118 protein-coding genes, 3 tRNA genes and 1 rRNA gene (1 of these 122 running past the window's edge) are annotated in these 115343 nt (G+C 49.3%); 94 read left to right on the top strand and 28 right to left on the bottom strand.

The genetic code is table 11. The features are described 5' to 3' along the window. Both LPW40_RS09245 and LPW40_RS09240 read left to right on the top strand, forming a co-directional pair. Positions 1-361 carry the final stretch of a dihydrodipicolinate synthase family protein gene (locus LPW40_RS09245; RefSeq protein WP_230821976.1) on the top strand. Its footprint begins 518 nt before the window's first position, so 361 of the gene's 879 nt are visible here — the last part of the coding sequence; its start codon lies off the left edge, out of view; the stop codon is at positions 359-361. Between the two features lie 324 nt (positions 362-685). After that, complete coding sequence (locus LPW40_RS09240; RefSeq protein WP_230821975.1) at positions 686-3358, top strand: cation-transporting P-type ATPase; 2673 nt, start codon at positions 686-688, stop codon at positions 3356-3358. Positions 3359-3411: 53 nt separating this feature from the next. On the opposite strand, the gene LPW40_RS09235 is transcribed toward LPW40_RS09240, so the two are convergent. Then, a complete protein-coding gene (locus LPW40_RS09235) occupies positions 3412-4593 on the bottom strand; it encodes an RNA polymerase factor sigma-54 (protein ID WP_230821974.1) in 1182 nt (393 codons plus the stop codon). A gap of 149 nt (positions 4594-4742) precedes the next feature. Here LPW40_RS09235 and LPW40_RS09230 point away from each other — a divergent pair, with 149 nt between their 5' ends. Continuing rightward, a complete protein-coding gene (locus tag LPW40_RS09230) occupies positions 4743-5540 on the top strand; it encodes a carbon-nitrogen family hydrolase (protein ID WP_230821973.1) in 798 nt (265 codons plus the stop codon). Positions 5541-5598: 58 nt separating this feature from the next. On the opposite strand, the gene LPW40_RS09225 is transcribed toward LPW40_RS09230, so the two are convergent. Next, positions 5599-6819, bottom strand: coding sequence for a pyridoxal phosphate-dependent aminotransferase (locus LPW40_RS09225; RefSeq protein ID WP_230821972.1), 1221 nt, complete (start codon positions 6817-6819; stop codon positions 5599-5601). 156 nt (positions 6820-6975) lie between these two features. Between LPW40_RS09225 and LPW40_RS09220 the strand changes: the two genes are divergently transcribed. The 3 genes from LPW40_RS09220 (at position 6976) to LPW40_RS09210 (ending at position 10087) form a co-directional block, all read left to right on the top strand. Beyond that, positions 6976-7485, top strand: a complete 510-nt coding sequence (locus LPW40_RS09220; protein ID WP_230821971.1) for a thioredoxin domain-containing protein — start codon at positions 6976-6978, stop codon at positions 7483-7485. A 295-nt stretch (positions 7486-7780) separates the two neighbouring features. After that, positions 7781-9220 carry an anthrax toxin lethal factor-related metalloendopeptidase gene (locus LPW40_RS09215; protein ID WP_230821970.1) on the top strand — a complete coding sequence of 480 codons (1440 nt, stop codon included), beginning with the start codon at positions 7781-7783 and terminating at the stop codon, positions 9218-9220. 120 nt (positions 9221-9340) lie between these two features. Beyond that, a complete protein-coding gene (locus tag LPW40_RS09210; protein WP_230821969.1) occupies positions 9341-10087 on the top strand; it encodes a 2-keto-4-pentenoate hydratase in 747 nt (248 codons plus the stop codon). 68 nt (positions 10088-10155) lie between these two features. On the opposite strand, the gene LPW40_RS09205 is transcribed toward LPW40_RS09210, so the two are convergent. Continuing rightward, a complete protein-coding gene (locus tag LPW40_RS09205) occupies positions 10156-11223 on the bottom strand; it encodes a branched-chain amino acid aminotransferase (protein ID WP_230821968.1) in 1068 nt (355 codons plus the stop codon). Positions 11224-11419: 196 nt separating this feature from the next. Between LPW40_RS09205 and LPW40_RS09200 the strand changes: the two genes are divergently transcribed. Together LPW40_RS09200 and LPW40_RS09195 are read left to right on the top strand one after the other, a co-directional pair. Continuing rightward, positions 11420-12472: a tartrate dehydrogenase gene (locus LPW40_RS09200; RefSeq protein WP_230821967.1), complete on the top strand. Its 1053-nt coding sequence runs from the start codon at positions 11420-11422 to the stop codon at positions 12470-12472. Between the two features lie 23 nt (positions 12473-12495). Beyond that, complete coding sequence (locus LPW40_RS09195) at positions 12496-13662, top strand: MFS transporter (protein ID WP_230821966.1); 1167 nt, start codon at positions 12496-12498, stop codon at positions 13660-13662. Positions 13663-13700: 38 nt separating this feature from the next. On the opposite strand, the gene LPW40_RS09190 is transcribed toward LPW40_RS09195, so the two are convergent. Continuing rightward, on the bottom strand, positions 13701-13895 hold the full coding sequence (locus LPW40_RS09190) for a hypothetical protein (protein ID WP_230821965.1): 195 nt from the start codon (positions 13893-13895) through the stop codon (positions 13701-13703). Positions 13896-14050: 155 nt separating this feature from the next. Between LPW40_RS09190 and LPW40_RS09185 the strand changes: the two genes are divergently transcribed. From LPW40_RS09185 to LPW40_RS09145, 9 genes are all read left to right on the top strand, one after another. Beyond that, positions 14051-15217, top strand: coding sequence for an aminotransferase class I/II-fold pyridoxal phosphate-dependent enzyme (locus LPW40_RS09185; protein ID WP_230821964.1), 1167 nt, complete (start codon positions 14051-14053; stop codon positions 15215-15217). Between the two features lie 197 nt (positions 15218-15414). Then, positions 15415-17229, top strand: a complete 1815-nt coding sequence (locus LPW40_RS09180; protein WP_230821963.1) for a purple acid phosphatase family protein — start codon at positions 15415-15417, stop codon at positions 17227-17229. Positions 17230-17342: 113 nt separating this feature from the next. Then, positions 17343-19130, top strand: a complete 1788-nt coding sequence (locus LPW40_RS09175; RefSeq protein ID WP_230822113.1) for a S9 family peptidase — start codon at positions 17343-17345, stop codon at positions 19128-19130. Positions 19131-19226: 96 nt separating this feature from the next. Beyond that, positions 19227-19529, top strand: a complete 303-nt coding sequence (locus tag LPW40_RS09170) for a metal-sensing transcriptional repressor (RefSeq protein ID WP_230822112.1) — start codon at positions 19227-19229, stop codon at positions 19527-19529. 23 nt (positions 19530-19552) lie between these two features. Next, a complete protein-coding gene (locus tag LPW40_RS09165; protein ID WP_230821962.1) occupies positions 19553-21937 on the top strand; it encodes a heavy metal translocating P-type ATPase in 2385 nt (794 codons plus the stop codon). A 27-nt stretch (positions 21938-21964) separates the two neighbouring features. Further along, entirely contained in the window at positions 21965-22174 is a 210-nt protein-coding gene (gene copZ, locus LPW40_RS09160) for a copper chaperone CopZ (protein WP_097041243.1), read from the top strand. 108 nt (positions 22175-22282) lie between these two features. Next, positions 22283-23551, top strand: coding sequence for a hemolysin family protein (locus LPW40_RS09155; RefSeq protein WP_230821961.1), 1269 nt, complete (start codon positions 22283-22285; stop codon positions 23549-23551). Between the two features lie 100 nt (positions 23552-23651). After that, positions 23652-24473 (top strand): metallophosphoesterase, encoded by an 822-nt coding sequence (locus tag LPW40_RS09150; RefSeq protein WP_230821960.1) that lies wholly within the window; start codon positions 23652-23654, stop codon positions 24471-24473. Positions 24474-24491: 18 nt separating this feature from the next. Further along, positions 24492-25142 carry a LysE family translocator gene (locus LPW40_RS09145; protein ID WP_230821959.1) on the top strand — a complete coding sequence of 217 codons (651 nt, stop codon included), beginning with the start codon at positions 24492-24494 and terminating at the stop codon, positions 25140-25142. A 164-nt stretch (positions 25143-25306) separates the two neighbouring features. Here the strand turns inward: LPW40_RS09145 and menC are convergent, their stop codons facing one another. Both menC and LPW40_RS09135 read right to left on the bottom strand, forming a co-directional pair. After that, positions 25307-26446: an o-succinylbenzoate synthase gene (gene menC, locus LPW40_RS09140; RefSeq protein WP_230821958.1), complete on the bottom strand. Its 1140-nt coding sequence runs from the start codon at positions 26444-26446 to the stop codon at positions 25307-25309. Between the two features lie 10 nt (positions 26447-26456). Then, on the bottom strand, positions 26457-27878 hold the full coding sequence (locus tag LPW40_RS09135; RefSeq protein ID WP_230821957.1) for a YfcC family protein: 1422 nt from the start codon (positions 27876-27878) through the stop codon (positions 26457-26459). 90 nt (positions 27879-27968) lie between these two features. On the opposite strand from LPW40_RS09135, the gene LPW40_RS09130 reads away from it, so the two are divergent. After that, positions 27969-29075 (top strand): amidohydrolase, encoded by a 1107-nt coding sequence (locus LPW40_RS09130; protein WP_230821956.1) that lies wholly within the window; start codon positions 27969-27971, stop codon positions 29073-29075. Positions 29076-29138: 63 nt separating this feature from the next. Here the strand turns inward: LPW40_RS09130 and LPW40_RS09125 are convergent, their stop codons facing one another. Both LPW40_RS09125 and LPW40_RS09120 read right to left on the bottom strand, forming a co-directional pair. Then, positions 29139-29492: a YflT domain-containing protein gene (locus LPW40_RS09125; protein ID WP_230821955.1), complete on the bottom strand. Its 354-nt coding sequence runs from the start codon at positions 29490-29492 to the stop codon at positions 29139-29141. 121 nt (positions 29493-29613) lie between these two features. Further along, positions 29614-30141: a hypothetical protein gene (locus LPW40_RS09120; protein ID WP_230821954.1), complete on the bottom strand. Its 528-nt coding sequence runs from the start codon at positions 30139-30141 to the stop codon at positions 29614-29616. A 175-nt stretch (positions 30142-30316) separates the two neighbouring features. Here LPW40_RS09120 and LPW40_RS09115 point away from each other — a divergent pair, with 175 nt between their 5' ends. Beyond that, positions 30317-31522, top strand: coding sequence for an argininosuccinate synthase (locus LPW40_RS09115; RefSeq protein ID WP_230821953.1), 1206 nt, complete (start codon positions 30317-30319; stop codon positions 31520-31522). Continuing rightward, positions 31515-32888: an argininosuccinate lyase gene (gene argH / locus LPW40_RS09110; RefSeq protein WP_230821952.1), complete on the top strand. Its 1374-nt coding sequence runs from the start codon at positions 31515-31517 to the stop codon at positions 32886-32888. Before LPW40_RS09115 ends, argH begins: the two co-directional genes overlap by 8 nt. Positions 32889-33397: 509 nt before the next feature. On the opposite strand, the gene LPW40_RS09105 is transcribed toward argH, so the two are convergent. Genes LPW40_RS09105 through LPW40_RS09095 form a run of 3 tightly spaced genes read right to left on the bottom strand, consistent with a single transcriptional unit; the run spans position 33398 to position 36814 of the window. Continuing rightward, complete coding sequence (locus LPW40_RS09105; RefSeq protein WP_097041563.1) at positions 33398-33640, bottom strand: hypothetical protein; 243 nt, start codon at positions 33638-33640, stop codon at positions 33398-33400. Positions 33641-33690: 50 nt separating this feature from the next. Continuing rightward, the gene (locus tag LPW40_RS09100; RefSeq protein ID WP_230821951.1) at positions 33691-36375 is read right to left on the bottom strand and encodes an MMPL family transporter; all 2685 of its coding nucleotides are present in this window, start codon (positions 36373-36375) and stop codon (positions 33691-33693) included. After that, positions 36353-36814 (bottom strand): MarR family transcriptional regulator, encoded by a 462-nt coding sequence (locus tag LPW40_RS09095; protein WP_230822111.1) that lies wholly within the window; start codon positions 36812-36814, stop codon positions 36353-36355. Before LPW40_RS09095 ends, LPW40_RS09100 begins: the two co-directional genes overlap by 23 nt. 182 nt (positions 36815-36996) lie before the next feature. Here LPW40_RS09095 and LPW40_RS09090 point away from each other — a divergent pair, with 182 nt between their 5' ends. Next, on the top strand, positions 36997-38016 hold the full coding sequence (locus LPW40_RS09090) for a hypothetical protein (protein WP_230821950.1): 1020 nt from the start codon (positions 36997-36999) through the stop codon (positions 38014-38016). A gap of 54 nt (positions 38017-38070) precedes the next feature. On the opposite strand, the gene LPW40_RS09085 is transcribed toward LPW40_RS09090, so the two are convergent. From LPW40_RS09085 to LPW40_RS09065, 5 genes are all read right to left on the bottom strand, one after another. Next, positions 38071-38988: an alpha/beta hydrolase gene (locus LPW40_RS09085; protein ID WP_230821949.1), complete on the bottom strand. Its 918-nt coding sequence runs from the start codon at positions 38986-38988 to the stop codon at positions 38071-38073. Positions 38989-39024: 36 nt separating this feature from the next. After that, on the bottom strand, positions 39025-40131 hold the full coding sequence (locus LPW40_RS09080) for a glycosyltransferase family 2 protein (RefSeq protein WP_230821948.1): 1107 nt from the start codon (positions 40129-40131) through the stop codon (positions 39025-39027). A 47-nt stretch (positions 40132-40178) separates the two neighbouring features. Then, positions 40179-41690: a phytoene desaturase family protein gene (locus LPW40_RS09075; RefSeq protein ID WP_230821947.1), complete on the bottom strand. Its 1512-nt coding sequence runs from the start codon at positions 41688-41690 to the stop codon at positions 40179-40181. Positions 41691-41769: 79 nt separating this feature from the next. Next, positions 41770-42243 (bottom strand): glycosyl-4,4'-diaponeurosporenoate acyltransferase CrtO family protein, encoded by a 474-nt coding sequence (locus tag LPW40_RS09070; RefSeq protein ID WP_230821946.1) that lies wholly within the window; start codon positions 42241-42243, stop codon positions 41770-41772. 72 nt (positions 42244-42315) lie between these two features. Further along, on the bottom strand, positions 42316-43806 hold the full coding sequence (locus LPW40_RS09065) for a phytoene desaturase family protein (protein WP_230821945.1): 1491 nt from the start codon (positions 43804-43806) through the stop codon (positions 42316-42318). A gap of 219 nt (positions 43807-44025) precedes the next feature. On the opposite strand from LPW40_RS09065, the gene rarD reads away from it, so the two are divergent. Together rarD and LPW40_RS09055 are read left to right on the top strand one after the other, a co-directional pair. Continuing rightward, positions 44026-44943: an EamA family transporter RarD gene (rarD, locus tag LPW40_RS09060; RefSeq protein ID WP_230821944.1), complete on the top strand. Its 918-nt coding sequence runs from the start codon at positions 44026-44028 to the stop codon at positions 44941-44943. Positions 44944-45014: 71 nt separating this feature from the next. Beyond that, positions 45015-45818, top strand: coding sequence for a DUF6612 family protein (locus tag LPW40_RS09055; RefSeq protein WP_230821943.1), 804 nt, complete (start codon positions 45015-45017; stop codon positions 45816-45818). A 50-nt stretch (positions 45819-45868) separates the two neighbouring features. Here the strand turns inward: LPW40_RS09055 and LPW40_RS09050 are convergent, their stop codons facing one another. Beyond that, complete coding sequence (locus LPW40_RS09050; protein ID WP_230821942.1) at positions 45869-46795, bottom strand: VOC family protein; 927 nt, start codon at positions 46793-46795, stop codon at positions 45869-45871. Between the two features lie 83 nt (positions 46796-46878). Between LPW40_RS09050 and LPW40_RS09045 the strand changes: the two genes are divergently transcribed. After that, on the top strand, positions 46879-47520 hold the full coding sequence (locus LPW40_RS09045; RefSeq protein ID WP_230821941.1) for an alpha/beta hydrolase: 642 nt from the start codon (positions 46879-46881) through the stop codon (positions 47518-47520). Between the two features lie 18 nt (positions 47521-47538). Continuing rightward, the gene (locus tag LPW40_RS09040) at positions 47539-47703 is read left to right on the top strand and encodes a hypothetical protein (protein ID WP_230821940.1); all 165 of its coding nucleotides are present in this window, start codon (positions 47539-47541) and stop codon (positions 47701-47703) included. A gap of 30 nt (positions 47704-47733) precedes the next feature. Here LPW40_RS09040 and LPW40_RS09035 read toward each other — a convergent pair whose 3' ends face one another. Then, on the bottom strand, positions 47734-48588 hold the full coding sequence (locus LPW40_RS09035; protein WP_230821939.1) for a Cof-type HAD-IIB family hydrolase: 855 nt from the start codon (positions 48586-48588) through the stop codon (positions 47734-47736). Between the two features lie 130 nt (positions 48589-48718). On the opposite strand from LPW40_RS09035, the gene LPW40_RS09030 reads away from it, so the two are divergent. The 8 genes from LPW40_RS09030 to LPW40_RS08995 all read left to right on the top strand — a co-directional run bounded on the left by LPW40_RS09030 (position 48719) and on the right by LPW40_RS08995 (position 55306). Next, positions 48719-49378 carry an AzlC family ABC transporter permease gene (locus LPW40_RS09030; protein WP_230821938.1) on the top strand — a complete coding sequence of 220 codons (660 nt, stop codon included), beginning with the start codon at positions 48719-48721 and terminating at the stop codon, positions 49376-49378. Further along, positions 49375-49659: an AzlD domain-containing protein gene (locus LPW40_RS09025; RefSeq protein ID WP_230821937.1), complete on the top strand. Its 285-nt coding sequence runs from the start codon at positions 49375-49377 to the stop codon at positions 49657-49659. The genes LPW40_RS09030 and LPW40_RS09025 overlap by 4 nt, the downstream gene beginning before the upstream one ends. A 21-nt stretch (positions 49660-49680) precedes the next feature. Beyond that, the gene (locus LPW40_RS09020; protein WP_230821936.1) at positions 49681-50604 is read left to right on the top strand and encodes an AEC family transporter; all 924 of its coding nucleotides are present in this window, start codon (positions 49681-49683) and stop codon (positions 50602-50604) included. A gap of 55 nt (positions 50605-50659) precedes the next feature. Further along, positions 50660-51694, top strand: a complete 1035-nt coding sequence (locus LPW40_RS09015; protein ID WP_230821935.1) for an SEC-C metal-binding domain-containing protein — start codon at positions 50660-50662, stop codon at positions 51692-51694. A 73-nt stretch (positions 51695-51767) separates the two neighbouring features. Continuing rightward, a complete protein-coding gene (locus LPW40_RS09010) occupies positions 51768-53357 on the top strand; it encodes a gamma-glutamyltransferase family protein (RefSeq protein WP_230821934.1) in 1590 nt (529 codons plus the stop codon). A gap of 15 nt (positions 53358-53372) precedes the next feature. Further along, positions 53373-53912: a chromate transporter gene (locus tag LPW40_RS09005; protein ID WP_230821933.1), complete on the top strand. Its 540-nt coding sequence runs from the start codon at positions 53373-53375 to the stop codon at positions 53910-53912. After that, complete coding sequence (locus tag LPW40_RS09000) at positions 53909-54436, top strand: chromate transporter (protein ID WP_230821932.1); 528 nt, start codon at positions 53909-53911, stop codon at positions 54434-54436. Before LPW40_RS09005 ends, LPW40_RS09000 begins: the two co-directional genes overlap by 4 nt. Before the next feature lie 24 nt (positions 54437-54460). Then, positions 54461-55306 (top strand): aldo/keto reductase, encoded by an 846-nt coding sequence (locus LPW40_RS08995; protein WP_230821931.1) that lies wholly within the window; start codon positions 54461-54463, stop codon positions 55304-55306. Between the two features lie 49 nt (positions 55307-55355). On the opposite strand, the gene LPW40_RS08990 is transcribed toward LPW40_RS08995, so the two are convergent. Beyond that, positions 55356-56066: a YwaF family protein gene (locus LPW40_RS08990; RefSeq protein WP_230821930.1), complete on the bottom strand. Its 711-nt coding sequence runs from the start codon at positions 56064-56066 to the stop codon at positions 55356-55358. Between the two features lie 192 nt (positions 56067-56258). Between LPW40_RS08990 and LPW40_RS08985 the strand changes: the two genes are divergently transcribed. Together LPW40_RS08985 and LPW40_RS08980 are read left to right on the top strand one after the other, a co-directional pair. After that, positions 56259-56765: a GNAT family N-acetyltransferase gene (locus tag LPW40_RS08985; protein ID WP_230821929.1), complete on the top strand. Its 507-nt coding sequence runs from the start codon at positions 56259-56261 to the stop codon at positions 56763-56765. Positions 56766-56829: 64 nt separating this feature from the next. Next, positions 56830-57030, top strand: a complete 201-nt coding sequence (locus LPW40_RS08980) for a hypothetical protein (protein WP_230821928.1) — start codon at positions 56830-56832, stop codon at positions 57028-57030. A gap of 41 nt (positions 57031-57071) precedes the next feature. Here LPW40_RS08980 and LPW40_RS08975 read toward each other — a convergent pair whose 3' ends face one another. Beyond that, on the bottom strand, positions 57072-57446 hold the full coding sequence (locus LPW40_RS08975; protein ID WP_230821927.1) for a DUF6176 family protein: 375 nt from the start codon (positions 57444-57446) through the stop codon (positions 57072-57074). Between the two features lie 138 nt (positions 57447-57584). Here LPW40_RS08975 and LPW40_RS08970 point away from each other — a divergent pair, with 138 nt between their 5' ends. The 5 genes from LPW40_RS08970 (at position 57585) to LPW40_RS08950 (ending at position 61996) form a co-directional block, all read left to right on the top strand. Further along, positions 57585-57932, top strand: coding sequence for a carboxymuconolactone decarboxylase family protein (locus tag LPW40_RS08970; RefSeq protein ID WP_230821926.1), 348 nt, complete (start codon positions 57585-57587; stop codon positions 57930-57932). 144 nt (positions 57933-58076) lie between these two features. Then, entirely contained in the window at positions 58077-58988 is a 912-nt protein-coding gene (locus LPW40_RS08965; RefSeq protein ID WP_230822110.1) for an agmatinase family protein, read from the top strand. 44 nt (positions 58989-59032) lie between these two features. Beyond that, positions 59033-60253, top strand: a complete 1221-nt coding sequence (locus tag LPW40_RS08960; RefSeq protein WP_230821925.1) for an Nramp family divalent metal transporter — start codon at positions 59033-59035, stop codon at positions 60251-60253. A 66-nt stretch (positions 60254-60319) separates the two neighbouring features. Next, entirely contained in the window at positions 60320-61543 is a 1224-nt protein-coding gene (locus tag LPW40_RS08955; RefSeq protein ID WP_230821924.1) for an Nramp family divalent metal transporter, read from the top strand. Between the two features lie 36 nt (positions 61544-61579). Next, entirely contained in the window at positions 61580-61996 is a 417-nt protein-coding gene (locus LPW40_RS08950) for an OsmC family protein (RefSeq protein WP_230821923.1), read from the top strand. Positions 61997-62035: 39 nt separating this feature from the next. Here LPW40_RS08950 and LPW40_RS08945 read toward each other — a convergent pair whose 3' ends face one another. The 3 genes from LPW40_RS08945 to LPW40_RS08935 form a co-directional block, all read right to left on the bottom strand. Further along, on the bottom strand, positions 62036-62656 hold the full coding sequence (locus tag LPW40_RS08945) for a hypothetical protein (RefSeq protein ID WP_230821922.1): 621 nt from the start codon (positions 62654-62656) through the stop codon (positions 62036-62038). Positions 62657-62723: 67 nt separating this feature from the next. Beyond that, positions 62724-63527: a type II pantothenate kinase gene (gene coaW, locus LPW40_RS08940; RefSeq protein WP_230821921.1), complete on the bottom strand. Its 804-nt coding sequence runs from the start codon at positions 63525-63527 to the stop codon at positions 62724-62726. 65 nt (positions 63528-63592) lie between these two features. Then, positions 63593-65176, bottom strand: coding sequence for a BCCT family transporter (locus tag LPW40_RS08935; RefSeq protein ID WP_230821920.1), 1584 nt, complete (start codon positions 65174-65176; stop codon positions 63593-63595). Between the two features lie 297 nt (positions 65177-65473). On the opposite strand from LPW40_RS08935, the gene LPW40_RS08930 reads away from it, so the two are divergent. The 3 genes from LPW40_RS08930 (at position 65474) to LPW40_RS08920 (ending at position 68651) form a co-directional block, all read left to right on the top strand. Further along, positions 65474-66313 (top strand): GNAT family N-acetyltransferase, encoded by an 840-nt coding sequence (locus LPW40_RS08930; RefSeq protein WP_230821919.1) that lies wholly within the window; start codon positions 65474-65476, stop codon positions 66311-66313. A 72-nt stretch (positions 66314-66385) separates the two neighbouring features. Next, entirely contained in the window at positions 66386-66922 is a 537-nt protein-coding gene (gene rpoE / locus LPW40_RS08925) for a DNA-directed RNA polymerase subunit delta (RefSeq protein ID WP_230821918.1), read from the top strand. A 133-nt stretch (positions 66923-67055) separates the two neighbouring features. After that, positions 67056-68651, top strand: a complete 1596-nt coding sequence (locus LPW40_RS08920) for a CTP synthase (RefSeq protein ID WP_230821917.1) — start codon at positions 67056-67058, stop codon at positions 68649-68651. Positions 68652-68674: 23 nt separating this feature from the next. Here LPW40_RS08920 and LPW40_RS08915 read toward each other — a convergent pair whose 3' ends face one another. Continuing rightward, the gene (locus LPW40_RS08915) at positions 68675-69187 is read right to left on the bottom strand and encodes a DUF2529 family protein (protein ID WP_230821916.1); all 513 of its coding nucleotides are present in this window, start codon (positions 69185-69187) and stop codon (positions 68675-68677) included. A 202-nt stretch (positions 69188-69389) separates the two neighbouring features. On the opposite strand from LPW40_RS08915, the gene fsa reads away from it, so the two are divergent. From fsa to fabZ, 27 genes are all read left to right on the top strand, one after another. Then, complete coding sequence (gene fsa, locus LPW40_RS08910) at positions 69390-70034, top strand: fructose-6-phosphate aldolase (protein ID WP_230821915.1); 645 nt, start codon at positions 69390-69392, stop codon at positions 70032-70034. A 29-nt stretch (positions 70035-70063) separates the two neighbouring features. Then, entirely contained in the window at positions 70064-71323 is a 1260-nt protein-coding gene (locus LPW40_RS08905) for a UDP-N-acetylglucosamine 1-carboxyvinyltransferase (RefSeq protein ID WP_230821914.1), read from the top strand. Positions 71324-71435: 112 nt separating this feature from the next. Further along, positions 71436-72401 (top strand): class II fructose-bisphosphatase, encoded by a 966-nt coding sequence (gene glpX / locus LPW40_RS08900; RefSeq protein ID WP_230821913.1) that lies wholly within the window; start codon positions 71436-71438, stop codon positions 72399-72401. A gap of 147 nt (positions 72402-72548) precedes the next feature. Next, positions 72549-73865, top strand: coding sequence for a transcription termination factor Rho (gene rho / locus LPW40_RS08895; RefSeq protein WP_230821912.1), 1317 nt, complete (start codon positions 72549-72551; stop codon positions 73863-73865). 116 nt (positions 73866-73981) lie between these two features. Next, entirely contained in the window at positions 73982-74239 is a 258-nt protein-coding gene (locus tag LPW40_RS08890) for a type B 50S ribosomal protein L31 (protein ID WP_230821911.1), read from the top strand. 106 nt (positions 74240-74345) lie between these two features. After that, entirely contained in the window at positions 74346-75425 is a 1080-nt protein-coding gene (prfA, locus tag LPW40_RS08885; RefSeq protein WP_230821910.1) for a peptide chain release factor 1, read from the top strand. Next, positions 75412-76266, top strand: coding sequence for a peptide chain release factor N(5)-glutamine methyltransferase (gene prmC, locus LPW40_RS08880; protein ID WP_230821909.1), 855 nt, complete (start codon positions 75412-75414; stop codon positions 76264-76266). Before prfA ends, prmC begins: the two co-directional genes overlap by 14 nt. Positions 76267-76271: 5 nt before the next feature. After that, entirely contained in the window at positions 76272-77321 is a 1050-nt protein-coding gene (locus LPW40_RS08875; RefSeq protein ID WP_230821908.1) for an L-threonylcarbamoyladenylate synthase, read from the top strand. Continuing rightward, a complete protein-coding gene (locus LPW40_RS08870; RefSeq protein ID WP_230821907.1) occupies positions 77318-77731 on the top strand; it encodes an arsenate reductase/protein-tyrosine-phosphatase family protein in 414 nt (137 codons plus the stop codon). Before LPW40_RS08875 ends, LPW40_RS08870 begins: the two co-directional genes overlap by 4 nt. Before the next feature lie 68 nt (positions 77732-77799). Further along, positions 77800-78228 carry a ribose 5-phosphate isomerase B gene (gene rpiB / locus LPW40_RS08865; protein ID WP_230821906.1) on the top strand — a complete coding sequence of 143 codons (429 nt, stop codon included), beginning with the start codon at positions 77800-77802 and terminating at the stop codon, positions 78226-78228. Beyond that, on the top strand, positions 78197-78748 hold the full coding sequence (locus tag LPW40_RS08860; protein ID WP_230821905.1) for a TIGR01440 family protein: 552 nt from the start codon (positions 78197-78199) through the stop codon (positions 78746-78748). The genes rpiB and LPW40_RS08860 overlap by 32 nt, the downstream gene beginning before the upstream one ends. Positions 78749-78772: 24 nt before the next feature. Next, the gene (locus LPW40_RS08855; protein ID WP_230821904.1) at positions 78773-80011 is read left to right on the top strand and encodes a serine hydroxymethyltransferase; all 1239 of its coding nucleotides are present in this window, start codon (positions 78773-78775) and stop codon (positions 80009-80011) included. A gap of 37 nt (positions 80012-80048) precedes the next feature. Continuing rightward, positions 80049-80678 (top strand): uracil phosphoribosyltransferase, encoded by a 630-nt coding sequence (gene upp / locus LPW40_RS08850; RefSeq protein WP_072710485.1) that lies wholly within the window; start codon positions 80049-80051, stop codon positions 80676-80678. Positions 80679-80700: 22 nt separating this feature from the next. Beyond that, positions 80701-81834, top strand: a complete 1134-nt coding sequence (gene wecB, locus LPW40_RS08845) for a non-hydrolyzing UDP-N-acetylglucosamine 2-epimerase (RefSeq protein WP_230821903.1) — start codon at positions 80701-80703, stop codon at positions 81832-81834. A gap of 149 nt (positions 81835-81983) precedes the next feature. Further along, positions 81984-82337 (top strand): ATP synthase subunit I, encoded by a 354-nt coding sequence (locus LPW40_RS08840; RefSeq protein WP_230821902.1) that lies wholly within the window; start codon positions 81984-81986, stop codon positions 82335-82337. A gap of 13 nt (positions 82338-82350) precedes the next feature. Beyond that, complete coding sequence (gene atpB / locus LPW40_RS08835; RefSeq protein ID WP_230821901.1) at positions 82351-83088, top strand: F0F1 ATP synthase subunit A; 738 nt, start codon at positions 82351-82353, stop codon at positions 83086-83088. Positions 83089-83135: 47 nt separating this feature from the next. Next, complete coding sequence (gene atpE, locus LPW40_RS08830) at positions 83136-83351, top strand: F0F1 ATP synthase subunit C (protein ID WP_097041124.1); 216 nt, start codon at positions 83136-83138, stop codon at positions 83349-83351. A 96-nt stretch (positions 83352-83447) separates the two neighbouring features. Continuing rightward, positions 83448-83957, top strand: a complete 510-nt coding sequence (locus LPW40_RS08825; RefSeq protein WP_230821900.1) for a F0F1 ATP synthase subunit B — start codon at positions 83448-83450, stop codon at positions 83955-83957. Then, positions 83957-84499 (top strand): ATP synthase F1 subunit delta, encoded by a 543-nt coding sequence (atpH, locus tag LPW40_RS08820; protein WP_230821899.1) that lies wholly within the window; start codon positions 83957-83959, stop codon positions 84497-84499. The genes LPW40_RS08825 and atpH overlap by 1 nt, the downstream gene beginning before the upstream one ends. Positions 84500-84516: 17 nt before the next feature. Next, positions 84517-86025, top strand: coding sequence for a F0F1 ATP synthase subunit alpha (gene atpA / locus LPW40_RS08815; protein ID WP_230821898.1), 1509 nt, complete (start codon positions 84517-84519; stop codon positions 86023-86025). Positions 86026-86058: 33 nt separating this feature from the next. Further along, a complete protein-coding gene (atpG, locus tag LPW40_RS08810) occupies positions 86059-86937 on the top strand; it encodes an ATP synthase F1 subunit gamma (protein ID WP_230821897.1) in 879 nt (292 codons plus the stop codon). A gap of 21 nt (positions 86938-86958) precedes the next feature. Continuing rightward, entirely contained in the window at positions 86959-88371 is a 1413-nt protein-coding gene (gene atpD, locus LPW40_RS08805) for a F0F1 ATP synthase subunit beta (protein ID WP_230821896.1), read from the top strand. Positions 88372-88390: 19 nt separating this feature from the next. Further along, complete coding sequence (locus tag LPW40_RS08800; protein WP_230821895.1) at positions 88391-88795, top strand: F0F1 ATP synthase subunit epsilon; 405 nt, start codon at positions 88391-88393, stop codon at positions 88793-88795. 44 nt (positions 88796-88839) lie between these two features. Continuing rightward, positions 88840-89070: a DUF1146 family protein gene (locus LPW40_RS08795; RefSeq protein WP_230821894.1), complete on the top strand. Its 231-nt coding sequence runs from the start codon at positions 88840-88842 to the stop codon at positions 89068-89070. 95 nt (positions 89071-89165) lie between these two features. Beyond that, positions 89166-90455, top strand: a complete 1290-nt coding sequence (gene murA, locus LPW40_RS08790) for a UDP-N-acetylglucosamine 1-carboxyvinyltransferase (protein ID WP_230821893.1) — start codon at positions 89166-89168, stop codon at positions 90453-90455. Positions 90456-90469: 14 nt separating this feature from the next. After that, positions 90470-90658 (top strand): DNA-directed RNA polymerase subunit beta, encoded by a 189-nt coding sequence (locus LPW40_RS08785; protein ID WP_230821892.1) that lies wholly within the window; start codon positions 90470-90472, stop codon positions 90656-90658. Between the two features lie 3 nt (positions 90659-90661). Beyond that, complete coding sequence (fabZ, locus tag LPW40_RS08780) at positions 90662-91102, top strand: 3-hydroxyacyl-ACP dehydratase FabZ (protein ID WP_097041105.1); 441 nt, start codon at positions 90662-90664, stop codon at positions 91100-91102. A 6-nt stretch (positions 91103-91108) separates the two neighbouring features. Here the strand turns inward: fabZ and LPW40_RS08775 are convergent, their stop codons facing one another. Continuing rightward, positions 91109-91531: a YwpF-like family protein gene (locus tag LPW40_RS08775; protein WP_230821891.1), complete on the bottom strand. Its 423-nt coding sequence runs from the start codon at positions 91529-91531 to the stop codon at positions 91109-91111. A 183-nt stretch (positions 91532-91714) separates the two neighbouring features. Here LPW40_RS08775 and LPW40_RS08770 point away from each other — a divergent pair, with 183 nt between their 5' ends. The 4 genes from LPW40_RS08770 (at position 91715) to yidC (ending at position 96245) form a co-directional block, all read left to right on the top strand. Then, a complete protein-coding gene (locus tag LPW40_RS08770; protein ID WP_230821890.1) occupies positions 91715-92302 on the top strand; it encodes a single-stranded DNA-binding protein in 588 nt (195 codons plus the stop codon). 511 nt (positions 92303-92813) lie between these two features. Beyond that, positions 92814-93776, top strand: coding sequence for a transglycosylase family protein (locus LPW40_RS13700; RefSeq protein WP_330166187.1), 963 nt, complete (start codon positions 92814-92816; stop codon positions 93774-93776). 225 nt (positions 93777-94001) lie between these two features. Next, positions 94002-94901, top strand: a complete 900-nt coding sequence (locus tag LPW40_RS08755; protein WP_230821889.1) for a nuclease-related domain-containing protein — start codon at positions 94002-94004, stop codon at positions 94899-94901. Between the two features lie 468 nt (positions 94902-95369). Next, positions 95370-96245 carry a membrane protein insertase YidC gene (gene yidC / locus LPW40_RS08750; RefSeq protein WP_230821888.1) on the top strand — a complete coding sequence of 292 codons (876 nt, stop codon included), beginning with the start codon at positions 95370-95372 and terminating at the stop codon, positions 96243-96245. Between the two features lie 40 nt (positions 96246-96285). Here the strand turns inward: yidC and cls are convergent, their stop codons facing one another. Beyond that, a complete protein-coding gene (gene cls / locus LPW40_RS08745; RefSeq protein WP_230821887.1) occupies positions 96286-97767 on the bottom strand; it encodes a cardiolipin synthase in 1482 nt (493 codons plus the stop codon). A gap of 135 nt (positions 97768-97902) precedes the next feature. Between cls and LPW40_RS13630 the strand changes: the two genes are divergently transcribed. Further along, positions 97903-98052, top strand: a complete 150-nt coding sequence (locus LPW40_RS13630) for an Lmo0850 family protein (RefSeq protein ID WP_269063303.1) — start codon at positions 97903-97905, stop codon at positions 98050-98052. A gap of 38 nt (positions 98053-98090) precedes the next feature. Here LPW40_RS13630 and LPW40_RS08740 read toward each other — a convergent pair whose 3' ends face one another. After that, complete coding sequence (locus LPW40_RS08740) at positions 98091-99272, bottom strand: FtsW/RodA/SpoVE family cell cycle protein (RefSeq protein WP_230821886.1); 1182 nt, start codon at positions 99270-99272, stop codon at positions 98091-98093. A gap of 126 nt (positions 99273-99398) precedes the next feature. Between LPW40_RS08740 and LPW40_RS08735 the strand changes: the two genes are divergently transcribed. The 15 genes from LPW40_RS08735 to LPW40_RS08665 all read left to right on the top strand — a co-directional run bounded on the left by LPW40_RS08735 (position 99399) and on the right by LPW40_RS08665 (position 112608). Next, positions 99399-100760 (top strand): UDP-N-acetylmuramoyl-tripeptide--D-alanyl-D-alanine ligase, encoded by a 1362-nt coding sequence (locus LPW40_RS08735; protein ID WP_230821885.1) that lies wholly within the window; start codon positions 99399-99401, stop codon positions 100758-100760. Beyond that, positions 100750-101454 (top strand): alpha/beta hydrolase, encoded by a 705-nt coding sequence (locus tag LPW40_RS08730; RefSeq protein WP_330166190.1) that lies wholly within the window; start codon positions 100750-100752, stop codon positions 101452-101454. The genes LPW40_RS08735 and LPW40_RS08730 overlap by 11 nt, the downstream gene beginning before the upstream one ends. A gap of 72 nt (positions 101455-101526) precedes the next feature. Continuing rightward, positions 101527-103011 (top strand): DEAD/DEAH box helicase, encoded by a 1485-nt coding sequence (locus tag LPW40_RS08725; protein WP_230821884.1) that lies wholly within the window; start codon positions 101527-101529, stop codon positions 103009-103011. A 110-nt stretch (positions 103012-103121) separates the two neighbouring features. Then, the gene (locus tag LPW40_RS08720) at positions 103122-103586 is read left to right on the top strand and encodes a PH domain-containing protein (protein ID WP_230821883.1); all 465 of its coding nucleotides are present in this window, start codon (positions 103122-103124) and stop codon (positions 103584-103586) included. Then, positions 103579-105144: a PH domain-containing protein gene (locus LPW40_RS08715; protein WP_230821882.1), complete on the top strand. Its 1566-nt coding sequence runs from the start codon at positions 103579-103581 to the stop codon at positions 105142-105144. The genes LPW40_RS08720 and LPW40_RS08715 overlap by 8 nt, the downstream gene beginning before the upstream one ends. Beyond that, complete coding sequence (locus LPW40_RS08710; protein ID WP_230821881.1) at positions 105101-105574, top strand: PH domain-containing protein; 474 nt, start codon at positions 105101-105103, stop codon at positions 105572-105574. The genes LPW40_RS08715 and LPW40_RS08710 overlap by 44 nt, the downstream gene beginning before the upstream one ends. After that, complete coding sequence (gene acpS / locus LPW40_RS08705) at positions 105571-105918, top strand: holo-ACP synthase (protein WP_230821880.1); 348 nt, start codon at positions 105571-105573, stop codon at positions 105916-105918. Before LPW40_RS08710 ends, acpS begins: the two co-directional genes overlap by 4 nt. 12 nt (positions 105919-105930) lie before the next feature. After that, complete coding sequence (gene alr, locus LPW40_RS08700; protein WP_230821879.1) at positions 105931-107079, top strand: alanine racemase; 1149 nt, start codon at positions 105931-105933, stop codon at positions 107077-107079. 61 nt (positions 107080-107140) lie between these two features. After that, positions 107141-107311 carry a hypothetical protein gene (locus tag LPW40_RS08695; RefSeq protein WP_230821878.1) on the top strand — a complete coding sequence of 57 codons (171 nt, stop codon included), beginning with the start codon at positions 107141-107143 and terminating at the stop codon, positions 107309-107311. Then, positions 107312-107695, top strand: a complete 384-nt coding sequence (locus LPW40_RS08690) for a type II toxin-antitoxin system PemK/MazF family toxin (protein ID WP_230821877.1) — start codon at positions 107312-107314, stop codon at positions 107693-107695. 31 nt (positions 107696-107726) lie between these two features. Then, positions 107727-108740 carry a SpoIIE family protein phosphatase gene (locus tag LPW40_RS08685; protein ID WP_269063302.1) on the top strand — a complete coding sequence of 338 codons (1014 nt, stop codon included), beginning with the start codon at positions 107727-107729 and terminating at the stop codon, positions 108738-108740. 97 nt (positions 108741-108837) lie between these two features. Then, positions 108838-109164 (top strand): anti-sigma factor antagonist, encoded by a 327-nt coding sequence (locus LPW40_RS08680; protein WP_230821876.1) that lies wholly within the window; start codon positions 108838-108840, stop codon positions 109162-109164. A gap of 2 nt (positions 109165-109166) precedes the next feature. Further along, a complete protein-coding gene (gene rsbW, locus LPW40_RS08675) occupies positions 109167-109643 on the top strand; it encodes an anti-sigma B factor RsbW (protein ID WP_230821875.1) in 477 nt (158 codons plus the stop codon). Continuing rightward, the gene (gene sigB / locus LPW40_RS08670; protein WP_230821874.1) at positions 109618-110394 is read left to right on the top strand and encodes an RNA polymerase sigma factor SigB; all 777 of its coding nucleotides are present in this window, start codon (positions 109618-109620) and stop codon (positions 110392-110394) included. The genes rsbW and sigB overlap by 26 nt, the downstream gene beginning before the upstream one ends. Positions 110395-110460: 66 nt before the next feature. Next, a complete protein-coding gene (locus LPW40_RS08665; RefSeq protein ID WP_230821873.1) occupies positions 110461-112608 on the top strand; it encodes a Tex family protein in 2148 nt (715 codons plus the stop codon). Positions 112609-112662: 54 nt separating this feature from the next. Here the strand turns inward: LPW40_RS08665 and LPW40_RS08660 are convergent, their stop codons facing one another. After that, positions 112663-114198, bottom strand: coding sequence for a catalase (locus LPW40_RS08660; protein ID WP_230822107.1), 1536 nt, complete (start codon positions 114196-114198; stop codon positions 112663-112665). Between the two features lie 404 nt (positions 114199-114602). On the opposite strand from LPW40_RS08660, the gene LPW40_RS08655 reads away from it, so the two are divergent. The 4 genes from LPW40_RS08655 to LPW40_RS08640 form a co-directional block, all read left to right on the top strand. After that, a tRNA-Glu gene (locus LPW40_RS08655) sits at positions 114603-114674 on the top strand. Positions 114675-114805: 131 nt separating this feature from the next. Continuing rightward, a tRNA-Leu gene (locus LPW40_RS08650) sits at positions 114806-114890 on the top strand. A gap of 52 nt (positions 114891-114942) precedes the next feature. Further along, a tRNA-Gly gene (locus LPW40_RS08645) sits at positions 114943-115016 on the top strand. Between the two features lie 149 nt (positions 115017-115165). Next, positions 115166-115343 (top strand): 16S ribosomal RNA (locus LPW40_RS08640); the annotation flags it as partial.

Raw genomic sequence — 115343 nt, 5'->3', positions numbered from 1 at the left:
AGTGCGCACGCTGGTCGAGAATACGGACCTCGTGATGTTCTGCGGCTCGGATGACCTGGCGTATGAATCCTTTGCGGTCGGTGCGACGGGCTGGGTGTCGGTGGCGGCGAACATCGCACCGAACAGCGCTTCAAAGCTGTATGAGCTGATGAAGGCGGGCGACTATGAGGCAGCCAGGGCGCTGAATAAAGACCTGCTCCCACTGTGCGAGTTCCTCGAGGACTCGGGCAAGTATGTCCAGATCGTCAAGAAGGCGATGGATCTGAAAGGCCTGAACGGCGGCCCGTCAAGGAAGCCAAGGCTCGGCCTGACGGATGAGGAAGTGGAGAAGCTGAAGGGGCTTATGGAGAAGCTGGATTAATTGAAAGCAAGGGCCGTTTAGCCTTCAACCGTTAAAATTTACAGGTGAATAGAATGATTTCTGCTGAGGTTCGTACTTATTCGAACCTCAGTTTTTTATGCGCGGAGTCGGCCGGACGGCGCCTCATAGGGTGCTCCGATACAACAGGAGATTTGATAGCGCGCTCTGCGATGCAGGTAGCGGTGTTCCCATTCTCAACCTAAATTCTGACGTCAAGAATCACATGTCAATTATATGCCATTAATTCCTTGATCGTGGTTATGAAAAATAGCAGCAACTGGGTTACAATGACCATATATACAAATTTTGGATAGGAGTGACGATATGGAAAGGAAGCAATGGCATGCTGGACGGGAGGAGGAAGTACTGCGGCATTTTTCTGTAGAAAAGTCACAAGGGCTGAGCGAGGAGGACATCGCCAGGAACTTGGAAACCCATGGCAGGAATGTGCTCCCGAAACCGGAAAAGGTGCCCGAATGGCGAAAGTTTCTGGGACATTTCAATGACGTCCTCATTTATGTACTTCTCGCTGCCGCAGTAGTGACTGCTGTGCTCGGCCACCTCATTGACACAGCTGTAATCCTCGCCGTCGCCATCATCAATGCGATAATCGGTTATGTACAGGAGAACAGGGCTGAAAAGGCGCTGGAAGGCATACAGAACATGCTGTCCAGTGATGCAACGGTCATCCGGGAGGGGAAGAGGCTCGAAATCCCTGCTGATGAGGTGGTGCCGGGGGACATTGTGATTTTCAAAGCCGGCGACCGCCTCCCGGCAGATGTCCGGCTCATAGAAGCAAATAATCTTAAAGTGGAAGAGTCTGCTTTGACCGGGGAATCATTGGCAGTACAGAAGCAGACAGCTGCAATCGATGCGGACGCAGTCCTTGGCGACCAGGTGAATATGGCATTTTCCGGAACTTCCATTGCTTCCGGTTCAGGCAGAGGTGTAGTGGTGGCCACCGGTGAACAAACGGAGCTTGGGAAGATCAACACTTCGATGGTCGAGACGGAACAGCTTCAGACCCCATTACTCAGACAGACTGCTCAATTCGGTAAGACCATCAGTTTCATCATATTACTTATAGCAGCAGTCAGCTTCATTTATGGTTATGTCTTCCATGATTACCCGACGACTGAACTGCTCCTTGCAGTGATTTCCCTCGCAGTGGCAGCAATTCCTGAAGGTCTGCCCGCCATTCTCTCCATCATCCTTGCACTTGGTGTACAGACCATGGCTGGGAATAATGCGATTGTTAAAAATCTTCCGTCTGTCGAGACCTTGGGCGCGGTATCGGTCATCTGCTCGGATAAGACCGGGACTTTGACCAGGAATGAAATGACGGTCACCTCTATCCACCTTCAGGGTGCTGACTACAGTGTGACCGGCACCGGTTATGCACCTCACGGGGAAATAGTGGTGGGGAAAACAGCTGACGATCCGGACCCCCTTAAAGAGTTTCTGACCTGCATAAAGACAGTCAATGAAACCAGCCTCGGAAAGAATGAGGAAACCGGACAATGGGAAATCAGCGGGGAACCGACAGAAGGATGTCTTCTGACTGTAGCGGAAAAGGCTGAGATCGATATTCCTGCACTTCCTCCAATCGATAAGATTCCATTTGATTCCGAGTACAAGTATATGGCTTATCTGGTTGAGAATGAGGGCGCAAAACGTCTCTACGTCAAAGGCGCACCGGACAGGCTGCTCGATATGGCATATCCCGATTTGGACGATGAAAACAGGATGGTATGGGAGGAAAAGCTTGTCCAAATTGCAGGCGAGGGCAAGCGTATGCTTGGGGCAGCGTATAAGGATATGCCCCCGGAAACATCGGGGATCACCCACGAAGATCTCGCCGAAGGTATGAATCTGCTTGGTTTTGCCGGCATCATCGACCCGCCGAGGGAAGAGGCCATCCTTGCAGTTGAGGAATCCAAACGGGCCGGAATCACCGTAAAAATGATCACAGGCGATCATAAGGATACAGCAATCGCCATCGGCAGGCAGCTTGGCATCGGCGACGGCCAGCGTGCGATTGAAGGCCGGGAGCTGGATGCCATGACGGAAGGCGAATTAGCTCATGCCGCTTTGGAATACGATATTTTTGCGAGAACCAGTCCGCAGAACAAGCTGCAGCTGGTCACCGCACTTCAAAAGGAAGGGCAGATCACCTCCATGACGGGGGATGGTGTCAATGACGCACCTGCGCTCAAGCGGGCGGATATTGGTGTGGCCATGGGCATCAAAGGGACTGAAGTCTCCAAGGAGGCTGCCCGTATGATTCTCGTCGATGACAACTTTGAAACCATCGTAAAGGCGGTAAGGGAAGGCCGGCGTGTCTATGACAACCTGAAAAAGACCATACTATTCATACTGCCTACGAACGGCGCCGAGGCATTCCTGATTCTTGCAGCGCTCATGTTCGGACTGACGATGCCCCTTACACCTGTACAGATCCTATGGGTCAATATGGTCGTATCCGTCACCGTATCGCTCGCCCTCGCGTTTGAAAAGCTCGAGCCAAGCAGCATGAAACGGCCGCCAAGACCACCTGAGACCAGACTTCTAAGCGGGTATTACATTTTCAGGATTGCGCTTGTCTCCCTGCTTGTAGGCGGGGGAATACTGCTTGTGAACCTGGAGCTTCATGATCTGGGGTACCCGGCCGAAGTCATCAACACGGTGACACTTCAGTCCATTGTATTTGCCCAGCTGTTTCATCTGTATAATTGCCGGAGCGAAGTGGACTTTGCCCTGAACCGGAACTTTTTCACAAACCGCATCGCATTCATGGTTTCAGGACTGCTCGTCCTCCTTCAGATCGGGGTGACGTACCTGCCGTTCATGAACACAATCCTCGGCACTGTACCAATCGGCCTTGAATACTGGCTCATACCGATCGCAATTGGCATCAGCGTATTCATCCTGATAGAAATCGAGAAGTGGATTACACGCTCCATCATGAAAAGAAAACCCCTTACCACTGATGAGTAGGAGGTTATAGCTCAATTTGCCCCCGGCCTTTTTCATAAATTAAAGAGGCCGGGTTAATTTTGAGCTTCTTCCAACATCTGATTCTTATACTTATTAACGGTGCGCCTTGAAATTTTGATGCCGAGTTCATTCAGCATCATGGAGATTTTATTGTCCGGAAGCTTCTGATAATTTTCGATATTCCGGATGATGTGTTTTACATGACTGACGGAATATCCTTTGTAACACCGCCTCGATAACAGGCTCTGGATCGGGAGGAGCCCCCTCGGTGTGGAAATGTATTTACCCGAGACCAGGCGGCTGACCGTCGCAGGGCTGAGATCGGCGGATTCAGCAAGCATTGTCTGATCGAGCGGCTTTAAGTAATCACATCTCCCGATCAAATATTCCTTCTGGACATCGCAGATGATGTTCAATATTTTCAGCATGCAGATTTTCCTCGCATTCAGCATGGAAACAAGTTCTAAATACTCATCCCTGAAAGTTTTCAGCTTCTCCGAGAAATCTGTATCACCTTCCGACAGATAGATCGGTTCATGGGTGATGCTGTCCATTAAATAATCGTCGATGCTGATTGTGAGGATGTCTCCGTCCTGTCTGATGAAACCTTCAGGCACGATTTCCATGGATGCTTCCCCGTCGAGGGGATAGAGCCGGCATGTTTTAATGTGGTTTTCCATATAATCAAGGAACACTTCCTCCTCAATACCCAGCGCCTTTAAAAAATTCAAGTCACCGGAATGAACCTTGGGGAGATGGTCTTTAAAGGCGGAAAACAGCTGCTCGTTATACGAGCCCTCCGCCTTCAGTTGAAATTCAATGAAGTCGACCGCTCCGGCAGAACCTGCACCTTTAGATTCATATGCCTGGAGCAGTCCGATCAGATGCCGGACCTGCCTGATGGGGACGCCGGTCATCGAAGCGATGTCCTCCGGTGCCGCCTCAAGGAAACCTTTTGGTGAGAGCGAGGCGATGATGGCATCCATGACCTGCAGTTCCCCGGCGGGGAGGGTGCAGTTGAAATAAGTGGTGACTTCCTCAAGAAAATTGTCACCATTATATATATGGTTGGGGAAGCGGTGGTGGTCCTCGATGGATATGAGAGGATTGGCATGGCATTTATCCATCACATACTTATGCAGTTCGGCGGGGGTGTATTTAAAGATATTGATCGAGTTGATGATGTATGTATTCAATGAAATATTGGCTTCGGTATTGATGTTCAAAGAAATCAACGGCGGCACCTCCTCAGCCCTTTATTTTCAGATAATTCTAACCCTTCTTGGAAGCGTTGTCAATACAGTCAGGAGGGATGTTTTCAGTATGCAGGCGCCGTTTGTTATACTGGTATCGATGAGCCAAATAAATGTACGGAGATGATAATGTGAAAACGGTGATTTTTCAATTTGAAGTGGTTGAAGGCAACTATGAAAAAAACCTGGAAAAAGTGCAGCGTATGTTTAAAGAGCATGAACCGGAAAAAGGCAGCATCGTCGTGCTGCCTGAAATGTGGTCAAGCGGCTACGACCTCTCCAACATCCGGGATCATGCATTTCACGACCTTGAAGGTGTGAAGGATGAAATCGAAAAGCTGGCTGTGGAGTATGGGGTGAACATCGTCGCCGGATCCGTTCCGAACATCAAGTCGGGGGATGATGTGCTGAATACGGCTTTCGTCGTCGACAGCAGCGGGAAATTCCTCCATGAATACTCCAAAATCCATCTGGTGCCGATGCTGAAGGAACCTGAATATCTGACAGGCGGTGATGCATCGGTGGAGACGTTTGACCTGCTGGGTGATAAGGCGGGGCTCGTCATCTGCTATGACCTGAGATTCCCTGAATTGTTCAGGGACCTTGCACTCGAGGATGCGAAGGTGATCTTCGTGGTCGCCGAATGGCCGGCGGAAAGGACGGAGCACTGGCTGACGCTCCTTAAGGCGAGGGCGATCGAGAACCAATGCTACATCGTCGGCTCCAATACATTCGGCAAACAGCCGAACGGGACGACATTCGCAGGCAACAGCATCATCGTCAACCCGTTCGGGGAAGTGCTTGCGCAGGGTGCAGCAGATGCAGAAGAAGTTGTGGAAGCGGATATCGATCTGGAATATATCGCAGAAGTCAGGGAAGATGTACCGATATTCAAGAGCAGGAGAAGGGATATGTATAAATTCCTGTAAAGCATAAAAATCATGAAACCGGCAGGATGAGATCCTGCCGGTTTCATTGGTTATAGGCTTAATTTCCCTTTTTATAGTACGACGCGACCTTGATCAGCCTCTCGACTGCATCGACGGCTTTTTCCTTATCCTGTGAGAAGTTCAATCTGACGCAGTCCGTAAAAGGCGGGCCGAACTGTGTGCCGGGTGTAACGGTGACATTCGCCTGCTTTTTGAGGACTTTGACGAAGTCATCGCACGAAATTGAGAGGTCTTTGATCCTGGGGAAGATGTAGCTGCCCGCTTCAGGGGCTCTGACTTCAAAACCGGCTTTTCTGAACATCTGAAGCAATGTGTCCCTGATATCCTGGTGTGCACTGATACGGTCCGCCATCCAGTTCTCAGGCTCATTGAACCACTTCTTTAAAACAATCTGGTTGTAGCCTGCCGCCCGCAGTGAAACGATTGCCTGCAGCTGCTCCATCCTGTCGATCGTCCCCTTTGAGCCGTATGCCACACCGAGCCTGAAGCCGCTGAGCGATTCCGTCTTCGACGGGCCGATGATGGTGATGATATTCTCTTCAGGTACTGCATCGAGGCTCGAAAGATGGGTGAATGGCCTCTCGTCAAAAACTTGTCTGGAGTACAGCTCATCGACGATGACCTTCACGTCATACTCTTTAACGAGCTTTCCAATCTCAATGATTTCGTCTTCAGAGTAGACGACGCCGCTCGGATTGTTGGGATTTGAGAAAATGAAAGTAGATACGCCTTCCTTAAATCCCGCTTCCAATTCATGCAGGTTGATGCCTGCACCTCCTGTGTGGTTGAGGTAGTCCAGGCCGACCGGATACAATTCGCCTTGGAAAAAATGGACGAGCTTCCTGTTGGCATAATAATCCGGCTCGACAATTGCGACTTTGTCCCCGGCAGAAATCGTTGCACCTGCAGCAAGGAACAATGCGCCCTGGGTGCCGGGGGTGATGATCAGCTCGGTTTCAGGATCGATTGAAGTTGAAGCGAAATCCGACAGCTTTGCAGCGACGTCTTCAAGTATATCTTCCCGCCCGCGGTAGACCGTATAGGCCTGGGTTGCCCCGACTTCACTGAATCCATGGCTGAAGCTCTCAAGGGCGCCTGGAACCGGCTCAAAAGCATCCACATCCCCGTGGGAAAAGTCGACGGGTTCGCCTGGCAGGATTTCTCCCTTAAGCTCCAAATCATCGAAATCCAGCCGCTTTTCCTGTCCGGGGGCAAGCTCCGCACCAAGCTTTTCAAAAAGATTATCCTTGGCAGACATTGTACACACCTCTTTCAAGTATTTAATGATGTTTATTTCCAGATTATCACTACTCCATGGATAATGTAAGCGGGGCATATAAACACTGTGCAGGCATTTCACTTCAATAATTCCTTGTTAATGGGTAGAATTTGAAGTGACGAGGAGGAATTGAATATGACAAATGAAGTGAAGCATCTGGTGCTGGGATCAAGTGAAGCGGAAACGGCAATAGAATCTTACATCAATATGGGCTGCCCGTTCTGCTCGACCTACATCGAGGTCATCGATGAAATTTTTGCACCTTACATCGAATCAGGGAAAGTGAAGCACATCATCAAGCATGTGGACCGTACGCACGGCGCCTTGTTTAAAGGGGCGGTCGCAGGCACGCACTTGAACGTGGATGAGCCGGAGCAGGCATACAAAGATATGAAACACCTGCTGGAAACGCGCCCTGAATGGATTGGAAGCTTCGAAGAAACGCTGATGAAGCTTGAAGCGCTCGGCCTTCATGAACAGGAAGGGCATGGTGCGCGCTCGAAAGAAATCCTGGATGAAGCGGCCGAACGTAATGTGAGGGTCGTGCCGACGGTGTTCATCGACGGGGAGAAATTCGATTTCCCGGTCAAAGGTGAGCATGCCGAGATTGCCGAAGCATTCAATAAAAAACTGGAAAGCTTATAGGTGGCTGTCAGCTTTCATTTCAGGCAGCCAAAAAGGCCTCGGGGATGCTTTCGTTCCCGGGGTTTTTAAGTATCACAGGCCGGTAATTTTACGGGTGGTGATTTTTGAGGCGCTTGATGAGGGTAGATGTACACCATGTAAATGTAAGTTTTTAGGTTATGTGGCGCCGGCAGAGGGAATAAGGAATTTAACATGTAATTGGTGATATGGGGAATTCTTTGAAAGTGTTCCACTTATGCTCTATAATCAGTGATTAATATTTCAATGTATGAAAAACTTGAGAGGAGGTTGTTCGATGTACAAGCCAGTAAGTAAAGTCATGGTTGGGCTGATGATGATCGGCTTCTTGATGATAGCTTGGAATCAACAGATCTCGGCACAGGATTCAAACCTGCTCGAGATGGTTGAAGTACGGACAACGGATAGTTCAAATAATGCTGAAGCAGAGCAGATGATAGACAGGCTCGATAATGTGGATTCAAGGATTTTATATGAAACGAATCAGTCAGGTGTGACCATCATCCTGATGGACGTACCCCTGACCGAATTGCCGGAATTCCAGCATCTTTCGGGCACGGTGCCGAGGGGCTGGGAAAACAGCGGCAACACCTGGGATGATGTGCCGGGGGCCGGCGGCTTCACCACGGCTGCAAGAATAGGCTACAGCGACCCGGGCAACGGGCACTCCACAATCAACCTTGAGCTGCACGAATATGCCCATGCCGTCGACAGCTATACAGCAGGATTCACATTCAGTGATTCCTCGGAATTCCGGGAAATTGCTTCGGCTGAAAAAGATGCGTTATTCGGTGACCACGCAGTTTCCGAGTACTTTGATGTACCGAGTGAATATTTTGCGGAGGCATTTGCAATGTATTATCTTGGCGGCGAAGAGCAGAGCAAGCTGCAGTCCAGGGCACCGCAGACATATGCCTATATGGAAACCCTGAACTACAGGATTGTTTCATTCGGTGAAATCACAGGCAATACGATGACCATCGAATGGGATGAGTATGAGGGTGCAGATTCCTATAATGTCTACCAGAATGGTGAACAGGTGGCCAATGTATCCGAAGGTGAATATAAGGCCGAAGATCTGGAGACAAGCACCAATTACGAATTTTATGTTGAACCGCTGGATTCAGGCGGCAATGCCTTATTTACATCATTCTTCCGTTATGCTACGACTTCGGCGGAGCCGGACGAAAACGGCGCTGGAGATGTGTCCGAGGTCGACGACACCAAACTTGAGGAAGCGGTCGCACAGGCGATGGATATACCCGAAGCCGAGCGGACGGAAGAGCTGAATGAAGCGCTTGTTGAAGCAAACGCAGTGCTCGAAGAAAGCAAAGCAGGCAATGTGGAGGATCAGTCTGAGGTTGATGAGGCGAGAGAAAATCTCTTGTCCGCAATCGAACTGAATAACATGCCTGAAGGCGAGCGGCCGGAGGAAGATATTGAAAGTACTGAAGGAGACACCGCTGAAAATGAAGGCACGGAAACTTCAGAGGAGGCGGATACAGCACAGGAAGGCACGGAAACTTCAGAAGATGAAGCCGTGACTGAACAGGAAGAGGCAGATACAGGTGAAACTGAAGAGGTGGAGACTGAAGAGGAGAGCGCAGAAGTTGGCGGCTCCATTTTCAACGACAACCAGTTCATGTTCATGGCAATCGCCGTTCTGGTCATCCTGGCAGTGATTTCCGCAGTGCTCATAAGGATTGTCAGGAGATAGACACTAAACAGATTCCGGACTGTGTGGGAACAGTCCGTTTTTTATTGGAAGCGATCAGTCCACTGATTTTCAAAGGGTAAAATGTTATCATGGAGATAATCAGAAATGAGGAGGATATTCATGTCAGCAGCTGATGAACTATATGAAGCTTATGTAAGGAAGGTGCCGCTCGCGCTTGGAAGTATCGGGGTGGAGTCACTGGAAGAGGCTTATCAGATTCAGGACCGGGTCCTTGAGATGAAAATCAATGATAACGATGAATCTTTAAGGGGCTATAAAATCAGTCTGACGAGTGAAGAGACACAGAAGATGTTCAACCATGACGAACCGCTGTACGGGGCCCTGACCAACAAGAACCTGGTCAATAATGCAAGGTACTCGGACTACAACGCACCGAGGCTTGAGATGGAAATTGCATTCCTGGTCCAGGAAGATTTGTCTGTGGAAGATTCTGCTGAAGACATCATCAGGAAATGCCTGATCGCACCCGGCCTGGAAATTCCCGACGGCCGTTACGAAGACTGGTTTCCGAACGCTTCAAAATATGAAATTGTCGCTGACAGTGCAGTTGCGGGCGGTATGACGTTCGGGCAAAGCGACTTCAGCACTTATGAAAAACTTGATGATATCAAAGGTACATTGACGCTCGACGGTGAAGTGATCAAAGAGGGCCGCTCAAGTGAAGTGATGGGGCATCCCGCCAAAGCGGTCAAATGGCTGGTGGAAAAACTTCACGCCCACGGTAAAATCGTTGAAGCGGGCAAAGTCATCTCCTCCGGGACTTTCAATCTGCCGGTGGAACTTGAAAAAGGGTATTATGAAGCGGAATTTGAAAATGTCGGCACTGTGACTCTCGAAGTGAAATGAAGCCCCGTAGACGGGGAATACAAAGAACCCGGTGCACATTCAAGTGCACCGGGTTCTCTCATGCTTATTTATATTCTGACGATCCAGCCGAACGGATCATCAAGGTGTCCGTACTGGATGCCTGTATAGTGGGTGTAAAGATCTTCAGCGACAGGACCGACCTGGTTACCGTTCACGACATAGTCCTCTCCGTGGATCCTCATGCGGCCGACAGGTGAAATGACAGCTGCCGTGCCCGAACCGAAGATCTCCGTGACGCTGCCGTCCTTCAGACCGGCCTGCAGCTCGTCGATGTGGATCCTTTCTTCTTTGACCGTGTAGCCTTTGTATTCGGCAAGCTCGATCAGTGACTTCCTTGTGATGCCGGAAAGGATGGAGCCGTTCAGCTTCGGTGTGATGAGTTCATTGTCCCTGACGAAGAAGATGTTCATGCTGCCGACTTCCTCAACATATTTCTGCTCGACACCATCAAGCCACAATACCTGTTCGTAACCCATTTCAGCAGCTTTCTGCTGGGCAAGGATGCTTGCCGCGTAGTTGCCTGCACATTTGATGTCGCCGACGCCGCCGCGCACCGCACGTACGAAGTCATCCTCCACATAGATCGCGGTCGGATCGAGCTGGCCGCCGTAATATCCGGCCACAGGGGAGAGGATGATATTATACTGGTAAGTCCTTGCAGACCGGACACCGAGAAAGGCTTCGTCCGCGAAGACGAACGGCCGTATATACAGTGACTGTCCGGGTCCTTCAGGCACCCAGTCCCGTTCCAGTTTGATCAATTCATAAAGGGCGTTCAGGCTCACTTCTTCGTTGATCTTAGGCATTGCAAGACGTTCTAAGGAAGTATTCAACCTTTTGAAGTTTTCATCGGGTCTGAATAGTAGAACATCATCACCGTTCTTGTATGCTTTCAGACCTTCGAAAACAGATTGTCCATAATGGATGCCGTTTGCAGCAGGGGAAATTTCGAGATTTTGGTAAGGTACGATCGCCGGCTCTTCCCAACCGTGCTCAGGTGTATAATTTGAACTGAACATATAGTCCGTGAACACCGTCCCGAATTTCACCGTTGATACATCAGGCTTTTCTTTCAAAGATATTGCTTTCTCGATTTGTATAGTAGTTTGTCCCATGATGGACCCTCCTTCTAACTTCTAAAACAAGCCTCTGACTTGATTTGAAAATTGTGTTTATTCTAACAAAAATCATGCCATAAATCAAGCTGATTTCTGATAATTTAAAAATTTATTTTATTTCGAACATTGTCATTATCCGGAAAGGAAAATTGCTATAATGGTTTTATTACGAAAAAAGTAAGGGGAAATGAATATGAAAACTGTAAAACTCGCCGTCATACCCGGGGACGGAATCGGACACGAAGTCGTACCCGGCGCACTCCGCATACTGGAGCGCCTTGCTGAAATCGACGGTGGACTGAAGTTTGAATTCGAACATTTTGACTACGGATGCGATTATTACCTGCAGCATGGGGATATGATGGCGCCCGACGGCATCGAGCGTCTCAGCCAGAGTGATGCGGTGTTTTTGGGGGCGGTCGGGGACGCCGGCAAAGTGCCCGATCATATTTCACTATGGGGGCTGCTCATAAAAATCCGCAGGGAATTCCAGCAGGAAATCAATGTCAGGCCGGCAAAAGTCTTTGAAGGCATCGGGTCACCGCTTGCGAACCCGAAAGATTTTGATCTGATGGTCGTCAGGGAGAACAGTGAAGGGGAATACAGCTCGGTCGGGGGGCGGATGTTCCACGAAGAGCATGAAATTGCGATTCAGAGCAGCGTATTTTCGAAGCGTGCGACTTCCCAGGCGATGCACTATGCATTCGACCTTGCCGCCTCGCGCCGCAAAATGGTGACGAGCGCGACCAAATCCAACGGGATCTACCATGCGATGCCGTTCTGGGACGATGTATTCAAGGAGATATCGGAAGGGTATGCGGATATTTCAACGACTTCCGAACATATCGATGCCCTCAGCGCATCATTCGTCACCCGCCCCGAGCGGTATGATGTCGTGGTCGCAAGCAACCTGTTCGGTGATATCCTCACCGACATCGGTGCGGCGATCATGGGGAGCATCGGCATTGCACCGAGTGCCAACCTGAACTTGAACGGCAGATATCCGTCGATGTTCGAACCCGTCCACGGCTCCGCCCCGGATATCGTCGGAAAAGGCCTCGCCAATCCGGTGGGGCAGATCTGGACGGCGAAGATGCTGCTCGACCATTTCGGTTACACGGAGCTCGGCAGCATGCTGCTCCGGGCGATTGAAGATACATTCAGGGAAGGCATCATGACTTCTGACATCGGCGGCAGCTCATCCACGGATGAAGTGACGTCTTCGATTCTGGATAAGCTGCAATAAAAACCAGCGTAAGGAGGGGTAGTGTGAAGGACCGCTTATGGACCCGCGATTTCATCATCTTGTTTATATTCAATTTCTTCATCATGCTTGCGATGTTCCTGCTCATGGTGACGATCAGCGGATACGCGATAGAGGCGTTCGGCATCTCGACGAGCAACGCGGGACTCGCGGCGGGGATATTCATCGTCGGATCGCTGATCGGGCGGATAGTGACCGGCCATCAGCTGAGCCTGATGGGTGCAAGGAAGATCATGTATATCGGCACGGTCATGTTCATCGTTACATATGGCATGTATTTCTTTGCCGGGAATTTCTGGATGCTGCTCGCCGTCAGGTTCCTCAACGGTTTCGCCAACGGTGTTGCGACGACGGCGGTGGGAACGATCGCAGCACTCGCACTGCCCATGGCAAGAAGGGGCGAGGGCATCGGGTATTTCAGCCTGAGCTTCGTCATGGCGACCGCCATCGGTCCGTACCTTGCGTTCTCAATGCTCGAATATGTCGATTATCAGATGCTGTTCCTGCTCGTCTTCATCGTTGTACTGATTGCTAGTGTATTCACCATATTCATCAAAACTGATAACGAAACGATCGACCTCACGAAAGAACCGAAGCCGCGCTTCCAGTTCCTGGACCGGGATGCACTGCCTGCTGCCACGACGATACTCATCGTCTGTCTCGCACATTCCACAATATTTTCATTCATCGCGCTGTTCGCCGACCAGCGGGGTCTTGGTGCTGCGGCCAGCTACTTCTTCCTGATCTATGCAGTTATGATGCTGATTACAAGACCGTTCACCGGGCGCCTGATGGATTTGAAGGGTGCGAATATCATCGTCTATCCGGCACTGGCGCTCTATTTCATCGCCTACATTGTGCTCGGAAATGCGACGACGGGCTGGATGCTGCTCCTTGCCGGGGCGCTTGTCGGCCTCGGTTACGGCAACTTCCAGTCCATCATCCAGGCGCTGTGCATCAAACTTGCCGACAGGAGGAACGTGGGCCTTGCGACATCGACCTTCTTCATATGCCTGGATTTCGGCCTCGGTGTCGGTTCCTATATATTCGGCCAGTTCGTCCCGTTCTTAGGCTACGGCGGCCTGTACAACTCAATGACGATTATCGTCGCAATCACAGCGGTGATGTATTACTTCGTCTACGGCCGCAAGGAGAAATATTTATCGGTGTGAACAGAAAAGAACTTTTGCCCCCGGCAAAAGTTCTTTTCTTATTTCGGACCGCCCTTATCGTCGCCGTCCGCTCTGGTGTTATTGTAGATGTTGATTGAAAGCAGTATGAACATGAAGCCGAATATGATGAATGGATTGACCAGAGGTGCCTCAAGGATGAGATTCATCACGGCAATCAAGAGCAGGATCAGCATACCGCCGACATAGATCCTTTTCACTGTCTGTTTACTCAAAATGAAAGCCCCCATAATTTTATTCATGTTAAATGATACCGGAAACCCCGGGGATTACAACAGGACAATATAGTTTTCCGAATAAAGTGCCGGGGTCAAATCACCTCCGGATTCTGGTATAATCGGTATGAAAATAACAGAGGAAGAGTGATACCATGCCACAGGCCAACAGAAGAATGAAAGATATCGAAGTGCCGGGGACGAGACAGTTCTCAAACAGGGTGGAGGAGTTTCCGGATGCCGTCGATCTGACACTCGGCCAGCCGGATTTTGAAACGCCGCAGCCCATCAGGGACGCAGCCATCGAATCAATCAACACCAAGTCGATGAAGTATTCCCATAACACCGGGCTGCTTGAACTGCGTCAGGCGATCAGCGGCTACTATAAAAAGAATTACGGGGCGGATTTCAACCCCCACGGGGAAGTGCTGGTCACCGTCGGCGGCAGCGAAGGGATAGACGGCATCCTCCGGGCAATCCTCGATCCGGGGGACGAAGTGCTGATCCCGGCGCCGACCTACCTCGGTTATGAGCCGATCATCGAACTGTCCGGCGGCGTGACTAAGTTCGTCGATATGACGGAGACGGATTACATTGCGACACCGGAACTGATCGAATCGAACATCACCGATAAGACGAAGGCCGTGCTGCTCAACTATCCGACCAACCCGACGGGCGTGACATACACGAAGGCGCAGATGGATGCCCTCCTTGAAGTGTTCAAAAGACATGATATATTCGTCATCACGGATGAAATTTACGGCGAAAACACATTGGAAGGCGAACATATCAGCCTTGCCTCCTACCCGGAACTTAAAGGGAAGGCATTGATCGTCAACGGCCTCAGCAAATCCCATGCGATGACCGGCTGGCGCATCGGCTGGGTCGTTGGACATAAAGACATTATGGAGGATGTCACGGCGGTCCACCTCTACAACACGATCTGTGCAAGCATCCCGAGCCAGTACGCGGCGATCGAGGCACTCACCACACAGCTGCATGTGCCGAAGGAGATGAACCAGGCTTATATCGAGCGGCGCGATTATATATACGAAAGGCTGCTTGATATGGGGCTCGAAGTCTCAAAACCGACGGGTGCGTTCTACATCTTTCCATCCATCGAAAAATATGAACGGGACTCATTCAAGTTCGCAACAGACCTGCTTGAAGCCGTCCACCTGGCGGTCGTGCCGGGCCGTTCATTCTCGGAATTCGGGGAAGGGCACATCAGGCTCTCCTTCGCATGCAGTATGGAAGAGCTGATTGAAGCGGCGGACCGGCTGGAGAAATATATCAACATACTGGAAGAGGGACGGGCCTGAGTCTTCATGTAATAAGCAGCTGTTGACCCATCAATGTGATGATTGTTTTCATTAGTGAAATTTACACAATCTAAATAATGCGCCTTAAAATTAAACAAACATTTACTTCATGTTAAAACTGCGTGAACATTCGACTTCTATCATATATATGTAAGTGATCACCAGGGTGATCATAAATTTGAGGAGGTTTACTGTTCATGAATGTCAATTTGTTTAATGACAGGAAATTGATGAACGCAATTGGTCTTGCATTTGTAATGTTGCTGATACTTTCATCATTATTCAGCCCGGTCGCGCATGCAGCCGGTGGAGGCAATCCTGCCGGCGGGACATCGGAACCGGTCACGGAGGAATTCAATCCGGTACTGACGGACGAGAAGCCTGAAGTTGCGGAAATTGAAGCGAATAATATGCCGAGCCGCATCGCAGCCACATTCAATGGCGATACGACGGGCGAAATGGGCTTCAACTGGTATACGACGGATCTCTTTGAAGATTCGAAAGTATGGATTTCCGAGAGCGGGAATTTTGATGATACATTGGAGTTCGAAGCGGAAGCAACAGAAGTCACTTCCCACTACGGGGAACGTGATATGAACGGTTATTACATTTTTGCAGACGTTGAAGAAGATGAAGAAGGGGAGCCGGTGACGGACGAAAACGGCGACCCTGTGATCAACGGATACTATACAGATGAGCAGGCGCATGGCGGCGACTGGATGTACGGCCGTGAATACGGACAGCTTGACTTGATCGATGTGCAGGAATATTCCTATAAAGCGCATGCCACAGGTCTTGAGCCGAATACGACCTACTATTATCAGGTGGGCAGCGAGTCGGGCGATATCAGCGAAACCGGACAGTTCAAAACTTCCGGTGAGCATGGCGACCCGTTTAAGTTCGTCCATTATACAGACACACAAAATGCTTTCTGGAACGAAAACGTCCGGAATGAAGCGGCTTTCGGTGCAGACACCCTGATGCGTGCTCTTGAAACTGCGGGCGATGCGGATTTCATTCTCCATACCGGGGATGTCGTTGAAATTGCAGAGATCGAAGACGAGTGGGTGGACATCTTTGAACGGTCGAGGCCGTACTTCATGAGTGCCGCAATGGCTGTGGCACCGGGCAACCATGATGAATATGCACTGGACTGGGATGATGAGCCGTTCACGGAAAAGTTCAATGAACATTTCAATGTGCCGGTGACGAATGATGCGATTGACGGCGGATCCTACTACTCATTCGATTATAACGGCGTCCACTTTGTGACGCTGAATACGAACGACAACAAGGAATCCGAAGACAATCCGAACGAAGGGGCCATCGGTGAAGAGCAGATGGAATGGATACGTGAAGATATCGAAGAGGCCCGTGCAAACGGTGCGGAATGGGTAGTATTGAACTACCACAAGCCGCTCTATTCGAAGTCATATCATTCACTGCAGGATGATGATGTACAGGAAATCAGGGAAGAGCTGACGGCCCTGATCGATGAACTGGACGTCGACCTGGCACTGCAGGGTCATGACCATGTCGTCTCAAGGACACATTCACTGACGCATGTCCCGAGTGATGAGAACTTCTCGAACGGTGTGGTTGAAGAAGTTGAAACGTTCGTCGGGGACAATGGTGTCGAGTACATCAATGAGCCGGAAGGGACGACGTACATCCTGCCGAATACAGGCGGAACGAAAGAGTATGACGACGTCTACTCCAAAGGTGTGGAACATCTCCATGAAGTGAGGCCTGCTCTTGACTGGATGACTCAGGAAGATATGGATTACTACAACAGCCTGTTTGCATACGGCGACCAGCCGCAGGATACTGACGCATTCGAAGATTCCCACGCGAACAACAGGGATTCCGACGTGCAGAACTTTGCGGTTTATGAAATGGAAGGTAATGAACTGATCGTCAGCATGTATCAGATAGAAGGCGAGCTGCTGGAAGGTGAAGAACGTACCGTCCACCTGGTGGATCAGTTTGGCATCGTCAAAGATTCCGAATAAAAGCATGTTGACTTAGAGAGGCCTCCGGGCTTCTTTTTGTTGTTTCACCTTATTTTTTCCATAAAATTGCAAAGCATCTCGAATTCGAGTAAAATCGTAGGCAAAGGGGAGGGATTTTATTGAAATTTAAAAAGACCGCGGTGGAGCAGTTTTTCACACCGTACAGCATAGGGGATTTCAACATCACGCAGGATGAGAAGCGGCTGCTCTTTTCATCGAACATGAACGGCAAAGTCAATATATACGCAATGGATCTGCCGCATACTTATCCTTATCAGTTTTCGGTGAAGGACGAAAGTGCAAGCTTCATCCAGCCCGCACCGGATAATTCATATGTGCTGGCGGGATTCGACAAGGACGGCAATGAAAATCACAAAATATATGCGATACCACCCCAGGGGGGTATGCCTGAACAGCTGATCGAGGCGGATGTGGATGATAAGTTCATGTTCACCAAGCTGTCAAAAGACGGGACGAAAGTGTATTATACTTCGTCGAAAGGCAACGCCAGCTATTTGAATTCCTATGTCTACGACATCGGGACGGAAGAGGAGGTGCTGCTCCATGAAGGGGAGGGCGGCCCGACGCATCTGGTCGATGTATCGCAGAATGAGGAGAATTCGGTTTATCTGACCGCTTTCGCCAATACGCATATGATCGGCTTCATCAAGACCGCGGATGGCACGGAGTATTTGACGCCTGACATCGAAAAGGTGCATACCGTCAGCAGCATCAGCTTTGTAAAGGACGATGAAGCGTGGTTTGTGACCAACTATGATTCGGAGTACAGTTACCTTGCCAAATACGACCTTACGACAAAGTCTTTTGAAAAGGTCCTCGATTTCGACCGGGAATCACTGGTGCTGATGAAATACAACCGCCACACGAACATGATGTACCTCATCACACAAAAAGGTGTGGTCCAGAAACTGTATTATTACGATTTGAACCATGATCAGCTTGAACCGGTCATTGCCCCGGTGACAATATTCGACCGGCTCGTCACGACGCGGAGCGGCGCACTCTACATCAAGGGGACGAGCGCCACGGTGCCGGTGAACATCTTCAAATATGAGGATGAGGCATGGGAGCAGCTGACGAAGAATAAAGTGCTCGGTGTCACGCCGAGGGCCATGGTCGAACCGGAAACGATCACCTATAAATCTTTTGACGGTCTGGAGATCGAGGCGCTGCTGTTCAGGGCGAAAGAGGACCGGGCGAACGGCTATACGATATTCTGGCCGCACGGCGGCCCGCAGTATAATGAAAGCAAGTCTTTCAGGGCGATGTTCCAGATGTTTTTAAACCGGGGCTACAACGTGTTCTGTCCGAACTTCAGGGGCAGCACCGGCTATGGCGCCGAGTTCGTCAAGATGGTGGAAGGCGACTGGGGGCACGGGCCGAGGCTCGACAATGTCAAAGGGGTTGAATGGCTGTTCCAGGAAGGGATATCGAGTCCGGAGAAACTGTTCCTTGTCGGCGGAAGCTACGGGGGGTATATGGCGCTCCTCCTTCACGGCCGGCATCCGGAATACTTCAAGGCGGTGGTGGATATTTTCGGAGTCTCGAATTTATTCACATTTTATGACTCTGTGCCTGAACATTGGAAGCCGATGATGAAGCAGTGGGTCGGGGACCCGGTGAAAGATGAAGAGCGGTTCCGGACGGACAGCCCGGTGACATACCTGGATACGATGACCAGGCCGATGCTTGTCATACAGGGTGCGCATGACCCGCGTGTGGTCAAGGAAGAGTCCGACCAGATCGTGGAGAAGCTGAGGGCCGCCGGCCGCGAGGTGGAATACATCGTCCTTGATGACGAAGGACACGGCTTTTCGAGAAAGCGTAATGAGATCCTTGTATATGAAGCAATGCTCGAATTTTTGGAGAAGCATCAATGATACCGAAAACCCGCTCCGGCGGGTTTTCCTTTGTTGACTTTTATACCCTATGGGGGTATAATGAATATAACGAATAAGATAAGGCCGGTGATGAAGATGGAAGAAACATTGCATGACCATGCGGTAGTGCCGCGCACGGATGATGAAAAGGATAAAGTCCAAAAACGCCTGAGACGCATCGAGGGCCAGGTCCGGGGCCTCCAGAAGATGGTGGAAGAAGACCGTTACTGTGTGGACATCCTCATACAGATCAGCGCCATCCAGTCGGCGTTGAAGAATGTCGGCTATGAAGTGACGGAAAGGCATATGAAGCACTGTGTTGCGGATGCGATCGAGAAAGGTGAAGGCGACGATTCCATCGAAGAACTGATGGCCGTGCTGAAGCAGTTTTCAAAATAAGCGCGTGAAAGGAGGAGCGGCAAATGGCAGGTAAGGAGAATACGACATTGAATATAACGGGCATGACATGTGCATCCTGTTCAAGCAGGATTGAAAAGGTCCTGAACAAGATGGACGGTGTCGATGCCAAAGTCAACCTCGCAACCGAGCAGGCGTCGGTTGATTATGATAAGGACAACACCAATCTGTATGAGATCACGGACAGGATAGAGAACCTCGGCTTCGGTGTGCAGTACGACGAAGCGGAGTTTGATATTTCCGGGATGACGTGTGCGGCATGTTCCAACAGGATCGAAAAAGTGCTGAATAAGACGAGCGGCGTCTCCAATGCGACAGTCAACCTCGCAACCGAGAACGCCGTGATCGAGTACAATTCGAATGTGCTGACCGAAAGGGATCTGATCGACCGCATCGGCAATCTCGGGTACGGGGCAAAGGCAAAAGAGAGTGCCGAGTCCAGGGAAGAAAAGAAGGAAAAGGAATTATCGCGGCTGAAGTGGAAAGTCATCATATCGGCTCTGTTATCGCTGCCGCTTCTCGTGACGATGCTCGATCATCTGTTCGGCATCGCCCTGCCGGCGATATTCATGAACCCGTGGTTCCAGATGGCATTCGCGGCACCCGTGCAGTTTATATTGGGCTGGCAGTTTTACGTGGGGGCCTATAAGAGCCTGAAGAGCTTCAGTGCCAATATGGATGTGCTGGTCGCAATGGGTACGACCGCAGCATTCGGTTTCAGTCTGTTCGAGACATACAGATGGCTCACCGGTGCGACTGCCCATCCACACTTGTACTTTGAAACGAGTGCAATCATCATCACGCTGATTCTTTTCGGCAAATATTTGGAAGCCCGTGCGAAATCACAGACTTCCGGTGCGATCAAGGAACTGATGAACATGCAGGCGAAAGAAGCGAGGGTCATCAGGGACGGGGAAGAAGTGATGATCCCGGCAGCTGAGGTTGCGGTCGGTGATGCACTGATCGTAAAACCGGGTGAGAAGTTCCCGGTGGACGGCACAATCACCAAAGGCAGCACCTCTGTGGACGAATCCATGCTGACGGGGGAATCCATACCTGTCGAAAAAAACGTCGAAGATAAAGTGATCGGCTCGACGATCAACCAGAACGGCAACGTTGTCGTTGAAGCATCCCGTGTCGGAAAGGACACGGCGCTGCAGTCCATCATCAAAGTGGTGGAGGAGGCGCAGGGGAAGAAGGCCCCGATCCAGCGGATGGCGGATATCGTATCCGGATATTTCGTGCCGATCGTGATCGTCATTGCGATAGCGACTTTCCTGATCTGGTACTTCATCGCATCCCCCTACAATCTTGAACCGGCACTGATCGCATCGATCACGGTGCTCGTCATCGCCTGTCCATGTGCCCTCGGCCTTGCAACGCCGACTTCAATCATGGTCGGTACAGGCAAAGGTGCAGAGAACGGCATTTTATTCAAAGGCGGGGAGCATCTCGAAAAAACGCATAATCTGGATGCCATCATCCTGGATAAGACGGGGACCATCACAAAAGGGAGACCTGAAGTCACCGATTTCACAGGAGATGAAGATGCGCTTATGCTGCTTGCGGCTGCTGAAAAAGGGTCTGAACACCCGCTTGCTTCCGCAATCGTCGCCTACGCGACCGAGAAAGAAGTGGACATCCCTGAAGTGGAGGATTTCAAGGCGATACCGGGTCACGGTATTGAAGCGGTGGCAGGTTCGGACCGTATTCTCGTCGGCACGCGTAAACTGATGCAGGATCAGAGCATTGAAGTTGATGAATATGATGAAGAAATGACACAATATGAATATGAGGGCAAGACGGCGATGCTGGTGGCCGTAAATGAAAAAGTCCGGGGCATTGTCGCCGTACAGGATACAGTGAAAGATACGGCGAAAGAAGCGATCACAACGCTGAAGTCCCAGGGGCTTGAAGTCATCATGCTGACCGGCGACAACCGCCGCACGGCGGAAGCCATCGCAAGGGAAGTCGGCATTGATAAGGTGATCGCGGAAGTGCTTCCGGAAGAGAAGGCGGTACAGGTCAAAAAAGTGCAGGAAGAAGGCAAGTCCGTCGCGATGGTCGGGGACGGCGTGAATGATGCACCGGCACTGGTCACTGCAGATATCGGCATCGCAATCGGCACAGGTACGGAAGTGGCGATAGAGGCGGCTGACATCACCATTCTCGGCGGCGAGCTGACACTGATTCCAAAATCCATCAACCTGAGCCATAAGACGATCCGGAACATCAAGCAGAACCTGTTCTGGGCATTCGCCTACAACACGGCCGGCATTCCGATTGCTGCACTCGGCTTCCTTGCACCATGGGTGGCGGGCGCTGCAATGGCCTTCAGTTCGGTGAGTGTCGTGACGAATTCATTGAGGCTGAGAAGAGTTAAAGTTTAAATCAATCATATAATGGAGGATGATTTTATGAATACAACATCAATCAAAGTGGAAGGCATGACATGCGGCCACTGCAAGAGTGCAGTGGAAGGCGCACTCGGTAAACTGTCGGGCGTCGGCAAAGCCGAAGTGGACCTGTCGGCCAATGAAGTTTCCGTGGAATATGAAGAAGATAAAGTGACTGTTGAAGAAATGAACGAAGCGATTGAAGACCAGGGCTACGATGTAGTGAAATAATGGAAATGAGCCTGCATCTTTTAAGGATGCAGGCTTATTTTTATTTCATATCTGTTATAATTGAAGAAATATATTTGAATCGTTTAATCCGCGAAGGGGGAACTTCTTTTGATCGTTTTGATCATCATATTATTATTCACCTCGCTGTTCTTCTCCGGCAGTGAGACGGCACTGACCGCTGTCGATAAAGTGAAGCTGCAGGCCAAAGTGCAGGACGGGGATATGAAGGCAGCCAGATTGATGGGCATCGTCTCAAAGCCGAGTGAATTCATCACGACGATCCTGATCGGCAACAATATCTCCAATATCATCCTGCCGACGCTGGTGACGATCACAGCACTCGAGTATGGCTGGAACGTTGCGGTGGCCAGTGCCGTACTCACGGTCACCATCATTTTATTCGCTGAAGTCGTGCCGAAATCCATAGCTGCAGCTTTCCCTGAAAAGGTCTCCTACCTCGTCATGCCGGTCATAAGGCTGGTCATCATCGTCTTAAAGCCGGTGACGGTCATTCTGAATTTCCTGACGGATAATATCACCAAAATATTATCAAGAGGTGAACAGCCGGCCTGGACCGTCTCCAAGGATGAGCTCGTGAACCTGATTGATATTGCGAATGCGGAAGGTGTTTTAAAAGGCCGGGAAACGAACAGGATCAAAGGCATCCTCGATTTCCGGGATCTGAATGTCAAAGATATCATGTCGACACCGCGGACCGAGATGGATGCGATCAAGGTGGGCACCCCTTATGATGAAGTGGTGGATACGGTGGTGAACCTGATGCATACAAGGTATCCCATATACGGGGAGAACCTCGATGATATCATAGGCGTCTTCCACACGAAGTACCTTCTGAAATGGTCACTCCATCCGGAGAAGGATCTCCTGGATTTTTCGGATACGGATCCGCTGACTGTAAAGGAGTTTGACTCGGTGGAGAACGTCTTGAGGAAAATGACGAAAGAGAGGCGCCACCTCGCGATTGTACTGGATGAATACGGCGGTACCGAAGGGATCGTCACACATGAGGACATCATTGAAAACATGCTCGGCTTCGATATAGAGGACGAAACGGATGTCAGAAGTGATGCCCTTGTCGATAAAATGACGGAGGATGAAATCATCTGTGACGGAAGGATTACGCTGCACCGTCTGAACACCCAGTTCGATACGGAGATACCGGAGGAAGAAGATACTCTTTCAGGTTACCTTTTCAAGGAGTTCAATGATATCCCGGTGCAGGGGGATGTGTTCCGGAATGAAGAACTTGGTCTCAGGTTCGAAGTCATGGTGATGGAGAATCAGACGATCCGGACCATCCGGATCTTGAAGGAACAGCCTCAGGAACACGAAGAGGCAGATGGAAATTACAGGTGAACGAAAGCCCGGTGAAAACGGGCTTTTTATTATGCGCCGAATAGTGGTAAGATTAGTATTATTTGATCCAGGGGACATCATTATGAGAATATATGCATTTTTGTTAGGTTTTTTGATTGCGGTCAGCCGCTTTTTATATAAGGAAGATAAAGAGATCCAGGTGACGGAGCGGGAATTTTTCAGCGAGAGACTGCCTGAGGCATTTGACGGCTGCCGCATCGTCCATGTCTCCGACTACCATAATGGATGGTTCGGCTGGAGGGCGCGCCATTTATTGGATAAAGTCAGCGGGGCCGGCGGTGATGTGATCATGATGACCGGGGATGTCATCGACAGGCGGACCGCGAACCTCGGCAGGTCGAAATCGTTCATCCGGAGGCTCACGAAAATCGGTCCGGTCTATTATGTGACAGGGAACCATGAAGCCCATTATAAAAAATGGAAAAAACTGAAGAAGTATATAGAGAAGTCCGACATGATGAACTTGAGTGACACTTCGTTGCAGCTGGTGAAGGACGGGCAAACCATCAATGTGGTCGGCATGCCGGATCCGTGGTTCCTCGGGAACGAAGTATATTCCGATGTGAATCTGCGGTTCGATAAGCTGCTGAGGCATAGGATGGGGAACGTATCGGATGATTTCACCATCCTCATGTCCCACAGGCCGGAGCTGTTTTTGATATATACTAAATATGATATAGACCTCGTGCTCTCGGGCCACGCCCATGGCGGACAAATCCGCCTGCCGTTCGTCGGCGGGCTTTATTCGCCGCATCAGGGCATTTTGCCGAAGTACGCAGAAGGCATGCATAAGATGTACGGAACGACCTTGTCGGTCAGCAGGGGACTCGGCAACAGCAGATTTCCGTTCAGGGTGTTCAACCATCCTGAAATAGTGGTGCTGACTTTAAGGAAAAAATGATCAAGTGGGGTGTGGGGATTGCTGGAACAGCTGATATCATATGTGATCGTCGTCACCGTGCTTGCGATGGTGCCCGGTGCGGATATGATGATCATCATGAAGAATACACTTGCGCTGAACAGGCTTGCAGGCCGCATCACGCTCGCCGGCATCATTGCAGGGCACCTGTTCTGGCTCGTGATATCGGTGGTGGGGCTCGCTGTCATCATCGCCGGTTCACCGGTTTTGTTCAATGCGATCAAATACGCCGGAGCGCTGTACCTGATTTATATCGGTGTACAGAGCATGCGCGCAGGCGTGCTCGTCCCCCGGCAGTCACTTGAACATATCGACACCCTCAGTGCACCCGTCAGCCGCAGATCCCTGCAGCAGTCATTCAGGCAGGGGTTTGTTGCGAACTTGTTGAATCCGAAAGTGTTGATACTATATATGACGATCATCCCCCAATTTGTGGCTGGGAGCGGGGAGACGGCACTCGGCTATAATCAGCAGATTGTGCTGCTCGCACTGATACTGATCGGGATTTCAATCATATGGTTTCTGCTTGTCGTTGAAATGGTGAACCTTTTGAAGCGGTGGATGAAATCCTATGTATTTCAAAACTGGCTCAGCAAGGGCGCCGGCCTCATCATCATCCTGTTTGGCCTCCGGACGATATTTTTTGGGTGAGATGATAGGAGGCGCCATCGGCCAAGCGGTGATTCGTTTGGCCGGTAGACCGCCCCCATCGGCCAAGTGGGAATTCGTTTGGCCGATACCGACAAATCATACATATTTTGCAAATATTAAAGGCATGACCCGCTTCGGGTCATGCCTTTTTCTCGTTCCAAAAATCAATTGAAGAACACCATATCCGGTGCATCTTCTTCTGTGATTATTATTGTCTGTTTCAAATATTTTTCCATCTTGTTGAAATCGACTTCTGCACCGATTCCGGGCTTGTCACTCACCTGGACGACGCCTTGTTCGGCCACGACTTCAGGGGTGATGATGTCTTCTTCCCAGTAGCGGCTGGAGCTTGCGGTGTCACCCGGCAGGGTGAAGTTCGAGAGTGTGGTGATCGCGATGTTGTGTAATCTGCCGACACCCGCTTCAAGCATGCCGCCGCACCATAGTGGGATATCATGTTTGGCAGCAAGGTCATGGATCCTCTTCGACTGGGTGATGCCGCCGACGCGTCCGACTTTGACGTTGATGATTTCACAGCTGCCGAGTTCGATGGCCGCTGCAGCTGCCTGGAAGCTGTCAATGCTCTCATCCAGGCAGATCGGTGTCTTGATTTCCTTTTGCAGTTTCGCATGATCGACGATATCACCGGCAGCTAAGGGCTGTTCAATCATCATCAAATTGAATTCATCCAACGCTTTCAACAGCTCGATGTCATCAAGTGTATAGGCGGAATTGGCATCGACCATCAGCGGGATGTCCGGGAAGACCTCCCTGACCCTGCGGATCATCGAGACATCGCGGCCGGGTTTTATTTTAATCTTGATACGTTTATAGCCTTCGTCGACCTTCTCCTGGATTTTCTCAAGCAGCAGCTCATCCGTATCTTCAAGCCCAAGGGAGATGCCGACATCGACTTCAATCTTCCTGCCGCCGACGGCTTCGGCAAGCGTCATGTCATTCTCTTTAGCATACAAGTCCCACACGGCACCTTCAATGCCGGACTTGGCCATATTATTTTTTTTGAATGGGACGAAAAGTTTCCATACTTCATCAGGATGGCTGATTTCATTTTGGACGATGAGCGGTGCGAAGTATTTCTTCATGGCGATCAGGGCACTGTCCATGAACTCCTCCGAGTAGAGGGGATCCTCACCCGCGACACATTCGCCGAAGCCCGAAAGCCCATCATTATTCACCGCCTCGACGATCGTGATGTGCCTTTTCGTCTGGGTGCCGAAACTTGTGGTGAAGGGGTTCTTCATCTCCATTTCCAGTTCATGCAGTCTGATTTCTTTTATCTTCATTATTTTCCTCCTAAACGGGCCCAAAATCTATTGCAACAAGTACAATCAGATAAATAATCCCTAATGTATACCATATTAACACTAAAGGGAAAGCGAATTTAACCCATTTTACAAACGGTACACCAGCGATTGCAAGATTTGCCATCAGGACACCCGACAAAGGTGTGATGATATTGGTGAAACCGTCCCCCATCGTATAAGCCTGGACGGCGACCTGCCTTGGGAAATCCATTATATCCGCGAGTGGACCGAGTATCGGCATGACGATGGCAGCCTGTCCACTGCCGGAGGTGACGACAAGGTTGAAGAGCCCGTTCCCGAGGAACATCATGATTGCTCCCATTGTACTTGAAAATGGCTCCATCATGACAGCCATACCGTTGACCACAGTATCAAGAATTCTGCCATCCTCCAAAATTACGACGATGGAACGTGCCATACCTATGATCAAAGCTCCGTAGAGCACACCTTGCGCCCCCTGGATGAAGGAGCTGACCATGCTGTTGATATCAATGCGGCCGATGATGGCAGTGACGACCATGATGACGAGGAACACTGCCGCCATTTCCTGGAGGTTCCATTCAGCAACGAATACACCAGTGACATAGGATGCAATACCAAGGAACAAAGTGAGCAGGACGAGAATATGTACCGGCTCCATCTTCTGCTTTCCGACTGCCAAATCCTCTGCAGTTTCCCTTGGGAAAGGATTGTCTTTCAGGATACCGCTGTGCTGATCCTTTTTCAATTTCCTGGAGTACATGATGACGTAAATCATCGTGACAATCAAGGTGATGGCGTACATCACGCTTCGCTCGGGCGCGCCTGAAAAGAGGGGAATCCCTGCGATTTCCTGGGCAAACCCAATTGTCAGGGGATCAAGTATAGCCACTCCAAATCCAACATAAGCACCCAGATAAATGATGGATACACCGATGATTGCATCCATGCGCATCGATCTCGCCAGTATAATTCCAAGCGGGATGAAGGCGATGACGGCATTGACAATGATGCCGAGGGTACCGAACACAGAGAATACAAACATGATCATGACGATCAGCAGCCATTCCTTGTTCTCGGTCACTTTGATAATTTTTGTGACCATGGCATCAATGGCGCCTGTTTTTTCAATGACTGCAAACACTCCGCCGATGATCAGCACCAGAAATATCAGATCGGCAGTGGATACCAAGCCGGTGACGATGGCCTGGAATACATCGAGGAAGCCTGCAGGATTGGAATCGATGACGCTGAAGGTTCCCGGAACGATGACGTCTATCCCTTCTGCCGACTCCTCGGTCTGAAATTCCCCTGCGGGTATCAGGTAAGTCGCTATTGCAGCAAGTACAAGGAAGAAGAATAAAATCCCGTATGCATCGGGGAGCTTCAACCATCTGGACGTCTTTGTGCCTTTTCCTTTTTCATCAGGCATATTATCCCTCCGTATTGAATTTAAAATTGCATAAGTATATATTAAGTATAATAGTTTGATAATACAAATAATTTTGGAAAGGAATTTTTGATGAGTACTGAAAAAATTCTTGAAGTGTTCCACCATATCCATGAAAATCCGGAACTGAGCAATGAGGAGTACGAAACGACGGATTATATATTCGAGTATTTAAAAGGGGAAGGCTTCAATCCGGTGAAATTTAAAAATATCACCGGCTTATACTGCGACATGGGCACTTTTGATGGCAATCATCCGAAAATCGGCGTGCGTGCGGATATCGATGCACTTTATCAGGAAGTGGACGGGGTGAAGCGTGCGAATCATTCATGCGGCCATGATGCGCATACCGGCATGGTGGTCGGGGCGATGCTGAAGCTTAAAGATCATGAAGCTTTGGACTCACGGGGCGTGAGGTTCATCTTCCAGCCTGCCGAGGAACTCGGCACCGGGGCGCTTGCCGTTGCGGAGGAGGGGATCATAGAAGACTTGGATTACCTCTTCGGCATCCATCTCCGGCCGATAGAGGAGGCGGCGATGGGTGAAGCATCACCGAGCATCGAGCATGGCTCGGCCGCGACCCTCCAGTTCAGAATAGTCGGTGAGGATGCCCACGGCGCCCGTCCGCACCTGAACCATAATGCGATTGAGATTGGGGCGGATATCGTCAATATGCTCTCCAAGATCCATATCAACCCGGTCATCCCTTCATCAGTCAAGATGACGAAGTTCATCTCGGGCGGGAAATCCCTGAACATCATCCCCGGCATTGCAGAATGCGGCATCGACCTGCGCGCACAGACGAATGAAGAGATGGATAACCTGAAAAACCGCGTATTCAAAATACTGGAGTATGTCGAAGATTTTTACGGCGTATCCATTAAAGATCAGGAATTTTCAAGCATCGTCGCGAGTGAGAGCAATGAAGACGCGATACAGTTCTTAAGGGAAGGCATCATCGAAGCGCTGGGTGAAGAAAACCTGATGGAGCCGATCACGACGACCGGCGGGGATGATTTCCATTACTACACCGTGAAATACCCTGGACTGAAAGGGGCCATGATTGGGCTTGGGTGCAATCTGAAACCGGGCCTCCATCATCCGGATATGACATTCGATCATGATGCACTGGAAAACGGCTCTGAAATCATTTATCAGTCGATTTTAAAAGTGAAGTGATCAGCTTTAAAGGAAATGAAAAAGGGCCGGACATTTGATGTCCGGCCCAATCATGAGCATTAATTATGCCAATTTGCTTTCAACGTTTTCATTGTTTGTGACAATCAGGAAAACTGTGCCTCTGTCCATTTCAGACTCATAGTTCTCTGCTTCGTTTTCAGAGAAACCGATGCCTTCAAGCTGGGCTCTCAGCTGATCGCCTTTTTTGGTGAATGTGCCTTTCACTGCACCGGTGATGCCCATTTCGCTTGCACCGATTGTGCTCGCATCCGCATTTTTGGCAATGCGCTTCGTACGTTCATCGTCGTGTGAAATCACATAAATATCATCTTTGCTGATATCTTTCGATTGCAGTTTTTTAATGTCTTCCTGCAACTTTTCATCATCTTTATAACCTTTGATAAATGGTTTAGCCATAATTATCTCCTCCGATGTTTATTGTTGATTTCAAATCCAATATTAGTATTCCCATCATGGATATAATTAAACATCAGTATCCGGTTCAGACGATAAAAAAGAGCCCTCAGGCTCATTTAAATCAGATATTCCTGTGCTGATCAACATCATCCGTGTCCACCGGATCATTGAATGTTTTTGAAAGCTTGCGGTGATAGAGGAAGAGCACGACGATCGCCGCGATACCTGCAGTCAATACATTCAGTAAAGCGAGCAGTATCGCTACACCGATGTTACGGGTGTATGCATTGAATATGCCGATGAATATGATGGATTCCATAAGCAGGTAGGAAATCGCGATATCCCCGATGGACAGTCCGAGGAAATAAACGACAAGGCCTGTGATGGCGAAGATCAGCCCGAGATGTTTCGGGTTGAAGCTGCCTTTTTGAAAGACATTGCCGTCAAACTCCTGGCCGGCCACGTAAAAAGTCCCGAACGGTACAAATGAAAGCAACGGTATATCAAGATTCTTCCTTTCAGCTATCCTGAAGAGGAAATAACCCTGCAGCAGCCATTTGATCAGGCCAAGAGCGGCTATGAATATCAGTACGATGATGCCGAGGGCAACAAGTCCTGCAAACAAACCGAAAATTTCGATATGAATCACTCCTTTGCTCTAATTGTAACACGAATAAAACGGATAAAAAATTCGCAGGCACCGGATGAAAGCCCTTTTTCAGTAAATATTAATTTTATTGTATAAATATGCTTGAAAAAGAATTATTATAATGTTAGTATGTATATCATTACGATTCAAATCAAATAGTAGAGGTGTATTATATATGAGTGAAAAAGTGGTATTGGCTTATTCAGGTGGTTTAGATACAAGTGTTACAATCAAGTGGTTCATCGATAAAGGATTCGAAGTCGTCGCATTATGTCTGGATGTGGGTGAAGGGAAAGACCTGGACCACATCAAACAGAAGGCATTCGACATGGGTGCTTCCGAATGTTATGTACTGGACACTAAAGAAGAATTCGCGAATGAATTCGTAAGCTATGCAATTTACGGCAACTCCATGTATGAAGGCAAGTATCCATTGGTTTCCGCCCTCAGCAGACCGTTGATCTCCAAGAAGCTGGTTGAAGTGGCGCATGATGCAAATGCAGATTATGTGGCACACGGCTGTACAGGCAAAGGGAACGACCAGGTGCGTTTCGAAGTCGCCATCAAAGCGCTCGATCCAACAATCAAAGTGCTGGCACCTGTAAGGGAATGGACTTGGAGCCGTGAAGAGGAAATCGAATACGCGAAGGAAAATAACGTGCCGATCCCTGTGGATCTGGATTCACCATATTCAATCGATCAGAACTTATGGGGCAGAAGCAACGAGTGCGGTGTGCTTGAAAACCCTTGGAACCAGCCGCCTGAAGATGCTTATGATCTGACGGTCCATCCTACAGCTGCAAAGGATGAGCCGGAAGAGATCTTATTGACATTTGAAGCGGGCCTTCCGACTAAAATAAACGGCGTCAGCTACCAGCTGGATGACCTCATCCTGAAATTGAATGATATCGCCGGTGCACACGGTATTGGACGCATCGACCATGTGGAGAACAGACTGGTCGGCATCAAATCAAGGGAAATCTACGAAACACCGGGTGCGGCAGTGATCCTGACTGCGAAGCACGATCTCGAAACGATCACTTTGACGAAAGATATCGCACACTTCAGACCGATCATCGAACAGAAATATACGGAACAGATCTATAACGGTCTGTGGTTCTCGCCGCTCAGCGATTCATTGAGGAAGACGTTGAAAGATATGGCGAAGGACGTGAACGGGGATGTCCGTCTCGAACTTTATAAAGGCAATGTAATCGTCACAGGACGTCAGTCCGAGAACAGCCTCTACAATGAGAAGCTTGCGACTTACACTTCAGAAGACGCGTTCGACCAGGGCGCTTCAGTCGGCTTCATCGAAATCTTCGGCCTGCCGACGAAAGTCAAGGCAATGCTTGATAACGGAGTAAAGATTAATGACTAAGAAAGCCTGGGGAGGCAGGTTTTCAGGCGAGGCACTGGACTGGGTGGAAGAATTCAACGCTTCCATCCATTTCGATAAAGTGCTTCTCGACCTGGATATAAAAGGGAGCATCGCCCATGCGGAAATGCTCGCCAAGTGCGGCATCATCAGCGAAGAAGATAAGGACATCATCGTGGACGGCCTGCACAAAGTGAAAGAGGAAGCTGATAAAGGCAATATCGAATGGGACGTCACGCATGAAGACATCCATATGAATGTCGAACATGCCCTGACGCAAATCGTCGGTCCGGTCGGCGGCAAGCTCCACACCGGGCGCAGCAGGAATGATCAGATCGCGACGGATATGCACCTCTATGTAAAAGCGCGTGTCGAAGAGATCATCGAATCCATTGAAGAACTGCAGCGTACGATCATCAGGATTGCCGAAGAGAACATCCATGTGATCATGCCGGGCTATACGCATCTGCAAAGGGCCCAGCCGATTTTATTCTCCCATCATATGATGGCTTATTTCTGGATGTTCAACAGGGACAAGGCGCGCATGCAGGATGCTTTGAAGCGTATTGATGTCTCACCGCTCGGCGCAGGGGCGATCAGCGGAACGACGTTTGACATCGACAGGGAGATGACGCAGGAAGCCCTCGGCTTCAGCGACCTCTACCATAACAGCATGGATGCGGTCAGCGACAGGGATTACATCATCGAGACGTTGTCGAACATCAACCTCGTGATGATCCATATGTCGAGGATTTCTGAAGAAATCATTTTCTGGATGAGTGAAGAGGCGAAATTCGTCACTCTGAGCGATACATTCACAACGGGCAGTTCGATGATGCCCCAGAAGAAGAACCCGGATATGGCGGAACTCATCCGCGGGAAGACCGGGCGCACGACAGGTGCACTGATGTCCATGCTGATGCTGGTCAAGGGGCTGCCGCTCACATACAACAAAGACATGCAGGAGGATAAAGAAGGCCTCTTTGATGCCATCACCACCGTCCTCGGCTCGCTGAAGATCATGAACGGCATGATCGACACGATGAGCGTGAATGAGGAAAGGCTCGAACAGACGATCAATGAAGACTTCTCCAATGCAACCGAACTGGCGGATTATCTCGTTGAAAAGGATGTACCTTTCAGGGAGGCGCATGAAGTCGTCGGGAAGCTTGTGCTGAAGTGCATCAACAGCAGCCGGTACCTGAAAGATTTGAGCATCGATGAATTCAAGGAAGCGAACAGCCTGATCGAAGATGACATTTACGACGTATTATCACCTAAGACTGTCGTCGACCGCCGCGTGAGCTACGGCGGCACCGCCACCGAAGCGGTGAAGCAGCAGATCGGACTCGCAAAGACACTCATATAAAATTAATGTTCACCCATAGCGTATACCGCTGGCGGGTGGACATTTTTTTGTCCTTTTATGGCGGAGGAGTATCGGGGCTCTGTTCAGATGGGTCTGATAGTTCGTCTAACTAAACGCTTGGAGACCACTGATGTTTAGATGTCTCTGATATTTCTTCTAACTAAACGTTTGGGTGCCGCTGCCGTTTAGATGTCTCTGATATTTCGTCTAACTAAACGCTTGGAGGCCACTGCCGTTTAGATGTCTCTGATATTTCATATAACTAAACGTTTGGAGACCTTTACCGTTTAGATGTCTCTGATATTTCTTCTAACTAAACGTTTGGGTGCCACTGCCGTTTAGATGTCTCTGATATTTCACCTAACTAAACGTTTGAGCCGAGATATGACCGTAATCCATCCCCCCCGGAACATTATCCTGCCAGCTTCATCTAAGACATCTTCTGGCCGGGACACTCCGAAAAACATAAAATAAAAAAGACCGGCTTCTGCCGGTCCCAATCTCAAAATCTAATATCTGCGGTTATTTCTTTCGTTGATCTTATTGGCACTTCTGTATGCATCTATCACTGCAAACAACCATACGATCGGGAAGAAGATGTAACCGATGAGTATCGTCATTAAAAATCCGTTGATCGCCTGTATGATGATCAGCATGATGCCTTTGAAAAACTGGCCGTTGTATATTTGGCCGAGGCCGTTGATGAAGAAGCTTAAAACAGCAGCAACGCCTGCACTTTTTTGTGATGGCATATCTTTATTCCTCATTTCCTCTTTAAATTCGAGTCTTGTAAATATACCCGTTATTCTTCGTCTTTAAACTTCGCATGTCTTTCCTCGCCGCCCGGCATTTTGAACGGCCACCAGTTGCCGCGCTTGAATGTGACGAGCAGTGCGGGCACGAGCAGCGGCAGGACGACGAATGCGTAAAACAGCAGTGCGAATATGATGATGCTGGTCACCTGCACCAGGATGACGATGCCGGATGGGTAGAGTGCTGCGAATGTACCGGACAGGATGATCACGGCCGTTATGACCACAGAGCCCATCTTCCTGATCGCAATTTCAACTGAATCTTTGATGCTGTGTGTCACGACCTCTTCCCTGAATCTGTCGATGATGAATATCGAGTAGTCGATGCCGAGTGCTGCAAATATGATCAGGCTGAAGAACGGCACTGCCCAGTTCAGCTGCTCTATGCCGAACCAGCCGAGAATCCACTGGGTCATGCTGACAGAGGCGAAGTAGGTGACGAAAATCGAACCGATCATGATGATTGGCAGGATGAACGACCTGAACAGCACCGCGAGTATCACGAATAAAGTGATGACGAAAATTGTTACGACATAAGTGTAGTCATCGGTGGTGATCTGATCAAGGTCCCTGTTCATGCTGGTGACGCCCGAGAAATAGCTGTCGACTTCATTCAGCTCAAGGCGTTCCAGTTCGCTGTTGACGGTGAACTCGACCTCATCAAGCACATCCATCGCCTGATGGCTGTATGGATCACCGTCGAGTATGACATTCAGGTTGATTGCGGTGTCATCTGCAAAACTGTACTGGTCGATTGCACTTTCAAGTTCGTCGGACTCCATGAATTGCTGGGGTACGTTCGCGCCTGTATGATCGACGGCTTCATTATCCGTGATTTCTGATAGGAGCGTCTGGATTTCATCCATCCCGTTGATGGTTTCTTCCATGCCGTCATTGATCTCGTCGATGCCTGACGCCATTTCCGACAGACCGTTTGAGAGTTCGGACATCTGGGTGGCAGCCGCCTCCTGCTGAGTCAGCATCTCTTCGTTTGCCGCTTCCACCTGGGCGGACATTTCCGACAGCCCGCCCTGAACTTCTTCAAGCTGGGCTGCAGCACCTTCGACATCCCCGGTCATCGTCATATACTGGCTGATGTCTGATATGCCCTCACCAAGCTCATCCAGGCCGGCCGATAATTCACCGAGATCTCCGCCGCCCATATCGGCACCGCCGGTCTCCTCGCTGATTTCCGTCAGATTGCCGGATATCTCTTCGAGTCCCCCGGTCATTTCTTCCATGCCGTCGGCGATTTCAGTCATGCCCGATTCGGCTTCGTCCAGCTGGTATCTTACCGAAAGTTCCTCGATGACGTCGCCTGTCGGCCGTGTCACCGTCTGGACTTCCTTCACACCATCGACTTTGCTCACGGTATCCGCAACCGACTCGATGCGTGTCATGGTTTCATCATTGACCAGATTATCCCCGTCGGACAGGATGACCTGTATCGGGAAGATGACCCCCTCGTCAAAACTGTCACTCACCACATTCGTCGCATGGACTGCGGAGTAGGAATCATCCAGTTCGCTGATCGAGTCGTAGCTCACTTCATCATCGTAGAAGAATGACAGCACGATCAGGACAGCGACCACCGAGAAGATGATGCGTGTCGGGTGTTTGATCGAGAACGTCCCGAACAGCTTCCAGATCCTGCTTTCCTTCGTCTCGATGTTTTTGATGCTCGGCCAGAAAATGTATTTGCCGAGCAGTGACATGAGTATCGGCAGCAGTGTGAATATCGACAGCAGCATGAACAGCATTCCGATGGCCACGCCGACCGCCGAACGGTAGATTTCAAAGTTCGCAAAGTAGAGCACACCGAACACGACCGCACCCGAGATGCCGCTGATGAAGACCGTCTTGCCGCCGGTCCTGAAAGTGTTCAGTGTCGCCTGGTGCTTATCGTTGTTCAGCAGTTCTTCCTTGAAGCGGTTCAATAAAAGTATGCAGTAGTCTGTCCCGACCCCGAACAGTATGACGATCAGAAAGCTCTGTGTCTGCGGGGAGATGGGGAAGCCGAGCCATTCGACGAACCATGCGACGAACGACTGCCCGATCAGGTATGAAACACCGACCACCAGGACCGGCACTAAAGGTGTGACGACCGACCGGAACATGAGGAGGAGGACCGCAAGGACGATGATGACGGTGAAAGTCTCGGTCGTCTGTATGCCGTTCATGGCGTCCTCTTCAAGCGTCCTCTGAACCAGCTCATTGGAGGTGATGGATGTTTCGGCCGATGTCGGGTTCAATGCCTCGATGTCGCTTGCAGCTTCGAGGATCACATTTTCATCACCCGTGTATTCCATCGGAATCATCATGACGCCGGTATCTTCATTGATGAAGTTTTCCTGGATGCCGTCGCTGAATTCAAAAGGATTCATCACATTATCGATATCCTCGAAATTCTCAAGCTCGTTGATGTAGGATTCGATGTCCTGCTGGTTTTCCGACACCCCGCCGTCAAACTCGAGGACAAGCGACATCATTTCAATATCCTGCCCGTGCTTTTCCAAAAACTGGCGCGCCTGCTCACTCGGCTGGTCGTCGGATAACTGGACGTCGCCCTTTTCGGCGGCAAGCTGGGTCAGGTCGGGGGAAAATATGTAAGTCAGTATTGCAAAGGCGATCATGAACACCGTGACCGGCCATTTAAATTTCAGGATATGTTTCATTCACTCTTCCTCCGTCGATATGTTTAAGTATGATTTCGGTTGCCTGATGCAACTCATTCAATTCTTCTTCACTGATATCCTTGATATCCTGATAAATCGAATCTTTTATATTCGACAAAAACTCGATCAGCAATTTTTCGGCATTTTCATTGAGTGATACGAGCTTTGACCGCCGGTCATTGGTCAATTCATTTTCCTTGAAAGTGACCAGGTTTTTATTGGCAAGCTTTTTCAGCGTGTGGGTCGTCGCGCTTTTGGTCGTGTTGAGCGCCTCGGTCAGTTCCGTCGGCGTCGCCTGCTGATGGATGAACAAATACTTGATGACTGCCATCTGGGGTTTTGAAATGTGCAGTTTCTGCACGGTGTCCGTGACATCATCGAAGATGGATGCATAGCCGTATCCGTATATGTCCCGCAGGTTGTTCAAAGTATCCGGCATCTTTTCCAATCGTCTGCCTCCTTCATGTAGTTTAGCATGCTGTACTATTTTGCCACAGAAAGAGTTTAGCACGTTTGATGATTGTGTTCAATGAATGACACCATTGCAGACTGTGCCGTATATCGCACAAATTCAGAAGGAGTGGTATTCTTATAATAAATAAATACCGGGGAGTGAGTTGAATGTTCCAGTACCAGTCATTATTCAGAAGGAATGCAGAAGGGCAGGCGGGGAAGGTCATCGGCCTGACGATACTTGCAGGCATCGTGATGACAGTTTCATTTTTTGCGGTCATGCTGATTGCCCTGCTGCCATTGTTTGCGATAGGCGAAGGCACATGGGCAATATTGTATGCGTTCATTGTTTTCTTTTTGTTATTCCTGTTCGGTGTCTTCGTCATCTATCCTCTGAGCATCGGCATCATCAAGTTTTTCACATCGGCATATCAGCGGTCGCCCTACGGGTTTTCCGATCTGTTCTTCGTCTTTAAAGGGGGCAGGTACGGCAAGGCCGTCAAGCTCACCATCCTTGTGATCGTCGCCTACCTGGTCATCAATTTCGCCATCAGCATGCTGATGCAGCTTGTGCTGACAGCGATCAACCTGCCGTTTTCCGCAGCGCTCGGCGGCATGTCCTATGAGGGGCTCGAAGCATCGGCTGCGATGGTCACGGGCCAGATCGGCCTCGTCATACTGATGATCACCCTCAATCTGCTGGTGGTCTTCCTGATGTATATACCATTCATACTCCTGATGATCTATATGGTCCTTTTGTATCTGGTCTATGTGGACCAGCCGCACATCCCGACTTTCGATAAATTTTCGATTGCATTCAAAGTCATGTTCCAGGCGGATCAGAGCCTGGTGAAGCTGTTCTTCAGCAATATCCTTTTGATGATCGGTGTGACCGTGCTTTACATCATCGGCATCATCGCGGCAGCACTGCTCGGGAGCCTTGTGCTCGGCGCAACGGACAGCGGCATATTATTCGCACTGATCCTGATTGCCGCCGGCCTGGCGATCTTTGCCGTATACATCTATGTGATGTACATGATGCTCGGGTCGGTCGTTGCGTTTTATTTCGAAGGGCGCAATGAGCTGGATGCAAGGGCGGCAGAGGCCGCGGCCTCCGGCAGTGAAGGTCCGGCGTATGACGGCCGGATCGGTGATGATCTCAAGCCTTTGGATGACAGGAACTATTGATCAAAAAAAGCCCGGGAAACCCCGGGCTTTTTCAGGTATCCGACACTTTCACCTTCAGACCTGCCGGGGGTTGGCCGCTTCTTTAATCCTCCGCGCAATCAACTGCCAGGCCTCCAGGGCTTTTTCTTTTGGGCCGAAATGCGTAAAAGCATGGGAACAGTCTTTGAAAAGGACATTTTGGACGCTGACGCCGGCAGATTTCAATTTTTCTACATACCTTTGCGCTTCCGGCCTGAAGGCGTCATGCTCGGCAATGAGGATGAGGGCAGGGGCCAATTGGTCACTCACATCCGCATATACCGGGGAGGCGAGGGGATTCCGGGCCATTTCCTTTTCGGGCACATAGCATACATTCAAAAAATGTGCGGCTTGCGGGAATTTCGCGCGCAGCTTACTTGGGTCGGGTTTCCTGGCATATGATGTGACGAAATCCAGCATCGGATAAGCCAATGCCTGCAGTAGCGGCTGCTTCTCCATCTTATTTTCAAGATGGAGGCAGAATGCAGCGGCGATGTTGCCCCCTGAACTTTGTCCGCCCACCATCACCTTTTCAGGGTCGATGTTCAAGTCATCCGCGTGGGCCTTCATCCACCGGAACACATCATAGCTCTGTTCGATCGCTTTCGGAAAAGGGTATTCAGGTGCTTTCACATAATCGATGTTGAGGACCGCACATCCCGTCTGATTGGCGAGGTATCTGCAATACGGATCATCCATCTCTTTATCATTCATTATGAAGGCACCGCCATGGAAATTGATGTATACGGGGTGTTTTTCTTTTTCTGCTTCCAATGGATAATAAATTGATATGTCGGTAGGTCCGACGGATGTGTCAACGATGATATCTTGTTTTATTTTCACAGGCTGAGGATCGACCATTGGTTTTTTAACTGCCTTGTTGGGAAAGAGCCTCAGTAATTTTGCAATGATGATTTTAGGCATGACGGCTGGCCTCGCTTTCAGTTTTTTCATTATGCAGAAGTGGCAGGCCCGGCAAATAAACGCCGGCTATTTGACGTTGATCTTCCGGCCTTTCCAATTCACGGAACGCAGTACATATACCCGGAAGAGTGAGTATATAAATATGCCTGCAAAAAATGTGAACAGGATTGGGTGGAATATAAAAATGATTTTTTTGAAGTCGCCGCATCTCCGGGCGAATACCATCGTCTGAAATGCATAGAGGAAATAGAGCAGGCCGGTGAGCATGATCATCACGATATCCATTGAGAGGATGGAGGAAATAAATGCCCCGGAGCTTATGAAGCTGCCCGAAATCCAGATGATGGTCATCAGCATGACGGCAGGGTGTGTCGCTTTGGAGCCGAGCGCAAAGCTCTTGCACCAGCCCTCCACAAGGCTTCCCAGTCCTTCAGGATACATGCGGAAAGAAATGACGCCCCTGCCCCCGAGGCAATGAACGGGCAGACCTTTATCGAGATAGGCCTGTCCGAGCGCCAGATCATCCATGATTGCCTCCTGTATCCCCTTATGCCCGCCAGTCGAGAAGTAACCTTCCCTGTCGGACAGAATACAGGGGCCGAAAGAGCCTGCAGGCTCAAACTGTTTCCCCCGGATGGTGAACACATTCATCCCCACAATGACAATCACGTTGAAGATGGCTGAAAGGTTCTCGTATAATTTTTCAATGGTGTGGAAGGGCTGCAGGGACAGTATCCCCCGGGCCCCTTTCCGCCGATACTGTGCCAGCAGATGCGAAAGGCTGTCAGGATTGGAAAAGCGTGTATCGGCATCCAGAAACAGCAGCCATTCTCCTTTTGAATGCTGCACGCCGTGCCAGCATGCTGATGATTTTCCGGCGCCGGCTTCTTTCGATTCATTGTGCAGCACCGTCGCACCAAAAGATGCTGCAACTTTGACGGTGTCATCCGTGGAATGATCATCGACGACCAGGACTTCAAACAGCCTGTATTTTTGTTCGTGCAGGGATTCGAGCAGGGGTGGAATCCTTTCTGCTTCATTCCTTGCAGGGATGATGATGGATAAAAAGGGATACCGGCCATTTTCATCCCGGCCTGAAGGTGAGGGCAGGGAGTAAAACATGACGATGCCGGCAACAATGGCGAGAAAACCCAGTATAAGGTTGATCATCATAAGATACTCCTCCTTTCAATACGTTCAGTGACCATTTGCTATTTTCATCATTCCGGAGTGGCTTTGTCGTCCCGGATGAGTGCCTCTGCGGCAATGCCTGCCGACAGCAGCACAATAGGGACACCTGCGCCCGGGTGTGTGCTGCTGCCTGTGAAATACAGATTGGCACAGTCCGGAGATTTGCTTTGCGGCCGGTTGTGTATGCTCTGGGAGAGGGTCGGCTGCAGCCCGAAGGCGGCCCCGTTGTATGCATTGAACCTGGATGCGAAATCCACCGGTGTAAAGGTGGTTTCCGTCACGATCTCCTGCTCGATGTTTTCAAATCCACGAATTTTTTTCAAAGTTTCAAAGATGTATGTACGGTAGTATCGGATCGTTTCATCATTCCACTCGTAGTCGGCTGTACCGAGGTCGGATACGGGCATCAGTATATACAGCCCGTCCTTTCCTTCGGGCGCGAGCGACGGATCGAGCTTCGATGCGATATAGACGTAGAAGGAAGCGTGCTCCAACTTCTTGCCTTCAAAGATGTCATGCATGTTCTTCTCGAGAGATTCATTGAATATGAAATTATGGACATGTTCGACGTCTTCATATTTACGGTCCATCCCCAAGTAGAGAAGGAAGGCGGAACAGGAATATTTCATGCCTTCAATCTTCCTGTCGGTGAACTTACCCTTATCCGCAGGCCGCTTCACCAGGTGCTTCATCGCATATGGGAAATCCGCGTTGCAGACTACAAAATCGGCATCGATCTTCTTATCGTCAACCTTGATGCCGGTCGCCCTCCCGTCTTCGATGGAGATTTCCCGGGCCGGGCTCCCGTAAAAAATTTCCCCGCCAAGCTCCTTGAAAAGCCGCTCCATCGCTGTTGCCATGGTGTACATCCCGCCTTTGATGAACCAGATTCCGTATAAAAACTGGATCATCGGAATCATCGAATAGAAAGAAGGGCCGCTGAACGGGGAAATGCCTATGTACAGTGTCTGGAAACCCATGACCTGCTTCAGGCGCTCGCTTTTTATATACCGTCCGATGAAATTATCGGCTGTCCCCACCAGTCTCACTCCCGGTGCCTCCCTGAACATCGAAAGATTGTAGAAGTCCCGTCTTTTGTTGAATGGCCGCTTCAGGATGTTGTCACGTGCAAAGTTGTACCCTTTATAAATGTCATGCAGATATTGAAGGAACCCTCCAGTGTCCCCGGGACTGATGGATTCAATCATCCTGGTCAGTTCAGTCAGGTCGGAGGAGATGTCGATGGGATCATCCGGCGTGTCGCTGAAGTACACACGATACATCGGATCCAATTTCTCCATTGGAATGTAGTCATCGGGATCACGTCCGCAAAGCTCGAATATTTCCCTGTATAATTCAGGCATCATGACGATGCTCGGCCCGAGGTCGAATTGATACCCGTCCTTCTCAAGACGGTTCATCTTCCCGCCCGGGGTGGACTCCTTTTCGTGGATTTCCACCTGATAGCCGGCATGCTGCAGCCTGATTGCACTTGCCAGCCCCGCGGCACCCGCCCCGATGACGATCACTTTCTTTGTCATGTTCACATCCCGCTCCTTAAACGTATTCAATCATGTCTCAAATGTCTGCCGGCCCTTTGTAAAATAAAAACCTCCCGGATCACGACAGCATCTTTTTGATGCGGCCGCGGTTATACCGCTGTGTGATGATGAAGGGCAGGTTGAAAGCGAGCGCATAGACGATCATCAGCCATCCCGCCAAAGGCGGGTTCCATAGAAAGAACAGCGGGGCGGGCAGTATCGAAAGCCAGTGCGTGAGCTCGGCCCGTTCCGTCTCCATGGCAAATGTATCAAGGTCTGCCCTGTTCATGCCGTGCAGTGATTTCTTCCGGTACCCTCTTTTGAACAGGGAGGCGCCGTCGATCAGCCTGCCTTTCCATGACTTGACCCGGAACAGCTGATGCCAGAGCGCCCCTGATTTTTCCCATGAATAGATGCGGGACCAGAAAGCATTGTTCCGGAACGCGCCGGAAGGGAGTTTCAGACAGAGGACTGAAATGGCCATATGGAAAAAGAACCAGGCACCTATATCTATGACGATCGTCCAAAAGAGGGGAAATGAAATCACCTGCATGGTTTGGCCTCCTGACAGTTCATTTTTTCGGGCATTGCCATTAAATGTGTAGGCTTTAAAACTGGGGGTACATCAATTGTCCCCTGAATCCCTTGCGACGATCTGCTCGCATACATGCTGGCCGCTCAAGGTGACCATCGGCATTCCGCCGCCGGGATTCACCGTACCCCCGACAAAATAAAGGTTCTCATAGAGTTCGCTCTGCTTCCGGTGCTTGAATCCTTTATTCTTCCTGCGGTCCGACAGGGTGCCGTAGATTGCACCGCGGTCGGAGCCGTATACCCGCTGGATGTCCTCCGGCGTCCATACATCTTTTGTGACGATGTTCTGCCGCAGATCCGTGAGTCCCATGCGCTCAAGCTTGACCAGTGTCAGTTCTGCAAACCACTCATAGTCTTCATCTGTAAAAGGCTCATCCTGGATGTATGGGATGTGGGGGAGCACTTTCAGATTCTCATGTCCCGGCGGCGCCTGTTCCGGGTCCGTCTTATTGGGGTTCACAAGGTAGATGACCGGATCATCGGGCAGTTTGTGCTTATGGAATATGTTATTCATCTGCTTTTTCATATCTTCTGCGAAGAAGAAGTTATGATGGGCAAGCTGCGGATAGCTCTTCTTCACGCCCAGATGCATGACAAGGCCGGAACTCGCAGGCTCGAATTTCTTCTTCAGTTTCCGGACGTAGTCTTCATTTCCCCCGATCAGCTTCTCATAAGCCGGGATGACTTCCATATTGGAAATGTAATAGTCTGCGCTTAAAACTGTCCCGTCATCGAGGACGGCGCCGTCTATCCTGCCTTCTGAATCCCGGAGCCTTTTGATCTGCTTACCGGTATGGATCTCCACACCGGTTTCCCCGGCAAGCTGTACGAGGCCTTTGGCCAACCGGTCCATCCCGCCCGGTACATACCATACACCTTGGTCATGCTGCATATAAATCATCATGTTCAATACAGCCGGTGCATCGTAGGGGGAGGAGCCGACGTATTTGACGAAGTATGAAAGCATATCACTCAATTGCTTATTGCTGATCCGCTTATCAATCGCCTGATGCACCGTTGAAAAAAGATCAAAGCCCCTCAATGTGCTGAGCAGCCCCTGATACTTCAAAATATCCTTCTCATCATCGACCCCTTTGAAGTAGCTGTTCTCGGTCGTATCATACAATTTTTTTGAGTAGGCCAGCAGCTTTTCATACTGCCTGATATCCTTTTTACCCAGTGATGGATTCTTCTCCTGCATATCCTTTATATCTTCATGGAGATCGATGACATTGCCGTCGGGGAAGAAGGAGCGCCACTGGTGGTCCAGCTTGACGGTCGGGACATAGTCCGCCATCTTCTTTCCGCCCGCCGTAAAGAGCTTTTCAAACACTTTAGGCATGGTCAGGATGGAGGGGCCGAGATCGAATCCGAAGCCATCCTGTTCAAGACGGTTCAGCTTTCCGCCCAGATGCTCATTTTTTTCATATAACGATACACCGTATCCTTTTTGTGCGAGGGAAATGGCGGCAGACAGCCCGCCGAGCCCGCCGCCGATGACCAGTACGCTTTTTTGTGGCATTCGATACCTCTCCTTATGTCATTCTTAAAATTCAGAAATTTAATTGTACAGATATCATACCAAAGAAAAACATCGATTGATATTTTGAGCCTAAGCCATCCGGTGGAAACCTGAACTTCGATTTGATGTTTTATTGAGTTTAAACTCTTTCAAATGCCGTTACGCAGGAGTAATATGATTATATTGCATTATAAATTGAACCGGGGGAGGAATCATATTTTGAGCGAGAGTACAAAAGGGGTCCTTTTTGCTTTGGGGGCGTATCTTGTCTGGGGCTTCATGCCGATCTACTGGAAGCAGATCGAGGCGGTCTCTTCATATGAAATCATTGCACACAGGGTGTTGTGGGCATTCGTTTTCATGCTGCTCCTGATCATCGTCATGGGCAGATGGTTTTATTTCAAGGAAGACCTCAAATTCATATTCAGCAATAAAAAGAAAGTGGTCGCCCTGTTTTTCGCCTCGATGGCCATCACTTCCAACTGGCTGGTATACATAATTGCCGTGAACTCAGGCAATATACTCGATGCGAGCCTCGGGTATTACATCAATCCGCTCATCAGCATCTTAATTGGATTCATCATACTCGGTGAACGTTTTTCAAAAATCGGCTGGATCGCCATCCTGGTCGTCGCCATCGGTGTCGTCTATATGACTGCCGGACTCGGCTCGGCACCGTGGATATCATTTTATCTCGCGGTCAGCTTCAGCGTCTACGGACTGATCAAGAAGACGATCAATCTGGATGCAATCTATGCCATGGCGGTCGAAACATTCGTCCTTGCGCCGTTCGCACTGATCTATATCCTTTACCTGGGCTTTTCGGGGGCGGGGGATTTCGGTATGAACACCGAAAGCATATGGATGGTCGGCACAGGCCTTGCCACTGTCGTCCCGCTGCTCCTGTTCAGCCTCGGCGTGCAGAAGATACGCCTTTCATTGATCGGGTTCCTGCAGTATTTTGCACCGACGATCATGCTCATCATCGGCGTCTTCATGTATGATGAAGCCTTCACCCGCGTGCATCAGGTCGCGTATATATTCATCTGGGGCGGCCTGATACTCTACAGCGTCAACAGATACTTTACAATGAGGAATGAAAACAGGAGGATCGCCCGCAGGCGCGTTGAAAATTAGCATATCATTAGTGAAAAAATATCGGGCGTGGTATCATTTTATGGAGATCAGGCTTGAGGTGTAAAATATTAATGATGACTAAAAAACATGCTGTAATTACATTACTACTTCTCTCGGTCATGTCGGCCGCCTGTCAGGATGACGGCGGGGAAACGGCGGATGAACAGGCCGGGAGTCCGAATATAGAGAACGAATATAATGAGGAGTCCGGTCAGGACTCTGAAGAGGCCGGGGGAGGCACTGCCGCAGAAGAAGTGACGGACGGGACGGACGAAGAGACGATCGGCCGGATCGTTGAAGAAGCGGACGGAGTGGACAGTTATGAAGCGGCTGTGGATCTGGAAGGTGCCGTCGACGGTGCCCCTTATACGTTGAATGCCGAAGTCGCCTTCAAGGACGGGGACCCGCCGGACCTGCTGCTGAAATCCAACAATGAAGCAAGGACAGTCGCAAAGGACGGTCTGATATACATCTATACCGGCGAGGGCTGGGTGGAAGCGACCGAGTCCATGAACGTCGAGAGTTTATTCCTGGTCACCTATGACAGCACGGTCAGCTCTCTTGAAAATCTTTCAGGAAGCCTGGAGCAGGAAGAATCGGAAGAATCATACATCTTCACTTATGAAGGGACGAACCAGGCGGTCTTCCGGGAATTCGAAGATCTGCTCGGTTTCGGTTTCGGCGCAATGGACACCTCGAATGTCCACAGTGACCTTAGGGTCTCTGTCGATAAAGAGGATTATCTGCTGCAGTCCATCGACTATGAAGCATCCGGGGAAGACGAGCAGGGTGAATACTCGTTATCCGGCGATGTGGCATTCACGAACTTCAATGATGTCGACACGATAGAATTGCCTGAGGGCATTGAAAATTAACGGAAAAACCGGACGGATCAAATGCTGATCCGTCCGGTTTTTTGTATGCATTAATTGATCGGCTGCGAATACAGTTCCAGGAAGTCCCTGTCTTTCTCAAGCTCCGGCGGCAGCGACAATGATTCGCCGAGCGCTTCGAGCGGCTCATCCACAGTGAAGCCCGGCCCATCGGTCGCGATTTCGACGGTGATGTTCCCGACGGATTTGATATAGACCGCCTTGAAATAAAAGCGGTCCACTATCCCTGAGTTCCGCCATTTTTCGGAATTAATGGTTTCGAGGACTTCTTCGAGCGCCGCTTCATCAGCCACACGGAGTGCGAAGTGATGTACACTGCCGTACCCTTCCTTTTCTATCGGGGAACTCCGGTCCTCGGCCACGAAGATCGAATCCTGCCCAAACTTCACTTCCACGGCCCCGGAATCATCCGACCATCCGCTTTCCGCCTCCCCGCCGAGCATCTCCAGGAATAAAACCATCGGTTTCAAGTACTGGACGGTCACTTCAACCCCTTTGATCCCGGTGATCGCATATTCCCGGGGTATCCCGCCCCCGGCGAACGGCTCGGATGCATCATATTCCTCATCGACGATCAATGCAAGCCGCTGTCCTTCAAGGTCTGAGAAGTTCATGTAAGGCCGGCCGGCCCGTTCGGTGATGCCGCCGGTATGGGCACCTTTTTCCTGCAGCCGTTCCTTGAAATACTCCAGCGCTTCCAAAGAGGGTACCCTGAAGATCGTCCTTGAGATGGAATTTGTGCCGGGCTGGAATTTTGACGATCGGCTGATTTCAAAGAACGTGATGTCCGTCCCTGGCGTGCCTTCATAATCGGCGTAAAACAAGTGGTACATCCCGGTGTCATCCTGGTTCACGGTCTTTTTGACGAGCCTCATGCCGAGCACCTGGGTGTAGAAGTCATGGTTGTCCAGGACTTCTTGTGTGATCGCAGAGACATGATGTATTCCTTTGACTGACACGGATATCTCTCCTTAACGTAAAGTATGTTACATTTATTATATAGTATGAATGAAGAGAACTCTAACTTAAGAGGGTGTGGACGATGGAGCATCTGTTTATAAAAGGGAAGAATGAGAGTCCGTATACGATCATCCTGTTTCATGGCACGGGCGGCCGCGAGACCGATCTTCTGGATGTGGCGGCGACGGTGGATGCCAACGCCAATGTTTTAAGCTTCCGGGGAAATGTCGAAGAGAACGGCCGGACGCGGTTTTTCAAAAGGCTCAGCCCGACGGAAGTCGATGAAGACAATCTGAAGGCGGAAGGCAGGCGGCTGCATGATGAACTGCTCGCCTGTGAGAAGGAATATGGATTTGAACTTCAAAAATCCATTTTCATCGGCTATTCGAACGGTGCCAATATGGCGGCGCATCTGCTGCTGAATTACAATCTTTATGTGCTCGGTGCGATACTGCTGCACAGCGGCTACAGAAGTGAGCAGATCAGCAAGGTGGATCTGACCCGGACGGACGTCCTTCTGACGGCCGGGGCAAGGGATATGGTGACCACGGCAGGAGAGGCCTATCAATTGAAGAAAGAACTCGAACTGAAGGGCGCCGTCGCCGAAGTGAAGCTGACCGACGGCGGACATGAAATCGTGCCGGATGAACTGATGGAAGGGCACGTCTGGTTTTTAGGCCTGAAACGAAAAATCGAAGATGAATTTGAAAATATGCAGGAGTAGGAATGGAGGGGGAGGCGTATGCAGGTCGTCGACCAGTCGGGACAGAAAGCGGTGCTGGCAGTGCAGATCATATTCATGACCTTTTTGAAGCTCGTGACTTTCGGCAAATCGGAGGGCATCAACCGGCAGCTCGAGAAGATGAAAGAGGAATATAAGGAAATATCACAGGAAGACAGGCTGTAAATTAAAAACAGGCGCAGTGCGCCTGTTTTTTTACATCAAGTATGTCTTCTCCAGATACTTTGCGAGTCCGTCCTCGTCACAGCTGAATTCGGTGATGTCGTCCGCGGCACTGATCACCGACTCCACACTGTTCTGCATCGCGGTGTTTTTACCGCAGACTTCGAATAAGGGCAGATCATTCATCGAGTCGCCGATGGCATGCACGTCCTCTGTGGAGATGCCGTATTCTTTGACCAGCGTTTCAAGCCCGGTGCCTTTATCCCGGCCTGCAAGCATGATTTCGGTGTTATGCCTGCTCGTCTTGTACAGTGCAAAACCGAGCCGGTCCTTTTCGGCATCCAGATGGTCGAACCATGCATCAATCTTCTCCACATGCTTCGAGATGAAGAAAATCTTCAATATTTCATCCATATTGAGTTCATCGACCCACTGCGCCTCATTTTCCAGTGCCTGCAGCAGCAGGGTGTGCTCATAATCCAGCAGGCCCTCGGGTTTCGGGCCGCCGATATCGCGTGCGCTGTACTCATAATCAGCTTTCAAAGTTTTCGAGCTGCTTTCCGCGGTGTATGTCTCATAGTAGATTTCCCGGGCCCGTGCTTCCTTGAGCACTTCCTCGACGACCGGGCGTTCGAAATGATAGCTTGCGATTTTTTCATAACCGTCCCCTCCACGGTTGTATATGCTCATCCCGCTCGCGGCGACGAAGCCCGAGAGCGGCACTTCATCAGGCGTGACCCTTAAAATCTCACCCTTCGTCCTGCCTGTGGCAAAAAAGACCAGAATGCCCTTCTCATGCACTTTCCTTAAAGTTTCGATGAGTCTCGGGGTGAACTCCCCGCGGTTGTCCAGTATGGTGCCGTCCATATCCAAAGCGATCGCCTTCATAAATATATCTCCTAATCAGAATGGTGGTTGAACTAATATCTTAAATAGACTATACCAAATATGATAAAATGTTTGTTAATTAAAACAATTGGGGTGAGTGGATGAATTGAATATTTACAGAAAGTCATTTATGGACGGACTGACGATCGGACTCGGGTATCTGCCTGTTGCGGTGGCATTCGGCATCACGGCCAAACCGCTTTTGAGTGCATTTGAAACTTTCCTTATGAGCTTCATGGTCTTCGGGGGAGCGAGCCAGTTCCTGGCGCTTCAGATGCTCTCGGCCTCCAGCAGCGCGGCGGCGATCATCATCGCCGTATTCGTCCTGAATTCCAGGCATTTCGTCATGTCCTTTAAAATCAACTATGACCTCAAGCGGGAGTCGCTGCTTAAGAAGCTGCTGATTTCCTCATATGTCACCGATGAATCGTTCGCGGTCTCCGCCACTGTCGAGGAGGAACGGAAAGATTTCGTGAACTACTTCATCATCTTCATCACTGCATACATATTCTGGGTCGCTTTCTCCGTCGTCGGCTACATGGCCGGGGAAATCATGAGCGAGGAATGGGTGGCGGCAAGCGGCATCGCTTTATATGCGCTCTTCATCGCGCTGCTCGTCCCCGCAATCCGTACGCACCATAAATATCTGATCGTCGCCGTGCTCGGCATGGTGCTGCACTTCATATTCACGGCGATGCATTTCATACCGTCCGGGATAGCGATCATCCTCGCGATGGTGCTTGCGGCACTGTTCGGGCTGGTCCTGGAAAAGAGGGGTGATAAAATATGATCATGCTCATTTTGGCTTTATTTGCAGCGACGATCATCACGAGGATACTGCCGGCATTCTTTGTCGGGGGCCTGAATTTTCCGCAGTGGCTCATCACGCTCCTGAATTACATTCCCTATGCAGCGCTCGGGGTGCTGATCTTCCCGGGGCTTCTGACTGCAGTGGAGACGCCGCTTCAGGGCATCCTCGGCGGCCTGTTCGCGATGGTGCTCGCAATACTCAGGGTGCCGCTCTTCTTCGTCGTATTCGGAGCAATCGTTTTTGTATACTTCTTAATATAAAACAGTGAGGAAATGACAATCATGCCGGAATTTTTATTCATATTCAACAACGTGATGCTCCCCATTGCGATCATCGTTTTGATCGGCTATGTGGTGCAGCTGAGGTTCAAACTCGACCGTGTGACGCTCGCAAAACTGATGATCAACTATATCATGCCGGTGTTCATCTTCATGAACATCTTCGATGCGGATATCGACTTTGCGCTGCTGGTGTATGTTTTATTATTTTTGATATTATATGCCGGCCTGACCTTCGTCATTACATATCTCGCCGGCAGGGCGATGGGGCTGGATTACGGCCACCAGATACTGTTCACGAATTCAAACCTGTTTTACAACGCCGGCAATTACGGGGTGCCCGTCAATGACCTGGTCTTCAGGAGCGATCCTTATGCGATGAGCATCCAGATCATGATGGTGTTCTTCCAGAACATGTTCGCCTACTCCTACGGTGTCGTATCACTCAGGTCGGCGGATTCGGGCAAGTTGAAGGCGCTGCTCGGGTATTTTAAAATGCCGATATTCTACGGGCTGATACTCGGTTTGATCTTCAACTTCTTTGATATCGGCATACCCGGTGCATTGTATACGGCTTTCGACTATGTCAGGGATGCGATGATCGGCACCGTCCTGTTCATACTCGGCGCCCAGATTGCAGGAATCTCCTTCAGGCGCATCAGGGTGAGCTCGATCATCGCAAGTGCGATGCGGCTCGTTGCGGGTCCGCTTCTGACAATCCTGCTTCTTCTCCTGTTCAGGCTGGACGGCGTCGTGGCCCAGGCGGTCCTGATCACGACGGCGATGCCTGCAGCGGTGAACAGTTCGATCATCGCCCAGCAGTACAGCGATGATCCTGAATATGCAGCGGAAATCGTGATGTTCAGTACATTATTCAGTGTCATCACCGTGCCGATGGTGATCTATATCGCTTTGAATGTATTTTAAGATTTTATAGTATGATAAAATGGAAATATTAAAAGTTTGCGGAGGTGGATCTTTCATGGCAAATGCTGAAAAGCAGTTACAAGCATATAACATGAACGACTTGAGAAGATTGGCGAAGACGATCTCGGTCAAAAAGTATTCTACTTTTAAAAAAGATGATTTGATAAAAGAGATCACAGCTGTCCAAAAGGCGCCGGAAACGGCGGCCTATGCCTATAAATATATCGATGATGCCTCATTCAATACATGGAAAGAGGCTGCGGAAGCGGAAAAGAGTGATGCACTTTATCCGTTGGAGGATATATTCGGCCTGTATATCATGGGCTATGCTTTCGAAGACACGGAAAAAGAGGATCATTTCTATCTGACGGACACCGTCATCGACCTGTTCAAGGTGGTGGATACAAAAGAGAATGCGGAAGCGCGCCTTGAAGTGCAGAGGCGGCTGAACCTGATCAGGGCGGCCCTCCATCTGTACGGCATCGTGAGTTTCGATCAGCTGATCCATCTGTTCAAAAAATATTATGATGAAGATGTGACCCCCTCGGAGCTGGTGGGGTTCCTGGAAGGCTCACCTTATGATATTTCAATTGATGAAGATAATGAGCAGATCGTCATTGACGACATGAACTATGCACAGTATGAAATGGTCAAAAAGCTCCAGGGCGACAGGCCGTACTATGAACCTGAATTCGGTAAGTTCATCAAGTTCAGCGATCCGAACTATATAGACGAATCATCCAACCATAAGAAGCTGAAAGAATGGATTGAAAAGAACATCGATGTGCCGCGTTCCAAGCATCAGAGCATCTATATCTCCCTGCTGCAGCTAATCATGCGCGGGGAGAAGCAGGATGAAATCGTGAAGTACCTGATGTCCCTGGATGTTGAATTCAAGAATGTGCAGGAACAGCGCGACTTCTTCGACAACATCGCAGGCATCGTTGAAAATACACGTCATTTCAAATACCGCGGACATAAGGAATCGGAACTGAAGACCAAGACGGTCGTCAAAGAAGTGAAAGTCGGCCGTAATGATCCATGCCCGTGCGGCAGCGGCAAAAAATATAAAAAATGCTGCGGAGCATGACAATATCACCCTGTATAATGCAGGGTGATTCATTGATTTAAGTTTTCAAAATAATATAAATAAAGGGGATTTTATGAAACATCACAACTATCCGTACCAGAACAGTCGCTACAGTGTATATGCAAAAAACGGCATGGTCGCCACATCACATCCGCTCGCCACTGAAGCGGGCACCGAGATGCTGAAGCAGGGCGGCAATGCGATGGATGCTGCAGTGGCAACTGCTGCCACGCTGACCGTGGTGGAACCGACGAGCAACGGAATCGGCGGGGACGCTTTCATGATTGCCTGGATGAACGGGGAGCTCCATGGCATGAACGCAAGCGGGCATTCATCCGAAAACTTATCGATGGAGACGCTGAAAGCCCATGGCTTCGAGAAAATGCCTGTATATGGATGGCTGCCTGTGAATGTGCCCGGTGTGCCGGCGGCATGGGCGGATCTGATCAATAAATTCGGCAGGCTTACATTGAAGGAAGTGCTTGCACCGGCTGTACGCGCGGCAAGGGAAGGTTATGTCATCACGCCGACGGTCGCAAAGTTCTGGCAGGCCGCATATAAAAAGTTTGAAAAAGAAGTGGAAGAATTTCCGGAGATCAAACACTGGTTCGAAGTCTTCGGGGAAGTGGAAGCGGGTGATGTGAAAACATTGCCGGCGCATGCAGATACACTGGAAGAGATCGCGGATACGAATGCAAGATCATTTTATGAAGGGGACCTTGCGGATAAGATCGTCGGATACGCCAAGGAGTCCGGCGGCCTACTCACCCATGATGACTTGAAATCCTACAAGGTGGAGTACGTCAAACCCATCAGCATCAACTATAAGGGCTATGACATCCACGAAATACCGCCGAACGGCCAGGGCATTGCGGCGCTGATGGCACTCGGCATGCTGAAAGATGATGACTTCACCGGAAGGGGCGGTAACTACTACCACCATCAGATCGAAGCGATGAAACAGGCGTTCAGCGATACGACGGCATTTGTTTCGGATGCGGGACATATGGAAGTCGGGTCCGGAGATCTGCTGGATGAAGGCTATTTGAAGGCGCGCCGAGCGGAGATCGGGGACCATGCAGAAGAACGGGTGCACGGGGAACTGCCGAAAGGCGGCACGGTGTACCTTGCGACGGCTGATAAAGACGGCAACATGGTGTCATATATCCAGAGCAACTACATGGGCTTCGGGTCCGGTGTTGTCGTTCCGGGAACGGGCATCGCGCTGCAGAACAGGGGACACAATTTCTCGATGGATGAAAAACATCCGAATTTCATCGGCGCGCGCAAGAAATCGCTCCATACGATCATTCCGGGCTTCATCACGAAGGATGGTGCGCCTGTCGGGCCGTTCGGCGTGATGGGTGGATTCATGCAGCCGCAGGGCCATCTGCAGGTGGCGATGAACCTGATCGATTACGGCATGAATCCGCAGAGCGCACTGGATGCACCGAGATGGCAGTTCATGGAAGGCATGCGTGTGGATGTCGAAGACCGGTTCCCGGCGGATGTCGCCCGGGAACTCAACAGGCGGGGCCACCAGGTGAACATCGCCCTTGAGCCGAACCATTTCGGCCGGGGGCAGATCATCATCAGACAGGACAACGGGTCCTACGTCGGCGGCACCGAGTCAAGAACCGACGGTTCGATTTCAATCTATTAGAAGAAGTGATCATACATGCAGTTAAAGATATTTTGGATATTTTTCAAAGTGGGGATGCTGGGCTACGGCGGCGGGCCGGCATCCATACCGCTGATCAAGGCGGAAGTCGTGGACATCCATAAATGGATGACGGATGAGGAATTCCAGGACATGCTCGCAATAGGCAATACACTGCCCGGGCCGATCGCAACGAAACTGGCAGGTTATATCGGTTACATAAAAAGCGGCTGGCTGGGACTCGCCAATGCGGTGCTTGCCACAATCGTCCCGACGATCATCCTGATGATCGTCCTCCTGACCCTGTTTGTGGAATTCCAGGATCTCGCCTGGGTGCAGGGGATGAGCCGGGGCGTCCTGCCGGTCGTCGGCGTGATGATGGCGATGCTGACGTATGATTTCCTGAGCAAAGCAAAAGCGAAGACGACATGGCCGTTCCTCATACTCTTCACCATTGCGGCATTGATACTGCTGGTGCCTCTGGACATCCATCCGGCGATCATCATTGCAGCGATCATCATCTTCAGCCTGTTCAGGAAAGAGGGGAGGAAAATATGATATACTTCCAGATATTTCTCGCATTCTTCATCCCTGGCATACTGGGCTACGGCGGCGGCCCTGCCTCCATACCGCTTGTGGAACAGGAGGTCGTGCAGAACTACGGCTGGATGGACTCGCAGGAGTTTGCCGAAGTGCTGGCGCTCGGCAACGCCCTGCCCGGGCCGATCATCACCAAGATGGCCGGCTACATCGGATTCATGGTCGGCGGCGTGCCTGGTGCAATCATTGCAGTGACCGCCGCCGTGCTGCCTTCACTTCTGCTGATGGTGTTCCTCGCCGGGTTATTGTATAAACTGAAAGGCACCAAAAAGTTTGAAACGCTGACGCTGTTCGTCAGGCCGGTCGTGGCCATCCTTCTCGGTGTCATCGCCTATGATTTCTTCAGCGGTGCTTTCATCCAGTCGGGTGTCTTCCATACAGTCATTTTAATCATCGCGAGCTTCCTGATGCTCACGAAGTTCAAAGTGCATCCGGCACTGGTGATTTTATTCGGCCTGATTTACGGCGCAATACTGCTTTAGACAAACAATACAAGAGGTGACGATATGGCAAAATCGATTCAGGATACTTACACGCTTGCAAATGGAGTGGAAATTCCAGTGATGGGGCTCGGCGTCTATAAGAATGTCGATGAACAGGAACTTGCGACGGCGGTCACGAGTGCTTTGGAGTCCGGCTACCGTCATGTAGATACGGCAAAAGTCTACAAAAACGAAAAGGGTGTCGGTGAGGCGATTAAAAATTCGGGCGTACCGAGGGAAGATATATTCGTCACGACAAAAGTATGGAACACCGACCAGGGCTATGAAAAAACATTGAAAGCCTTTGAACGAAGTCTTGAAGCACTTGATATGGATTACATCGACCTTTATCTGATCCACTGGCCGATGCCGGGGACATACGTGGAGACGTGGAAGGCCCTCGAAAAATTATACAAAGACGGGAAAGTGCGTGCCATCGGTGTGAGCAACTTCAACCCGCACCATCTCCAGGATATTTTCGATGAATGCGAAATCAAGCCGATGCTGAACCAGGTCGAATATCATCCGCATCTGGCACAGCCTGAACTGAAAAAGTTCTGTGAGTCGCATGATATACTGCTTGAAGCATGGTCACCGCTGAAACGCGGGCGCATGTTCGATGAACCGCTGATCGTCCGGCTGGCGGAGAAATACGGCAAGACACCGGCCCAGATCATTTTGAGGTGGGACGTCGAGACGGGTGTCTCGACCATCCCGAAATCAGTGAGCCGCGACAGGGTGAGGGAGAACGGGGATATATTCGATTTTGAACTCACTCCTGAAGAAGTGAGTGAGATCACGGCACTGGACCGGCATGAACGCGTCGGGAAAGACCCTGATAAAGTGACGCTTGAAACATTCGGAGACTAGATTGAAGGAGGTCGGGACTCATGTCCCGGCCTCTTTTTTGTTTCCATCTTCAAATTCCCGGTGCGGCAAACCTTCTCCTGATATGGATGACCGCCCGGATGAGGGCGTAGGCGGCAAGGAACCCGATGAGCGTGCCGGCTAAGTTGACCGTGACATACAAACCTTCCCCCATCTCATGGAAAAACGGCCGGTTGTTGATGAAGAAGTAGTTGCCGCCGACGACCGGGTTCAGGAAGTATACGAAAAAGAAGTAGGCGAGGAATATAAGATAAGCCTGGAAAACGCCTTTCAGGCTCGGTACAAACCCGACGGCATAATGCATCGCGAAAGGGAAGAGCACATTCGCAGCATGAAGTATGAAGAAAGCCCATCCGGCCATGTGCCATACAGGGTGTATGCCGATCGGGTATATGAAAGCCGCGTACGCAAACAGACCTATATAAAAGATGGCCTGGTTCAAAAAATCCTTTCTGACGAAGTACTGGATGATGATCAGCCAGATGACCACACGGCATATTTGAAACGGCAGTGAATAGGCGAGTGAATAGTCGTCGTTGATAAGATACCAGGTATTGATCAGGATTCTTTGCCCTATCGAGATGATCAGAAAAATAAACAGGACTTTCTGAGCGTTTCCTGAAATTCTGGATCTCATCCTGTATATCACGTAAAAACAAAGTGCCAATAAGACGAGGTATGCAAAATAACTGAAGTCGCCCGGTTCCACAAAAGGTTCGGCAGGATTTATCATTCTGTCCATAAAGACCCCCCATGCCAAAATATAGTAACTTAAGCATAAACGACTTATGGGTATTTTTACAACATCAGAAGGGGTTTTCTATATGGGGTTCTCCGGGGAGGGCGGCAGGCCTCGCAGCAAACACTTAAATTGTAATAAATTATTCACATGATAAAATTGAGTCAATAGTATAATAGTATGGAGGCACACGCTATGGATTACATTATCAGGAAACCTGAACTTGAAGATGCACAGCAAATCATCGAACATAAGGAAATCGTGACGGAAAAATATCCGGATACACTTGCCACTCCCATTGAGGACAAAGGAATTTCCCTGGAAAAGCAGGAGAACAACATCGCTTCCCTGAAAGAGGAGGACCTGGGCCTCGTGGTGGAAGTGGATGGACGCATAGTCGGCATACTGAATTTAAGGCAGCTCGACCGTAAAAAGTTTGAACATGTCTGCCAGTTCGGCGTCAGCCTCCAGCCCGAGTTTGCCGGCCACGGCATCGGCACCGAGCTGATCAACCGGGCGATCAGGCATGCAGAGGAAAGTCCGGTCCTTGAGAAGATCGTACTGGATGTGTTCGCCAATAACGAAGGGGCGATCAGGTTCTATGAGAGGCTCGGCTTCGTGCAGGAAGGCAGGCAGGTGGATCAGGTGAAGCTGAAAGACGGCTATACCGATCTGATCCAGATGGCCAGGTTCGTAAGGTAGATGCTGCCCGCGTCCGGGCTGTGACGGTGTGTAAATGAAGTAAAAAGATTTGAGGATGTGTTATATGAAACCTGTTTTATTGATCGGCGGGGGAGTGCTGCTTGGATTCCTTCTCATTTTCATCGGGATAGGGTTCTTCCCCGACAGTTTTGCATTCAATTTTGCTGCAAGCGTCATATTGATCATTTCTTTGATCACTTTATTCGGATGGCTGATTTTCAACATCATCAGATCTTCCGGAAGGCGCAACGATGAAAACAATTGAAACGAAAAAAGGTATCCATCTCAGGTGATGGATACCTTTTTTTATACTTGTACGGCTTCTTCTTTTTCCAAAGTTTTCATATATTCTTTTAAGCGGTTGGGGATCATGACGACTTCGTTCTTCAGATTTTTTGGGCGGTATGCCTTATCGATGCACTTATTCCAGTACTCGATATGCTTCCGGTCGACACATTCGGCTGCCCGTGAGTTCGTTTCGCCGTCATCGGCCTGAATTGAATACCAGTAGAGATACTCACGATCACCGATTGTATCACGCATGATCGTCTCAACAAACATTTTTTCACCATCCAGTGAAAGCAGTGCATCCTGCATGTTCTGATTCAGGAAATCCATCCATTCATCCACTAATTCGCTTTTGCCCCGTTTAATGCGGAACTTCGTCAACTCCACTTGCATTTTCAAGCCTCCCTTTTCCAATTCACTTTCACCATCATACATCATTTAAAAGCATTGTCAATTCCCTTTTCAATATTTCATTGTTATATTTAATATGTAAAAATATTTTAAAAAACAAAAGACAGGAAAGGTGATCGGATGACCTCTTGGAAAGCGCTTAACACACGTGCCCAGGCAAATACGAAAAGGATACAGGAAATGTCCCCTGAAACGATGAGGGAATATAAAAAATTGCAGAATTCCGCATATGCGGCAGGTGCGCTTGATAAAAAGACGAAAGAAATTGTCGCCCTCACATATGCAATTGCGGATAAGTGTGAAGGCTGCATCGGCAACCATATCAACAAGCTGGTGGCGCTCGGCGCCTCGAGGCAGGAAATAGCGGAAGTCGCCGAAGTCGCAATCGTCATGGGCGGCGGCCCGGGAATGGTGTACGGCGGCAAAGCGCTGGAAGCATTTGATGAAGCTGTTGGAGAAGAAAATTAAAAAAAGTGCATTTTTTGGAATACTTAATCATTAAATAATGGGATAATAGTTTTATAAACGGCGTATTAGGATATTTGATTAATATATAATTTAAAGGAGTGTTTTGACTTGGCTGAGAAAAATATTTACGGTAACACACCGCCGATGCTCGGTGCGAAAAACCTGACTGATGCAAGTGAATACGATACGGATGTGCTCTTCTACGGGGTGCCGTGGGAAGCTTCGAGTACATGGGGGGACTATACGGGTGTGGAGCTTGGACCGAAGCAGATCCGCCTGTCTTCTGCGAGATACAGCACTTATCTCCCTGAACTCGATCACATCAATGTTGAAGATCATTTGACATTCGGGGATGTGGGCGATGTCACAATCAACCCGCATAACGTCCCGGACACTGTCGGCAACATTGAGGAATTTGCCGACAAGCTGTGGGGCAGCGGCAAATTCCTGGTTGGCCTGGGCGGGGACCACAGCGTCACCTACCCGATCCTTAAATCACTGACGAAGACGGGTAAGAAAGTGGGCATCATCCACCTGGATTCCCATTACGACAACAATGAGGAATTCGAAGGGGATAAGTATGCGCGCAGTACACCGTTCAAGCGCCTCTATGAAACGGAGGGCATCAGGAACGAAAGCATGATTCATACAGGCATCAAAGGCCCGCGCAACAAGCCTGAAAACGGCAGGGCGGCAAAAGAAGCCGGCGCGGTGACGCTCACGATCAATGATATACGTGCGCAGAGTGATTTGAAGGCATATGCAAATGAAATCTACGATATGGCGTCAAAGGATGTGGATGTCGTCTACCTGACGATCTGCAGCGACGTACTCGATTTCGCCTTCAACCCGGGCGGTCCGGTCGACGGCAACGGGCTGAATTCCTATGAGCTGCTCACGATGATATATGAATTCGGCAAACGCGGTCTTTGCGGCATGGATTACGTCGAGGTGTATCCAATGCAGGATGCGAACCAGAATTCCGCACATTTCGTATCCACTGCGATACTCTATGTCCTCGCCGGTCACGTGCAGGGAGGTCACCATGATAAATAGGAGGTGATCTCCTATTTATTTTTAAAAAAGAGAGGTATTTAAGCATGGCGAAATCAACAATCATGGACAAACTGAAATCCATCGGCCCGGCTGCGATCGTCACGGCATCATTCATCGGCCCGGGCACCGTCACCACCGCGACGCGGGCCGGCGCAGGATTCGGCTTCGCACTGCTTTGGACGATCCTTTTTGCGGTCATTGCGACCATCATACTCCAGGAGATGGTGGCAAGGATCGGTATTGTCACAAAGCAGGGGCTCGGGGAGAACATCAGGGAGCTGTTCACCAATAAAATCCTGAAATTCGCCTCTGTGTACATCATCATGATTGCAGTGGCGGTGGGCTGTGCAGCTTATATCAGCGGTGACCTGCTCGGCACCTCACTCGGGGTTTCATACTTATTCAACATACCGGAGAATATTGTGGCGCCGATAATCGGTACCATCATATTGATACTGGCGCTGACGGGCGGCTATAAAATCATAGAGAAGCTGATGGTGTTCTTCATCGTCATCATGAGCATCACTTTCATAACGACGATGTTCGTCGCCGGCCCGAATATACCGGAGTTGCTGGAAGGGGCCTTCATTCCGAGTATTCCAAGCGGAGGCACCTTGATGGTGATCGCTTTGATCGGGACGACGGTCGTGCCCTACAACTTCTTCATACACGCCCAGACTGCAAGTGAAAAGTGGCAGGACACCAGCCAGCTGGGTGAAGCAAGGTTTGATACCATCCTGTCCATCACTGTCGGCGGCCTGATCACCGGTGCGATATTGATCACCGCAGGCGCGCTGATCCAGGGCACGGAAGTGACGAGCATCGTGGAACTGGCTGCCCCGCTTGAACCCTTGATGGGCGAATGGGCGCCGATATTCATCAGTGTCGGGCTGTTCGCTGCGGGATTCTCTTCAGCAACCGCGTCCCCGATGGGGGCGGCGGCCACTGTCAGCAGTTTCATGGGCTGGAAGGGCAGTTTCCAGAACAAAAAATATAAAATGGTCTTCAGCCTGGTGATCATCATCGGCATCATCACTTCGGCGCTTGGATTTGAACCGCTTGAAGTGTTATTGATTGCGCAGGCATTGAACGGCATGATTCTGCCGATCATCGCGATATTCATCATGGTTGTCATCAACAGGAAAGGTCTGATGGGCGAGTTCAAAAACTCGACGGCTTTGAACATCGCGGGATGGGCAGTGACGGCCGTCGTGACGTTTTTAGGTGCATACAGCATGATTGATGCGCTTATGAGTTTGTTTTAGGAGTGTTTGCAGCATCACGGTCGACGGGGGATATACGCCCGTTGCCATAAAACAGGGGGGATACACATGGGGAATTCATCAATCATCAATAAACTGAAAGAGATCGGTCCGGGGGCGATCATCACCGCCTCGTTCATCGGACCGGGCACCGTCACCACCGCGACAAGAGCCGGTGCAGGATTTGGGTTTGCGCTGCTGTGGGCGGTGCTGTTTGCGATCGTTGCGACGATCATACTTCAGGAAATGGTGGCAAGGATCGGGGTCGTGACGAAAGAAGGTCTCGGGGAGAACATCCGGGAGCTGTTCACCAATAAAATACTCAAGTTCGCATCAGTCTACATCATCATGATTGCAGTGGCTATCGGCTGTGCAGCATACATCAGTGGTGACCTGCTCGGCACCTCACTCGGGGTATCCTACTTATTCAATGTGCCGGAGAATATCGTCGCGCCAATAGTGGGCGTCATCATACTGATCCTGGCACTGGCGGGCGGCTATAAAGTCGTCGAAAAGCTGATGGTCTTCTTCGTCATCCTGATGGGCGTCGTCTTCATCACGACGATGTTCATCGCCGGGCCGGATCTGCCTTCATTACTTGAAGGGGCTTTTGTACCGGCCATCCCGAGCGGCTCGATCATCCTGGTCATCGCTTTGATCGGGACGACGGTCGTGCCTTACAACTTCTTCATACATGCACAGACCGCAAGTGAAAAGTGGGGCGACACATCAAAGCTTTCGAGCATGAGGTTCGACACCATCCTGATGATTACAGCGGGCGGTATCATCACTGCTGCCATACTGATCACTGCAGGCGCGCTGATTCAGGGCACTGAAGTCACAAGCGTCGTCGAACTTGCGGCACCGCTTGAGCCGCTGATGGGCGCATGGGCGCCGATCTTCATCAGTGTCGGCCTGTTTTCTGCAGGTTTCTCATCGGCCATCGCATCCCCGATGGGGGCGGCTGCGACCGTCAGCAGTTTCATGAGATGGAAAGGCGGCTTCGAGAACAGGAAGTATAAAATGATATTTGCGATCGTGATAATCATCGGCATCATCACATCAGCCATCGGCTTCGAGCCGCTCGAGGTGCTGCTCATCGCACAGGCGCTGAATGGGATGATACTGCCGCTCATCGCGATATTCATCATGATCGTGATTAATAAGAAGGGCCTGATGGGCGACTTCAAAAACTCGACAGTCCTGAATGTCGCAGGCTGGATCATCACCGCGGTCGTGACATTTTTGGGCGTGTACAGTTTCATTGATGCAGTGACGAGCTTTTTCCAGTAGAATGATATGTGACTATTGCTGATCGGAGGAATCATAATGAAAGTGAATACGAAATGGCTCGGGGACATCTCATTCGAATCGACGGCGGATGTTTCCGGACACACCGTCAAAATGGATGCAAGGAAAGAGGCGGGCGGCTCCGGAAGCGCACCGTCACCGATGGAGATGGTGCTGCACGGCGTTGCCGGATGCATGGGCATCGATATGTGCGTCATCATGAGGCATCAGATGGATAAAGTGGAAAAACTTGAGCTTGAACTCGACGGCAGACGTGCAGAAATCGAACCGAAGCGCTTCACGGATGTCGAGATCACAGTGAAGGTGGAGGGGAATGTGCCTGCGAAGATATTGAACCGCGCGCTGAACTTATCCCATGAGAAATACTGTTCCGCCGTGAACTCACTGAATGCAGACTTTACGGTCAAAGCGATTTTGAATGGTGAAGAAATATAAATAATGCTCCCCGGATATCCGGGGAGCATTATTTATATTTCAATCATCAGCGAGGGAAGTATCCTGGAAATCTTCAGTGTGCAGCAGCAGAGCCGTCACGTAATCCTCCTGGTCGTAAGGCATCATGATATAGTAGCCGTTGTCGGGGTCGCTGTCATAGAGCATCCTGAAGTTCCCGACATCATCTTCGGTCGGCCAGCCGTAATTTTCAACGGCGTCCATCTTGGAGAACGCCTCCAGGAAAATGATGATCCCGTCTATGCGCAGCTCCGCCGTATCGGCATCTTCTGCAGACGCCGGAAAATTGAAGCCGATATGTTCATAGTGGTAATAAACGCCATCGGTGATCTCGCCGCTGCCTTCCGGTTCACCCAGTATGCTGGTCATGTAATCGTAGCTCGAGCCGATCGAAATGGTGCGGTACTCGTAGGCAGCCGTGAAAAAATTGGAAATGAAGGCTTCTGATGTGATGTTTACAGGCGTCACCTCCGGAGGTTCCGGATCTTCTTCTTCGGCTTCTTCACCATCATCCATTTCCGCCACTTCCTCCTGTTCCGCTTCCTCCGGCATGTCCCCATCCCCGGAATCCAGGCCGGCGAGCGTCGTTATGCAGGAGATGAACAGAAAAGGTACAGACATCAGTAATAGTATGAGTTTCATCGAACCCCTCCCGATATTCCTCTACCTTCTATTTTAAAGCACCGGAACGATAAAAACCATATTGAGATCACACCATCAATACACCGAGTGCGCCTGAGAACTCACCATTTTCGATGAAGTGCGGCTGCATGCCCTTGAGTGAGACATAATGTCTGATCGTATCGATCATCACATCATTATTAAGCAGGGTGGAACCGATGAAGACGATATCCCTCGTGCCGAAACCATCCGCCAGATTAATGCCGACCGTGCTCACGGTTTCAGCGACGAGGCCGATGACTGCCTGGAGTTCATCAGCGTGCCTGGCTTTCTCCCTGTCCCCGGATTTCACGTTGCCGAAATTGCTGGCCGTAAGGTCGCCGGGTATCGGTGAAGCATCCCCTGCATATATATGGTGGACTTTCAGGTCGATTGCGTCGCGGTCACCTTCTTTTGCGAGGGTGACGATATCTTCAAATTTTTCGACGCCTGTCAGCAGGTAGGATAACCCCATCAGCGTCCCGCCGCCGACCCCTGTGCCGCCAGCCCTTTTCTGACCGCGGGCGTCGGCCTGGTGGAAGGATGTGCCGGTGCCGACATTCAAATAGACGAATCTTTCAATATGTAAATCCTGCTCTTCCATCAATTGTCTGAGCCCCGTGTAGGTGGCATCGAACTCGATGGCATGCTTCACTTCATGGTCCAATATGCGGCTCATGTATTCTGCCTTGCCGCCGGTGAGGTGGATTTCCGCTTCCGGGTACTCCCGGTTCAGTTCATCTGCGAAGCCGTCTATATCCAGGGCGGGCACCTTCCTGAAAACACGGCCGCCATCATCCTTGATAAATACGATCTTCAATAAAGTGCCTCCGGCATCGATCCCTATCTTCATAAATCTGCCCCCAAAAAAATGTCATTGGCAATAGTATACCAATGACATTAAAAATTTTGTATAAATTATTTAAGTTTTGTCCTTCTTGGACGTCGTTTCAATGCTTCATTGGATTCACGTCTGAGGGACTTTGAAACTGCAAAGATCATCAGTATCAGTATCAGTGTGAACGGCAGCCCCGCAAGGAGGGAAGCGGCCTGTAAACTGCTGAGCCCGCCTGCAAGGATCAGGGAGATCGTCAGGAAACCGAGCAGCAGCCCCCAAAGCACTTTCAGTCGTGTGGACGGGTTTTCCGTATTTCCGGATGTCATCCCCGCGACGATGTATGTTGCCGAATCCGCAGAAGTCACCAGGAAAGTGAATATCAGGATGATCGCAATGGCCGAGGTGATGGCAGTCATCGGTACCTGCTCGAACATGGTGAAGAGTGCCGCAGTCTGGTCATCCAGGACGATTTCACCGATGTTCGTACCATTGAATAAGTCGGAGTACATCGCTGTGCCGCCGAGTGCCGCGATCCACAGGAATGAAAGCAGCGGAGGCACGATCAGTATGCCGAGCACGTATTCACGTATTGTACGTCCTTTGGAGACCCTGGCGACGAATGAACCGATGAACGGGCTCCATGCGATGACCCACGCCCAGTAGAAGACGGTCCATTCCTGCACCCAGGTTTCTCCTGAGTACGGCTGTGTCCTGAGTGAATATCCGACATAGTTCCTCAAGTAGTCCCCGATGCCGAGTACGAAAGTTTCCATGATGAAGGTGAACGGTCCCGTGAACAGGACGAAGAGCGTCAGGAACAATGCAAGTGCCATGTTCAGGTTGCTCAGCCACTTGATGCCCCTTTTCAGTCCGGTTATCGTCGAGAACAGGAACAGAACCACCATCAGGACGGTGAGGGTGATCTGTGTGGCAGGTCCTGAAGGCAGGCCGAAGGCGAAGTTCAGGCCGCCGTCCATCTGCAGTATCCCGAGTCCGACCGAAGTGGACATCCCCGTGATTGTCGCGATGACCGCCAAAATATCGATCAGCCTTCTGGATGGTTGATTATAGTTCTGGCCGAACAAAGGTTCAAGTGATGTGGACACCATGCCATTCTTCTTTTTGCGGTACTGGCTGTATCCGATTGCGAGGCCTGCGACCCCGAATATCGACCATTGGGAAATGCCCCAGTGGAAGAATGTGTAGCCCATGGCGGTGCGTGCCGCTTCATAGGATTCGACTTCCCCGCCCGGGAAAGGCGCGATCATGAAATGTTCCATCGGCTCTGCGACCCCGTAGAACACAAGACCGACTCCGAGTCCGCTCGAGAACAGCATACCGATCCATGAACGGAATGAAAATTCCGGCTTCGAATCATCCGTTCCGAGTTTGATGCGGCCGTACGGCGAAATTGCAAGAAACAGCAGGAATACGCCAAAACCGAAGACGCTGATCAAGAATAACCAGTTGAAGTTCCGGGCAATCGTATCGTAAATGCCGTATGAGGCATTTTCCACCGTTTCGGGGAAAATTATGGCAAGCAGTGCCGCGAGTGCGATGACTCCGCCCGCACCCCAGAAGACGGTGCCGAGCTTGGAGCTCTGTTCGCCGGGTAAAATCTCCCTGTCATTTTTAGGTTCATCCTGTCCTTTTCCTTTACTCACTCTGAAAACCTCCATAAATTTTTTTCAGCATGTCTACGGAAATCTGGTGGCTATGTATATTCTGGGGAGTTTCCATAAAAGGCACCGCTGGTACCCTGTACCAGCGGTGCCGCGCTGATAGTAAAATAATTGCTGAGTAGATTGTCAATTAAATTACCCTGATATTGATTTGATGAAACTGAAATGTTTGTCCAACTACATTTCGGGTTAATCACCTATAAAGACCGAAGTATAATTGAAAAGGTATATTCAGTATCATAACAAATTAAATACATATGTCAAAAAGGGGTCACAATTATGAATAACATTGAAATCCGCCCGTTCAAAGAGGCGGACAGGGAAGAACTTAAAAATTTCAAATTGAGCGGCGCACAGCTCGAATACACCAGCCTGCCGCTGGAAGTGCTTGATGAGGCAGTGGAGGATGAGGCGCGCATGCCGTGTGTCGTCGAGAGCGGGGAAGACGGGGTCGTCGGCTTTTTCGTACTTCATAAGCATTACAGGCATGAAGGCTATGATACGGTGAAGGAAGCGGTGTTCGTCCGTTCCCTGTCCATCAACGAAAACGTCCAGGGAAAGGGATATGGAACCGAAGTGGCGATGAATCTGCCGCTTTTCGTCCAGGAGCATTTCTCCGATTTCGATCACCTGCATCTCGTCGTGGATGCAGAAAATGCCGCGGCATGGAACTTATATGAGAGGGCGGGTTTCATCCATACTGCGACCAAGGAAGACGGGCCTGTGGGTTTTGAGCGGCTGTATTATCTGGACCTCGACCGGAAATATGTCAGCAACATCAAGCTGAAGCTGGACCATGAAAAGGAGCTCCCTCATCTGAAGGTCGATATAGTGCTTGATAATGAGGAGGTTGTCGGTTACCTTGAAGGGGTGATTGACGGGGAGACGCTTCATCTGGAGGATGTATTCGTCGATGCCGAAAAAAGAGAGCGGGGCATCGCCTCCAGTGCCCTGCGGCAGCTCGGCACATTCCTCAGGCGGAACGTGGAAGATGTATCGGTTGTGGCAGTGGAGGCAAATGAGGACCAGTACATCAACAGACTGTTCGAACATGTCGGTTTTACGCGTTTCAAAGAGTCGGATAAAGCAGACTTGTATATCAAGTATGTGAAATATTAAATACTTCTTGCGCGGGCGTATAAATAACTGTATCATAGCTGAAGATACGAGCGAACGAAAGGGTGTAAATCAATGAGAATAGACAATTATTCAAAAGAAATGATGGATGAGAATTCATTTATAGATATGTCCTATATCTACCTCCAGGATAAGGGCGAAGACACTGACCTTTACGACATCATAGACAAGTTCAAGGAAGTCGGCGGCTACAGTGATGAAGAAATAGAAAACCGCATACTCCAGTTCTACACCGACCTGAACACTGACGGCAGATTTTTATCGACAGGCGAGAATGTCTGGGGCCTCCGCGACTGGTATTCCGTAGACGACATCTCGGATAAAGTCGCACCGACCATCCATAAGATCGAGCTCGCAACAGAAGAAGATGAAGTGGTATTTGAAGAGGAGCAGGATGACACGCCGGCGGATGCATTCGATCAGGATAAGGACCTCGTTGACAGTGACACCGAAGACCTGCACTCGCCTTTGAACGACAGGGCGGATGAGGAATTGGACGAAACACTCGATGAGCCCCTCGGTGAAACGCTGGAATATGATGATACCGATGATCTGGAAGACAATTATGAAGATGATGAGAAAAGTGTCTGATCCAAATTATAGTTGACTTTATTACAGAAAGTGCTATTATTTTATTTGGGCTCCCTGAATCAGGGAAGAGAAGAACGGCTCCTTTTCACCTTGCGTGAAAGGGAGCATTTTTATTTTTACAGGAGGAAAACAGATGACTAAATATATCTTTGTTACCGGCGGGGTCGTATCTTCACTTGGTAAAGGCATCACTGCGGCATCACTTGGCCGATTATTGAAGGACCGTGGTTATAAAGTGACCATCCAAAAATTCGATCCATATTTGAACGTGGATCCGGGGACGATGAGCCCGTATCAGCACGGAGAGGTGTTCGTCACCGATGACGGTGCTGAAACCGATCTCGACCTCGGCCACTATGAACGCTTCATAGACATCAGCCTGCATAAATATTCCAACGTGACGGCGGGTAAAGTGTACTCGGAAGTCATCAGGAAAGAGCGCCGCGGGGACTACCTGGGTGCGACGGTGCAGGTGATTCCGCATATCACGAATGAAATCAAATCACGCCTGATCAAAGCAGGCGAGGTGTCGAAGGCGGATGTCGTCATCACTGAAATCGGCGGCACGATCGGGGACATCGAGTCACTGCCGTTCCTTGAGAGCATCAGACAGCTCCGCAGCGATATCGGGCGTGAAAACGTCATGTATATCCACTGCACACTGCTGCCGTACATCAAAGCGGCCGGGGAGATGAAGACGAAGCCGACACAGCACAGCGTCAAGGAACTGCGCGGCCTCGGCATCCAGCCGGATATGATCGTCGTCCGTTCAGAGCATGAAATGGAAGAGGATCTCAGGGATAAGATTGCACTGTTCTGTGACATCGAGAAGGAAAATGTCATCGAAGCCCGTGATGAGGAGACGATCTACAACATCGTCATCAGGCTGCAGGAGCAGCATGCGGATGATCTGGTCATCAAGAAATTGAACCTGAAGCCTTCCGGGCAGGCCGACCTGGTGGAATGGAAACATCTGCTTGAAAATCTGGACAACATCGATAAGTCGATTTCAATCGGCATCGTCGGCAAATACGTCTCCCTCCAGGACGCTTATTTATCTGTTGCAGAGTCGCTGAGGCATGCAGGATACGAGCGCCAGGCGGATATCGACATCAAGTGGATCAATTCGGAGCATATCGCATCCGATAACTATGAAGAAAAGCTCAGCGGGCTTGACGGAATCGTCGTGCCGGGCGGCTTCGGCGAGCGTGGTGTCGAAGGGAAGATCCTCGCACTGAAATATGCGAGGGAAAATAAAACCCCGGTGCTCGGCATCTGCCTCGGCATGCAGCTCGCGACGGTCGAGTTCGCAAGGAACATAGCGGGAATTGAAAACGCGCATTCGAGGGAGCTCGACCCGAATACGCCGGATCCGATCATTGATCTGATGCCTGAGCAGAAAGATGTCATCGACCTCGGCGGCACACTCAGGCTCGGCAGCTTCCCATGTGAACTCAAAGAAGGGTCCAAAGCCAGAGCGCTTTACGGGAAAGAGCTGATCAGCGAAAGGCACCGCCACAGATATGAGTTCAACAATGCCTACAAAGAGCAGCTGGAAGAACACGGCATGATCTTCTCCGGCGTGAGCCCGGACGGCCGCCTCGTGGAGATGATCGAGCTGGAAGACCATCCGTACTTTCTCGCAGTCCAGTTCCATCCTGAATTCCTGTCAAGACCGACAAGGCCGCATCCATTATTCCAAGGTCTGATTGATGCGAGCCTGAAATAAAAAAATCCCCTCCGGGGGATTTTTTAATACTCCTCATTCGTCATTTCATCAATCAGTACATACAGATGGTAATAGATGTATGTGAATGCGTTGATGTATGGATTGACGATTTTGTCGAAGGCCGGCGTCGGTATGAGCGGCCTCGGTGAGGATAAGTCGATATAATGATGGAAACTGTCGATCGTCTCCGCTTCATGCCTGTTGTAGTTTGAGATCAGGACGAATTCGACGGAATTCTCGTATAATGTCCCGGTGAACGCCTTGACTTCCTCATCGAAGGTATTGGCGATGACAAGCACCCTGTCGGGGGTGTCGAGCGCTTCCAGGGAGGAAAAAAGGGAAGGGCTGCCGAGCTTCAGCTCCCCTCCGGTGAGGAGCGGTTCGATTTTGGTGAAATCATGAAAAGTTTTCATCACCACGCGGCCTTCCCCGTGCACCGCCTGCGCAAGCAGCCTCGCTGCAATCTCGATCTCTTCTTCCTGGGCGTTTATTTGGTTATATATGTTATTCAGTTGTGTCTGTAATATCTTATCCATGATATTCACCTCGAAAAAGTAGTCAGTGTATATATTTTAACATTAAATTGGATATTTATTTGGGCATTATCAAAAAAACTGCACCATCAGGCGGGGAAATCGGTTTCAAAGATGGATGTGCATCATTTCCATCGTTTTCTTTGCCGGCATAAACAATAATCTTATATAATGGATGAAAGAATATAATGGAGGACTTTTGATTATGAAGTATTTTATTGATACAGCAAATATGGATGAAATTAAAGAAATACATGAGTGGGGCGTGCTGAGCGGTGTGACCACGAATCCGTCGCTCGTTGCAAAGGAGAAGGACATCTCCTTCCATGACCGCCTCGTTGAAATCTGCGAGCTGGTTGAAGGGCCGGTCAGCGGCGAAGTGATCGCCCTCGATGCCGAAGGCATGATCGAAGAAGGCCGGGAGCTTGCGAAGCTCCACAAGCACATCATCGTCAAGATCCCGATGACGGGTGAAGGCATGAAAGCCGTGAAAGTATTGGCGGCGGAAGGCATCAAGACGAACGTCACGCTCGTGTTCAATACGGTGCAGGCGCTGACTGCCGCACGCGCCGGCGCCACTTACGTATCCCCGTTCATCGGCCGCCTGGATGACATCGGCCTTGAAGGGCTCCAGCTGATTGAAGACATCAGCGTAATTTTTGAACTGCATGGCATCGACACCGAAATCATCGCTGCATCAATCAGGAATGAAGGCCATGTGCACGGTGCCGCCCTGAAAGGTGCGCATATCGCGACGATCCCTTACAAAGTGCTGAAGAAACTGACGGATCATCCTCTGACGGACAAGGGCATCGAACAGTTTTTGAATGACTGGAACAAGGACAAATAAAGGTCCTATTTTAAGTTAGGAGTAAGCATATGACTAAAGAAGTGATAAAAGTACGCGGTGGACGGACCCTGACGGGGGAAGTGGACATCAGCGGCGCAAAAAACAGTGCAGTGGCATTGATTCCTGCTTCACTGATGGCATCCGAAGGGGAAGTGCTTCTGGAAGGGCTGCCTGAAATATCGGATGTCACCACCTTGATGAGCCTGTTGAACGACTTGAACATCAGGACCGAACTGGAAGGCACGAACCTTAAGATCAATGGCGGTGAAGCGGAGAATATGCCGCTTGCAAACACCAAAGTCCAGTCACTCAGAGCTTCCTATTATATGATGGGGGCGATGCTTGCACGCTTCAGGAAATGCGTCATCGGCCTGCCGGGAGGATGCCCGCTCGGTCCGAGGCCGATCGACCAGCACATCAAAGGGTTTGAAGCACTCGGCGCCAAAGTGACCAATGAGTACGGTGCGATGTATCTGGAAGCGGAAAAGCTCACCGGTGCCAAAATATTCTTTGATGTGGTCAGCGTCGGTGCGACCATCAACCTGATGATGGCGGCAAGCTGTGCAGAAGGCCGGACCATCCTTGAAAATGTGGCGAAGGAGCCTGAGATCGTGGATGTCGCTTCGCTGCTCAACAAGATGGGCGCGGACATCAAAGGCGCCGGCACGGACACCATCAAGATCAACGGCGTCGAAAAGCTTCACGGCACGCGCCACAGCATCATCCCGGACCGCATCGAAGCGGGTACGTATATGATAGCAGGTGCGATTGCAGGGAAGGATTACCGGGTGAACAACATCATCCCGCTGCACATGGAGTCGCTGACTTCAAAACTCGAGGAAGCCGGGGTCCACATCGAAACCGGTGATGATTATGTAGTCATTTCCCGTCCGGAAACATATAAACCCGTGTCTGTGAAGACGCAGGTTTATCCGGGCTTTGCGACAGACCTTCAGCAGCCGATCACCCCCCTGCTATTCATGACCGAAGGCGTGAGCAAAATCACCGAAACGATTTATCCCGCGAGGTTCAGGCATGTGGATGAGCTGAGGCGGATGGGTGCCAAAATCGATAAAAACAGCGGCACCGCCCTGATTTATCCATCAACCCTGCAGGGTGCGGAAGTCTACGCAAGCGACCTCCGGGCCGGCGCATGCCTGCTGCTTTCAGGTCTGATTGCCGAAGGGACCACAACGATCCACAACGTCGCGCATATCGACCGGGGCTATACGGACATCGTCAGCAAACTGGAAGCACTCGGTGCGGACATCTGGAGAGAAAAACTGTAATCATTCATATAACCGGGACTGGTCATTGGCCAGTCCCGGTTTTTCATTGTATATGTCACACTGTTTTCCAATGTGATATACTATTGAGGAAAAAATTACAGGAGGTTCCCTTATGGAAAGAAGTTTATCGATGGAGCTGGTCCGGGTGACCGAGGCCGCTGCCCTGCAGAGTGCGAGATGGGTGGGGAAAGGTTTGAAGGAAGCGGCGGATGATGCAGCGACGGAAGCGATGCGCACCGTCTTTGATACGATACCGATGAAAGGTGAAGTCGTCATCGGTGAAGGTGAGATCGATGAGGCGCCCATGCTTTATATCGGCGAAAAACTGGGCACGAAGGAAGGACCTGACATCGATATCGCAGTCGACCCCCTGGAAGGCACATCAATCGTGGCCACAGGAGGATGGAATGCGCTCACGGTGCTCGCGGTGGCCGATAAGGGCAACCTGCTACATGCACCGGACATGTACATGGACAAGATCGCCGTCGGTCCGGAGTGCCGGGGGCTGGTGGACCTGGACGCCACGGTGGCGGATAACCTCCATGCCGTCGCCAAAGCGAAAGATAAGGAGATCTCCGAAGTCACGGTGACGATCATCAACCGTCCGCGCAACCGGGCGTATATCGATGCGGCAAGGGAAGCCGGCGCCCGGGTCAAGCTGTTCGAGAACGGTGACGTTGCCGGTGCGATCAACACATGCTTCGACTGGACAGGTGTCGATATCATGCTCGGGATCGGCGGTGCCCCCGAAGGCGTGATCTCCGCCGTCGGCATCAAATGCCTGGGCGGGGATTTCCAAGGGCGCCTGCACCCCATGAATGATGACGAGGTGGTGCGGTGTGAGTCCATGGGTGTCGATGTGGACAAAAAGTTCCTGATGGACGATATGGTAAAAGGGGACGATTCGATATTTGCCGCAACGGCGGTGACCGACGGGGAGATGATGAAGGGCGTGCAGTTCAAGGGCAGCTACGCCGAAACGTCCTCGGTGGTCATGAGGGCGAAGTCCGGGACAGTCCGCTTCATCAACGGCCGGCACAGCCTGAAGAAGAAACCGAATATGGTGATGGACAGCTGAACAGGAGGAGCATGGAATATGCTCCTTTTCTTTTGGGCCATTATGCTGTAGAATACAGTTGTTCTAATTGAGACGCTCCAATACTTCCTCTGCAATCTCTTTAAAAATACTATACATCACCCAAATATATGAAAGCGAAGTGAATACATGACTGATCAAAACAGGGAAGGATTGAAATATGAATCCTTCGATTCGCTGTATAAAAATAATTCAACAAAAGTCCTCACTGCACGGGCAAAAGAACTCAGGCTGACGAACTACAGCAAGCTGAATAAAAAAGAGCTCGTGCTGGCGATAATGGAAGCTGAAATGGAAAAAGACGGGAATTATTATATGGAAGGCGTCCTCGATGACATCCAGCAGGACGGCTACGGATTCCTCAGGACGGTCAACTACTCCAAAGGGGAAAAGGACATCTACATTTCCGCTTCACAGATCCGCAGGTTCGAACTTAAAAAAGGCGATAAAGTCACCGGCAAAGTCAGGAAGCCCAAAGAGAACGAGAAGTACTACGGTCTCTTGCAGGTGGACTTCATCAATGACCAGAATGCAGAAGACGTCAAGAAGCGGCCGCATTTCCAGGCACTCACCCCCCTCTACCCCGAAGAGCGCATCCATCTCGAGAATAAAGCCGGTGATTTATCCACACGCATCATGGATCTCGTTACCCCGATCGGGTTCGGCCAGCGCGGTATGATCGTCGCACCTCCGAAGGCGGGGAAGACATCGCTGCTCAAAGAGATCGCCAACGCCGTCTCCCACAACCATCCGAAGTCGAAGCTCTTTATTCTGCTGATCGGTGAACGGCCGGAAGAGGTCACGGATCTGGAACGTTCCGTCGAAAATGCAGACGTCGTCCATTCCACTTTCGATGAGCCGCCCGAGCACCACGTCAAAGTGGCGGAGCTGCTGCTTGAAAGATCGAAGCGCATGGTCGAGATGGGGGAGGATGTCATCATACTGATGGACTCCATCACCCGTCTCGCAAGAGCCTACAACCTGGTCATCCCGCCAAGCGGCCGCACACTCTCAGGCGGCCTCGATCCTGCGAGCCTGCACAGGCCGAAGCACTTCTTCGGCGCAGCGCGGAACATAGAAGCCGGCGGAAGTCTCACGATCCTGTCCACGGCGCTCGTCGATACGGGCAGCAGGATGGATGATGTGATTTACGAGGAGTTCAAAGGGACCGGAAACATGGAACTTCATCTTGACCGCGGCCTGAGTGAAAAACGCATATATCCGGCAATCGACATCCGCCGGTCGAGCACGAGGAAAGAGGAGCTCCTGCTGGACAAAAAAGAACTGGACATACTGTGGCAGCTGAGGAAGCTCTTCACGGATTCGCCGGACTTCACGGAACGGTTCCTCCGGATATTGAAGCAGACGGAATCGAACGAAGAATTTTTCGACGTGCTGCGGGAGCGGATGGTCTCCTCCCAGAAGACCGGAAAACCCGTCATTTAGGCGCTTTGAAAAATAGTTGATTTTTGCACTGCCATCCTGTATAATACACAAGTATTGTACAGTAAAATCACAAAATAACTCTGTTCCAGATGGTTCAGGGCAAGGAGATGAATATTATGAAACAAAACACTCATCCGGAATATCATAAGGTCATATTCCTGGACTCTACTACGGATTATAAATTTCTAAGCGGATCTACACGCACTTCCAGTGAAATGATGGAGTGGGAAGATGGCAATGAATACCCTGTCATCCGCCTGGATATCTCATCCGATTCGCACCCATTCTATACCGGACGCCAAAAATTCGCATCAGCGGATGGCCGTGTTGAGAAGTTCAACAAAAAATTCGGTTTCAAATCACAAAACGAATAGGCTTGAAGGCAGTATGACTGCATTGGGACAGAAGTTTCAATGCAGTTTTTTTGTGCCGGAAATATGATATACTAATGAAGATTACAAAGACGGAAAAGGTGAAAATATGTTTGATCAATTGGAGATAATCGAAAACCGGTATGAACAGCTGACAGAACTGCTGAGTGACCCGGATATAGTCAGCGACCCCGACAAGCTGAGGAAGTATTCCAAAGAGCAGAGTGACCTGCAGAAGACGGTCGATCTTTACCGGGAATATAAAAAGCACAAAGAAACCATTTCCGAATCGAAAGAAATGCTGGGTGAAACAGATGATAAGGAAATGCTCGACATGCTCAAAGAGGAAATTTCCGAGTCTGAAAAGGCACTGCCGGCGCTTGAAGATAAGTTGAAGTTCGAACTCATTCCAAAAGATCCGAATGATGATAAGAACGTCATCATCGAAATCCGCGGTGCAGCCGGCGGGGACGAGGCGCAGATATTTGCAGGGGACCTGTTCCGGATGTATTCCCGTTTCGCCGAAGACAACGGCTGGAAAACGGAAGTGGTCGAAGCGAATGCGAGCGACCACGGCGGCTACAAGGAGATCAGCTTCATGATCCAGGGGCACGGGGCATATTCAAGGCTGAAGTATGAAAACGGCGCCCACCGTGTCCAGAGGGTGCCGGAGACGGAATCCGGCGGGCGCATCCATACATCGACCGCAACCGTCGCAGTACTGCCGGAAGTCGAAGACGTCGAAATCGACATCAGGAATGAAGACTTGAAGATCGACACTTACCGTTCGAGCGGGGCGGGTGGACAGCACGTCAACACGACCGACTCGGCCGTCAGGATCACCCATCTGCCGACAGGCGTCGTCGTGACTTCCCAGGATGAAAAATCCCAGATCAAAAACCGTGAACGTGCGATGAAAGTGCTGAAGGCGAGGATTTATGACCTGATGCAGCAGGAGGCTGAAGCTGAATACGCAGAGCAGAGAAAGTCCGCCGTAGGCACCGGGGACCGTTCCGAACGCATCAGGACATATAATTATCCGCAGAGCCGCGTCACCGACCACCGTATCGGGCTGACGATCCAGAAACTCGATCAGATCATGGAAGGGAAACTCGATGAAATCATCGATGCGCTGGTCATTGAAGAGCAGACATCGAAACTGGAAGAGCTGAATAATGCCGTCCTCTAACTACGGGGAGGCCATAAGGGCGGGGAGGGAAATCCTCTCCGACTGCAATCAGGAGCCGGGCATCGCAGAACTGTTGATGTCGGATCTGTTTTCAATGACGAAAACAGAGCTGATGCTTGGCGCCCGCGATGAAATTCCGGCTGCGGACAAGGCACGCTATGATGAAGCGGTCAGAAGAGTATGCACCGGGGAACCCTATCAATATGTTGTGGGGTTTTCGTGGTTCTACGGTGAGAAATTCAAAGTGACACAGGATACGCTGATCCCGAGGAATGAGACCGAAGAGCTTGTGCTGTTCGTCCTGGAACATGAAAGTGATGACGGCATCACCGTCGTGGATATCGGCACCGGCACCGGGGTCATACCGGTGATGCTGCAGAAGGAATGGTCTGAAAACACCGTCATCGCCACCGACATCTCCCCGGCAGCCCTGCACATTGCAAAAGAGAATGCGGCGGCGCACGGGGTCCACATCACTTTTTATGAAGGGGATTTGTATGAACCGCTGATCAGGGCCGGTGTGAAGGCGGATGTGATCATATCCAATCCGCCGTATATCTCAAAGGACGCCACGGACCTCATGACGCCTTCGGTCATCCGTCATGAACCGCATCAGGCGCTCTTTGCCGATGACTCGGGCCTCCGGATTTATAAAAGGCTGATTGACGGGCTGCCTGAGGTGCTGAATGCCGGCGGCAGGGTCTACTGCGAAATCGGCTTCGATCAAAAGGCGCCGCTCCTGGAATATTTACTGGAGAAATGGCCCGGAACCGCCCATTACGGGGTAGTTAAGGATATCAATCAGCAGGATAGAATATTTTATTTCACCTGGGAAGGATGAGAGGGTTGGAAACAAAAGTCTGGCATATATCAGCAGAAGAGCTGGACAGCCCGGAAACGGCTGAAAAACTTGAAGAGATCAAAACAGCACTGGCATACGGTGAAATCATCGGTCTGCCCACCGAAACTGTCTATGGGCTTGCAGGAGATGCAAGGAATCCCGAAGCGATCCAGAAAATATTCCAGGCCAAAGGACGGCCGCAGGACAATCCCCTGATCGTCCATATACACAGCATCGACCAGCTCGAGGAATTTGCGGAGATACCGGATGAACGGGTGTTGAAATTGATGCGCACATTCTGGCCCGGCCCGATTTCATTCATACTGCCGCTGAAGGGCGATCACATCGCCGCCAAGACGGTCGCGGACTTAAGGTCGGTCGCAGTGAGGATGCCGAGCCACCCGGTCGGTCTGAAGATACTGGAATACACCGGCATCCCGCTTGCCGCACCGAGTGCGAACATCAGCGGAAAACCGTCACCGACGGATTACCGGCATGTGGTCGATGATCTGAAGGGCAAGATGTACGGCGTGGTCAACAGCACCCCTGCAGACTACGGCATCGAAAGCACCGTGCTCGACTGTACGACATTCCCCTACCAGATCGCAAGGCCCGGCGAAATAAAGAAAAGCGATCTGGAACGGGTGCTCGACAGTGAAATCAAAGTGCATGAAGGCGATGCATCCCAGCCGATTTCACCCGGCATGAAGTACAAACACTATGCACCGAAGCAGCCGCTGGTCCTGATCGAAGGCATCGTGATGGCACAGACGCTAGCTGCGGAGAAAGAGGGCAGAAAAATCGGGGTCATCGCACCTGAATCCTTCAGGGAAGTGGTACCCGAGGAAGTCGAATTCATCAGCCTCTGCCAAAAAGAGGATGATTACAGGGAAGCTGCTAAAAACCTTTACGGGGCACTCAGGAAAATGGATAAATCCGATGTCGATATGATTTATATCTACAGGTTCAGGGAGACGCCCTTTTCAGCGGCGTTATTGAACAGGATCTATAAAGCGACTGGAGATGTCATGATAAAAGGAGACAAGGCAAATTGAACAGGCAGATCATTTTCGTATGTACAGGCAACACCTGCAGAAGCCCGCTTGCGGAAAGTTATGCGAAGACGATGTTCAAGGACCATAGTTTCGCCTCACGCGGACTGATGGTCTTTGACGGGGAAGTGAACCCGGCCACGATGAGGATCATCGAGGAAGAGGGCCTGGTCCATCCGGATGAGCCCGGGCAGCTGGAAGAGGAAGACGTGCGCTCCTCCATCCTTCTTGCCATGACGAGGGAGCATGAAGCACTCATCAGGCGCCGGTATCCGGAAGCGGAAGTGCACCTGCTCAGTGAATATGCCGATGGATCCACAGTGGATATAATGGATCCGATCGGCGGCAGTGATGAAGATTACAGGGCAGTATATTCACAATTGACGAAATTTTTGGGAAAGTTGTTTAAATAATTCGCCAAAAGTACTATGATTACTTTGCAGTACGAAATTTTTATATATAATATGAATGAGGTGAAAACATGAAAATAATAGTTGGCTCAGACCACGGCGGTTTCAAACTGAAGCGCGCGGTCGTCGAAGACTTGAAGGAAAAAGGCCTTGATGTGACGGATTTCGGGCCGGAAACGGCGGATTCCGTGGATTATCCGGACTATGCAAAGCCTGTCGCGGAAAAAGTTGCATCAGGAGAATATGATAAAGGCATTTTGATCTGCGGTACGGGGATCGGCATGAGCATTTCAGCAAATAAAGTCAAAGGCATACGCAGTGCCCTGGTGCACGATACGTTCTCAGCAAGAGCGACGAGACAGCACAATGATTCGAACGTCCTTGCGATGGGCGAGCGGGTGATCGGTGAAGGTCTTGCGCTGGACATCGTGGATATTTGGTTAAATACTGAATTCGAGGGTGGTAGACATGAACGAAGAGTTTGCAAAATTGAAGAATGATTTGGAAACGCTTATCAGTGAGCTGGAAGCCGAAGATTTCTTCTTCGAAGGACAAAAGCTGATCATCGGCTGTTCGACTTCGGAAGTCATCGGCCAGCATATCGGTAAAAACAGCTCGATGGAAGCAGCGGAAGTCATTTATGACTGCCTTAAGGAAATCAAAGAGAAGCATGATGTCCATCTGATGTTCCAGGGCTGTGAGCATATCAACCGGGCCGTCACGATGGAAAGGGAGACGCTTGATGCATTCGGTTACGGTGAAGTGAGCGTCGTACCGCACAGAAGTGCCGGAGGCAGCCTGAGTGAGCATGCATACAAACAGATGGACGATGCCGCTGTTGCGGAATTCGTCGATGCGGATGCAGGCATCGACATCGGCCAGACGCTCATCGGCATGCATTTGAAACATGTAGCAGTACCTTTCAGGACCGATACGAAGATGATCGGGCAGGCGGTGGTCACCATGGCCAGAACGCGGCCTAAACTGATCGGCGGTCCGAGAGCAAAATATAATAATTAAATAAGATGAATGGAGAGAGTCAATATGTCACATATCAAATCACAGGATTCAAAATTATTTGAGGCAATAGAGTCAGAATTCAACCGTCAGGATAAAAACATTGAATTGATTGCATCGGAGAACTTTGTTTCAAAAGCTGTACTGGAAGCGCAAGGTTCAATCCTGACCAATAAATATGCAGAAGGATACCCTAACAAGCGTTACTACGGCGGTTGTGAACATGTTGACGTGGTTGAGGATCTGGCAAGGGACAGGCTGAAGGAAATCTTCGGTGCCGAGTATGTCAACGTCCAGCCGCACTCCGGTTCCCAGGCGAACATGGGTGTTTATTTCTCCATACTTGAGCCGGGTGATAAAGTCCTCGGTATGAACCTGAGCCACGGCGGGCATCTGACGCACGGCAGTCCGGTGAACTTCAGCGGAACGATGTATGAGTTCAGCGAGTACGGTGTCAAAGAAGATGACGAGACGATCGATTATGACGTGGTTATGGAAATCGCTAAAAAAGAGCAGCCTAAACTCATCATTGCAGGTGCGAGCGCCTATTCCAGACAGATTGATTTCGCCAAATTCCGTGAGATCGCAGATGAAGTCGGTGCTTATTTCATGGTGGATATGGCGCATATTGCAGGCCTCGTTGCAGCGGGACTGCATCCAAACCCGGTACCGCATGCGGACTTCGTCACTTCCACAACACATAAGACTTTAAGAGGACCGAGGGGCGGCATCATCCTGGCAAAGGAAAAGTATGCAAAATCCCTCAATAAAGTCATCTTCCCGGGCATCCAGGGCGGTCCGCTGATGCACATCATCGCAGCAAAGGCGGTGGCATTCGGTGAAGCGCAGCAGGATGGCTTCAAAGAATACCAGCAGCAGGTCATCAAAAACGCACAGACTCTGGCCAAAGGATTGACTGAAGGCGGTCTCAGGATCGTTTCCGGAGGTACGGACAACCATATCGTCCTTGTCGACGTGAAGAGCTTCGAACTGACCGGCAAGCAGGCAGAGGAAGCACTTGATGAGATTGGCATCACCGTCAATAAAAACACCATCCCGTTCGACACCGAGTCACCATTCGTGACAAGCGGCGTGCGTCTCGGTACACCGGCCATGACGACAAGAGGCTTCAAGGAAAAAGAGATGAAAAAAGTGGCTGAGCTGATGGTCGAGACGCTGAAGCGTACAAGGGACGGGGAAAGCCTCGAAGGCATCAAGGAGCAGGTCCATGCACTGACTGCCGATTTCCCATTATACAGCGAATAATACCTCAAAATAGAATTTGACGGACAGGAGGACAAATATGTCAAAGGTTCAAGTGATGGAGCATCCCCTCATCCAGCATAAGATGGGTTTTATAAGGGATAAGAACACTCCGACGAAAACTTTCAGGGAACTGGTCGATGAAGTGGGCATGCTGATGGCCTATGAAGTGACCAGGGACCTGGACCTGGAAGAGGTTGAGGTGGAGACGCCGATACAGACGACGACAGCGAAAAGGCTGAGCGGTAAAAAAATCTGCCTTGTACCGATTTTAAGGGCGGGGCTCGGGATGCAGGAGAGCATCCACAAGCTGATACCCTCGGCGCGCGTCGGCCATATCGGCCTGTACCGCGACCCAGACACACTGCAGGCCATAGAGTACTATGCAAAGTTCCCGGGGGATATCGAGGAACGGGATATCTTCGTCATCGACCCGATGCTTGCCACGGGGGCATCCGCAGTCGAGGCGATCACCGCAATCAAAAAAAGGGGCGGCAGCAAAATCCGCTTCATCTGCCTGATTGCCGCGCCGGAAGGCGTAGAGACGCTGCAGAAGGCCCACCCTGATGTGGACATCTATATCGCAGCACTCGACGACAGGCTGGATGACCACAGCTATATCGTTCCGGGCCTCGGCGATGCAGGCGACCGCCTGTTCGGGACAAAATAATCCGGATAACAGGAGAATGACATTGAAAAAGATAATGACGGTTTTCGGCACCCGTCCGGAAGCGATCAAGATGGCACCACTGGTTTTGGCGTTGAAGGAAGATCCGGAACTTGACCCTGTTGTGGTGGTCACCGCACAGCACAGGGAAATGCTGGATCAGGTGCTGGAGGCTTTCAAGATCGAACCCGATTATGACTTGAACATCATGAAGCAGGGCCAGACATTATCTGAAGTGACCGGGCGGGTGATCGAAGGGCTCGAGGGTGTAATAAAAGACTCGAAGCCGGACATGATGCTCGTGCACGGTGATACGACGACGACTTTTGCAGGCAGCCTTGCAGCGTTCTATAACGGCCTCGATATCGGCCATGTGGAAGCCGGGCTCAGAACCCACAACAAGCACTCGCCGTTTCCGGAAGAGATGAACAGGCAGATGACAGGGGTCCTCGCGGACCTCCATTTTTCGCCCACTGAAAATTCCAGGCAGAACCTGCTCGCTGAAAACAAGAAAGAGGAATCCATCAGTGTGACAGGGAATACGGCGATTGATGCATTGAAGACCACGGTCGATGAAAGTTACTGCAGTGAAGTGATTGACAGGCACAAAAGCAATAAAGTGATCCTGTTGACGGCCCACAGACGTGAAAACATCGGTGAACCGATGCACAATATATTCAGTGCCGTCAGGGATATCGTCGACGAGTTCGAGGATGTCACGGTCGTCTATCCGATCCATAAAAACCCTAAAGTCCGGGAAATTGCACAAGCGCACCTCGGGGGTCATGAACGGATCGAAATCATTGAACCTTTGGATGTGCTTGATTTTCATAATTTCGCAGCCAAAAGCCATATCATCCTGACCGATTCCGGCGGGGTGCAGGAAGAGGCACCTTCGCTCGGTAAACCGGTCATAGTGCTCAGGGATACGACGGAACGCCCTGAAGGTGTCGAAGCAGGCACTTTGAAGCTGGCGGGCACTGAAAAGGCGGATATCTACAATCTCACCAGGCAGCTGCTCACCGACCGGGATACTTACGAAGAGATGGCCCGCGCATCCAACCCGTACGGCGACGGAGAGGCTTCAAGGCGGATATGTGAAAACATCAAGCATTATTACGGATTCACGGAGCAGAAACCTGAAAGTTTTCAGGTGTGATAAATTGTGTCGATAATATGGCGGGGTGGAGAGTTGATTAAATAAATCCAAGCATGTTATTGACACAAAAATTGCTCTCATATATCATTACAAGGGGAATGTGAAAGTTGCTCAAGGAAGCTTCAAACCATTAGGAGACTGTATTGATAGTGTCATTTTTCAGAAGATTTTACACTCATTTCTTACGATATTTTTCCATCCCTCTCATCGGCAGTTTACTCTTTGCCATTTTTACACAATCATCAATAGCGGCTGGGTTATTTTTAGGCACTGCTGCGTCCACACTCATGATTTTCAACTGGTACTACCACCTGGAGCAGGCGCAGGATGAAGAGAACGGCAAAGTCAGGCTCGGCGTGGTGACGAGGTTCATCATTGTAATAGTGACACTGCTTGTGTGGCTGAGGTTCCCTGAAACATTCAACATTTTTGCGATAGCTATAGGAATTCTCCTTGGTTATATATTGATTATTTTTCATGCTGTCAGAGAATTAACGAAGTGAAAGAGGTGAAATAATGGAACACGGAACTCCAACGTATACGATTGACTTATTCGGTTTGCCGGTAATGTTCGATCTGTCGACTTCATTGATGATCATCATTACATGTCTGATTGTGTTCTTCGTGTTTTTCTTCGCAACACGCAAGATTGCTGTCAGGCCGACAGGTAAGCCACAAGTTCTTGTGGAAGCACTGGTGAACTTCGTTAAAGGTATGATTTCAAGCAATATGGCCTGGAAGCAGGGCGGGAAATTCCACTTCATGGCAATTACTCTGATTGCGTTCATCTTTGTGGCCAACATACTCGGTATACCATTTACGATCATCCTTCCGGATGAGGAGCATACACTCTGGTGGAAATCGCCTACGGCGGATCCGACAGTGACACTGACGCTCGCAGGACTGATGATTGTACTGACACATTATTACGGGGTCAAGGCCCAGGGCATGGGGAACTATGTTAAATCGTATTTTCAACCGATGTGGTTCATGGCACCCATCAAGTTCATTGAAGAATTTACATATAATTTAACGTTAGGTCTTCGTCTTTACGGAAACATCTACGCAGGGGAAATCCTGTTGTTGTTGCTGGTCTCCCTGATCACAACCGGCGGAATTATCGGAGCGGTCGGCGGATTCATACCGCTGATGGCATGGCAAGGATTCAAACTGTTCATCAGTGCGATCCAGGCGTTCATTTTCGTTATGTTAACGATGGTTTATCTCTCTCATAAACTGAGCGATGATCATTAATATAAAAATTAAAATTATATTTATATCTATTTAGGAGGAAATATTTTATGAGTTTACTTGCAGCTGGTATTGCAGCAGGATTAGCAGCACTTGGAGCGAGCTTTGGTATTGGTATGGTAGTTTCGAAAACAGTTGAGTCAGTGGCACGTCAGCCGGAAGCAAGAGGTCCGCTGCAAACGATCATGTTCATCGGTATCGGTGTTGTTGAGGCTGTTCCGATCATGGCCATCGTTATTGCATTCCTACTTATGTTCACGTTCTAAGAGTCGTTACCATGGCGAAGTCTTACATCAAGATTTCGCCCTCTTATTATGTTGTCTGAAGAGTGAACGAAACTTTCTTGAAAGGAGTGTACATAAGTGGAATTTCTTATACTAGGAAATACTGGAGATGTTGGCGTGGCGATCGGAAGCAGTCTTGTGCTGCTTGTGAGTTTCCTTGTTCTGCTTGGAGCTCTGTCATATTTCGTCTGGAAGCCTTTGAAGAATGTGATGGATGAAAGAGAGAACCTCATACATTCTGAAATCGATGATGCGGAAAACCGCAGGATAGAAGCACAGCGTCTTCAGAAAGAGAATGAAGAATTACTTAAACAGACTCAGGCGGATATCTCTTCAATCATGGAAGATGCAAGAGCACAGGCGACCAAGGAACAGGAAACGATCATCCATGATGCGAATACCCGTGCAAATCAGCTTATGGCAAATGCAAAGGCTGATGTTGAAAGAGAAAAAGCGATCGCAGAAATCAACGATCAGGTGGCGGAGCTGTCAATACTCATCGCCGAGAAGATGATTTCCAAAGAGATCGATCATCAGGATCAGCAGCAGCTGGTTAAACAGTATTTACAGGAAGCAGGGGGTAAATAATGGCTATTTCAGCGAATAACTATTCCAAAGCCCTCTTCAATGCGATCCATGATGATGAAACATTGAATAAAGTCAGAGACGATTTCAGAGAAGTCATGGAAGCGGTGCGTAATGTGCCGAATTTCCATGATTTCATATCGAATCCAAAGATTTCCAGGGATGAGAGAAAATCGGTCGTTGAAAACACATTCAAAGAAGTTGAAAAGCCGCTCTTCAATATGCTGCGTGTTTTGTCCGACAAGGGCAAGATGGCCGATATTGAAAGCATCTACGAGGATTTCATAAAGCTGTACAATGCGCATTTCAACCAGGCATATGTAACTGTGGAATCCGTCTATAAATTATCCGGCGAAGAACTGGATGAAATCGGCAAAACCTTCATAAAGAAGACCGGACTGAAAAAATTATTGATTGAAAATGAAGTGAACGAAGACTTGATCGGCGGCATCAGGGTATTCATCGATACGAAAGTTTACGATGCATCCATCCGGGGTCAGTTGAACACTTTAAAAGGTCAATTCAAGGCACACGCGAATAGTTAATTTGAGGAGTGACATTCATGGCAATCAAAGCTGACGAAATTAGTGCTCTTTTAAAAAGCCAGATAGAAAATTATGAACAGGACATGTCAGTATCTGACACGGGTACGGTCATCCAGGTTGGTGACGGCATCGCGCTTGCTCATGGTTTGAACGATGCAATGGCTGGAGAGTTGCTGGAGTTCCCCAGTGGAGTATTGGGACTGGCTCAGAGCTTGGAAGAAAGTAATATCGGTATCGTTATTTTAGGACCATATGATGACATTAAAGAAGGCGACGAGGTCAAGCGTACGGGCAGGATCATGGAAGTGCCCGTAGGTGAAGAGCTCATCGGCCGTGTTGTAAACTCTCTGGGACAGCCTATAGACGGCAAAGGCCCGATTGCTGCAACTAAAACAAGACCGATTGAAAGTCCTGCCACAGGCGTAATGGACCGTAAAAGTGTTGACGAACCATTACAGACAGGCATCAAGGCAATCGATGCCCTTGTACCGATCGGCCGCGGTCAGCGTGAGCTGATCATCGGTGACCGTCAGACAGGTAAGACGACTGTTGCAATCGATACGATCCTGAACCAGAAAGATCAGGATATGATCTGTGTTTATGTAGCGATCGGCCAGAAAGAATCGACCGTTGCATCAACTGTTGAAACATTACGTAAGAACGGTGCGCTGGATTACACGATCGTTGTATCAGCAAGTGCTTCACAGCCTGCACCACTATTATATATTGCACCGTACGCCGGCGTATCCATGGCTGAAGAATTCATGTTTAACGGCAAACACGTACTGGTGGTATATGACGACTTGACGAAACAGGCTGCTGCCTACCGTGAGCTGTCATTGCTCCTGCGTCGTCCGCCGGGCCGTGAAGCTTACCCTGGTGACGTCTTCTACGTACACAGCCGCCTTCTTGAGCGTGCTGCGAAACTTAACGACGATCTTGGCGGAGGTTCAATCACTGCACTTCCGTTCATCGAAACCCAGGCAGGGGACATCAGTGCGTACGTTCCAACGAACGTCATCTCCATCACAGACGGCCAGATTTTCCTGCAGTCCGATCTATTTTTCTCGGGTGTAAGACCTGCGATCAACGCCGGACTTTCAGTTTCCCGTGTTGGTGGGTCGGCACAGATCAAAGCGATGAAGAAAGTTGCGGGTACGCTGCGTCTTGACCTTGCGTCCTACCGTGAGCTGGAATCATTCGCCCAGTTCGGTTCAGACCTTGATGAGGCGACAGCTGCAAAACTTGAACGCGGTAAGAGAACCGTTGAAGTCCTGAAGCAGGGCGAAAACAACCCGCTGAAAGTTGAATATCAGGTCGCCATCCTTTATGCACTCGTCAACGGTCATCTCGATGACATCCAGGTCGAAGATATCACCCGTTTTGAAGATGAATTCCTGAGCTGGTTGGATTCGAACGAAAAAGAATTGCTCAACGGCATCCGCGATACGAAACAGCTTCCGGATGACGAAGCATTCGTCGAAGCGATCAACAGCTTCAAGAAAATATTCAACCCTTCAAAATAAGCCTGAAACTAAGAAGGATAAGGTGGTGAATTTATGGCTTCACTAAGAGAGATAAAAGGACGCATAGGATCGACGAAGAAGATGAGTCAGATTACCAGTGCAATGCACATGGTATCGAACTCGAAGCTGCGCCGTGCCGAGGAAAATGCAACAAGTTTCCAGGCATACCGCGAAAAACTGCAGGAAGCAGTACAGGCGATCGCAACCGGAGACACAGGCTCGGATCATCCGATGCTTGAAGAACGGCCTGTCAAGCGTACAGGTTATGTGGTGATCACTGCAGACAGCGGACTTGCAGGGCCTTATAATGCGAACGTGCTGAAGCAGCTGACCGGTGAAATAAAAGAGCGTCATAACAATGATCCGGACTTTTACGATATTCTTGTCATCGGCAAAATGGGTTACGAATTTTTGACCGCAAGAGGTTACAACGTTTCCAAATACCGTACAGGACTGGCTGATCAGCCTGACTTCAGCAGTGTCAAGGAAATCACCCACGAAGCTGTAAACAGTTTTATAGATGAAGATATAGACGAACTCATCATAATATATAATGAATTTATCAACGTGCTTGAGCAGAAGGTAAGGGCAGACAGGCTCCTGCCACTGACGGCATCCGAACTGGAAGAGGCGCAGGCGGGGGAATCCACGCTTACAAATTATGAATTTGAGCCGGATAAAGATTCCCTGCTTGCAGTCATACTGCCTCAGTATGCAGAAAGTCTCATCTACGGATCTTTATTGGAAGCTAAAGCGAGTGAGCATGCAGCGAGGATGACTGCGATGAAAGCTGCGACTGATAATGCCAAAGAACTTATTGATGATCTATCATTGGAATATAACCGTGCAAGGCAAGCGGCAATCACACAGGAAATCACAGAAATTGTTGGTGGCGCAGCTGCACTTGAATAAGATTTGCTAGGAGGAAAACGAATGGCTTTAGGTCAAATAGTACAAGTCATGGGTCCTGTCGTCGATGTGCGCTTCAATGAAGGCGAACTGCCTGAATTGAATAACGCATTGACTGTAGACATCCACAAAGGCGAAGAAACAATTCCCCTTACGCTTGAAGTGGCACTGCACCAGGGTGACAATGTGGTCAGAACGATTGCCATGGCATCAACGGATGCACTGCAGCGCGGCGCTGAAGTCACAGACACAGGCAGCCCGATAACGGTGCCCGTCGGTGAAGTGACTCTTGGTCGTGTATTCAACGTATTGGGAGAGCATATTGATTTGGGTGAACCTGTTCCGGAATCTGAGAGAAGAGATCCTATCCACAGACAGGCGCCTCAATTTGATGAATTGACTACAAATGTAGAGATTTTAGAAACCGGGATCAAAGTCGTAGACTTGCTCGCACCTTATACAAAAGGTGGTAAGATCGGCCTGTTCGGCGGTGCCGGAGTAGGCAAGACGGTCCTGATCCAGGAACTGATCAACAACGTTGCCCAGGAACACGGCGGTATCTCGGTATTCGCCGGTGTCGGCGAACGTACGCGTGAAGGTAACGACCTGTATTATGAGATGAGTGACTCAGGTGTTATCGAAAAGACCGCAATGGTGTTCGGACAGATGAACGAGCCGCCTGGTGCGCGTATGCGTGTTGCATTATCCGGCCTTACGATGGCTGAGTACTTCAGGGATGAGCAGGGGCAGGACGTCCTTTTATTCATCGACAACATTTTCCGTTTCACACAGGCTGGTTCGGAAGTATCGGCGCTCCTTGGCCGTATGCCTTCAGCAGTTGGTTACCAGCCGACACTTGCAACTGAAATGGGTCAGCTGCAGGAGAGGATCACAACGACAAGCACAGGCTCGGTAACGTCCATCCAGGCAGTATTCGTACCAGCGGATGACTACACCGACCCGGCACCTGCACAGACTTTCGCACACCTGGACGCAACAACGAACCTGGAGCGTAAACTGTCTGAGATGGGGATCTACCCGGCGGTGGACCCGCTTGCATCAACTTCACGTGCACTTTCACCTGCAGTCGTCGGTGAAGAGCATTATGAAGTGGCAAGGGAAGTCCAGGCGACGATCCAGAAATACCGTGAATTACAGGATATCATCGCCATCCTTGGTATGGATGAATTATCTGATGAGGACAAAGTGACGGTTTCACGTGCACGCCGCATCCAGTTCTTCCTGAGCCAGAACTTCCACGTTGCTGAACAGTTCACAGGCCAGAAAGGTTCATATGTACCGGTTGAAGAAACTGTCAAAGGATTCAAGGAAATCCTGACAGGTGATTATGACCATATTCCTGAGGATGCATTCCGACTGGTCGGAAGTATTGAAGATGTACTTGAAAAAGCACGCAGCATGGGTGTGGAAGTATAAAATCGGGAGGTAAAATCACATGACAATTTCACTCGACATAGTGACTCCTAATGGTTCTGTCTTCTTCGAAGAAGACTGCGAACTCATTGTACTTCAGTCAAAACAAGGTGAACTTGGTATTATGGGTGGACATATCCCGACTGTAGCTGCACTTAAAATAGGTAGTCTGCGGGCAAAGATAAACGGTCAATATGAATATTTTGCTGTAACTGAAGGATTTGCAGAAATCAATCCTTCCAAGGTCACTGTGCTTGTTCAAGCAGGTGAATTCGCTGAAGATATAGACACGGAACGTGCCGAAGCGGCACGTCAGCGTGCAGAAGAATTGCTGCAGCGGTCACAGGATGAAAAAGTGGACAGATACCGTGCAGAATTAGCGTTGCGACGCGCAATAAACCGCATAGAGGTTTCAAAACACAAGTAAAGCTTGGGGTGAATCCCCAGGCTTTTTTTAAAGGATGATTATTGATGATATTTTCACAGCTGGCTTTCATGCATATCATACTGCATATCCTCAGTGTGATGTTCTGTTTCTGGCTGGTCCAGGGGTTGAACATCCAAAGGTTTTTCCGGAAGGGCGAGTCGGGTAAAATTATTCTTTTTATGATCGTCATATCGGTGTTGCTCGGCAGTGCCTTGAGCAATTTCATCATGGATTTCTTCACCCTGGTTCAACAGGCTTCATTAATATTCAATTAAAATGCAACTAAAAAACTTTACATGATGTTTAGACAGCTATAATATAGACTATAGTTAAATAGTTCGTATTTTAACTAATTAATGGAGTGTGAACAATGGATAAGATAATTGTCAAAGGCGGCAAAAAGTTAAAGGGTTCCGTCACAATAGAAGGATCTAAAAATGCCGTACTGCCCATACTGGTGGCTTCTTTACTGCCTGAAAAGGGAAAATCATATATAACGAACGTCCCGGATCTATCGGACGTGGATAACTTAACAACATTATTGAAGCTCCTCGGTGCAGAAGTCGAGACAGGCGGGAGTACGGTTTCAGTCGATGCTTCGAACGGATTGAACCATAATGCACCATATGACCTGGTGAGCAAGATGAGGGCAAGCATGCTCGTGATGGGACCACTTTTGGCCCGTTATGGCAAATGTACGATCGCCATGCCCGGCGGTTGTGCAATCGGCAGCCGGCCGATTGAGCAGCATATCAAAGGGCTTGAAAAGATGGGCGCCTCTTTTTCAAACGTCGATGGCAATATTGAAGGATACACCGACGGGCAGTTGAAAGGTGCAAGAATCACCCTTGATTTCCCGAGTGTCGGTGCGACGCAGAACCTGATAATGGCTGCAAGCCTTGCTGACGGTACGACGCATCTTGAAAACGTGGCGATGGAACCGGAAATCGAGGATCTTGCCAAGTATATCAACGCAATGGGCGGGAATGTCAAAGGTGCCGGAACAAGCCATATCATCATAGAAGGTGCAGAGGAATTAAGAGGGGCCGATCATGAAGTCATCCCGGACAGGATCGAAGCCGGGACTTTCATGATTGCCGGAGCGATCACAAAAAGTGAAATCACTTTGAAGAATGTCGTCCTTGATCATCTGTCCGCACTTGTCTCCAAACTTGAAGATATGGGCGTGAAAATGGTGGAGAACGGAAGCGAAGTCACGGTCATCCCTGCTGAGAATTTAAAGCCCATCAAAGTCAAAACCATGCCGCATCCGGGTTTCCCGACCGATATGCAGAGTCAGATGATGGCACTCCTGACGACAGTCAAAGGTACGAGCACCATCACTGAGACGATATTCGAAAACCGCTTCATGCATGTCGACGAGTTCTCTCATATGAATGCCAACATCCTGCTTGATGAGAACACTGCGATGGTGAAGGGTGTAGAAAACCTGCAGGGTGCGCGCGTCAAAGCAACTGACCTGAGGGCAGCTGCAGCATTGATACTGGCAGGATTGGCAGCCGAAGGTTATACTGTAGTTACGGAACTTAGGCATCTGGATCGCGGTTATGTCGATTTTCACGGAAAATTGAGCCGGTTAGGTGCCGATATTGAAAGAGTTAGTGACACGGATAAGACGAAAGAACCGGTGACTAACTAGAGTGAGGTTTTAATATGGAAGAAACGCCGAAAAAACTGGTTCACAGACGTTTTCCCCTGGTTGTTCGCATTCTATTATTCCTGTACGTGGCAATCATCGTTTTCTTTGCAGGACTGATGATCGGCTACGGTATTCTGGATAATCCGTTCGAAGTATTCAGGCTGGAAACCTGGGAACACATCATTAATTTAACAGAGGTATAAAATATGCTTACTTATGATCAGATTAAAGCAATCATCCCGCATAGACCCCCGTTTTTACTGATTGACCGTGTAACGGAAATCGAACCCGGCGTGAAATGCACAGGGATAAAACAGGTTTCAGGAAATGAACCGTTCTTCCCGGGGCATTTTCCGGAATATGCTGTAATGCCGGGCGTCCTCATAGTGGAGGCCCTTGCCCAGGTGGGCGGCGTAGCATTGCTGCAGCAGCCCGAGTTCAAAGGGAAGCTTGCCTTCTTTGCAGGCATCGACAAGTGTAAATTCAGGCGTCAGGTCACGCCCGGGGACACACTTGAATTAACTGTGGAAATCACAAAATTGAAAGGTCCAATCGGCAAAGGCAAAGCAGTCGCCCTTGTCGATGGCGAGGTGGCATGCCAGTGCGAAATCACTTTTGCCATCCAGGACAAAAAAACATCCAACTGATGAAGATCAGTTGGATGTTTTTATATCTTCCTTCGATTCCATGCGTGCTTTGAACTCATTGAGCAGCGCTTCACCCTCGTAATTCTCCTCCATTAGTTTTTCAAGCAGTTCTTCTGCGTAATGAGGACTCTGCTGGATGATATCCCCGATGAACAGGAGGGACAATCCGACACTGATACTGTTCATCTCCATGAACTTGCCCTTGAAGAGTGCCGGCGTGTTGGACGCCCTTGTGATCCGGATCAAAAGCCTTACATCAGTGCCGACGAAACTCTCAAGTATATCTTTGAAATCCTCCGAGGTGGCGACTTCGACAATCCATGAATCTTTCCCGGCTTCGTTATTTATGATGACCCCGTCAATCAAATCCAGAATGATATAGTTGTTTTCATCCTGCATCTTTATCTCTACAATCTTAAAAGACTTCATGAAATCCCCCTTAATTTTCAAAAACTACAGATTTCGTATTTCTGCAGACAGTTTTCCGATATCTGTTCATTTTTGGGTACAGTTATAAGTTTATTGTATAATACTTGCCACAAAAATTAAATTGTTGTCATTTGCAGAAAATTCAGCAGCACTTTAATCTGATAGCAGGAAGGAGGTGGACCAATGCTGAACAAAGTAGTGCTAGTCGGGGAGCTGGTCAGGAATATTTCGGTGAAGCAGGGCAACAATACACAAGTGAACTCGTTCATCCTGGCAACAATCAGAATACCGAAAGATCATAAGCGCGATCATGAAGTACATTTCATCTATTGTAAAGGATTCGGCAAAGCGATCCCGAATTTACTGGACAGCCTCAGTGACGGCCAGATCATCTGTGTGAGCGGACAGCTCGCCACGACCATGCACACGACAGAAACCGGTACAAAAGAATACCGGATGGAAGTATGGGCTGAAAGTGTCAAACTGATACCGGAAAAATTGAATAACAGCCCGAACATCAAAAACCCGAATGAACTGATCAATGAAGCAATCAGAAATTACAACCGTTATGACTTCGTTGGAGAGGAACGGATATTGACGCTCACAAAAAGTAATTTCAATGAAACTGCCCGCGATGCATCACTTAAAGAACCAATCAAGGATAAGAATGTCGAGATCCTTGAAAAAATGATCAATGAAGCTGAGGAAATTGAGATTGAAGCATCCCATGAAAATGAAGAAGAACCGGGCGAGGAAAAAGTCCTCGCCTGAATGAACCAGACGAACACCCCAAAAACCTTTTAACCATCCTGCATCCAACCATTCACACTCACAACTGACATCATACGGTATTTTATCTGCGTAAAGATACCGGATGATGTCTTTTTTTGTCGTTTGTAAAATAAATATGAATTTTTTTGTTACAGTCTCGGGGAGTTTATTACAGTTGTCTGACTATATGATTTGTGGATGATTAATCGGTGTTTTCTGCCCGGTTGCTTTGGGCCTTGATATGGCAACGTTTTCCGAGGGTTTTATTTAACACTAAAGATGTAAACTGTGAATCATGACAATTCATTATGCCTGTCTGCAACATTCAGGAGGCCTGAGAAATCTTTTTGTAACATTACTGTAAAAGAAGGCTTTACATTTTATCTTCCTGTAACCTATGAAATATTTTTATCTGTTATAGTTCTACTTAGCGATTAGGAAAACATTAAACGAATCAGTCAAATATAGAATTTCTAATATATACGGGTAAAAAACAGGAGGAAATATCTTAATGAAAAAATTATTATCAGTAGGAACAGCAGTCGCTGTTTCATCAATCATTGCAGCCAACGCGGAAGCTTCTGAAAAAGGACATGAAGTACAATCAGGTGACACTTTATCGGAAATCGCAGCAGCCAATTCCACAACGGTATCTGCTTTGAAGGCAGCAAATGATCTTTCATCAGATTTGATTTTCCCTGGACAAGTGCTTCAGGTAGCTGAAGTTGCAGAAGAAAAAGCAGAAACTGAAGCCGGCGTCTATGTAATCCAGCCTGGCGATACACTGTTTGAAATCGCAGTGGAATTCGACCTGACTGTCAAAGAACTGATGGACCTGAATAATTTAACTTCAGATTTGATTTTCCCTGGTAACGAATTGATCGTTTCAAAAGATGCAGTGGCTGAAGTTGCCCCTGTACAAGCTCCGGAAGTTGTTGAAGAGGAAGTAGTATACGAAGAGCCAGCAGAAGTTGTTGAAGAGGAAGTAGTATATGAAGAGCCAGCAGCTGAAGTTGTCGAAGAAGAAGTAGTATACGAAGAGCCTGCAACTGAGGTTGTCGAAGAAGAAGTAGTATATGAAGAGCCGGCAGCAGAAGTTGTTGAAGAAGAAGTAGTATACGAAGAACCGGCAGCAGAAGTTGTTGAAGAAGAAGTATATGAAGAGCCAGCAGCTGAACAGGCACCAGCACAGCAGGAGCCGGTTCAAACTCAGAACCAGGCAGCTGCACCAAGCAACAGCGGCGGCCAAAACTGGGGCGCGCTTGCAGCATGTGAATCAGGCGGAGATGCAAGCATCGTAAGTGCAAACGGCCTTTACCACGGTCTTTACCAGTTTGACGTACAGACTTGGCAATCAGTAGGTGGAACAGGACTTCCATCCCAGGCTTCAGCAGCTGAGCAGACACAAAGAGCCCAGGCGCTTTACGCGGACAGAGGCGCACAGCCTTGGCCTGTATGTGGTGCTAGACTGTAATATAATTTATGATTTAAAAGTACGGACAAGTGATGCTTGTCCGTACTTTTTTGTTTTTTACGATTTTTGTATTTCTGCGCGCAGTTTTTGCAATTCTGTTGAAAACCGGGGTCGGAAATCTGATAACTGCATTTTTTACCGACAGAAATTGAATTGTTGCGATGTGTGCACAATTCAAATCCATAATATTATACGAAGGAGGACAATTTATAAGGGGGAAAGCCATTGAGGAATAAAAGCCGGAGACACAGGCAGCTGGAGATACTTTCATACCGCTGCGATTTATCGGAAGCAGATCTGAACGAGCTGAAAGTACTGGCGGGCGGTTATGCAGGTGAAGTGGAGTTCGATCACATTTTGGAAGAAGATTTCCGTGATGTGGAGTTTATTCACATGAAGGATTTTTGTTTTAAAGTTGGAAGGAACGGCAGTCAGACGAAAGCGGAGTCGAGCGTCGACCAGGAAATCCAGATCGATAACATCATCATCGCCGGGGACAGAATGTTCACTTTTGAAGTGAAGAACTATAATTTTGACCTGATTTACGTAGAGGGACAGTGGACATATGAAAACGGCAGGAAGTTCGGGGATCCGATGCTGCAGGTGGGGAGGCAGAAAGTCGCGTTGCAGGGGTTCTTGGACAAGGCAGGCTTCAATATCAACCTTTATGGCACGATCGTCTTCATAAATCCTGATCAGACCATATTCAGGCTGCCCGATAAACCTGAAATCCTCCTATGTAGCAATGTGCGGAAGAAGTTGAGGAAGGTGCTGCATCCAAACCGCTATGATCATTCCGATCTGGTCGAAAGGCTTGAAGCGGAGCGGCTGGTCGAATCCCAATACCAGGGCGATGTCGGGGTTTTATTTGAAGATTTGAAAACAGGGGTATTCTGCGGGGATTGCGGGGAGCGGGCAGCCCGACATAATCAACAGAGATTCAGATGTCTGAGGTGCGATAGCACCTGGATGCCACTTGAGGTGATTAAGAGACTCGTCTATGAAATAAGGACCCTTAATCGGACGTGGGAGATCACGCCGACAATTATAAACAGATTTTCGGGTGGAGAAATCTCGGAAAGCTGTGTCAGAAGGCATCGAAAGAAGAGCCATATATCTTTTTGAGGGCGTGTTAGAAATATTGAGCTGCTGTACTCGCAACGTTGCCCCGGCACTCGGTCTAGGGTTGCGAAACCGGGTGTTGTATTCGCAACATTGACCCAGAACTCGACAGAAGGTTGCGAAACCGGGCGCTGTATTCGCAACATTGACCCAGAACTCGGCAGAGGGTTGCGAAACCGGGTGCTGTATTCGCAACATTGACCCAGAACTCGGCAGAAGGTTGCGAAACCAAGTGCTGTATTCGCAACGTTGACCCTAAAACACTTCAAGGTTCCGCAAATATAGAAGGATCAGAACAGAAATTGAGACTAGAAGAATAAAGACATCCCCACCAGCCCAACACTTCGGGCCAATATGTTCAAACTTCACGGAAACCGGGAAAGTTCGCATAATGAACATAATATTTATTTTTTTAGGTATGGAATTATGGTACAATCTCTATTATGTGAGATAAATTTTTGAGGTGAAAGAATGAATAAGAAATGGTTACTGGCTGGGATGATGGGGCTTGTGCTTTTATTGGCAGGCTGTGATTATTCTCAGGAAGAAAACAGAGATGGGTTCTTCTTTAATACATTTGTCCAGCCGATGGATAATCTCCTGCATTTTCTCGGCGATAATCTGAATCACAACTATGGTCTGGCAATTATTGTCATCACACTAATCGTCCGTCTTGTTATTTTCCCGTTCATGATGAATACATATAAAAACCAGATGATGATGCGCGAGAAGATGAAGATCGTGAAGCCTGAAATGGAAGAGATCCAGAAGAGGGTCAAAGTCGCAACAACTCAGGAAGAGAAGATGGAAGCCCAGCAGGAAATGATGGGTCTTTACAAAAAGCACGGCATCAACCCGCTGAATATGGGCTGTCTGCCGATCCTCCTGCAGATGCCGGTCGTCATGGCGCTTTACTTTGCGCTCAGATTCCCTTCAGAGGGCGGTATCACCGAATATCCGGAATTCCTGTGGATGGATTTGACGCAGACGAACATCCTCATGACAATCATCGCAGGTCTTGTCTACCTTGGACAGGCTTGGGTTTCAATGCAGTTCGTTTCCGAAGAGCAGCGTAAACAGATGCGCCTCTTCATGTATATTTCACCATTGATGATCGTCTGGATTTCCTTGATCTCTCCTTCGGCACTGCCTCTGTACTGGGCTGTCGGCGGTATATTCCTTATTTTCCAGACTTGGGCCGGGAACACTTTCTGGAAGAAGAAAGTCAACGAAGAAATGGCACCGATCATCGAAGCGCACGAGCGCGAACAGGCTGAAAAAGAGCGTCGCATGAAGAACGCCAAATTGATGCCTAAAAATAAAAAGAAACGCAGAAAGAAAGCATGATGCAAAAAGCGGTTGAGTATATATACTCAACCGCTTCTTTTTATAATATCGGAGCAATCAGATTGGCTATTCCTTCCTTCACCCTGATCCACTTGCTCCTTGAATTGTATATCTCCTCTGTAAGGCGCGTACTGTGCTTCACATCTTCTTCATATATATGACGGTGTTTTTCAGCTTCCCGCCTGCTGTATATGAAGGCGTTCACTTCGAAGTTCAAAAGGAAGCTTCTATTATCTATGTTGGTCGTACCGACGCTCACGACTTCATCATCGATGATGACGACCTTCTGATGCAGGAATCCTTTCTCATACACATGCACCTCTGCGCCCATCTTGACGAGATCTCCAGCCCGCGAATAGGTGCCCCAGTAGACGAAAGGGTGATCGGGCATATTCGGTATCATCAAATGGACTTTGACACCGCTGAGTATCGCGATGCGCAGTGCTTCCATCACGGACTGGTCCGGGATGAAGTAGGGCGACTGGATATAAATATTGCGCTTTGCACGGTAGATCATCTTCAAATAGCCGTATTTGATCTGCTGCCACACTTCATCGGGCCCGCTTGAGGCGATCTGCATATAAGTGTCGCCGTCATTGTAGATGGTCGGAAAGTACTGCTCGTTGTATACAAGGTTGTGGCGTTTCGAATGGGAGTTCCAGTCGAGCATGAAGCGGAGCTGCAGTGATTTGACTGCATTGCCCTTGATCCGGAGGTGGGTGTCCCGCCAGCCGCCGAACTTTTCGCTTTTGCCTATGTACTCATCCCCGACATTCGATCCGCCGATGTAACCGATCTCGCCGTCTATGACGACGATCTTACGGTGGTTCCGGTTGTTGATCCTCGGATTGATGAGGTTCAGGAAGGAGGGGAAGAACGCTTCGACCCGCCCGCCGTACGATTTTATCTTCCTGAACTGGCGCAGGCTCAGGGCACGGGATCCCATATCATCGTAGAGGATCTTGACCGCGACGCCCTCCTTCTGCTTTTCGAGCATCGCATTATAGAGCTTTTTGCCGATGCCGTCCATCCGGAAAATATAATATTGAAAATGGATGTGGTCTTTGGCATTCCTGATATCTTCGAGCATGGCATCGAACTTCTCGTTCATGTCGGTATAAGTGGTGATCGTATTATTGTTGGTCAGAAAAGAATGGTTATTGTAGAGCAGCATATGGATGAGCTTTTTATACTTATTTGCCAGGGGGTTGACGAAGCTGAAGTCCTTATTCTTTATATCCTCCAGCTGTTCCTGTACAAGGTGTTCCAGTCCGACTTTATCTTTTTCATCGATTTTGAAGATTTTCTGATTGTATATCGTCCGCCCGAAAGCCATATAGATGATGAATCCGAAAATGGGTATGAAGAATAAAACCAGCACCCATGCCCAAACGCTCTGGGAGCTCCTGCGCTCAAGGAATATGATACTGATCGCAAGCAGTATATTGACGAGGAACAGGGCCGCAATCACTATGGATAAGACGAAACTCCAGTCGATATTCTCAAATGACAGCCATGACATAATATTTCACCTCACACTTATTGTATATTATAATGGGAAGTTTTAAAATTCGTAATAATTAATTTGAAAATGTTATGGATATTCAGGTGCCAACAGTGGTAATATGTAATTAACCAATGAGATAGGAGTGTCATTATGCACAAAATCGACAATTCTAAAGTCAGACAAGTCGTCACGTTGCTAAATGAACTCGGGGTCAAGGTAAAGGTTTCGAGCTCAAGGTTCGATATTATGAATCGTATCGCTACAAACGAAAAATTAAAACTAAAAGAACAAAATATTTAAAAAAATGCAGTCAGGATAAAAATCCGGCTGCACTTTTTTTATTTCTTTAATTTATATTGATGGAAATAGATGCTCATCACGATGCCCATCGCAATCATATTCGCCCACAGGCCGCTTCCGCCGTAACTCAGGAAAGGCAGCGGCAGGCCGGTGATTGGGACAAGCTGGATGGTCATGCCGATGTTCTGGAAAATATGGAATATCAACAGTGATAAGTAACCGGCTATGAAATATGAGGAAAACGGATCTTTGACCGTCAGCGCAATCCTCACAAGATGGAGCATGAGCATGAACAACAGGGCGATGACGAGCGTCGCACCGATGAAGCCGAATTCCTCCCCGATGATCGTGAAGATGAAGTCGGTATGGTTTTCGGGTATATAGACGATGCCCTGGCCGAACCCCTTGCCTTCAATCCCGCCGGAGCCGATGGCCCGCATGGAATTGCTCAGCTGGAAACCGCCTTCTGTAGCATACATTTCAGGCTGCAGCCAGGAATATATGCGTTCAAACTGGTAGGGCCGCACGCCGAGGTACGTCTGCAGCAGGTCCGGCCTGTAAAGGATGCCGAGGATGAGTGCCATCCCGGTAGTTGCAGCGACGGCGAGCGTCGGCAGGATGATCCACAGGCTGATGCCGGATACGAGGATCATGCCGAACAATATGGCAATCAGGACAAGGACCGTACCGAGGTCATTCTGCACGAGTATGAAAATCATCGGCAGTACGGATACGAGGAAAAGCTTGAAGAGCAATTTGATGTCGGCGCTTAAATCCGTGGTGATCCTGTATTTGTTGTGCTGATGTATCACGTAGGCCATCGCCATTATGTAAAGCACCTTCATGAATTCCGACGGCTGTATGCTGATGAAGCCGAACTGGTACCAGCTCTTGGCACCATTTATGATCGGGGTGACCGACGAGACGGGCGCAATGAATAATATGACGAGGCTCAATACACCGATGCCGTACAGCACCCATATATAATTCTTGAAAAATTTTACGGGTATGAAAGTGATGATGAATAATGAAATGAAGCCGAGTATATAAAATAAAGTCTGCCGCACCGCAAAGTCAGTTTCATACTGGCCGCTGGTCATTGCTGATGAGATGGTGAATATGCTGATCAGGGCGAGTGTAGCCAGCAGCAGCACCAGTATCCAGTCGATGCGGGACAGAAAGTTGGTATTCTGTCTTTTGTATCCTTGGTTATCTTGCAAGAATATCACCCTATCCAAAATAAAATCGTGAATTCAAGTATACTATATTTTATAATTGGATATGAGAGATATGATATAAAATTTTCAACAAATTTATTATAACTGTGAAATGGACGGATTAAAAAAATGATTAAAATTTCCATCAATCAAGTTGCTGAATATTGTAACGGCAGGATGAATGAAAAGGCCGCCGCCATGGGGGAGACATTCATCGCCGGTGCTTCCATAGATACAAGGACGATACAAAAAGGAAATATATTCATCCCCTTCAAAGGTGAGAATGTGGACGGGCACCGGTTCATAGGGGATGCATTTTCAAAAGGGGCGGGCGTCTCGCTGACGGAAGCGCCGCTTGAAGAAACGGATGCAGGCCGTCCCCTGATCCATGTCGAAGACGGCCTCCGGGCACTGCAGATGATCGCAAAGCGCCATCTGGAAGCGGTTGATCCGACAGTCATCGCAATCACCGGCTCAAACGGCAAGACGACGACGAAGGATATGGTGGAGTGCCTGCTTGCTGATGATCACAAAGTCAAAAAGACCATCGGGAACTACAACAATGAGATCGGGCTCCCCCTGACCCTCCTCGAACTGGATGATGACACCGAGATCTCGATACTCGAAATGGGCATGGACCAAAAAGGCGACATCCACTTTTTAAGCACACTCGCAAAGCCGGATATCGCGATCATCACGAATGTGGGTGAATCGCATATAGAGAAGCTCGGATCCAGGGAGAAGATCGCGGAAGCGAAGTATGAAATCGTCGACGGACTGAAGGAGGACGGGGTGCTGATCTACTCCAAAGACTATCCTCTGCTGAACGAATTGACGGGGAAAGGGCCGCACCATTTCAAAATGACGAGTGCAGGCCTGTCCGAAGAAAATGACCATATCATCTCCAACATCACACAAAATGCGGACGGCACTTCATTTGAGATGGACGGGCTCCATGTTGACATCCCGCAGCTGGGCAGTCATAATGCAATGAACGCATCCCTCAGCCTGCTTGCAGCAGAAGCGGCCGGAAAAGATATGGCAGCCGTCGCCGGCAGATTCAAAAATTTGAATGTGTCATCGATGCGCATGGAACAGGCTGTCCACCGGAGCGGGGCGCTCATCATCAATGATGCGTACAACGCCAGCCCCTCAAGCATGAAAAGTGCGGTGGACACAGTGGCCGGCCTCGATTACTCCAAAAAGATCCTGGTGCTTGCGGATATACTCGAACTGGGTGAGTACAGTGAAGCACTCCACCAATCCGTCGGTGAACATATCGGACGGACCGGCAGTGATTTCGAGCTGTTCACTTTCGGCAGTGATGCAAAATTCATAGCTGAGGCCGCAGGTATCGCCGGCAGCCGGCATTTCGACGATATAGAAACGCTTGCCGGACACCTTGAAGGGATGCTTGATGAAGACACGGTGGTGCTTTTGAAAGGTTCCCGCGGCATGGAGATGGAGAGGATGAAGAGTCATATCTGGTAAAATCGGTGTTTTATTCCTGCATGGGTATACCGGCGGGCGCTATGAGCTCGAGCCGCTGTTCCGTTACCTGAAACCCAGGTATGAATTCGAATACGAGTTTCCGGTCTATCCCGGCCACGGGCATCATCTGGATTTCAACAATGTGACGGGTGACGACTGGTATGACGAGGCATTTGAGGCATACGAGGTCCTCTCCCGGAAAGTCGATGAAATCTACATCGTCGGGTTTTCGATGGGCGGCCTGTTTGCGAGCCATATCGCACAGCATAACCGTGTGGATAAGCTTCTGCTGATCGCCCCGGCGTTCGAACATACGCACATCAACCGGCTTGCACGGTTGAACCTCAGGCCGGAGGGCCTGGCCGAGCATTTCAAACTGAAGACGATGGATGTCGTGAGGAGCAGGCTGCCGAAATTATCCCTGCAGGCATTCAACGAATTCCGTGCCATAATGGATGCGAAGATGCCCGATTATGAGGAGATCGATTCGGAAACATTGATCATCCATGGGACGATCGACCTGTTGGTGCCGTACATGTCGAGCGTGGAGGCCCAGAGGAAAATGAAGAACTGCCGGGTCGAACTGATTGAAAACGCACCGCATATCATGGCTTATACAGAAAACCACCAGCATACGCTGAACATCGCTGCAGAACGCTTTTTATTCCTGGACATGAAAACAGTCCTTGAGTAATTGTGTAAATGGTGTTAGTATAGAGTAGTTATACTAAATAATTGAACGTTAAGAGTCAAAGGAGACTAAAAGTTGAAGTTTTTTAAAGAATTAGGTGTCAGTGAGGAAATACTCAAAGCCGTGAGTGATATGGGCTTTGAAACACCTACACCGATACAGGAAAAAAGTATTCCTATAGCACTGGAAGGCCGGGACGTACTTGGCCAGGCGCAGACAGGAACGGGTAAAACAGGTGCATTCGGCATACCGATCATAGAGAAATCAGTCAAAGGCGAAGGCATACAGAATATTATTTTGACACCGACCCGTGAGCTGGCTGTCCAGGTTTCAGAGGAATTGAACAAATTTGCGAAGTATAAGAAGCTGCATGTAGCAGTGATCTTCGGCGGCATGAGCATCGACCGCCAGATCAAGGAATTGAAGAGAAGGCCTGAAATAGTGGTCGGCACACCAGGCAGGATGATTGACCATATCAAGCGCCGCACATTGAAGCTGCAGGATGTGAACATGCTTGTCCTGGATGAAGCGGATGAAATGATGAACATGGGCTTCATCGATGATGTCAAATTCATCATGTCAGAAGTGCCGCTTGAAGGCCGTCAGACATTGCTGTTCTCTGCGACGATGCCGAGAGCGATCCAGGAGCTGGTCACACGCTTCATGGTGAATCCGGAAATCGTCAAGACGATGAGCCAGTCGTCAAACAATCCGCAGATCGATGAGAACTACACGATCGTCAAGGAGCTTGAAAAGCTCGATGTATTCTCCGACTTCCTGGATGTGCACCAGCCGGAACTCGCGATCGTCTTCGGACGTACGAAACGCCGGGTCGACGAACTGACGGGCGCACTCATCGCGAAAGGCTACCGTGCTGAAGGGCTGCATGGTGACATCACCCAGTCGAAGCGGCTTGAAGTGCTCAAGAAATTCAAGAATAATTCACTGGATATACTTGTGGCAACCGACGTTGCAGCGAGGGGCCTCGATATTTCAGGCGTATCCCACGTGTATAACTTCGACATCCCGCAGGATGCAGAGAGCTATACGCACCGTATCGGACGTACAGGCAGGGCCGGTCACAAAGGCATGGCGCTGACATTCGTCAATCCGGTCGAGATGGATTATCTCAGGATGATTGAAAACGACAAGAATAAAACCATCCGTTCCTTAAGACCGCCTAACAAAAAAGAGGTTGAGGCATCAAGGCAGAACGAAGTGTTCGACAAGATCACTGGATGGATCGAAAACGACGACAGTTCAGTGACCAAGGAAATTGCAGAGAAGCTCATCGAAGCGCACGGTGCTGAAAATGTCATTTCTGCAATGCTGAATGAATTCATGTTCTCAAGACAGGATGAAAACATTCAGCTGTCATTTGAAAAACCGTTATCCAAAAGAGGCGGCGGCGGACGCCGCGGCGGCAAATCTTCTTCAAACTATAAAGGTTCCAAAAAAGGGCGCCCGCAAAAACGCAATGACAACAGAGGCGGAAGCGGCAAGCCGCAATCCCAGCGCCGGAACAAAACCGGACGTACATTCAAAGATCACCTTAAATAATGAAACTTATGAAAGCATCCCCTTAAGGTGGATGCTTTTATTTAGTATAATGGTGAATGAAGGTATAATGACAGAGCAGGAAAAATCTTTTATGCCGAAGGAAGGTCAATATGAAAAGATTATCGAGTGAAGCTGTACCTTACATGAGGGTGAGGGCGATGATCGATATGTTGTTCTGGTTCATCATCGCAGGTGCCGTCACAGGCCTCAGCCTGTGGTTCGACTGGCCGGCTTACGTCATATGGTCTGCTGCCGGCATTTTCATTGTTTTATTCATCATTAATGTCATCATCAGGCCATTGATATTTTACAGGGTGACGCGGTATGAGCTTGCAGAAGAACAGATCATCGTCAAAAAGGGGTTCATCATCATCAGGACCACCCTGATACCGATCAAGCGGATACAGGGTGTGGAACTCTCGACCGGACCGGTCTCGAGAAGGTACGGTCTTTCCATCCTGCGCGCAAAGACGGCCAGCATGGGCATAGATATGCCGCCGATTGAAATCAGTGAAGGCGGGCAGCTCAAGAAACAGATCATCGATATGGTAAAGGAGGAGATTTCTGATGTATAGTCCTCAGAAGCTTCATCCGATTGCTTATCTGGGCAGTGTCGTCAATGCGTTCAGGAATTTATGGATTCCGCTTGTCATCGTCTTCTTCAACCAGAGGGAGACGATCATGTCCGGCAATATTTCACTGACATGGATTTTTGGGGTCGTTGGGATATTCCTCTTTCTGGTCATCCTGTTCGGCGGCCTTGACTTCATCAACAAGTACAGGACGAGATTCTGGATAGAAGACGGCAAGTTCATATATAAGGACGGGATTTTGACGAGGCGTGAAAAGGAATTTGATATAGAGCGCATCCAGTCGATCGACTTCTCGGAACCGATTTTCCACCGCCTGTTCAAAGCCGTGAAACTCCAGGTATTCACACCAGGCGAAGGCATCGTCATAGATACGATGAAGAAAACCCAGGCCGAAGCGCTGCAGTCCATCATCTATGATGAGCAGGAGAAGATTGCACAGGATAAAAAGGATGTTGAAAATGTGCAGATCGGCGATGCCAGCCCATGGCCGAGGCAGGATGGGGATGCGGCACTGGCCGAGGCACAGCCGAAGCGGACCTTCGAAGTGCTCCACAGGCTGAGCCGTGCGGAATTGCTGCTGATGAGCATGACGAGCGGCGCACTCGGCGCGTTCCTCGCCATTGTTTTTGCGATACTGAACATCATCGGCACGCAGTTCATCGTGGAACGTTATATCGATTATTTCGGCACGCTGTTCCAAAACTCCATGATTGCACTGTCGGTCGCTGTAATATTCTTTGTGGCCGTCGGCTATGCTATCGGGGTGATCATCCTTTACATCAAATACCATGATTACGCATTGTATAAAAAAGGTGATGATCTCGCAGTGGAGTACGGACTGCTTGAAAAGAAGCATAAGAGCGTGAATGTCAACAGGGTCCAGAACATCATCATCAGGGATTCCCTGATCAGAAGGATGATCGGTTATTATTCATTGTCGGTGACGATAACGAGTGATACTTTTGAAGGCGAGGATGCAACCAGTACAGTGGAACTCATGCCTTTCATAAAAAGGAACACTTTGTATGAAGTCATTGAAGAGATACTGCCGAACTATGACGTGATCAAGCCGGAGGGCTGCGTGCCGCTCCGTGGTTACCGCAGATATTTCCAGGTTTCAACTGTCATACTGATCCTTGCCACCGCAGCCGTCCAGTATTACCTGCTCAGCTGGGCATGGATACTTGGACTCGGGGTGATGGCCGTCACGATTGCGGCCGGAGTCTATGCGGCAAGGAACAATGGTTATGTGATCAGGGACGATGAAATCAACCTGCTTACAACGGGATTTTTCACGAGAAGCCATTTTGTCATCAAGCATGATAAAGTCATCGAGGGCCAGATTACGGAAAATCCATTTCTCATCCGTTCAAAGCTCGCCAATATATCAGTGACGACCGCAGCCGGCATCGTCGGATCGACTGCGACGGTCAGGTTCATAGACAGGCAGGATATCGGCATCATATGGGATTGGATAAAGGAAGGGGGCAGGACGGATGAAGAAAATATCTCCGAAAGCGATCAGATTATGGAGGATTAAAGCAGGCATTTATGCGTTCATATTTTTACTCGCGACGGCACTGGTCTACATCCTCTCCGTCACGGCCCTGGATTTCCTGCCCTGGTATATACCCGCGGTATTCCTTTTGATCACGGTTTATATCGTCGTTGTGGATATATGGCTTGTGCCCAAATTGAAATTCCGTTATTTCAGATACGGCATATTTGATGATGAAATCCACGTCCATGAAGGCATATTCATAAAAAGGCAGAAGACTGTACCGATATACAGGATTCAAAATATCGATACGACAGTCGGCCCGCTGATGAGAAGGATGAATCTCAAAGGCATCAGTTTAAGGACGCCGGCTGAAAGAGTTTACATCCCCGAGCTTCACGAAGGGGACGCGGATCAGCTGAGGGCCATGATACGCGACATCATCAATAATCAATCGAGGTTGGAAGTATGATTTTAGGCATAGGTACAGACATAGTGGAGATAGGGCGCATAAAAAGAGTGAATAAAGATCACCGTCTTGCCAAAAGGATATTGGCGGACGAAGAGTTGGACAAATACAGGAATATCCCGAATGAAAACAGGCAGACCGAGTTTCTGGCAGGACGTTTCGCCGTCAAGGAAGCATATGCAAAAGCGCTTGGCAGCGGCATAGGCGAATCCATAGCGTTCAATGAGATCAACTGCATGAATGACAGCCGGGGGAAGCCATCCATCGTGAATGACCGGCGGGCCCATGTTTCAATTTCGCACTCGGAAGATTACGCAATGGCGATGGTTGTCCTGGAAACACAATGAGGAGGCAGTTCAGTGAGTGAAAGGTACTATAGAAGCACATTGGTCAATGTAGACTTGGAAGCGATCCACCATAATTACAAAGTCATCCAGGGCAGGCACCCGGACAAGACGTTCATCGCCGTCGTGAAAGCGAACGGTTACGGGCTCGGCAGCAACACAGTCGCCGGATATCTGGCAGACAGGGGTGTCAGTTACTTTGCCGTGGCGACACTGGATGAAGCCATCGATTTAAGGATGCACGGCACCAAGGAAAAAATCCTCGTCCTCGGCCGGATAGACCCTGAAGATATCAACAAGGCAATCCAGCACAGGGTTGCGGTGACGGCGGCAGACCTCGAGTGGGTGAGGGAAGCCATCTCGAATGTGAACGACACTTATGAAAAAGAGGTATGGATCCACATAAAAGTGAACACCGGCATGAACCGCTACGGTACAAAGGACGTGGCGGAGATCCGTGCCATGATCGAGGAAATCAACAGCTTTGACCGGTTCATATATGAAGGTATCTTCAGTCACCTGACTTCCGCCGACGAAGACCGGGGTATCACGGAGCAGGAGATCGAAGCATTCCGCGGCATCGTCGAGCAGGTGGAGCGCCCAAGATACATCCACATCCAAAACTCTGCAGGCGCATTATGTTATGACGTGGATTTCTGCAACGCTATCCGGATCGGCATATCGTTGTACGGTTACTATCCGAGTCCGGAGACGAAGGCTGCGACGGATATCCGGCTGAAACCTTCCATAGAACTGACGGCGCGCGTGGCGGCGGTCCATCAGCTCTCGCCGGGGGATGCAGTGAGTTACGGCAGGACCTATACAGCCGGGGAGGAAGAAACCGTCGCAACTCTGCCGATCGGTTATGCAGATGGCTTCATCCGCAAAAGAAGCGGCTATGAAATTGAGGTGGGCGGTGCCCAGTGTCCAGTGGTCGGCAGGGTCTGCATGGATGCGATCATGGTGCGGGTGCCCGGGGATACGAAAGTCGGAGATCATGCATGCATCATCAGCAATGATCCCGACTCACCGCAGTCCATGGATGAATACAGCGCTTATGTGGACACCATCCCGTACGAATCACTGACGCTCCTGGCAAGGCGCATACCGAGGCAATATGCGGGAGAAGATGTGGATTTCATTTACAATGAGGTATTGAAATAGCTAGTCACTTTTGAAACAACATGGTAAGATTATATATATTATCGTCCAGGGGTGATTAATTATGAATTTGAATGATCAGCCGAACACGAGCAGTCTGGATACAGCACTTAAAAAGGGTTATATTGAAATGAGGGATATCAATCTCTCGATCGTCAGCGAGTTTCACATTGTGGAATGTGAGGCGCATAAGCATAATGAAAGATACCTTGAATATATAAAAGATGGTGAATAGATGAAAAGAGGAGAAGTTTATCTTGCGGATCTATCACCGGTGGAAGGTTCCGAGCAAGGTGGTAAAAGACCTGTCGTTATCATTCAGAACAATGTGGGCAACTATCACAGTCCGACTGTGATAGTTGCTGCTGTTACAGGCAGGATCAACAAAGCAAAGATACCTACACATGTGGAGATTTCAAAGGATACATATAACTTGGATAAAGATTCAGTGATTTTATTGGAACAGATCAGGACCGTCGATAAAAAACGGCTGATGGAAAAACTTACATATTTGAAAGATGATAAAATGGCTGAAGTGGACGCTGCCCTGAAAGTCAGTCTCGCATTGGATCAGAAGCAGAGAAAGAAGAAGAAAAAGAACAAGCGGTCAGAAGGATGATATGACCCCAATTCATAAGGAGGTGCAGCGATTGACCTATGTAGATGATTTAGCAAATGAATATAAGGATATCATGACGAAATATCTTTTTGACGATCAACAGTACGAAGCGATTGAAATGTGCCACACTTTCAGTGATAAGGTCATTCAAATCGATACCTCTCCGGAGGAAATAGTGACACTGCATATGGATCTTCTTGAAGAAATGTCCATCAAAGATGGGGAATTGATTCATTCTTCATTGAACATACTGCAGGAAGTGCTGATTGCATTCGGCTTTACATACCGCGACTACAAGGCGATGCTGGCTAAACTCGAAACGCATGATAAAGAGCTGGATGTTGCTTCAAGCCTTCAGGAAACGATGCTGAAAACGCCGATACCGGTACTGGAGAGCCTGGAAATCGGAGCGATTTCCGTCCCGGCCGGCAAGGTGAGCGGGGACTATTTCAATATCATCAATCATGAGAATGCCCTCTTGAGTTTTGGTGTGGCCGATGTCATCGGTAAAGGGATACCTGCGGCCATAGCGATGTCCATGGTCAAATTTGCCATGGATTTTCAAGGTGCGACCATAAATCCGAGTGAAAGTCTGCAGAAGCTCAACAGGGTGGTCGAAAGGAACGTCAACCAGAATATGTTCATCACGATGTTCTACGGCCTTTATGATCTCAAGACCGGAACGCTCGACTATTCTTCCGCCGGGCATGAACCGGGGCTGATATACAGGAGCGCGACGAATGAGTTCGAAGAGATCGATGCCAAAGGCATCGTACTCGGGGTGACGGATTCTGCGGAATACGAACAGCGCCGGGTGACGCTTGAAAAGGACGATATGCTGATCGTCTGCACCGATGGGGTGACGGAACTCAGGAAACACGATGACACCTTCATCGACCTGAATGATATCAAGGACATGATTTATGAAACGAAGGACCATCATCCTCAGGATATCGTCCAATATGTATATGAATCCCTGACGCGCATGCAGCATGCAAATAAAAAAGATGATCTCACTTTATTCATCTTAAAAAACACAGGATGAAATCCATAAAAAATGAGTGATATATGTTTATCCTTATTCTGGACGGGTAAACATATATGACTTGCGTTTAGAATTTGGTTAGGAGTGGAAATACATAATGAATATCAACATTAGCACAGAAGAAAAGAAAGACGAGTATATCATTGCCATGAGCGGGGAGCTTGATGTCTATACTGCTCCCGAACTGCAGGAAGTTCTGAACCCGATCAGACAGGACGGCAGTCATCATGTGAAGATAGATTTAAGTGACGTTTCATATATGGATTCGACGGGACTCGGCATCTTTGTAGGTACACTCAAAGATTTGAACAAGCACGGTAAAGAACTGCGTGTGACAGGTGTTTCCGACCGTATTTTGAGACTCTTTGAAATCACGGGTTTAAGAGACTTGATGCATATTAATGAATCATCGGAGGTGGAATGAGGATGAGTCATCAATATGACTATATAGAGATGAAATTTCCATCAAGTGCAGAATACGTTGGGCTGATCAGGCTCACGCTGTCCGGTATTTTCTCCCGGGTGGGAGCAACCTATGATCAGATCGAGGATGCTAAAATTGCGGTATCCGAAGCAGTCACCAACGCAGTGAAGCATGCCTACAATGAAGACGAGGACGGCAATATCCTGGTGGGATTCGCCGTATACTCCGATAAAATAGAAATCATCGTATCGGACAAAGGTCAGAGCTTCAATTATGAGGAAATCAAATCTGAACTTGGCCCGTATAATGAGGATGATAACGTCAATTACTTGAGAGAGGGCGGCCTCGGGTTATTCTTGATTGATACACTGATGGATGAAATTGTTGTAAGAAAAGATCCAGGTGTTACAATAAGTATGACTAAGTACATTGATGAAAGCCAGGTGCATTCAGATGGGGAAACAATCAGCAACAGATAATGGATATTCTGCTGAGGAGATCAACTTTCTGATCAAAAGCTATCAGCAGGAAAGTGATGATATTGCCCAGACCAAACTGGTGGAACATTATCAGAAGCTTGTTGAATCGCTTGCATACCGCTACTCCAAAGGGCAGAGCCATCATGAAGACCTGGTGCAGGTTGGCATGGTCGGCCTGCTCGGTGCGATAAAAAGGTTCGATCCTTCTTTCGACAGGCGTTTCGAAGCTTTTTTGGTGCCGACGGTCGTCGGTGAAATCAAAAGATATCTCCGTGATAAAACATGGAGTGTCCATGTACCGAGACGGATCAAAGAGATCGGTCCAAAGATTAAAAATGCAAACGACACCCTCGTGGCTGAACTTGAGCGCTCACCGACCATCCAGGAGATTGCAGATTATCTTGAGGTGACGGATGAAGATGTGCTTGAAGCGATGGAAATGGGCCAGAGTTACAATGCATTATCAGTGGACCATTCCGTTGAAGCTGACAAGGACAGCTCAACAGTGACCCTTCTTGATGTGATGGGTGAGCAGGATGACAACTATGACCTTGCAGAGAAAAGGCTGATGCTTGAGAGGATTCTCCCGATACTGACCGAGAGGGAAAGGGAAATCATCCAGTTCACCTTCATGGAAGGCCTGAGCCAGAAAGAAACAGGGGAACGTGTAGGCTTAAGCCAGATGCACGTCTCCAGGCTGCAGAGAACGGCAATCAATAAGCTGCGGCAGGCAGTTGTGGAAAATGAATGACCCCCGACCCGTGCGGTTGGGGTTTTTATTTTTTAAGACTATACTTAAATTTTAGGAGAAACGACAATGTCACAAGACTTGATTAAAGCGTTGGAAAAAACGACATCTTTCAAAGAAAAATATATAAAGAACGTGCTGGAACTGCTTGAGGACAAAAACACGGTGCCATTCATCGCCCGGTACCGTAAAGAAATGACCGGCGGCATGAATGAGGAAGATATCAAACTGATCGCGGACGAATATAATTATATGGAGTCTCTCCAGAAGCGGAAAGAGGAAGTCATCCGCCTGATTGATGAGCAGGGCATGCTGACGGAGGAATTGAAGGCTGAAATCAATAAGCAGACCGTGCTGAACAGGGTGGAAGACTTATACAGGCCGTTCAAACAGAAGAAGAAGACAAAGGCGACTGAAGCAAAGCGGAAAGGTCTGGAACCCCTGGCTAAAATCATACAGGCACAGGATGATGCGGATGTTCATCAGTATGCGGAACGTCATTTGAATGATGAAGTGCCTTCGGTTGAAGAAGCCATCAGCGGCGCCCTGGACATCATTGCCGAGGACATTTCCGATGAGCCGAAGTTCAGAAGATACATTTTAAAAGTTGTGAAGGATACTTCCTCCATCACCTCCACCAAAAAGAAGAATGCAGAAGATGATAATAAAGTATTTGAAATATATTACGATTATGAGGAGCCGGTCAAGAAGATCGTGCCTCACAGGGTGCTCGCGATCAACCGCGGTGAGCAGCTCAAAGTTCTGAACGTGAAGCTCGTACATGATTTCGAACGCCTGAAGAATTATATCGGCAAACAGGTCATCAGGGAAGAATCGAAGACCCGTGAGTATATGGAGAGAGCGGTCGAGGACAGTTTGAAGCGGCTGATCATCCCTTCCATCGACCGTGAAGTCCGAAATGATTTGACGGTCGAGGGTGAAGCGCATGCCGTCGATATCTTCGAAGAAAACCTGAAACGTCTGCTGTTGCAGCCGCCGTTGAAGGGCAGGATGATTCTTGGGGTCGACCCTGCATTCAGGTCGGGATGTAAACTTGCCGTAATCAATGACAACGGGGAGTTCCAGGATAAAAGCATCATTTATCCGCACACTTCAAAAAAGAGAGTGGAAGAAGCGAAAAATGAAATGCTCCGCATGATCAAAAAGCACGATGTTTCCCTGATCGCAATCGGTAATGGCACAGCTTCGAGGGAAACCGAACTCTTCACCGCCGAACTCCTGACTGAAGAAAATCTCGATGTACCATTCATCATCGTCAATGAAGCGGGAGCGAGTGTTTATTCGGCGTCGCAGATTGCACGGGATGAATTTCCGGATTTCAATGTCGAAGAACGTAGTGCCGTTTCAATCGCAAGACGTGTACAGGATCCGCTCAGTGAACTGGTGAAGATCGATCCGAAATCCATCGGTGTCGGCCAGTACCAGCATGATGTCAATCAGAAATATTTGACCGAATCACTGAACTTCGTTGTGGAGACGAGTGTGAACCAGGTCGGGGTGAACGTGAATACGGCATCCGTGACGTTGCTTGAGCATGTGGCGGGTCTGTCACCTTCCATCAGTAAAAATATCGTCAATTACAGGCTTGAGAACGGCCGGTTCAAAAACCGCCGGGAGATCGGCAAAGTGCCGAGGCTCGGCAAGAAGACATATGAGCAGTGCATCGGATTCCTCCGTCTGCCAGAGGGAGAAGAGCTGCTCGACAGGACACCAATCCATCCCGAACAGTATGAAACCACAAATGAATTATTGAAGCAGCTCGGAATCAAAAAAGAACAGATCGGCTCGGATGAAACGAGCAAGAGGCTTGAAGGCATCAACATAAAGGAATATGCAGAAAAACTCTCCGTAGGGGAGCCGACGCTTGAGGACATCGTTGAAAGTCTGAAATCACCGACGAGGGACATCAGGGATGATTATGAAACCCCGATGCTGAAGTCCAATGTATTGAAGATGGAAGATTTGAAGCAGGGGATGAGAATGTCAGGAACTGTGAGGAACGTGACCGACTTCGGCGCTTTCGTCGATATCGGTGTTAAGCAGGACGGCCTTGTGCATGTTTCACAATTGGCGGATCGCTTCATCAAACATCCATTGGAAGCGGTGGGGACAGGTGACATCGTGGAAGTGAAAGTGCTTGATGTGGATTTGAAAAAGGGCAGAATCTCCCTGACGATGAAAAATATGAACAACTAAAAATGAAGACAAAAAAAGTACAGGCCAACTGAGATGGCCTGTACTTTTTTGATTTTACTTATCCAACAGGTGGACGCTCTTGTCTTCAAGCTCAACATCATTGATGTCGATGCCGAGTGCATTGGCAACACCGCGGCCGTAAGCCGGATCTGCCTGGTAACAGTTGAAGATATGACGGTGCTGTACTTGTAATGATGCGCCGCCGACTTCATCTGCTGTGTTTTTGAAGAGGTTCTGCTTATCTTCTTCTGACAGAAGGTTGAAGAGCTTACCTGGCTGCTCGTAATAATTGTTGTCGTCTTCGCGGAAGTTATGCTCGTAAACCAGTCCGTCGATTTCGAGACCCGGCTGTTTCACTTCCGGCTGATCTTGATACTGGCTGTAGCTGTTAGGGTAGTAGTTCGTATGTGAACCCATGTTGCCATCGACCCTCATTGCGCCGTCACGGCTGAACGGGCAGACGTTCTGTGCCGCTTTTGGAGAGTTGACCGGAATCTGGTGGTGGTTGGCACCCAGACGGTATCTCTGAGTATCTCCATATGAGAACAGACGGCCCTGCAGCATTTTATCCGGTGAGAAACCGATGCCCGGTACGATGTTCGTTGGTGCGAACGCTGCCTGTTCAACTTCTGCGAAGTAGTTTTCAGGGTTGCGGTTCAGTTCGAACTCACCTACAGGAATCAACGGATATTCGCCTTTGTACCATACTTTAGTCAGGTCGAACGGGTTGTGGTAATGGTTTTTAGCCTGCTCTTCAGTCATAACCTGGATGTAAAGCTTCCATTTAGGGAAGTTGCCTTCTTCAATCGCATTGAACAGATCTCTTTGTGAAGACTCGCGGTCTTTTGCAATGACCTGCTCTGCTTCTGCACCGGTGTAGTTTTCAATGCCCTGCTGTGTTCTGAAGTGGAACTTCACCCATACGCGCTCGTTGTCAGCATTGATCATGCTGTATGTGTGTGATCCGAAACCATGCATGTTTCTGAAGCCTTTTGGAATACCGCGGTCCGTCATAATGATCGTCACCTGGTGGAGTGCTTCAGGAAGCAGCGTCCAGAAATCCCAGTTGCTTTGCGGGTTATGCATGTTCGTCTTAGGGTCACGCTTTACAACGTGGTTAAGGCTTGCGAAAAGTTTAGGGTCACGGAAGAAGAACACAGGTGTGTTGTTACCGACGAGGTCCCAGTTACCTTCCTCAGTGTAGAACTTGAGTGCGAAACCGCGGATGTCACGTTCTGCATCTGCTGCACCGCGCTCGCCCGCCACAGTGGAGAAACGTGCGAACATTTCAGTTTTCTTGCCGACTTCGCTGAAGATTTTAGCTTTCGTATATTTGGTGATATCATGAGTTACAGTGAAAGTTCCGTAAGCACCTGAACCTTTGGCGTGCATACGGCGCTCAGGAATCACTTCACGGTCGAAATGTCCCATCTGCTCCAGGAAATACGGATCCTGCATTACCATCGGACCACGCGGACCGGCAGTAGCAGAGTTTTCACGGTCGCCAACCGGCGCACCAAATAATGTAGTCAGGTGATCTGCAGGCTTGTTCTCGCCTTGCTCCCTGCCTTGATGAGCACCGCCCGCCATTGCAGTACCAGCGAACTCATCTTTTGGATTGCCAGTGAACTCGTCTTTGGACTGATTCTGGTTTTCGTTAGTCATTAATAAAATCCCTCCGAGAATGATTATTATAACATTCTTGTTTAGAATGATTATAAATAAAGTTTAACACATTGCTAAGTAATTTCAAGCAAATAACCCCCAAGTAATGTAAAATATTTTTAAATAGAGATTTTCGGACAGATGAAATGGAGAATATCTCAGAGACATAAAAACTGCCTTTATATAGAAGGAAAAAATTCAAAATACCAGTTTTGATCATCGAAAAGGGCGGTCGATTAAAAAAGATAAAGGAAATGTTAAAAACACGTAAAAATGTATTGACTTATTTAACATAAACCTTTATTATAAATATCGTTGCACTAATCAATGGCCCGTTGGTCAAGCGGTTAAGACACCGCCCTTTCACGGCGGTAACACGGGTTCGAATCCCGTACGGGTCACTTCTTCTTTTAGAGAAAAAGTTTTTAAAACAAAATAGACGAACTCATTGACATAATGATTTATATGTTATACAATAGTTCTTGTCGCTAAAAAAGAAGCGAAGCACTGAAAAGCAACATTATAATGATGTGCGGTTGTGGCGGAATCGGCAGACGCGCTAGGTTGAGGGCCTAGTGGGAGTTAATCCCGTGGAGGTTCAAGTCCTCTCAGCCGCATCAATCTTGCAATACTGATTCAAATAATTACTATTATATACTAAAATCAAATGCGGGTGTAGTTAAATGGTATAACCCCAGCCTTCCAAGCTGATGTCGTCGGTTCGATTCCGATCACCCGCTCCATTACATTTAAGAACATTGAAAACTGAATGACAATATGTCAACGTTAATTCCGATAAAAGAAGTCTTCCATTATGGAAGCAGTTGAGGCGCACAACTCAAAAACGCAATTGATACTGTCAGTATCATACGAGCTCAAGATGAGCTTTCCATTTATGGAGAGTTTGATCCTGGCTCAGGATGAACGCTGGCGGCGTGCCTAATACATGCAAGTCGAGCGCGAGCGATTGGAGCTTGCTCCAATCAATCGAGCGGCGGACGGGTGAGTAACACGTGGGCAACCTGCCCATCAGACCGGGATAACCACGGGAAACCGTGGCTAATACCGGA

It is taken from the genome of Salinicoccus halitifaciens (assembly GCF_021026095.1).
Taxonomy (GTDB): domain Bacteria; phylum Bacillota; class Bacilli; order Staphylococcales; family Salinicoccaceae; genus Lacicoccus; species Lacicoccus halitifaciens.
This window is presented reverse-complemented; position numbering and strand designations above follow the sequence as displayed.

Bases quoted from the DNA above. Each gene is read 5' to 3' on its own strand.
- LPW40_RS09240 (WP_230821975.1), top strand. From the start codon at position 686: ATGGAAAGGAAGCAATGGCATGCTGGACGGGAGGAGGAAGTACTGCGG.
- LPW40_RS09225 (WP_230821972.1), bottom strand. From the start codon at position 6,819: ATGTCTGCCAAGGATAATCTTTTTGAAAAGCTTGGTGCGGAGCTTGCC.
- LPW40_RS09220 (WP_230821971.1), top strand. From the start codon at position 6,976: ATGACAAATGAAGTGAAGCATCTGGTGCTGGGATCAAGTGAAGCGGAA.
- LPW40_RS09215 (WP_230821970.1), top strand. From the start codon at position 7,781: ATGTACAAGCCAGTAAGTAAAGTCATGGTTGGGCTGATGATGATCGGC.
- LPW40_RS09210 (WP_230821969.1), top strand. From the start codon at position 9,341: ATGTCAGCAGCTGATGAACTATATGAAGCTTATGTAAGGAAGGTGCCG.
- LPW40_RS09205 (WP_230821968.1), bottom strand. From the start codon at position 11,223: ATGGGACAAACTACTATACAAATCGAGAAAGCAATATCTTTGAAAGAA.
- LPW40_RS09200 (WP_230821967.1), top strand. From the start codon at position 11,420: ATGAAAACTGTAAAACTCGCCGTCATACCCGGGGACGGAATCGGACAC.
- LPW40_RS09185 (WP_230821964.1), top strand. From the start codon at position 14,051: ATGCCACAGGCCAACAGAAGAATGAAAGATATCGAAGTGCCGGGGACG.
- LPW40_RS09180 (WP_230821963.1), top strand. From the start codon at position 15,415: ATGAATGTCAATTTGTTTAATGACAGGAAATTGATGAACGCAATTGGT.
- LPW40_RS09170 (WP_230822112.1), top strand. From the start codon at position 19,227: ATGGAAGAAACATTGCATGACCATGCGGTAGTGCCGCGCACGGATGAT.
- LPW40_RS09165 (WP_230821962.1), top strand. From the start codon at position 19,553: ATGGCAGGTAAGGAGAATACGACATTGAATATAACGGGCATGACATGT.
- copZ (WP_097041243.1), top strand. From the start codon at position 21,965: ATGAATACAACATCAATCAAAGTGGAAGGCATGACATGCGGCCACTGC.
- menC (WP_230821958.1), bottom strand. From the start codon at position 26,446: ATGAAGATAAAAGAAATCAGACTGCATGAACTGGAAATGGAGATGAAG.
- LPW40_RS09135 (WP_230821957.1), bottom strand. From the start codon at position 27,878: ATGCCTGATGAAAAAGGAAAAGGCACAAAGACGTCCAGATGGTTGAAG.
- LPW40_RS09130 (WP_230821956.1), top strand. From the start codon at position 27,969: ATGAGTACTGAAAAAATTCTTGAAGTGTTCCACCATATCCATGAAAAT.
- LPW40_RS09125 (WP_230821955.1), bottom strand. From the start codon at position 29,492: ATGGCTAAACCATTTATCAAAGGTTATAAAGATGATGAAAAGTTGCAG.
- LPW40_RS09115 (WP_230821953.1), top strand. From the start codon at position 30,317: ATGAGTGAAAAAGTGGTATTGGCTTATTCAGGTGGTTTAGATACAAGT.
- argH (WP_230821952.1), top strand. From the start codon at position 31,515: ATGACTAAGAAAGCCTGGGGAGGCAGGTTTTCAGGCGAGGCACTGGAC.
- LPW40_RS09105 (WP_097041563.1), bottom strand. From the start codon at position 33,640: ATGCCATCACAAAAAAGTGCAGGCGTTGCTGCTGTTTTAAGCTTCTTC.
- LPW40_RS09100 (WP_230821951.1), bottom strand. From the start codon at position 36,375: ATGAAACATATCCTGAAATTTAAATGGCCGGTCACGGTGTTCATGATC.
- LPW40_RS09095 (WP_230822111.1), bottom strand. From the start codon at position 36,814: ATGCCGGATACTTTGAACAACCTGCGGGACATATACGGATACGGCTAT.
- LPW40_RS09090 (WP_230821950.1), top strand. From the start codon at position 36,997: ATGTTCCAGTACCAGTCATTATTCAGAAGGAATGCAGAAGGGCAGGCG.
- LPW40_RS09085 (WP_230821949.1), bottom strand. From the start codon at position 38,988: ATGAAAAAACTGAAAGCGAGGCCAGCCGTCATGCCTAAAATCATCATT.
- LPW40_RS09080 (WP_230821948.1), bottom strand. From the start codon at position 40,131: ATGATGATCAACCTTATACTGGGTTTTCTCGCCATTGTTGCCGGCATC.
- LPW40_RS09075 (WP_230821947.1), bottom strand. From the start codon at position 41,690: ATGACAAAGAAAGTGATCGTCATCGGGGCGGGTGCCGCGGGGCTGGCA.
- LPW40_RS09070 (WP_230821946.1), bottom strand. From the start codon at position 42,243: ATGCAGGTGATTTCATTTCCCCTCTTTTGGACGATCGTCATAGATATA.
- LPW40_RS09065 (WP_230821945.1), bottom strand. From the start codon at position 43,806: ATGCCACAAAAAAGCGTACTGGTCATCGGCGGCGGGCTCGGCGGGCTG.
- LPW40_RS09055 (WP_230821943.1), top strand. From the start codon at position 45,015: ATGATGACTAAAAAACATGCTGTAATTACATTACTACTTCTCTCGGTC.
- LPW40_RS09045 (WP_230821941.1), top strand. From the start codon at position 46,879: ATGGAGCATCTGTTTATAAAAGGGAAGAATGAGAGTCCGTATACGATC.
- LPW40_RS09040 (WP_230821940.1), top strand. From the start codon at position 47,539: ATGCAGGTCGTCGACCAGTCGGGACAGAAAGCGGTGCTGGCAGTGCAG.
- LPW40_RS09035 (WP_230821939.1), bottom strand. From the start codon at position 48,588: ATGAAGGCGATCGCTTTGGATATGGACGGCACCATACTGGACAACCGC.
- LPW40_RS09030 (WP_230821938.1), top strand. From the start codon at position 48,719: ATGGACGGACTGACGATCGGACTCGGGTATCTGCCTGTTGCGGTGGCA.
- LPW40_RS09025 (WP_230821937.1), top strand. From the start codon at position 49,375: ATGATCATGCTCATTTTGGCTTTATTTGCAGCGACGATCATCACGAGG.
- LPW40_RS09020 (WP_230821936.1), top strand. From the start codon at position 49,681: ATGCCGGAATTTTTATTCATATTCAACAACGTGATGCTCCCCATTGCG.
- LPW40_RS09015 (WP_230821935.1), top strand. From the start codon at position 50,660: ATGGCAAATGCTGAAAAGCAGTTACAAGCATATAACATGAACGACTTG.
- LPW40_RS09010 (WP_230821934.1), top strand. From the start codon at position 51,768: ATGAAACATCACAACTATCCGTACCAGAACAGTCGCTACAGTGTATAT.
- LPW40_RS09005 (WP_230821933.1), top strand. From the start codon at position 53,373: ATGCAGTTAAAGATATTTTGGATATTTTTCAAAGTGGGGATGCTGGGC.
- LPW40_RS09000 (WP_230821932.1), top strand. From the start codon at position 53,909: ATGATATACTTCCAGATATTTCTCGCATTCTTCATCCCTGGCATACTG.
- LPW40_RS08995 (WP_230821931.1), top strand. From the start codon at position 54,461: ATGGCAAAATCGATTCAGGATACTTACACGCTTGCAAATGGAGTGGAA.
- LPW40_RS08990 (WP_230821930.1), bottom strand. From the start codon at position 56,066: ATGGACAGAATGATAAATCCTGCCGAACCTTTTGTGGAACCGGGCGAC.
- LPW40_RS08985 (WP_230821929.1), top strand. From the start codon at position 56,259: ATGGATTACATTATCAGGAAACCTGAACTTGAAGATGCACAGCAAATC.
- LPW40_RS08980 (WP_230821928.1), top strand. From the start codon at position 56,830: ATGAAACCTGTTTTATTGATCGGCGGGGGAGTGCTGCTTGGATTCCTT.
- LPW40_RS08975 (WP_230821927.1), bottom strand. From the start codon at position 57,446: ATGCAAGTGGAGTTGACGAAGTTCCGCATTAAACGGGGCAAAAGCGAA.
- LPW40_RS08970 (WP_230821926.1), top strand. From the start codon at position 57,585: ATGACCTCTTGGAAAGCGCTTAACACACGTGCCCAGGCAAATACGAAA.
- LPW40_RS08965 (WP_230822110.1), top strand. From the start codon at position 58,077: ATGCTCGGTGCGAAAAACCTGACTGATGCAAGTGAATACGATACGGAT.
- LPW40_RS08960 (WP_230821925.1), top strand. From the start codon at position 59,033: ATGGCGAAATCAACAATCATGGACAAACTGAAATCCATCGGCCCGGCT.
- LPW40_RS08955 (WP_230821924.1), top strand. From the start codon at position 60,320: ATGGGGAATTCATCAATCATCAATAAACTGAAAGAGATCGGTCCGGGG.
- LPW40_RS08950 (WP_230821923.1), top strand. From the start codon at position 61,580: ATGAAAGTGAATACGAAATGGCTCGGGGACATCTCATTCGAATCGACG.
- LPW40_RS08945 (WP_230821922.1), bottom strand. From the start codon at position 62,656: ATGAAACTCATACTATTACTGATGTCTGTACCTTTTCTGTTCATCTCC.
- coaW (WP_230821921.1), bottom strand. From the start codon at position 63,527: ATGAAGATAGGGATCGATGCCGGAGGCACTTTATTGAAGATCGTATTT.
- LPW40_RS08930 (WP_230821919.1), top strand. From the start codon at position 65,474: ATGAATAACATTGAAATCCGCCCGTTCAAAGAGGCGGACAGGGAAGAA.
- rpoE (WP_230821918.1), top strand. From the start codon at position 66,386: ATGAGAATAGACAATTATTCAAAAGAAATGATGGATGAGAATTCATTT.
- LPW40_RS08920 (WP_230821917.1), top strand. From the start codon at position 67,056: ATGACTAAATATATCTTTGTTACCGGCGGGGTCGTATCTTCACTTGGT.
- LPW40_RS08915 (WP_230821916.1), bottom strand. From the start codon at position 69,187: ATGGATAAGATATTACAGACACAACTGAATAACATATATAACCAAATA.
- fsa (WP_230821915.1), top strand. From the start codon at position 69,390: ATGAAGTATTTTATTGATACAGCAAATATGGATGAAATTAAAGAAATA.
- LPW40_RS08905 (WP_230821914.1), top strand. From the start codon at position 70,064: ATGACTAAAGAAGTGATAAAAGTACGCGGTGGACGGACCCTGACGGGG.
- glpX (WP_230821913.1), top strand. From the start codon at position 71,436: ATGGAAAGAAGTTTATCGATGGAGCTGGTCCGGGTGACCGAGGCCGCT.
- rho (WP_230821912.1), top strand. From the start codon at position 72,549: ATGACTGATCAAAACAGGGAAGGATTGAAATATGAATCCTTCGATTCG.
- LPW40_RS08890 (WP_230821911.1), top strand. From the start codon at position 73,982: ATGAAACAAAACACTCATCCGGAATATCATAAGGTCATATTCCTGGAC.
- prfA (WP_230821910.1), top strand. From the start codon at position 74,346: ATGTTTGATCAATTGGAGATAATCGAAAACCGGTATGAACAGCTGACA.
- prmC (WP_230821909.1), top strand. From the start codon at position 75,412: ATGCCGTCCTCTAACTACGGGGAGGCCATAAGGGCGGGGAGGGAAATC.
- rpiB (WP_230821906.1), top strand. From the start codon at position 77,800: ATGAAAATAATAGTTGGCTCAGACCACGGCGGTTTCAAACTGAAGCGC.
- LPW40_RS08860 (WP_230821905.1), top strand. From the start codon at position 78,197: ATGAACGAAGAGTTTGCAAAATTGAAGAATGATTTGGAAACGCTTATC.
- LPW40_RS08855 (WP_230821904.1), top strand. From the start codon at position 78,773: ATGTCACATATCAAATCACAGGATTCAAAATTATTTGAGGCAATAGAG.
- upp (WP_072710485.1), top strand. From the start codon at position 80,049: ATGTCAAAGGTTCAAGTGATGGAGCATCCCCTCATCCAGCATAAGATG.
- atpB (WP_230821901.1), top strand. From the start codon at position 82,351: ATGGAACACGGAACTCCAACGTATACGATTGACTTATTCGGTTTGCCG.
- atpE (WP_097041124.1), top strand. From the start codon at position 83,136: ATGAGTTTACTTGCAGCTGGTATTGCAGCAGGATTAGCAGCACTTGGA.
- atpH (WP_230821899.1), top strand. From the start codon at position 83,957: ATGGCTATTTCAGCGAATAACTATTCCAAAGCCCTCTTCAATGCGATC.
- atpA (WP_230821898.1), top strand. From the start codon at position 84,517: ATGGCAATCAAAGCTGACGAAATTAGTGCTCTTTTAAAAAGCCAGATA.
- atpG (WP_230821897.1), top strand. From the start codon at position 86,059: ATGGCTTCACTAAGAGAGATAAAAGGACGCATAGGATCGACGAAGAAG.
- atpD (WP_230821896.1), top strand. From the start codon at position 86,959: ATGGCTTTAGGTCAAATAGTACAAGTCATGGGTCCTGTCGTCGATGTG.
- LPW40_RS08800 (WP_230821895.1), top strand. From the start codon at position 88,391: ATGACAATTTCACTCGACATAGTGACTCCTAATGGTTCTGTCTTCTTC.
- LPW40_RS08795 (WP_230821894.1), top strand. From the start codon at position 88,840: ATGATATTTTCACAGCTGGCTTTCATGCATATCATACTGCATATCCTC.
- murA (WP_230821893.1), top strand. From the start codon at position 89,166: ATGGATAAGATAATTGTCAAAGGCGGCAAAAAGTTAAAGGGTTCCGTC.
- LPW40_RS08785 (WP_230821892.1), top strand. From the start codon at position 90,470: ATGGAAGAAACGCCGAAAAAACTGGTTCACAGACGTTTTCCCCTGGTT.
- fabZ (WP_097041105.1), top strand. From the start codon at position 90,662: ATGCTTACTTATGATCAGATTAAAGCAATCATCCCGCATAGACCCCCG.
- LPW40_RS08775 (WP_230821891.1), bottom strand. From the start codon at position 91,531: ATGAAGTCTTTTAAGATTGTAGAGATAAAGATGCAGGATGAAAACAAC.
- LPW40_RS08770 (WP_230821890.1), top strand. From the start codon at position 91,715: ATGCTGAACAAAGTAGTGCTAGTCGGGGAGCTGGTCAGGAATATTTCG.
- LPW40_RS13700 (WP_330166187.1), top strand. From the start codon at position 92,814: ATGAAAAAATTATTATCAGTAGGAACAGCAGTCGCTGTTTCATCAATC.
- yidC (WP_230821888.1), top strand. From the start codon at position 95,370: ATGAATAAGAAATGGTTACTGGCTGGGATGATGGGGCTTGTGCTTTTA.
- cls (WP_230821887.1), bottom strand. From the start codon at position 97,767: ATGTCATGGCTGTCATTTGAGAATATCGACTGGAGTTTCGTCTTATCC.
- LPW40_RS13630 (WP_269063303.1), top strand. From the start codon at position 97,903: ATGCACAAAATCGACAATTCTAAAGTCAGACAAGTCGTCACGTTGCTA.
- LPW40_RS08735 (WP_230821885.1), top strand. From the start codon at position 99,399: ATGATTAAAATTTCCATCAATCAAGTTGCTGAATATTGTAACGGCAGG.
- LPW40_RS08720 (WP_230821883.1), top strand. From the start codon at position 103,122: ATGAAAAGATTATCGAGTGAAGCTGTACCTTACATGAGGGTGAGGGCG.
- LPW40_RS08715 (WP_230821882.1), top strand. From the start codon at position 103,579: ATGTATAGTCCTCAGAAGCTTCATCCGATTGCTTATCTGGGCAGTGTC.
- LPW40_RS08710 (WP_230821881.1), top strand. From the start codon at position 105,101: ATGAAGAAAATATCTCCGAAAGCGATCAGATTATGGAGGATTAAAGCA.
- acpS (WP_230821880.1), top strand. From the start codon at position 105,571: ATGATTTTAGGCATAGGTACAGACATAGTGGAGATAGGGCGCATAAAA.
- LPW40_RS08695 (WP_230821878.1), top strand. From the start codon at position 107,141: ATGAATTTGAATGATCAGCCGAACACGAGCAGTCTGGATACAGCACTT.
- LPW40_RS08690 (WP_230821877.1), top strand. From the start codon at position 107,312: ATGAAAAGAGGAGAAGTTTATCTTGCGGATCTATCACCGGTGGAAGGT.
- LPW40_RS08680 (WP_230821876.1), top strand. From the start codon at position 108,838: ATGAATATCAACATTAGCACAGAAGAAAAGAAAGACGAGTATATCATT.
- rsbW (WP_230821875.1), top strand. From the start codon at position 109,167: ATGAGTCATCAATATGACTATATAGAGATGAAATTTCCATCAAGTGCA.
- sigB (WP_230821874.1), top strand. From the start codon at position 109,618: ATGGGGAAACAATCAGCAACAGATAATGGATATTCTGCTGAGGAGATC.
- LPW40_RS08665 (WP_230821873.1), top strand. From the start codon at position 110,461: ATGTCACAAGACTTGATTAAAGCGTTGGAAAAAACGACATCTTTCAAA.
- LPW40_RS08660 (WP_230822107.1), bottom strand. From the start codon at position 114,198: ATGGCGGGCGGTGCTCATCAAGGCAGGGAGCAAGGCGAGAACAAGCCT.